82 protein-coding genes and 8 pseudogenes (1 of these 90 only partly in view) are annotated in these 83,655 nt (G+C 58.8%); 44 read left to right on the forward strand and 46 right to left on the reverse strand.

The features are described 5' to 3' along the window. The 3 genes from cysK to AC07UI_RS22575 all read left to right on the forward strand — a co-directional run. Nucleotides 1-25: the end of a cysteine synthase A gene (gene cysK / locus AC07UI_RS22565; RefSeq protein ID WP_494994593.1), read on the forward strand. The gene continues 950 nt to the left of window position 1, outside the view; 25 of the gene's 975 nt are visible here — the last part of the coding sequence; its start codon lies off the left edge, out of view; it ends in the stop codon at nucleotides 23-25. A 325-nt stretch (nucleotides 26-350) separates the two neighbouring features. Beyond that, complete coding sequence (locus AC07UI_RS22570) at nucleotides 351-1,289, forward strand: aspartyl/asparaginyl beta-hydroxylase domain-containing protein (protein WP_494994594.1); 939 nt, start codon at nucleotides 351-353, stop codon at nucleotides 1,287-1,289. Between the two features lie 360 nt (nucleotides 1,290-1,649). Beyond that, complete coding sequence (locus AC07UI_RS22575; RefSeq protein WP_494994595.1) at nucleotides 1,650-2,513, forward strand: DMT family transporter; 864 nt, start codon at nucleotides 1,650-1,652, stop codon at nucleotides 2,511-2,513. Nucleotides 2,514-2,569: 56 nt separating this feature from the next. Here the strand turns inward: AC07UI_RS22575 and AC07UI_RS22580 are convergent, their stop codons facing one another. Continuing rightward, on the reverse strand, nucleotides 2,570-3,361 hold the full coding sequence (locus tag AC07UI_RS22580; protein WP_494994596.1) for a hypothetical protein: 792 nt from the start codon (nucleotides 3,359-3,361) through the stop codon (nucleotides 2,570-2,572). A 99-nt stretch (nucleotides 3,362-3,460) separates the two neighbouring features. Further along, a complete protein-coding gene (locus AC07UI_RS22585; protein WP_494994674.1) occupies nucleotides 3,461-4,459 on the reverse strand; it encodes an alpha/beta hydrolase in 999 nt (332 codons plus the stop codon). 82 nt (nucleotides 4,460-4,541) lie between these two features. On the opposite strand from AC07UI_RS22585, the gene aroC reads away from it, so the two are divergent. The 5 genes from aroC to mtnC all read left to right on the forward strand — a co-directional run bounded on the left by aroC (nucleotide 4,542) and on the right by mtnC (nucleotide 8,770). Next, the gene (gene aroC / locus AC07UI_RS22590; RefSeq protein ID WP_494994597.1) at nucleotides 4,542-5,633 is read left to right on the forward strand and encodes a chorismate synthase; all 1,092 of its coding nucleotides are present in this window, start codon (nucleotides 4,542-4,544) and stop codon (nucleotides 5,631-5,633) included. Between the two features lie 40 nt (nucleotides 5,634-5,673). Continuing rightward, nucleotides 5,674-6,819 (forward strand): MFS transporter, encoded by a 1,146-nt coding sequence (locus AC07UI_RS22595; protein WP_494994598.1) that lies wholly within the window; start codon nucleotides 5,674-5,676, stop codon nucleotides 6,817-6,819. After that, complete coding sequence (locus tag AC07UI_RS22600) at nucleotides 6,816-7,436, forward strand: methylthioribulose 1-phosphate dehydratase (RefSeq protein WP_494994599.1); 621 nt, start codon at nucleotides 6,816-6,818, stop codon at nucleotides 7,434-7,436. The genes AC07UI_RS22595 and AC07UI_RS22600 overlap by 4 nt, the downstream gene beginning before the upstream one ends. Before the next feature lie 100 nt (nucleotides 7,437-7,536). After that, nucleotides 7,537-8,082, forward strand: a complete 546-nt coding sequence (locus AC07UI_RS22605; protein ID WP_494994600.1) for a 1,2-dihydroxy-3-keto-5-methylthiopentene dioxygenase — start codon at nucleotides 7,537-7,539, stop codon at nucleotides 8,080-8,082. 4 nt (nucleotides 8,083-8,086) lie between these two features. Continuing rightward, complete coding sequence (gene mtnC / locus AC07UI_RS22610) at nucleotides 8,087-8,770, forward strand: acireductone synthase (RefSeq protein WP_494994601.1); 684 nt, start codon at nucleotides 8,087-8,089, stop codon at nucleotides 8,768-8,770. Between the two features lie 98 nt (nucleotides 8,771-8,868). Here the strand turns inward: mtnC and AC07UI_RS22615 are convergent, their stop codons facing one another. Next, a complete protein-coding gene (locus AC07UI_RS22615) occupies nucleotides 8,869-9,147 on the reverse strand; it encodes a DUF3509 domain-containing protein (protein WP_494994602.1) in 279 nt (92 codons plus the stop codon). Between the two features lie 139 nt (nucleotides 9,148-9,286). Here AC07UI_RS22615 and AC07UI_RS22620 point away from each other — a divergent pair, with 139 nt between their 5' ends. From AC07UI_RS22620 to AC07UI_RS22635, 4 genes are all read left to right on the forward strand, one after another. Continuing rightward, nucleotides 9,287-9,490 (forward strand): hypothetical protein, encoded by a 204-nt coding sequence (locus AC07UI_RS22620; RefSeq protein WP_494994603.1) that lies wholly within the window; start codon nucleotides 9,287-9,289, stop codon nucleotides 9,488-9,490. Nucleotides 9,491-9,583: 93 nt separating this feature from the next. Continuing rightward, entirely contained in the window at nucleotides 9,584-10,102 is a 519-nt protein-coding gene (locus AC07UI_RS22625) for an ankyrin repeat domain-containing protein (RefSeq protein WP_494994604.1), read from the forward strand. A 106-nt stretch (nucleotides 10,103-10,208) separates the two neighbouring features. Then, nucleotides 10,209-10,739, forward strand: coding sequence for a hypothetical protein (locus AC07UI_RS22630; RefSeq protein ID WP_494994605.1), 531 nt, complete (start codon nucleotides 10,209-10,211; stop codon nucleotides 10,737-10,739). 71 nt (nucleotides 10,740-10,810) lie between these two features. Next, nucleotides 10,811-10,999, forward strand: a complete 189-nt coding sequence (locus AC07UI_RS22635) for a PLDc N-terminal domain-containing protein (protein WP_494994606.1) — start codon at nucleotides 10,811-10,813, stop codon at nucleotides 10,997-10,999. A gap of 51 nt (nucleotides 11,000-11,050) precedes the next feature. Here AC07UI_RS22635 and AC07UI_RS22640 read toward each other — a convergent pair whose 3' ends face one another. Beyond that, a complete protein-coding gene (locus AC07UI_RS22640) occupies nucleotides 11,051-11,524 on the reverse strand; it encodes a methylated-DNA--[protein]-cysteine S-methyltransferase (protein WP_494994607.1) in 474 nt (157 codons plus the stop codon). Nucleotides 11,525-11,702: 178 nt separating this feature from the next. Here AC07UI_RS22640 and speE point away from each other — a divergent pair, with 178 nt between their 5' ends. From speE to AC07UI_RS22660, 4 genes are all read left to right on the forward strand, one after another. Next, nucleotides 11,703-12,578 carry a polyamine aminopropyltransferase gene (speE, locus tag AC07UI_RS22645; RefSeq protein WP_494994608.1) on the forward strand — a complete coding sequence of 292 codons (876 nt, stop codon included), beginning with the start codon at nucleotides 11,703-11,705 and terminating at the stop codon, nucleotides 12,576-12,578. Nucleotides 12,579-12,894: 316 nt separating this feature from the next. Further along, the gene (locus AC07UI_RS22650) at nucleotides 12,895-14,982 is read left to right on the forward strand and encodes an LTA synthase family protein (RefSeq protein ID WP_494994609.1); all 2,088 of its coding nucleotides are present in this window, start codon (nucleotides 12,895-12,897) and stop codon (nucleotides 14,980-14,982) included. Between the two features lie 325 nt (nucleotides 14,983-15,307). Then, nucleotides 15,308-16,123, forward strand: coding sequence for an SDR family oxidoreductase (locus AC07UI_RS22655; protein ID WP_494994610.1), 816 nt, complete (start codon nucleotides 15,308-15,310; stop codon nucleotides 16,121-16,123). Between the two features lie 64 nt (nucleotides 16,124-16,187). Then, nucleotides 16,188-16,520, forward strand: coding sequence for a YnfA family protein (locus AC07UI_RS22660; RefSeq protein WP_494994611.1), 333 nt, complete (start codon nucleotides 16,188-16,190; stop codon nucleotides 16,518-16,520). 42 nt (nucleotides 16,521-16,562) lie between these two features. On the opposite strand, the gene AC07UI_RS22665 is transcribed toward AC07UI_RS22660, so the two are convergent. Continuing rightward, nucleotides 16,563-16,790, reverse strand: a complete 228-nt coding sequence (locus AC07UI_RS22665) for a YheU family protein (protein WP_419114996.1) — start codon at nucleotides 16,788-16,790, stop codon at nucleotides 16,563-16,565. Nucleotides 16,791-16,902: 112 nt separating this feature from the next. Next, entirely contained in the window at nucleotides 16,903-18,885 is a 1,983-nt protein-coding gene (gene mnmC / locus AC07UI_RS22670; protein WP_494994612.1) for a bifunctional tRNA (5-methylaminomethyl-2-thiouridine)(34)-methyltransferase MnmC2/FAD-dependent 5-carboxymethylaminomethyl-2-thiouridine(34) oxidoreductase MnmC1, read from the reverse strand. A 140-nt stretch (nucleotides 18,886-19,025) separates the two neighbouring features. Between mnmC and pap the strand changes: the two genes are divergently transcribed. From pap to AC07UI_RS22685, 3 genes are all read left to right on the forward strand, one after another. After that, a complete protein-coding gene (gene pap / locus AC07UI_RS22675; RefSeq protein ID WP_494994613.1) occupies nucleotides 19,026-20,549 on the forward strand; it encodes a polyphosphate:AMP phosphotransferase in 1,524 nt (507 codons plus the stop codon). 99 nt (nucleotides 20,550-20,648) lie between these two features. Continuing rightward, the gene (locus tag AC07UI_RS22680; protein ID WP_494994614.1) at nucleotides 20,649-21,833 is read left to right on the forward strand and encodes a thiolase family protein; all 1,185 of its coding nucleotides are present in this window, start codon (nucleotides 20,649-20,651) and stop codon (nucleotides 21,831-21,833) included. Between the two features lie 244 nt (nucleotides 21,834-22,077). Next, on the forward strand, nucleotides 22,078-23,037 hold the full coding sequence (locus AC07UI_RS22685; RefSeq protein WP_494994615.1) for a DMT family transporter: 960 nt from the start codon (nucleotides 22,078-22,080) through the stop codon (nucleotides 23,035-23,037). A gap of 35 nt (nucleotides 23,038-23,072) precedes the next feature. On the opposite strand, the gene AC07UI_RS22690 is transcribed toward AC07UI_RS22685, so the two are convergent. After that, entirely contained in the window at nucleotides 23,073-23,981 is a 909-nt protein-coding gene (locus AC07UI_RS22690; RefSeq protein ID WP_494994616.1) for a DMT family transporter, read from the reverse strand. Nucleotides 23,982-24,110: 129 nt separating this feature from the next. Here AC07UI_RS22690 and aceK point away from each other — a divergent pair, with 129 nt between their 5' ends. The 7 genes and pseudogenes from aceK (at nucleotide 24,111) to AC07UI_RS22725 (ending at nucleotide 33,801) form a co-directional block, all read left to right on the forward strand. Next, nucleotides 24,111-25,832 (forward strand): bifunctional isocitrate dehydrogenase kinase/phosphatase, encoded by a 1,722-nt coding sequence (gene aceK, locus AC07UI_RS22695; protein WP_494994617.1) that lies wholly within the window; start codon nucleotides 24,111-24,113, stop codon nucleotides 25,830-25,832. Nucleotides 25,833-26,018: 186 nt separating this feature from the next. Then, complete coding sequence (gene hrpA / locus AC07UI_RS22700) at nucleotides 26,019-29,930, forward strand: ATP-dependent RNA helicase HrpA (protein ID WP_494994618.1); 3,912 nt, start codon at nucleotides 26,019-26,021, stop codon at nucleotides 29,928-29,930. Nucleotides 29,931-30,170: 240 nt separating this feature from the next. Continuing rightward, nucleotides 30,171-31,292: a beta-ketoacyl-ACP synthase III gene (locus AC07UI_RS22705; protein WP_494994619.1), complete on the forward strand. Its 1,122-nt coding sequence runs from the start codon at nucleotides 30,171-30,173 to the stop codon at nucleotides 31,290-31,292. Between the two features lie 81 nt (nucleotides 31,293-31,373). Continuing rightward, complete coding sequence (locus AC07UI_RS22710) at nucleotides 31,374-31,988, forward strand: RNA polymerase sigma factor (protein WP_494994620.1); 615 nt, start codon at nucleotides 31,374-31,376, stop codon at nucleotides 31,986-31,988. Continuing rightward, the gene (locus AC07UI_RS22715; RefSeq protein WP_494994621.1) at nucleotides 31,982-32,215 is read left to right on the forward strand and encodes an anti-sigma factor family protein; all 234 of its coding nucleotides are present in this window, start codon (nucleotides 31,982-31,984) and stop codon (nucleotides 32,213-32,215) included. The genes AC07UI_RS22710 and AC07UI_RS22715 overlap by 7 nt, the downstream gene beginning before the upstream one ends. A gap of 20 nt (nucleotides 32,216-32,235) precedes the next feature. After that, nucleotides 32,236-32,454: pseudogene (locus AC07UI_RS22720) on the forward strand (porin); the annotation flags it as partial. A 222-nt stretch (nucleotides 32,455-32,676) separates the two neighbouring features. Beyond that, complete coding sequence (locus tag AC07UI_RS22725; RefSeq protein ID WP_494994622.1) at nucleotides 32,677-33,801, forward strand: GNAT family N-acetyltransferase; 1,125 nt, start codon at nucleotides 32,677-32,679, stop codon at nucleotides 33,799-33,801. A gap of 18 nt (nucleotides 33,802-33,819) precedes the next feature. On the opposite strand, the pseudogene AC07UI_RS22730 reads toward AC07UI_RS22725, so the two are convergent. From AC07UI_RS22730 to AC07UI_RS22750, 5 genes and pseudogenes are all read right to left on the reverse strand, one after another. After that, nucleotides 33,820-33,912, reverse strand: a pseudogene (locus tag AC07UI_RS22730) (aquaporin); the annotation flags it as partial. A gap of 51 nt (nucleotides 33,913-33,963) precedes the next feature. After that, entirely contained in the window at nucleotides 33,964-35,796 is a 1,833-nt protein-coding gene (locus AC07UI_RS22735) for an ABC transporter ATP-binding protein (RefSeq protein WP_494994623.1), read from the reverse strand. Nucleotides 35,797-35,882: 86 nt separating this feature from the next. Continuing rightward, nucleotides 35,883-36,446: a peptidylprolyl isomerase gene (locus AC07UI_RS22740; protein WP_494994624.1), complete on the reverse strand. Its 564-nt coding sequence runs from the start codon at nucleotides 36,444-36,446 to the stop codon at nucleotides 35,883-35,885. A 3-nt stretch (nucleotides 36,447-36,449) separates the two neighbouring features. Further along, nucleotides 36,450-37,253, reverse strand: coding sequence for an alpha/beta fold hydrolase (locus tag AC07UI_RS22745; protein ID WP_494994625.1), 804 nt, complete (start codon nucleotides 37,251-37,253; stop codon nucleotides 36,450-36,452). Nucleotides 37,254-37,283: 30 nt separating this feature from the next. Beyond that, complete coding sequence (locus AC07UI_RS22750) at nucleotides 37,284-38,207, reverse strand: PA3225 family LysR-type transcriptional regulator (RefSeq protein ID WP_494994626.1); 924 nt, start codon at nucleotides 38,205-38,207, stop codon at nucleotides 37,284-37,286. A 49-nt stretch (nucleotides 38,208-38,256) separates the two neighbouring features. Between AC07UI_RS22750 and AC07UI_RS22755 the strand changes: the two genes are divergently transcribed. The 3 genes from AC07UI_RS22755 (at nucleotide 38,257) to AC07UI_RS22765 (ending at nucleotide 40,405) form a co-directional block, all read left to right on the forward strand. Continuing rightward, a complete protein-coding gene (locus tag AC07UI_RS22755; protein WP_494994627.1) occupies nucleotides 38,257-38,574 on the forward strand; it encodes a 3-phosphoglycerate kinase in 318 nt (105 codons plus the stop codon). Between the two features lie 150 nt (nucleotides 38,575-38,724). Then, nucleotides 38,725-39,324 (forward strand): FMN-dependent NADH-azoreductase, encoded by a 600-nt coding sequence (locus AC07UI_RS22760; protein ID WP_494994628.1) that lies wholly within the window; start codon nucleotides 38,725-38,727, stop codon nucleotides 39,322-39,324. A 211-nt stretch (nucleotides 39,325-39,535) separates the two neighbouring features. Further along, complete coding sequence (locus AC07UI_RS22765; RefSeq protein WP_494994629.1) at nucleotides 39,536-40,405, forward strand: carboxylate/amino acid/amine transporter; 870 nt, start codon at nucleotides 39,536-39,538, stop codon at nucleotides 40,403-40,405. A 361-nt stretch (nucleotides 40,406-40,766) separates the two neighbouring features. On the opposite strand, the gene merR is transcribed toward AC07UI_RS22765, so the two are convergent. Beyond that, nucleotides 40,767-41,165: a mercury resistance transcriptional regulator MerR gene (gene merR / locus AC07UI_RS22770; protein ID WP_494994630.1), complete on the reverse strand. Its 399-nt coding sequence runs from the start codon at nucleotides 41,163-41,165 to the stop codon at nucleotides 40,767-40,769. Nucleotides 41,166-41,242: 77 nt separating this feature from the next. On the opposite strand from merR, the gene AC07UI_RS22775 reads away from it, so the two are divergent. Genes AC07UI_RS22775 through AC07UI_RS22785 form a run of 3 tightly spaced genes read left to right on the forward strand, consistent with a single transcriptional unit; the run spans nucleotide 41,243 to nucleotide 42,098 of the window. Further along, a complete protein-coding gene (locus AC07UI_RS22775; protein WP_494994631.1) occupies nucleotides 41,243-41,587 on the forward strand; it encodes a mercuric transporter MerT family protein in 345 nt (114 codons plus the stop codon). Between the two features lie 9 nt (nucleotides 41,588-41,596). Next, complete coding sequence (gene merP, locus AC07UI_RS22780) at nucleotides 41,597-41,872, forward strand: mercury resistance system periplasmic binding protein MerP (RefSeq protein ID WP_494994632.1); 276 nt, start codon at nucleotides 41,597-41,599, stop codon at nucleotides 41,870-41,872. 7 nt (nucleotides 41,873-41,879) lie between these two features. Beyond that, a complete protein-coding gene (locus AC07UI_RS22785; RefSeq protein ID WP_494994633.1) occupies nucleotides 41,880-42,098 on the forward strand; it encodes a GDCCVxC domain-containing (seleno)protein in 219 nt (72 codons plus the stop codon). 525 nt (nucleotides 42,099-42,623) lie between these two features. Here AC07UI_RS22785 and AC07UI_RS22790 read toward each other — a convergent pair. The 10 genes from AC07UI_RS22790 to AC07UI_RS22835 form a co-directional block, all read right to left on the reverse strand. After that, nucleotides 42,624-43,085: a DoxX family protein gene (locus AC07UI_RS22790; protein WP_494994634.1), complete on the reverse strand. Its 462-nt coding sequence runs from the start codon at nucleotides 43,083-43,085 to the stop codon at nucleotides 42,624-42,626. Beyond that, nucleotides 43,082-43,885, reverse strand: a complete 804-nt coding sequence (locus AC07UI_RS22795) for an HvfC/BufC family peptide modification chaperone (protein ID WP_494994635.1) — start codon at nucleotides 43,883-43,885, stop codon at nucleotides 43,082-43,084. The genes AC07UI_RS22790 and AC07UI_RS22795 overlap by 4 nt, the downstream gene beginning before the upstream one ends. Then, entirely contained in the window at nucleotides 43,869-44,759 is an 891-nt protein-coding gene (gene bufB / locus AC07UI_RS22800; protein ID WP_494994636.1) for an MNIO family bufferin maturase, read from the reverse strand. Before bufB ends, AC07UI_RS22795 begins: the two co-directional genes overlap by 17 nt. Before the next feature lie 18 nt (nucleotides 44,760-44,777). Then, a complete protein-coding gene (bufA1, locus tag AC07UI_RS22805) occupies nucleotides 44,778-45,098 on the reverse strand; it encodes a BufA1 family periplasmic bufferin-type metallophore (RefSeq protein WP_494994637.1) in 321 nt (106 codons plus the stop codon). A gap of 120 nt (nucleotides 45,099-45,218) precedes the next feature. Further along, nucleotides 45,219-45,878 carry an NrsF family protein gene (locus AC07UI_RS22810; RefSeq protein WP_494994638.1) on the reverse strand — a complete coding sequence of 220 codons (660 nt, stop codon included), beginning with the start codon at nucleotides 45,876-45,878 and terminating at the stop codon, nucleotides 45,219-45,221. Nucleotide 45,879: 1 nt separating this feature from the next. Next, complete coding sequence (locus AC07UI_RS22815; RefSeq protein WP_494994639.1) at nucleotides 45,880-46,437, reverse strand: sigma-70 family RNA polymerase sigma factor; 558 nt, start codon at nucleotides 46,435-46,437, stop codon at nucleotides 45,880-45,882. Between the two features lie 304 nt (nucleotides 46,438-46,741). Further along, nucleotides 46,742-47,782, reverse strand: a complete 1,041-nt coding sequence (locus tag AC07UI_RS22820) for a YncE family protein (protein WP_494994640.1) — start codon at nucleotides 47,780-47,782, stop codon at nucleotides 46,742-46,744. A 133-nt stretch (nucleotides 47,783-47,915) separates the two neighbouring features. Next, nucleotides 47,916-48,368 (reverse strand): chromate resistance protein ChrB domain-containing protein, encoded by a 453-nt coding sequence (locus tag AC07UI_RS22825; protein ID WP_494994641.1) that lies wholly within the window; start codon nucleotides 48,366-48,368, stop codon nucleotides 47,916-47,918. An 84-nt stretch (nucleotides 48,369-48,452) separates the two neighbouring features. Next, nucleotides 48,453-49,811, reverse strand: coding sequence for a chromate efflux transporter (gene chrA, locus AC07UI_RS22830; RefSeq protein ID WP_494994642.1), 1,359 nt, complete (start codon nucleotides 49,809-49,811; stop codon nucleotides 48,453-48,455). Further along, nucleotides 49,804-50,748 carry a chromate resistance protein ChrB domain-containing protein gene (locus AC07UI_RS22835; RefSeq protein ID WP_494994643.1) on the reverse strand — a complete coding sequence of 315 codons (945 nt, stop codon included), beginning with the start codon at nucleotides 50,746-50,748 and terminating at the stop codon, nucleotides 49,804-49,806. Before AC07UI_RS22835 ends, chrA begins: the two co-directional genes overlap by 8 nt. Nucleotides 50,749-51,004: 256 nt before the next feature. Between AC07UI_RS22835 and AC07UI_RS22840 the strand changes: the two are divergent. Continuing rightward, a pseudogene (locus AC07UI_RS22840) lies at nucleotides 51,005-51,172 on the forward strand (methyl-accepting chemotaxis protein); the annotation flags it as partial. A gap of 6 nt (nucleotides 51,173-51,178) precedes the next feature. Here AC07UI_RS22840 and AC07UI_RS22845 read toward each other — a convergent pair. Then, entirely contained in the window at nucleotides 51,179-51,796 is a 618-nt protein-coding gene (locus AC07UI_RS22845; protein WP_494994675.1) for a class I SAM-dependent methyltransferase, read from the reverse strand. A 168-nt stretch (nucleotides 51,797-51,964) separates the two neighbouring features. Here AC07UI_RS22845 and AC07UI_RS22850 point away from each other — a divergent pair. Next, nucleotides 51,965-52,142, forward strand: a pseudogene (locus AC07UI_RS22850) (cytochrome b/b6 domain-containing protein); the annotation flags it as partial. Nucleotides 52,143-52,251: 109 nt separating this feature from the next. On the opposite strand, the gene AC07UI_RS22855 reads toward AC07UI_RS22850, so the two are convergent. Continuing rightward, nucleotides 52,252-53,550, reverse strand: coding sequence for a mechanosensitive ion channel family protein (locus AC07UI_RS22855; protein WP_494994644.1), 1,299 nt, complete (start codon nucleotides 53,548-53,550; stop codon nucleotides 52,252-52,254). 193 nt (nucleotides 53,551-53,743) lie between these two features. Here AC07UI_RS22855 and AC07UI_RS22860 point away from each other — a divergent pair, with 193 nt between their 5' ends. Further along, entirely contained in the window at nucleotides 53,744-55,090 is a 1,347-nt protein-coding gene (locus AC07UI_RS22860; protein ID WP_494994645.1) for a DEAD/DEAH box helicase, read from the forward strand. 159 nt (nucleotides 55,091-55,249) lie between these two features. Here AC07UI_RS22860 and AC07UI_RS22865 read toward each other — a convergent pair. The 9 genes and pseudogenes from AC07UI_RS22865 to AC07UI_RS22905 all read right to left on the reverse strand — a co-directional run bounded on the left by AC07UI_RS22865 (nucleotide 55,250) and on the right by AC07UI_RS22905 (nucleotide 61,526). Then, nucleotides 55,250-55,493: pseudogene (locus AC07UI_RS22865) on the reverse strand (hypothetical protein). A 98-nt stretch (nucleotides 55,494-55,591) separates the two neighbouring features. Beyond that, on the reverse strand, nucleotides 55,592-56,140 hold the full coding sequence (locus tag AC07UI_RS22870) for a DUF4136 domain-containing protein (RefSeq protein WP_494994646.1): 549 nt from the start codon (nucleotides 56,138-56,140) through the stop codon (nucleotides 55,592-55,594). Nucleotides 56,141-56,192: 52 nt separating this feature from the next. Then, nucleotides 56,193-56,348, reverse strand: a pseudogene (locus AC07UI_RS22875) (DUF4136 domain-containing protein); the annotation flags it as partial. A 282-nt stretch (nucleotides 56,349-56,630) separates the two neighbouring features. Continuing rightward, nucleotides 56,631-57,203 (reverse strand): hypothetical protein, encoded by a 573-nt coding sequence (locus AC07UI_RS22880; protein WP_494994647.1) that lies wholly within the window; start codon nucleotides 57,201-57,203, stop codon nucleotides 56,631-56,633. A gap of 252 nt (nucleotides 57,204-57,455) precedes the next feature. Continuing rightward, nucleotides 57,456-58,403, reverse strand: a complete 948-nt coding sequence (locus AC07UI_RS22885; RefSeq protein WP_494994648.1) for an AraC family transcriptional regulator — start codon at nucleotides 58,401-58,403, stop codon at nucleotides 57,456-57,458. Between the two features lie 289 nt (nucleotides 58,404-58,692). Beyond that, nucleotides 58,693-59,163: an AraC family transcriptional regulator gene (locus AC07UI_RS22890; protein ID WP_494994649.1), complete on the reverse strand. Its 471-nt coding sequence runs from the start codon at nucleotides 59,161-59,163 to the stop codon at nucleotides 58,693-58,695. A gap of 188 nt (nucleotides 59,164-59,351) precedes the next feature. After that, nucleotides 59,352-60,104, reverse strand: a complete 753-nt coding sequence (locus AC07UI_RS22895; protein WP_494994650.1) for a DUF899 domain-containing protein — start codon at nucleotides 60,102-60,104, stop codon at nucleotides 59,352-59,354. Between the two features lie 150 nt (nucleotides 60,105-60,254). After that, nucleotides 60,255-61,124 (reverse strand): DUF6279 family lipoprotein, encoded by an 870-nt coding sequence (locus AC07UI_RS22900; protein ID WP_494994651.1) that lies wholly within the window; start codon nucleotides 61,122-61,124, stop codon nucleotides 60,255-60,257. A 213-nt stretch (nucleotides 61,125-61,337) separates the two neighbouring features. Beyond that, on the reverse strand, nucleotides 61,338-61,526 hold the full coding sequence (locus tag AC07UI_RS22905) for a PFL_1563 family small protein (RefSeq protein ID WP_030131898.1): 189 nt from the start codon (nucleotides 61,524-61,526) through the stop codon (nucleotides 61,338-61,340). A 350-nt stretch (nucleotides 61,527-61,876) separates the two neighbouring features. Here AC07UI_RS22905 and AC07UI_RS22910 point away from each other — a divergent pair, with 350 nt between their 5' ends. The 3 genes from AC07UI_RS22910 (at nucleotide 61,877) to AC07UI_RS22920 (ending at nucleotide 65,697) form a co-directional block, all read left to right on the forward strand. Continuing rightward, a complete protein-coding gene (locus tag AC07UI_RS22910; RefSeq protein ID WP_494994652.1) occupies nucleotides 61,877-62,713 on the forward strand; it encodes a CvfB family protein in 837 nt (278 codons plus the stop codon). Between the two features lie 438 nt (nucleotides 62,714-63,151). Next, on the forward strand, nucleotides 63,152-64,603 hold the full coding sequence (locus AC07UI_RS22915) for an NCS1 family nucleobase:cation symporter-1 (RefSeq protein ID WP_494994653.1): 1,452 nt from the start codon (nucleotides 63,152-63,154) through the stop codon (nucleotides 64,601-64,603). Nucleotides 64,604-64,767: 164 nt separating this feature from the next. After that, nucleotides 64,768-65,697 (forward strand): DMT family transporter, encoded by a 930-nt coding sequence (locus tag AC07UI_RS22920; protein WP_494994654.1) that lies wholly within the window; start codon nucleotides 64,768-64,770, stop codon nucleotides 65,695-65,697. Here the strand turns inward: AC07UI_RS22920 and AC07UI_RS22925 are convergent. Then, nucleotides 65,645-66,823 carry an MFS transporter gene (locus AC07UI_RS22925; RefSeq protein ID WP_494994655.1) on the reverse strand — a complete coding sequence of 393 codons (1,179 nt, stop codon included), beginning with the start codon at nucleotides 66,821-66,823 and terminating at the stop codon, nucleotides 65,645-65,647. The two genes, AC07UI_RS22920 and AC07UI_RS22925, sit on opposite strands and share 53 nt — an antisense overlap. Nucleotides 66,824-66,926: 103 nt before the next feature. Between AC07UI_RS22925 and ptrR the strand changes: the two genes are divergently transcribed. Both ptrR and AC07UI_RS22935 read left to right on the forward strand, forming a co-directional pair. Continuing rightward, on the forward strand, nucleotides 66,927-67,820 hold the full coding sequence (ptrR, locus tag AC07UI_RS22930) for a putrescine utilization regulator PtrR (RefSeq protein WP_494994656.1): 894 nt from the start codon (nucleotides 66,927-66,929) through the stop codon (nucleotides 67,818-67,820). Between the two features lie 139 nt (nucleotides 67,821-67,959). Further along, complete coding sequence (locus tag AC07UI_RS22935) at nucleotides 67,960-68,085, forward strand: PA1414 family protein (RefSeq protein ID WP_494994657.1); 126 nt, start codon at nucleotides 67,960-67,962, stop codon at nucleotides 68,083-68,085. Between the two features lie 113 nt (nucleotides 68,086-68,198). Here AC07UI_RS22935 and AC07UI_RS22940 read toward each other — a convergent pair whose 3' ends face one another. The 7 genes from AC07UI_RS22940 to speB form a co-directional block, all read right to left on the reverse strand. Further along, nucleotides 68,199-68,348 carry a hypothetical protein gene (locus tag AC07UI_RS22940; protein ID WP_494994658.1) on the reverse strand — a complete coding sequence of 50 codons (150 nt, stop codon included), beginning with the start codon at nucleotides 68,346-68,348 and terminating at the stop codon, nucleotides 68,199-68,201. Then, entirely contained in the window at nucleotides 68,348-68,599 is a 252-nt protein-coding gene (locus AC07UI_RS22945) for an acyl carrier protein (RefSeq protein ID WP_494994659.1), read from the reverse strand. Before AC07UI_RS22945 ends, AC07UI_RS22940 begins: the two co-directional genes overlap by 1 nt. 300 nt (nucleotides 68,600-68,899) lie before the next feature. Continuing rightward, entirely contained in the window at nucleotides 68,900-69,625 is a 726-nt protein-coding gene (locus AC07UI_RS22950; protein ID WP_494994660.1) for an MBL fold metallo-hydrolase, read from the reverse strand. Between the two features lie 100 nt (nucleotides 69,626-69,725). Continuing rightward, the gene (locus tag AC07UI_RS22955; protein ID WP_494994661.1) at nucleotides 69,726-71,105 is read right to left on the reverse strand and encodes a sodium:solute symporter family protein; all 1,380 of its coding nucleotides are present in this window, start codon (nucleotides 71,103-71,105) and stop codon (nucleotides 69,726-69,728) included. A gap of 168 nt (nucleotides 71,106-71,273) precedes the next feature. Then, complete coding sequence (locus AC07UI_RS22960) at nucleotides 71,274-72,785, reverse strand: purine-cytosine permease family protein (RefSeq protein ID WP_494994662.1); 1,512 nt, start codon at nucleotides 72,783-72,785, stop codon at nucleotides 71,274-71,276. A 55-nt stretch (nucleotides 72,786-72,840) separates the two neighbouring features. Continuing rightward, nucleotides 72,841-73,263: a YybH family protein gene (locus tag AC07UI_RS22965; protein WP_494994663.1), complete on the reverse strand. Its 423-nt coding sequence runs from the start codon at nucleotides 73,261-73,263 to the stop codon at nucleotides 72,841-72,843. Nucleotides 73,264-73,272: 9 nt separating this feature from the next. Further along, nucleotides 73,273-74,223: an agmatinase gene (gene speB / locus AC07UI_RS22970; protein WP_494994664.1), complete on the reverse strand. Its 951-nt coding sequence runs from the start codon at nucleotides 74,221-74,223 to the stop codon at nucleotides 73,273-73,275. Nucleotides 74,224-74,496: 273 nt separating this feature from the next. Between speB and AC07UI_RS22975 the strand changes: the two genes are divergently transcribed. Then, nucleotides 74,497-75,390, forward strand: coding sequence for a LysR family transcriptional regulator (locus AC07UI_RS22975; protein WP_494994665.1), 894 nt, complete (start codon nucleotides 74,497-74,499; stop codon nucleotides 75,388-75,390). Nucleotides 75,391-75,403: 13 nt separating this feature from the next. Next, nucleotides 75,404-76,006, forward strand: coding sequence for a tRNA-uridine aminocarboxypropyltransferase (locus AC07UI_RS22980; RefSeq protein WP_494994666.1), 603 nt, complete (start codon nucleotides 75,404-75,406; stop codon nucleotides 76,004-76,006). A 131-nt stretch (nucleotides 76,007-76,137) separates the two neighbouring features. On the opposite strand, the gene AC07UI_RS22985 is transcribed toward AC07UI_RS22980, so the two are convergent. From AC07UI_RS22985 to AC07UI_RS22995, 3 genes are all read right to left on the reverse strand, one after another. After that, nucleotides 76,138-77,493: an HlyD family type I secretion periplasmic adaptor subunit gene (locus AC07UI_RS22985; protein WP_494994667.1), complete on the reverse strand. Its 1,356-nt coding sequence runs from the start codon at nucleotides 77,491-77,493 to the stop codon at nucleotides 76,138-76,140. A gap of 168 nt (nucleotides 77,494-77,661) precedes the next feature. Further along, the gene (locus AC07UI_RS22990) at nucleotides 77,662-79,821 is read right to left on the reverse strand and encodes a type I secretion system permease/ATPase (protein ID WP_494994668.1); all 2,160 of its coding nucleotides are present in this window, start codon (nucleotides 79,819-79,821) and stop codon (nucleotides 77,662-77,664) included. Between the two features lie 17 nt (nucleotides 79,822-79,838). Beyond that, entirely contained in the window at nucleotides 79,839-81,197 is a 1,359-nt protein-coding gene (locus AC07UI_RS22995) for a TolC family outer membrane protein (RefSeq protein WP_494994669.1), read from the reverse strand. A 224-nt stretch (nucleotides 81,198-81,421) separates the two neighbouring features. Between AC07UI_RS22995 and AC07UI_RS23000 the strand changes: the two are divergent. Further along, a pseudogene (locus tag AC07UI_RS23000) lies at nucleotides 81,422-81,631 on the forward strand (hypothetical protein); the annotation flags it as partial. Nucleotides 81,632-81,635: 4 nt separating this feature from the next. Here the strand turns inward: AC07UI_RS23000 and AC07UI_RS23005 are convergent. Beyond that, nucleotides 81,636-81,828 (reverse strand): annotated as a pseudogene (locus AC07UI_RS23005) (hypothetical protein); the annotation flags it as partial. A 718-nt stretch (nucleotides 81,829-82,546) separates the two neighbouring features. On the opposite strand from AC07UI_RS23005, the gene AC07UI_RS23010 reads away from it, so the two are divergent. Continuing rightward, a partial coding sequence (locus tag AC07UI_RS23010) for a cadherin-like domain-containing protein (protein ID WP_494994670.1) occupies nucleotides 82,547-83,655 on the forward strand: 1,109 nt, incomplete at its 3' end.

The following is an 83,655-nucleotide window of genomic DNA, read 5'->3' on the forward strand; positions in this document are numbered from 1 at the left end:
TACTGAACAGGAAAATCAGCAGTAACGATCTTGTGTCGATAGTTTTTTAGCGTCTGTGAGGACGCCTTCGCGGGCAAGGAGTGCTCCTATGGTGCGGCGGATCCCTGTAGGAGCGAGGCTTGCCCGCGATCGATCGCGAAGCGGTCGCAAACAGTCTGGGCACAATTGTGCTGACCCACATCAGCTCCCATTCAACCGCCTTATGTTAATAAGTGCTTTATTGCGTATCCCTTAACACTGAATGTTGAGTTATGCGGGTTTTTCCCGAGGCCGGTAGTGTTTATCATGCCCGGCTGCCATGTCGGGTAAATGACGCAGCACAGAGTTGCCTATTTTCAAGGAGTTGTTGCATGACCTTTTCCTTTGCCGCCAAGGCGTCGGTGTTGCTGCTGTTCCTGGGCAGCACGCTTTATGTGCATTTGCGCGGCAAGGCGCGTTTGCCGGTATTGCGTCAATTCGTCAACCATTCGGCATTGTTCGCGCCCTATAACGCCTTGATGTACCTGTTCTCCGGCGTGCCATCCAAACCGTACCTGGATCGCAGCAAGTTCCCGGAACTGGATGTACTCAAAGACAACTGGGAAGTCATCCGCGACGAAGCAATGCACTTGTTCGACGAAGGCTACATCCGCGCTGCCGAGAAGAACAACGACGCCGGTTTTGGGTCGTTCTTCAAGAAGGGCTGGAAGCGTTTTTACCTCAAGTGGTACGACAAGCCGCTGCCGTCGGCCAATGTGCTCTGCCCGAAAACCGTGGCATTGTTGAGCAGTATTCCCAATGTAAAAGGCGCGATGTTTGCCTTGCTGCCGGGCGGTAGCCACCTCAACCCGCACCGCGATCCGTTTGCCGGTTCGTTGCGTTATCACTTGGGGCTGTCGACACCGAACTCCGACGATTGCCGGATTTTCGTTGACGGTCAGGTCTACGCCTGGCGCGATGGCGAAGACGTGATGTTCGACGAAACCTACGTGCATTGGGTCAAGAACGAAACCGAGAAGACCCGCGTGATCCTGTTCTGTGACATCGAGCGTCCCCTGAGCAGCCGCCTCATGACCCGCATCAATCGCTGGGTCAGTGGCGTGCTGGGCCGCGCCACGGCACCACAGAACCTCGACGACGAACGCGTCGGCGGGATCAACCAGGCCTACGCCTGGACCAAGAACTCCAGCGACCGCTTCAGTGGCGTGGTCAAACAATGGAAACGCCGCAATCCCAAACTGTATCGCGTCCTGCGACCTGTGCTGGCGGTGGTGGCGCTGACGTTGCTGGGTTACTGGTTGTTTGGCTAAGTCGTTGCAAGTCGTTGCAATAGGCATCGAGCGCTGGTTATAGTCGGCGCTCGGTGCATTTCAACATCCACCTTGATTTCCCTCAAAAAGATCAGCACATGCCGGTTTCCCTCATCAACGCGGTAGTCGATTCAGCGGTCAACGCTGGCGTCGTGCCGTGCGGGGGTCAACAGCCTGCGCAGATCAGTCATTACCCCCCACCTGTCAGTAGCACGCCGGTGTGCGCAGTCGTATCACCGCCAGGCGTTGGCATTTCGGGCTGATCAGCTTCGTTTGCTGTTCCCTGTGCCCGTCTGAAAAAAACTACTGAATTTCAGCGTTTGCTGAGTTGGCGTTTTTGCCTGACTACAGGTGGTATCCATGTTTGTCATTTCGAAAAAATCCGCGGCCGCGGCGGCCTCGACGAGCCTGTTCGTCCTGCTCTGGAGCAGCGGGGCGATCTTCTCTAAATGGGGCCTGGCCCACGCTTCACCGTTTGCCTTCCTGCTGATCCGCTTCGCCATTGCGCTGTTCGGGCTGGTGCTGTTGATGCCATTGCTCAAATTGAGACTGCCCCGTGGCGGCAAACCGATGCTTTATGCGGCGGCTACCGGCGTGGTGTTGCTGGGGGCTTATCAGATTTTCTATCTGCTGGCCCTCGACTTGAAGGTCACCCCCGGGGTAATGGCCACCATCATGGGCGTTCAACCGATCCTCACCGTGGTGCTGATGGAGCGTCAGCGTTCATGGCGCCGGATCTTCGGTCTGGGGCTCGGGCTGGCAGGTCTGGTCATGGTGGTTTATCAGGGCATTGGCCTGGCCGGTATGTCCTTGGCCGGGATGCTCTTCGGTTTGCTGGCGCTGGCGAGCATGACGTTCGGCGCGATCATGCAGAAGCGCATTACCGATAACCCGTTGGGCACGCTGCCAGTCCAATACCTGGCCGGCCTGTTGTTGTGCGGGGTGTTTGTGCCGTTCCAGCCGTTTCACATTGAACACAGCACGGGTTTTATCGTGCCGGTGTTGTGGATGGGGCTGGTGGTCTCGGTGCTGGCGACCCTGTTGCTGTATCGCTTGATCGCCCGGGGCAATCTGGTGAATGTCACCAGTCTGTTCTATCTGGTGCCGGCGGTAACAGCGGTGATGGACTATCTGTTCTTTGGCAACAAACTGGCGGCGCTGAGCATGCTCGGCATGTTGCTGATCATCGTCGGTCTGGTGTTTGTGTTCCGTAAAACGAGCTGATTCGAGGCGGCTTGGGAGCCTTCGGCGTTATCGAAGGCTCCTGCCGATCAAGTGGATTAACGATGGGTAGCAATCCAGATCAACAACCCGGCCTGGAACACCGAGAACGCCACCAGGCAAGTAATGGTGAAGCGCAACCCGATATCTTCGCGTTTGAACTTGCTGACCTTTTCTTCCTGCTGGCGTAGTTTGACTTCTTGTTCCGCCAGGTTTTGCTCGGCTTGCTGGAGCATCTGCGCGGCTTCGAGAATTTCTACGAACTGCAGCTTTTCAGTGTTCCAGTTTCCCCGCAGCTCACTGACCAGCACATCTTTCACACTGCCCTTCAGGTGCTGGACATCGGCGTAAACCACATCGAAACCATGGATGCGCAAAAAGTGATCACGGCGCAGACGCGTGTCCTCATTGAGGGCATCCTTGTTCGACAGATCCATGCCATCGACGCGGTAATTCGACCATTTTTTCTGCGCCCAAGTGACCCCCTGAGCCATCAGGAAACGGCCGATCCCACGGTTCCAGGGTTCGATCTGCAAGCCGATTTCAGGGCTGAAACGCACCCGGCGGGTAGCGTGATCGACCCACACGTCCAGATAGTTCTGCTCTTTGCGAACGCGCTGGCCCGGTAACTGGATATTCATCCGCAGCAGGCTGTGGTCCTTGCCGTTGCGCTCGGCGAAGCCGAATTCGACAAAGCGTAAAGGCCGTCCGCCGGTGGCGCGATCGGTTTGCAGCGGCGCCAGGCGGAGCATCTTGTGGTGCTCGACCTGGACGTCGGCCCACGGCAGTTCGACCGCTTGCGGGGCGATTTCATCGGCTGCTGTTTCGGGTGAATTCTGGGTATCAGTCATTACGGCGAAATCCTGTCCAAGTCCTGCTTGCCGATTGCAAGTGAACTGCCGGCAATGGTTTATCGGCCGTTTTTTTCAGGACTGGAGGGGCAAAGCCGCTTAACTGGCGCGAAGTCCTTCAATAAAGCTCAAGATATGCGCGCCCAACTCCGCAGCCAGCGGTAGTTGCGGGTCTTTGTAAGAGGCCATTTGGCGCCTGATATCGTTGGGCACGATGCGCATGACGTGGTTCATGCCGCTGATCAGTGCCAGTTCGGCGTCCGGTTTGGCCGCCTTGAGCATTTGCGCATCGCCGACGCCGACCTGAATGTCGTTACTGCCCTGGATGATCAAGGCCGGCATCTTCAGTTTGGCGAAGGCCGCCGCCGGGTCCTGGCGAAACAGCGTGATCAGATATGGCTGTACGCTGGGGCGGAAAATCACTAACAGTGGTGCTGGCACGTCGTCGACGACGTGCCCGGCCTTGAGACTGTCGAGCAGCTGATTGCTGCGCAGCATCAACGGTGCTGGCAGGCGATAGCTCAATTGTTGACGCAATACCTGGTCGATCGGGCGGGCGCTGCCGGAGACGGAAATCACCGCCGCGGCATCCACTTCAGGCGCTGCGAGGCTGGCGATCAGCGCCCCTTCGCTGTGTCCGAGGAGAATCAATTTACCCAGGCGTGGATCGGCCTTGAGCTTCTTGCCCCAGGCCACGGCGTCGGCCACATAGTCGTCGAGGGTCAGATTGCGTTCGTCGGGGGTGGCCGCGAGGCTGGCGGCGACGCCGCGTTTATCGTAACGCACGCTGGCGATGTTGTGTTTGGCAAGCACCCAGGCCAGGCGTTTGAGGCTGTCGTTGCGCCCGCCTTCGGGGTTGTTGCCGTCGCGATCGGTGGGGCCGGAGCCTGAGATGATCAACACCACAGGCACCGGTGCGTCGGATTTTGGCAGTAACATCGAGCCATACAATTCGCCGTTGCCGGTGTCCAGACTGAGCGGGCGTTGCAGGACGGAGGCCTGGACCAGGCCGGTAAACAGGGAAAGGCTCAAGACAAGAACTCGCAGCATCATCGCGCCATCATGGACAAGGTGCAGGTTGGACTCGCAGGCACCGATAAGGTTCGAGGATGAACTACTGAGGCAGCCTGCGTATACTGGCGCCTTTGGTTTTTTGAGCTGATTTCGCGGAGCGCCCTGCATGTCCGGCAATACCTACGGCAAGCTGTTCACTGTCACCACCGCTGGCGAAAGCCATGGTCCGGCGTTGGTCGCCATTGTCGACGGCTGCCCGCCGGGCCTTGAGCTGTCGCTGGACGACCTGCAACGCGATCTGGATCGGCGCAAGCCCGGCACCAGCCGCCACACTACCCAGCGCCAGGAAGCCGATGAAGTCGAAATCCTCTCCGGGGTTTTCGAAGGCCGCACCACCGGTTGCCCGATTGGTCTGTTGATCCGCAACACCGACCAGAAGTCCAAGGACTACTCGGCGATCAAGGATCTGTTCCGTCCAGCCCATGCCGATTACACCTATCACCATAAATACGGCGAACGCGATTATCGCGGCGGCGGTCGCAGTTCGGCGCGGGAAACCGCCATGCGCGTGGCGGCCGGCGCGATTGCGAAAAAATACCTGGCCGGCCAGGGCATCGTAATTCGCGGTTACATGAGTCAGCTGGGGCCGATCGAAATCCCGTTCAAGACCTGGGATTCGGTGGAAGAGAACGCCTTCTTCTGCCCCGATCCGGACAAAGTGCCGGAGCTTGAAGCCTACATGGACCAGCTGCGCCGTGATCAGGACTCCATCGGTGCGAAGATAACCGTGGTCGCCGAGGGCGTGATGCCGGGTCTGGGCGAGCCGATTTTCGACCGCCTCGACGCTGAACTGGCCCATGCACTGATGAGCATCAACGCGGTCAAGGGCGTGGAAATCGGTGCCGGTTTCGCCAGTGTCGCCCAGCGCGGCACCGAGCACCGTGACGAAATGACCCCACAAGGGTTCCTCAGCAATAACTCCGGCGGCATTCTGGGCGGGATTTCCTCCGGGCAGCCGATCGTTGCGCACCTGGCCCTCAAGCCGACTTCGAGCATTACCACACCGGGCCGCTCCATTGATGTGCACGGCGATCCGGTGGATGTCATCACCAAGGGCCGTCACGACCCGTGCGTCGGCATCCGCGCCACGCCGATCGCCGAAGCGATGATGGCCATCGTGCTGATGGACCACTTGCTGCGCAATCGCGGGCAGAACGCGGACGTGCGCGTGAGCACACCGGTGCTGGGCCAGCTGTAATGGCCGGCGGCGCCCAGCCAGTCGCCACGGTCTGACGGCCGTGGCGGCGCTGCCGTACTGGCGGTTATCCAGTTTCTATCTGTTCTATTTCGCCTTGCTCGGTTCGACGGCGCCGTTTCTGGCGCTGTATTTCGATCACCTGGGCTTTTCCAGCGCGCGCATTGGCGAGCTGGTGGCGATCCCTATGCTGATGCGCTGCGTGGCGCCGAATATCTGGGGCTGGCTCGGTGATTACACCGGGCGCCGACTGGCGATCGTGCGTTTTGGCGCGGTCTGCACGTTGCTGAGCTTTTCACTGATCTTCCTCAGCAAGAGCTACGCCTGGCTGGCGATGGTCATGGCCTTGCATGCGTTCTTCTGGCACGCGGTGTTGCCACAGTTCGAAGTCATCACCCTGGCGCACTTGAACGACCAGACCTCGCGTTACAGCCAGATCCGCTTATGGGGGTCCATCGGTTTCATCATCACGGTGGTGGCGCTTGGACGCTTGTTCGAATGGCTGAGTCTGGACATTTATCCGGTGGCGATAGTGGTGATCATGGCCGGGATCGTCGTCAGCAGCGCCTGGGTGCCGAATGCCCAGCCAGTCCAGGGCAGTCGTCTGGCGGGAGAGGGTTTTGTAAAGCAATTGCGCAGCCCCGGCGTATTGGCGTTTTATGCCTGTGTGGGGCTGATGCAGATGAGTCATGGACCTTATTACACCTTCCTGACTCTGCACCTCGAGCGACTGGGTTACACCCGTGGCTTGATCGGCATGCTTTGGGCGTTGGGTGTTGTCGCCGAAGTGCTGATGTTTTTGGCCATGAGCAAGATTCTGGTGCGGTTCTCCGTGCGTCGCGTGCTGATGGCGAGTTTCCTGCTGGCCGCGTTGCGCTGGTTGTTGCTGGGCTCCTTCGCTGAGTTTTTATGGGTGCTGCTGTTTGCTCAAGTGCTGCACGCGGCCACCTTCGGCAGCTTTCATGCGGCTGCCATCCATTTCGTGCAACGTAGCTTCGGTGCTCGTCAGCAAGGTCAGGGCCAGGCGCTATATGCCGCGCTGGCCGGCACTGGCGGCGCGCTGGGCGCGTTGTATTCCGGTTACAGCTGGAATGCCCTGGGGGCGACGTTGACCTTTAGTATTGCCAGTCTCGCAGCGCTGGCTGCAGCCGTTATCATTGCCACTCGTATGCAAGAGGACAGGCCATGAGCCTTACCCGTGAACAGCTAGCCCTGGAAATCATCGAAGCCGGGCGTTTTCTCTATGGTCGCGGCTGGTCGCCGGCCACCAGCAGCAATTACTCGACCCGGCTGTCGCCCGGCGAAGCCTTGCTGACCGTCTCCGGCAAGCATAAAGGTCAGTTGGGGCCCGATGACGTATTAGCCACTGATCTGTCCGGCAACAGCCTGGAACCGGGCAAGAAACCCTCGGCCGAAACCCTGTTGCACACCCAGCTCTACAGCTGGCGCCCGGAGATCGGCGCGGTGTTGCATACGCATTCGGTGAACGCCACCGTACTGTCGCGGCTGACCGTCGAAGACTTTATCGAGTTCGAAGACTACGAACTGCAAAAGGCATTCAGTGGCATCTCCACTCACGAGTCCAGAGTGCGGGTGCCGATCTTTGATAACGATCAGGATATTGCTCGCCTGGCCGCCAGGGTGCAGCCTTGGCTTGAGGCTCACCCCGATTGCGTGGGTTACCTGATCCGCGGCCATGGCCTGTACACCTGGGGCGCGCGGATGAGTGATGCGCTGCGGCAGATCGAAGCCTTTGAATTTTTGTTCGAGTGTGAGTTGAAGACCCGCTCGGTGCTTAACCGTTAACGCTTACTTCTTCAGAAGTAGCTCACCGCCTGATGAAACGCACCACCTGACCGGTCTGTAAAAAACCGGAAGGCGATGCTGATACCGAGGAGTTGCCAGCATGAGCAGCCTGTCCGTTTACCACGTATCCAGCCCGGAACTGCCGAACAAGGTTCTGACCCATTTCGACGATATTTCTTCGACCCTGGCCGAGAAGGGCGTGCGCTTCGACCGCTGGCAAGCCGCTACACGAATCGAACCGGGTGCGAGCCAGGACGAAGTGATCGCCGCTTATCGGGTGCAGATCGATCAGTTGATGACCGAGCGCGGTTACATCACTGTCGACGTCATCAGCCTCAACAGCGATCACCCGCAAAAAGCCGAGCTGCGTGCCAAGTTCCTTGATGAGCACCGGCATGCCGAGGACGAGGTACGGTTTTTTGTCGCCGGGCGTGGCTTGTTCACCCTGCACATCGACGATTACGTGTACGCCGTGCTCTGCGAGAAAAATGATCTGATCTCGGTACCCGCGGGTACGCCGCATTGGTTCGACATGGGCGAGAACCCGCACTTTGTGGCTATCCGCCTGTTCAACAATCCCGAGGGGTGGGTGGCCAAATTCACTGGCGAAGACATCGCCAATCGCTTCCCACGCCTGGAGGACTGAGCGGATGTCGATCAAAGCCATTCTCACCGACATTGAAGGCACCACCAGCGCCGTGAGTTTCGTGTTTGAGGTGCTGTTTCCTTATGCCACCCGACACCTTCCGGAGTTTGTCCGCAAGAACGCCGAACAACCGAACGTGGCTGAGCAACTGCAGGCGGTTCGTCAGGACAGCGGTGAACCGACGGCAGACGTTGAGCGGGTCATCGAGATCCTCTTGAGCTGGATTGCCGAAGACCGTAAGGCGACGCCACTCAAAGCCTTGCAAGGGATGGTCTGGGAGCAGGGGTATCGAGCCGGGCTGCTCAAAGGGCACGTTTACCCGGATGCGGTCGAAGCGCTTGAACGCTGGCATCAGGACGGCTATCAACTGTTTGTTTACTCCTCCGGGTCTATCCAGGCTCAGCGGCTGATTTTCGGTTGCTCCGAAGCCGGTGATTTGTCGCCGTTGTTCAGTGGCTATTTCGACACCACGTCGGGCCCCAAGCGCGAAGCGCAGTCCTATCAGCGGATCAGCCAGGCGATTGGCTGCGAGCCCGAGCACGTTCTGTTCTTGTCCGATATCGTCCAGGAGCTGGATGCGGCGCAGCAAGCGGGCATGGCCACGTGCGGTCTGGTGCGCAATGGCGGTGAACTGGCCGGGCATCTGAACGTGAACAGTTTCGCGCAAATAGATCCGTCAGGGTTCTAAGCCGCAGCGGTTGGGGCGCGATTGAACTGACCCCAAAATGAAATCAGGTCGTGAAGCCAGAAGGCTTCACGACCTGAACAGTTGAAGCGGGTGATGAATCAGGCCGAGTAATAGGTCGGCAGCGCAAAGCGTTGTTGGCTTTGCAGCATTGAAATCTTTGGCAGTTCGCCGGCCTGTTCTGCCAGGTCGCGGCGAATCGCGCTGATCACCCAGGAAAGTTGGTCGCCGGCATGTAACTGCGCATAAGAAATGGATCGTTTGAGCTGTTTACCTTCGCGGTCGCACAACGTGAGCACAATACCGCCGTCAGGCCGCGCCTGGGTGGTGACGTTGAAGTCGGAGAACAAAGAAGAGAACTTTTCCTGGATAAGGTTCATGTCTATCAGCTCCGTTAGCTCTTGAATGGCAAGCGTGAAGTGATAGGAGCATTGATTATGCCAGTATTGTCGCTATAAAAAATACTATATAAATCAGTAAGTTATAATTTTACAGGCATTTCGGCTTCGTGCAATTTGCATGAGTGGCCATCGTGCATCGTGCATTTTGCGTGGTTTGCAGGGATTTTCAGATCGCAGCAACACGCTGAACCGCTGTGCGCCGATTCGCAACGAGGTCGGCTTCATGCAAAAAAATGTCAGGGGCGTGCCGGGATCGGACACTTACGTGCTAGTGACCGAGCAGGTGCTGGCGGATATTCAAGGTGGCAAGTTTCGCTATTGATTCTGACTATGGCAGGCCTTGAGAAAAAAGGGGTGACAGGCGTAAGGCCGCTCGGGAAACTATCGACTTTGCGATCAGAATGTGGAGTCCCGAATGTCAGACAAAAGCCGCCAGATGACCGAAGAAGAAGCTGCGGAGTTTGCCGAGCAGGTGTTCAACAAAGCGCGTGAAGGCGACGCGGCCATGCTCGCGGCGCTGCTGAGCAAAGGCCTGCCGGTCAATCTGCGCAACCACAAGGGCGATACCTTGCTGATGCTCGCCAGCTATCACGGGCACGTCGATGCGGTGCGGGTATTGCTCGAGCACAAGGCTGATCCGGAGATCCGCAACGACAACGGCCAAAGCCCGATTGCCGGCGCAGCGTTCAAAGGTGACCTGCCGGTGGTCAAAGTGCTGGTCGAAGGTGGCGCCGAGGTCGAGGGTTCGTCCTTTGACGGTCGCACCGCGTTGATGATGGCGGCGATGTTCAACCGTACGCAAATCGTCGACTACCTGATCAGCAAAGGCGCCGATCCAAAGGCCAGGGATGCCAATGGAGTGTCCGCGCTGGACGCCGCAAAAACCATGGGCGCAGCGGACACCACGGCGCAGTTGGAAAAGTTGCCGGGCTGAGAGTTCAAGGTTGTCCGTAGCAGCTGGCGCCAGCCTGCTACACAGGTTTGCCCCCGAATGCGCTATCCTTCGCGCCCTCAAATTTCCTTCGTTACAGGATTCGCCCATGAAAACCGCCCTCGTTGAACTCATCAGCAAAATCAGCTCCGGGTGTATGGGTGATGATGAAGTGGCGCGGATCGCCGACGAAGCTGCGCAAGCCTACGCCGACGCGGACGCTTTCCTGGCGGCCAATCCGGACATCAACTACGACGACACGTTTTCGATCCCGCTGGGTGAGTGGGTCGTGGTGGGCAGCCTGCCGGAAACCGTGTTGTTTCAGGCGGACACCTACATGGACCTGTTCGCCGGGATAGTCGCTTCGTTCGGCCCGGGCGTGGCGTTCAATATCAAACCCAAACAGCTTGCCAAAGTCGAGGCGTTGACTGCGCTCAACCGCATCCAGATCCAGCTGAGCAGCATGAACCCTGAAAACGGTGGTTATGTGCTGATGAACTTCAGCCAATTGCTCGATGACGAAATTCAGGCGGTGCTGGTGTATGGCAACGACGTGCCACGGGTGCTGGAGTTGTGCGCCGAAGTCGGCATCAACGCTGCGCCGTCCCTTGAAGCACTACGAGTGGCGATTCACGTCTAACCATAATCAGACGGAATACTTATCAAGCCCGGCTATCCTGAGTGTGCTAGCCATCACTTAGGAGCGACACCGTGGGTTCCACTTTCAATGGTCTGGTCGGCCTGATAGTCCTTGTCCTGGATATCTGGGCGATCATCAACATTCTTAAAAGCGGCGTCGATACCGGGATGAAGATCATCTGGGTGATGGTGATTATCTTGCTGCCGGTACTGGGTCTGATCATCTGGGCCATCGCCGGGCCACGGGGCAACAATATGTAGGGGCTGGCGCAGGCTGCGATCTTTTTGCCAGCTCAGCGACTGCGCCTCGGTTCAAATCAGCCACGCACCCTCGAGTTGCAACAGCGTTTGTTTGCGTTCCAGTCCACCACCATAGCCGGTGAGGGTCCCGTTGCTGCCGATCACCCGATGGCAAGGGATGATGATCGATATCGGGTTGGCGCCATTGGCGGTGCCGACCGCACGTACGGCTTTCGGGTTGCCGATCTGCACCGCCAGCTCGGCGTAGCTCCAGGTATGGCCGTAGGGGATTCGCTGCAAGGCCTGCCACACCGTTTGTTGGAACGGCGTGCCCTGAGGTGCCAGGCGCACATCGAAACACTCACGCTTACCCTCGAAATATTCATCCAGTTGCCGACAGACGGTATCGAGTTCATTACTGGCTTCGAACCAGTACTGCGGCGGCGTCCAGTGCTGGTGGTTGTCCATGTACAGCTGGCGCAGCCCCTGCTCATCCCCGGCCAGCAGCAGCGGCCCGATCGGGCTTGGGTGATAGCGGTAAAACATCTTGTTGGCTCTTGGTAAAGGTCAGGCACAAAGATAGAGCCAGAAGGTTCGACCTGTCATGTTCTGCGACGTAGAATGCGCGCCTTTCCTTGGTCAATTGCCGACACCCGTGCCGACGATTGGCCAGCATGGGCGGGTGACCGTCCGTTGCCACCAGCATTTACCGGGGGACTTACCCATGAGCACCACCCAGAACAGCGAGTACCTGGAAACCCTTTACGAAGGCTACGGCCAGCGTTTCCGCATGGAAAAACTGCTGCACGAAGTGCGCACCGAACACCAGCATCTGGTGATCTTCGAGAACCCGCGCATGGGTCGCGTGATGGCCCTGGACGGCGTGATCCAGACCACCGAAGCCGACGAGTTCATCTACCACGAGATGCTCACCCATGTACCGATCCTGGCCCATGGCACTGCCAAGCGGGTGCTGATCATCGGTGGTGGTGATGGCGGCATGCTGCGTGAAGTAGCCAAGCACCGCAGCATCGAACACATCACCATGGTCGAAATCGACGGCACCGTGGTCGACATGTGCAAAGAGTTTCTACCGGATCACTCCAAGGGCGCGTTCAATGATCCACGCCTGAATCTGGTGATCGACGACGGCATGCGTTTCGTCGCGACCACCGAAGAGAAGTTCGACGTGATCATTTCCGACTCCACCGACCCGATCGGTCCGGGCGAAGTGCTGTTCTCGGAAAACTTCTATCAGGCGTGCCACCGTTGCCTGAACGAGGGCGGCATCCTGGTGACCCAGAACGGCACGCCGTTCATGCAACTGAGCGAAGTGAAAACCACTGCCGGTCGTATGCGTAGCCTGTTCCCGGACTGGCACTTCTATCAGGCTGCGGTGCCGACCTACATCGGCGGCGCGATGACCTTCGCCTGGGGCGCGACCAACACCGCTTACCGCAAGTTGTCCCGCGAGACTCTGAGTCAGCGTTTTGCTGGCAGCGGCATCATCACTCGCTATTACAACCCTGAGATTCATATCGGCGCTTTCGCCTTGCCGCAATATGTATTGCAGGCGATTAATAAACCGAGCAATGACTAAGCAACAGTGTTGATGAAAGGGCCGCAAGGCCCTTTTTTATGTGTCAAAATGTGCGTTGAACGAAATTTTCACAACCGCTCCAAGACAATTCGCACCCGCTGTTTTCCGCGCTCAGCCTTCAGCAGCCTCCTGTTCCAGAGCCTTGAAACACCACGCTGGGAGCGCATGCCAGTAATAAATGGCAATGCCGCGAGTGATCGTGCACCATTTGCGTACCGCGAAAACCCCGCGACCAATACGTACAAGTAATGGCTATGAGAGGGCAGGGCGCAGCTGCATTTATGAAATTTTAACTTCCAATGAGTTCTGAATCGACATGGCAATCCCGGACGCCCTGAGTCAGCAGCGAGCTTCAAGTCGCTTGCTGCAACCGACCGTCAAATCGCATCTGGCATATACGCTACTCTGCGCCCTGGTCATGATGGTGATGCTCTCTGTGCTGCGCGTGGCGCTGCTGGTTTATAACCGAGAGATGATCCTTGACACCCCGGCCTCGACCTTCCTCGAAGCCTTTGCCAACGGCCTGCGTTTTGACGTACGTCTGGTGGTCTACATCAGTATCCCGCTGCTGCTGGCACTGTTCAGCGCCCGGATCATGGCCGCCCGTGGTTTCTTCCGTTTCTGGCTGACCATCGCCTCCAGCATTGCGCTGTTCCTCGGCCTGATGGAGATGGACTTCTACCGCGAGTTTCACCAGCGCCTTAACGGGTTGGTCTTCCAGTACGTGAAGGAAGACCCGAAAACCGTGATGAGCATGCTCTGGTACGGCTTCCCGGTGGTTCGCTATCTGCTGGCCTGGGTCGTTGGCACCTGGTTGTTGAGCCTGGCGTTCAAGGGCGCCGACCGTGCGACCCGGCCTCGTGGCCCGTTCAGCGGTGGCAGCATCGGCACGCGTCAAATCGCCCCGTGGTACGTGCGCATTGGTGTATTCGTGGTATGTATGCTGATTTGTGTCGTGGCTGCCCGTGGCACCTTGCGTCAAGGCCCGCCGCTGCGTTGGGGTGATGCCTACACCACCAACTCCAACTTTGCCAACCAGTTGGGCCTCAACGGAACGTTGACACTGATCTCCGCGGCGGAGAGCCGTTTGTCCGACGATCGCTCCAATATCTGGAAAGCCACTCTGGATCAGCCTTTGGCTCAGCAGACCGTGCGCGACATGTTGCTGGTGGCCAACGACAAGCTGGTCGACGCCGATATTGCCGCCATGCGTCGCGATACTACGCCGCCGGAGGCAAATACCCTGCCGATCAAAAACGTCGTGGTCATTCTGATGGAAAGCTTCGCCGGTCATTCGGTGGGCGCGCTGGGTCGTCCCGGCAATATCACGCCGTACTTCGATAATCTGTCGAAAGAAGGCCTTTTGTTCGACCGTTTCTTCTCAAACGGTACCCATACCCACCAGGGTATGTTTGCGACCATGGCTTGCTTCCCCAACCTGCCAGGCTTCGAGTACCTGATGCAAACCCCGGAAGGCAGCCACAAGCTGTCCGGTCTGCCTCAATTGCTCAGCACTCGTAAGTATGACGATGTGTACGTCTATAACGGCGACTTTGCCTGGGATAACCAATCAGGCTTCTTCAGCAATCAGGGCATGACCAACTTCATTGGTCGTAACGACTTCATCGACCCGGTGTTCTCCGATCCGACGTGGGGTGTTTCCGATCAGGACATGTTCAATCGTGGCCTCGAAGAACTGAAGAAACGCGATGGCAAAAAACCGTTCTACGCACTGCTGCAAACCCTGTCCAACCACACACCGTATGCGTTGCCGACACCCTTGCCCGTCGACAAGGTTACGGACAGCGGCACATTGAACGAGCACTTGACTGCCATGCGCTACGCCGACTGGGCTTTGGGCCAGTTCTTCGAAAAAGCGCGTAAAGAGCCGTATTTCAAAGAAACCTTGTTTGTCGTTGTGGGTGACCACGGGTTTGGTAACGATCAGCAGATCACCGAGATGGACCTGGGACGTTTCAACGTGCCAATGCTGATGATCGCTCCGGGCCTCCAGGAGAAGTTCGGCAAGCGCAGTGACATCGTGGGCACGCAGATTGATATCGTGCCGACCATCATGGGTCGTATCGGTGGCGAGTTCCGCCAGCAATGCTGGGGGCGTGACTTGCTCAACCTGCCGGAAGGCGACAAGGGCATCGGTGTCATCAAACCTTCGGGTAACGAACCGACGGTGGCCATCATCAACGGTGACCACATTCTGGTACAACCCAAGGATATGCCGGCCAAGGTCTGGCAGTACAAGCTTGGGGCCAACCCTGGAGGTCAGGTGATCCCGAACTCGCCGGATGAAGCCGGCCTCAAGCAGAAATTGGACGCGTTCCTGCAGACCGCTACCAAGAGCCTGCTCGATAACACCGCAGGCGTTGTCGACGGCAACCCGGACTAAGGGTTTGGCTCAATAAGGAAGAGGCCCCATGTGGGCCTCTTTTTTTGAACATGTTTTCCGGTGCCTGGCTTATTTCTTTTGTTTTTACTTGCTGCATTCATTCAGCAAGACCGCGTTATCGTTCAATCGCGGGCAAGCCTCGCTCCTGCGAGTACGCGTTAAAACTGTAGGAGCAAGGCTTGCCTGCGATTGGCTGCAACGCAATTTGTCGTCGTACAGCTCCGTGGTTTGCCTGGGGCATTCAGCACTCTGATGGTGCGTGGATGGAGGAAAGTCCTTCGCTACACTGCGGCTCATCTTCCCCGGAACAACAAGGCAACTTCCTATGCAAAATCGCATGATGATCACCGGCGCTGGATCCGGCCTTGGTCGCGAAATCGCTCTGCGCTGGGCCCGTGAAGGCTGGCGGTTAGCCTTGTCGGATGTCAGCGAGGCGGGTTTGCAAGAGACACTCAAACTGGTTCGTGAAGCCGGAGGCGACGGTTTTATCCAGCGTTGTGATGTGCGCGACTACAGCCAATTGACCGCGTTTGCTCAAGCCTGCGAAGTGAAGCTGGGCGGCATCGATGTCATCGTCAATAACGCAGGCGTGGCCTCGGGCGGCTTCTTTAGTGAGCTGTCCCTCGAAGACTGGGACTGGCAGATCTCGATCAACCTGATGGGGGTGGTCAAAGGCTGCAAGGCCTTCCTGCCGCTGCTGGAAAAAAGCAAAGGCAAGATCATCAACATCGCCTCCATGGCAGCCTTGATGCAAGGCCCTGCGATGAGCAACTACAACGTGGCCAAGGCCGGCGTGGTGGCCTTGTCCGAAAGCCTGTTGATTGAACTGGCGCACCAGGAAATCGCTGTGCACGTGGTTTGCCCGTCGTTCTTCCAGACCAACCTGCTGGATTCCTTCCGTGGCCCGACACCCGCCATGAAAGCCCAGGTCGGCAAACTGCTGGAAAGCTCTCCGATCAGCGCCAGCGATATCGCCGACTACATCTACCAACATGTTGCCGAGGGTGAATTCATGATTCTGCCCCATGAACAGGGGCGCATGGCCTGGGCGCTGAAGCAGAAGACCCCGCAGTTGCTCTACAACGAAATGACTGTGATGGCGGACAAGATGCGCGCCAAGGCCAAACAAACCGCCGGCTGAACTTGCTCACGGGGAGCTGCCTCGTTAGGGTTGCCGATTCTGCCAGCCTTGAGGAGACCGTTGCATGCTCAATTACCTGTGGTTTTTTCTTGCGGCGCTGTTTGAAATCGCCGGCTGTTTCGCGTTCTGGATGTGGTTACGCCAGGGTAAAAGTGCCTGGTGGATTGTGCCTGCGTTACTCAGCCTGATGCTCTTTGCGGTGCTGTTGACCAAGGTTGAAGCGAACTACGCCGGCCGCGCCTACGCGGCTTACGGCGGTATTTACATCATTGCGTCCATCGGCTGGCTTGGCGTGGTCGAGCGGGTTCGTCCCTTGAGTTCAGACTGGCTGGGCGTTGCCCTTTGTGTGATCGGTGCGAGCATCATTCTGTTTGGCCCCCGCTTTTCCAGCGTCTGAAACCTTCCCGCGAACGAGGCAGATCAATCGCAGCAGACAGCCTCAATCAAACAGTTCTTTGGGTACGTCGTGCTTGAGCATCAATTGGCATTGCTGGCTGTCCGGATCAAAGACAATCAGCGCCTGACCTTTGGTCAACGCCTGGCGAACCCGTAGCACGCGGGTTTCCAGCGGAGTTTCATCGCCATTGTCGGTGCCGTCACGGGTGACGAAGTCTTCGATCAGGCGGGTCAGGGTGTCGACTTCAAGTTGGTCGTAGGGAATCAGCATAGGTACCTCAGGTAAACAATCCTGGAGATGCTACTGGGCTTGGGGCCGCGCGGCCAGTAGGCGCAACTGTGTTGATCGGCTCATTGCGCTTTCCATTGCGTACCGTCGCGCATCAGGCCTTGCCGCGAATCAGTGTGCGCAAGGCAAAGCGATTCGGGTGACAGGCCTCGGCCACGCTTCTGGGCAGCGGCAGCGGTTCGTTGGTCAGCCAGGCCGCCAGTAACTCCCCCGACAATGGGGCGGTGATCAATCCGCGAGAGCCATGGCCGCTGTTAACGTACAAACCGTCCAGCCAAGGGCAACGGATGTCGGGCACTTGCCGGGCGTCCTTGCTCAACGCGGTGTAGGTTTGAGCAAAGGCCTGGTGATCGGCCAATGGACCGACGATGGGCAAATAATCGGGGCTGGTGCAGCGAAAGGCCGCGCGGCCCTGAAGCTGCCCGGGGTCCAGTTGCGCAGCGTGCAAGCGCTCAACCAGATCGCTCGAAATCTCTTTGAGTAGTTCCAGATTACCCGCGTGCTCGGCTGTGGTCGGGGTCAGGTCATCGCTCTTGAAATCGAAGCTGGCGCCCAGGGTGTGCTCGCCCAGCCGGGCAGGGGCGACATAACCTTCGGCGCAGACCACGGTTGCCAGGCTCGTGCTTTCAGACGTCTGTGCCAGGCGGGTGATCTGTCCGCGAATACGTTTGAGCGGCAGTTGGCTGCTTGCCGGGAAGCGCTTGATCTCGGCAGCACCGGCCAAAATCACCACCGGGGCTGAAGCCAACAATGTTGAACCGCTCCAGGCTTGCCATTGATCATCGATCTTGCGCAGTTCCAACGCATCGTGATGCGTCAGCAATTCAATCGTCGGGTGCGTCGCTTGCCACTGACACAAAGCGGGTGGGTGAACCCACCCGCCTTCGGGGAAAAACAGGCCACCATGCTCAAGACCAATACCCGCCTGAGCTTGTGCTTGCGGCTGATCCAGCAGGTGTAACAGGTCCGGAGAAAAAGCGGCCGTAAGCTGCGCCTGGCGCTCTGCTTCCTTGACGTTGAAGGCCAGTTGCAGCACACCGCAGCCGTCCCAATCGATACCGCGATGCAGGTGTTCGAGCAGGCGTCGGGTGTAGCCGAAACCACTGACGATCAACTGTGACAATGCCGTGCCGTGTGCCGACAGTTTCAGGTACAGCACCCCTTGCGGATTGCCCGAGGCTTCCTGGGCCAGCTCGCCGTGGCGCTCCAGCAGGCTGACGTGCCAACCGCGTGCAGCAAGGCTCGCAGCGCTGGCGCAACCGGCCAGTCCGCCACCGATGACCAAGGCTCGACGTTCGCTAACGAGCGGGTCAGGACGGGCGAACCACGGCTTGCCAGCGGCAGGCAGAGGCACGTCTTGCGGCCAGCCGAGGAATTCGCCCCGCAGGATTTCCCATTTGTGACCGATGCCCGGCGTGCGGCGCATTTTGAAACCGGCCGCATTGAGCAGGCGTCGTACCCAGCCGGTGCTGGTAAAGGTACTGATGGTCGAGCCGGGCGCGGCCAGCCGGGCGAGTTCGGCAAACAGCTCGGGGGTCCACATGTCCGGGTTCTTCGCCGGGGCGAAGCCGTCGAGAAACCAGGCATCGATCTGTGCGTCAAGTTGTGGCAGTTGCTCCAGCGCATCACCGATCAGCAAGGTCAGGGTCACGCGCCCGCCACCGAGCACCAGGCGCTGGAAGCCCTGATGGATAGCGACATATTGCTCCAGGAGCTGATCGGCAAAAAGCTTGAGCCCAGGCCAAAGGGCAAGGGCGCGTTGCAGGTCGGGGTGGCTGAGCGGGTATTTCTCCACGCTGACGAAATGCAGCCGCGCACCGGCCACAGCCTGTTGCTCGAACAACTGCCAGGCGCAGAGAAAATTCAGCCCGGTGCCGAAACCGGTTTCCCCGATCACCAGTCGCCCATCGGCCGGTAATGCGGCAAAGCGCTCGCCCAAGCGATTCTGTTCGATGAACACATAGCGGGTTTCCTCAAGGCCCGACTGATCGGAGAAATACACATCGTCAAACACGCGCGAGCGCGGACGGCCTTGGTCGTCCCAGTCAATCTGGGCGTGGGACATTTCAGTGGTCATGTTTGGCTCGGCAACGGCAAGGTGGCCATTCTAGCTGATCGCTGCACCCGGAATCGGTCCTTGGCAGCGCCTGCTGCATTGCTCAGACAAAGCGCTGCCCAATCCGCTAGTCTTGCTCAAACCTGGAAGGGAGCCGCCCCATGTTCGAATCCGCTGAAATCGGTCACGCCATCGACAAAGAAACCTTTGAGGCCGAAGTGCCGGCCCTGCGTGAAGCCTTGATCGAAGCCCAGTTCGAACTGCGACAGCAAGGGCGCTTCCCGGTCATCGTGTTGATCAACGGCATCGAAGGCGCTGGCAAGGGCGAGACGGTCAAATTGCTCAACGAATGGATGGACCCGCGGTTTATCGAGGTTCGCACGTTCGATCAGCAGACCGATGAAGAGCTGGCCCGCCCACCGGCCTGGCGTTACTGGCGGATGCTGCCGGCCAAGGGGCGGATGGGGATTTTCTTTGGCAACTGGTACAGCCAGATGTTGCAGGGCCGGGTTCATGGTCTGTTCAAGGACGCGGTGCTGGACCAGGCGATCAACCAGGCCGAGCGGTTTGAAAAAATGCTCTGCGATGAAGGCGCGCTGATCTTCAAGTTCTGGTTTCACCTGTCCAGGAAACAGATGAAAACCCGCCTCAAGGTCTTGCAGGATGATCCGCTGCACAGCTGGCGTATCAGCCCGCTGGACTGGCAGCAATCGCAAACCTACGACAAGTTTGTGCGCTTCGGCGAACGGGTGCTGCGTCGCACCAGCCGTGATTACGCGCCCTGGCATGTGATCGAAGGTGTCGACGCGCATTATCGTAGCCTGACGGTAGGCAAGATCCTGCTCGAAGGTCTGCAAAGCGCCCTGCGCCGACCCAAGGTCAAACCGGATACGGTGAACGCCGCGCCACTGATGGGTAGCGTCGATCAGCTGAGTCTGCTCGGCAGCCTGGACATGACCCTGAACCTGGATAAGGACGACTACGAAGAGCAACTGATCACCGAGCAGGCGCGGTTCTCTGGTTTGATGCGTGACAAACGCATGCGCAGACACGCGCTGGTGGCGGTGTTCGAGGGCAATGATGCGGCGGGCAAGGGCGGGGCAATCCGGCGAGTGGCGGCGGCCCTCGATCCGCGTCAATACAGCATCGTGCCGATCGCCGCACCGACAGAAGAAGAACGCGCTCAACCGTATCTCTGGCGGTTCTGGCGGCATATTCCGGCGCGGGGAAAATTCACCGTGTTCGACCGCTCCTGGTATGGCCGGGTGCTGGTGGAGCGGATCGAAGGCTATTGCAGCCGTGCCGACTGGATGCGCGCTTATGCCGAGATCAATGACTTCGAAGAGCAGATCAGTGATTCCGGCGTGATCGTGGTGAAGTTCTGGCTGGCCATCGACAAACAAACCCAGCTGGAGCGTTTCCAGGACCGCGAAGAAATCCCCTTCAAACGCTTCAAGATCACCGAGGACGACTGGCGCAACCGCGAAAAATGGGATGACTACCGCGTCGCCGTCTGTGACATGGTCGACCGTACCAGCACCGAGATTTCACCCTGGACGCTGGTGGAGGCCAACGACAAACGCTGGGCCCGGGTCAAGGTGTTGCGCACCATCAATCGGGCGCTGGAGGAGGCCTTCGAGAAGTCCGACAAACACGACAGGAAGGCGAAAAAGGACAACAAGTAAGCCGATGGTTGCGCATACGCGAGATGAATGATTGTCGCGGTCGGCAATAGGGTGGATTTATGCTGATTCCATCCCTGACCGACAACAATGAGGTATGCCATGCGTGAAGTGGTGATCGTCGATAGCGTGCGGACTGGCCTGGCCAAATCCTTTCGTGGCAAGTTCAACCAGACTCGTCCTGATGACATGGCTGCCCATTGCGTCAATGCGCTGCTGACCCGCAATGGCATCGACCCGGCCAGTGTCGAGGATTGCATCGTTGGCGCCGGTTCCAACGAAGCGGCCCAGGGTTACAACATCGGCCGCAATGTCGCGGTGTTATCGAAACTGGGCACCGGCACGGCAGGCATGACCCTCAATCGTTTTTGCTCTTCGGGTTTGCAGGCGATTGCCATTGCCGCCAACCAGATTGCCTCCGGTTGCAGCGACATCATCATCGCCGGTGGCGTGGAGTCCATCAGCCTGACCATGAACCGCGTCAACACCGACAATCTGATCAACCCGTTACTCAAGGAGCAGGTGCCGGGTATTTATTTTCCCATGGGCCAGACCGCCGAAATCGTCGCCCGCCGCTATGACGTCAGCCGTGAAGAGCAGGACCTCTACGCCCTGCAAAGTCAGCAACGCACCGCTCAGGCCCAGGCCGCCGGGCTGTTCTGCGATGAAATCGTGCCAATGGCGGTGAAATACGCAGTCGAAGACAAAACCACCGGCCAGGTGCAGATCCTGGAAGGTATCGTCGACCGTGATGACTGCAATCGCCCTGATACTACCTTGCAAAGTCTGGCCGGGTTGAAGCCGGTGTTTGCCGAAGACGGCTCGGTGACTGCGGGCAACTCCTCGCAGCTGTCCGATGGCGCGTCGATGACCCTGGTGATGAGCCTGGAAAAAGCCCTGGAGCTGGGCCTCAAACCCCGTGCGTTCTTTCGTGGTTTCGCCGTCGCCGGTTGTGAGCCGGACGAGATGGGCATCGGCCCGGTGTTTTCGGTGCCAAAATTGCTCAAGCTCAAGGGTTTGCAGGTGGCCGATATCGACCTCTGGGAACTCAACGAAGCCTTTGCCTCGCAGTGCCTGTACAGCCGCAATCGGCTGGAAATCGATAACGATAAATATAACGTCAACGGCGGCTCGATCTCCATCGGCCACCCGTTCGGCATGACCGGTTCGCGCCAGGTCGGGCACCTGGTGCGCGAGCTGCAACGGCGCAACCTGCGTTACGGCATCGTGACCATGTGCGTCGGTGGCGGGATGGGCGCGACAGGGTTGTTTGAAGCGGTGCGTTAAACCAGAAATGCGGGCCAGATGATCGTTCCCACGCGCAGCAAAGGAATGCCGCGCTGGACGCTCTGCGTCCGCTTCAACTTCTCTGTCGCTCTGCAGATCGCCTTCGCGGGGACATTGGTGGCATATCGCCAACTTCAGGTTGCGACCTGTACAGTCTCATTAGCGGCCGGTTCCAAACTGTAACTGTGTGGCGGGACGATCCAGGCCTAGAATGATTTTCTCGCGGTCTGGTTTTGGGGGCTCCATGCACATTTCGTCCGGTCGCTGGGTTTATGGATTGTTCCTCGCCTTGCTGACCGCGCTGTTGTGGGGGATCTTGCCGATCAAACTCAAGCAAGTGCTGCTGGTGATGGACCCGGTCACAGTGACCTGGTATCGACTGATGGTGTCGGGTGGTTTTCTGTTCATTTATCTGGCTGCAGTCAAGCGTTTGCCAAGCTTGCGAGTGCTCGGCCCACGGGGCGGCTGGCTGTTGTTGATGGCGGTCCTGGGGCTTGTGGGCAACTACGTGCTGTACCTGATGGGCCTGAATCTGCTCAGTTCTGGTACCGCGCAGTTGGTGGTGCAGATGGGGCCGATCCTGCTGCTGATCGCCAGCCTGTTTGTTTTCAAGGAGCGCTTCAGCCTTGGGCAAGGCATTGGACTGCTGGTGCTATTGATCGGCTTCGGGCTGTTTTTCAATCAGCGTTTGAGTGAACTGCTGACGTCTTTGAGTGAATACACTGCTGGCGTCTTGCTGGTTCTGGCGGCGTCGGCGGTCTGGACCTTTTATGCCCTGGGTCAGAAGCAATTGCTCACGGTGTGGAATTCGTTCCAGATCATGATGGTGATCTACCTGTTTTGCGCGTTATTGCTGATGCCGTGGGTGCATCCGCTGGAGGCGCTGCAACTGAGCCCGCTGCAAGGCTGGCTGCTGCTCGGTTGCTGTTTGAATACGCTGATCGCCTATGGCGCATTTGCCGAAGCTTTGGCGCATTGGGAAGCCTCGCGGGTCAGTGCGACGCTGGCGATCACGCCGCTGGTGACCTTCGCTGCGGTGGCACTGGCTGCCAGGCTGTGGCCTGAATATGTGTATGCCGAGCAAATCAATGGTCTGGGTTATGGTGGTGCAGTGCTGGTGGTGTTTGGCTCGGCACTGGTAGCCCTCGGGCCATCGTTGATGGCCGGGCTAAAGGCCCGGCGGGTGCGGATGGCGGCGGGGTGATTGATTCAGCGCATTTCCTGTGGCGAGGCTGCTCTCTACCGTACAGCCACCTTCGATACCTTCACCACCGTCGGCTTGAGCACCAGCCACAATGCCGCGGCGATCAACACCCCGCCATACAGATGGGCCATGGACAATGGTTCATCGAGGAACAGCGCGCCCCACAACACGCCGAAGGGCGGGATCATGAAGGTCACGGTCATTGATTTGACCGGGCCAATCGAGCTGAGCAAGCGGAAGTACAGGATGTAGGCAAAGGCTGTGCAGACCAGCCCCAACCCCAGCAGCGACAACCAGACACTCCAGCCCCCCCAGCTTGCCGGTGGCTGGCTGATGGCGCTGTAACCGAACAGCGGCAACAGAAACAGCGTCGCGCCAAGCATGCTGCCCAACGCCGAGAGGCGACTGTCGAGCCCGCCTTGCTGATCGAGCCAGCGACGGGCGAGGAAACCGGCGAAGCCGTAACAGGTGGTCGCGAGGAGGCAGGCAAGGGCGCCCATCAGCAGTTCCATGTCGAAGGCCACAGGACCTGCGCGGGTCAGAATACCAACCCCGAACAGCCCAAGGCAGACACCGGCAATCTTCGCCGGGGTGAGCTTTTCGCTGAAGAACACACCGCCAATCAACACGCCCATCAGCGGCGTCGTTGCATTGAAAATCGCCGAGTAACCGGCCGGCAGCACTTGGGCGGCTACCGAATACATCGTTGCCGGAATCCCCGAGTTAATCACCCCGAGCAGCAGCACCGTCTTGAACTTGCCGCGAAAATCCCAGCTGACGCGCATCAGCGCCAGGATCACCAGCAACCCGGTGGCGGCAATCGATACGCGGAAAAAGGCAGTGGGGATTGTGCCAATCACTGGGGCGATGATGCGCATGAACAGAAAACTTGCGCCCCAGATGGCGGCAAGCAGCAGCAAGCGCAGTATATCGACGGGGTTCACGGCTTGTTCCTTACTGAATTGGCGCGCAAGTGTCGCCGCAGGTGCGATGCATGGCAATGGTTGCTTTGCGTAACAATTGGCCTCTAAGCTCAGCTTCCAACGATAAGAAACATTCCCAGAGGTCTCTCTATGCCGCAGCAATGGCCAGCCGGCGACATCGCCCGAATGATCCTCGATGGCTTCGACGATTACCGCGAGCATTTCCGCCAGATCACCGACGGTGCCCGGGCGCGTTTCGAGCAGGCGCAATGGCAGGAGGCGCAGATCGCCTCAGCGGCGCGGATCAACCTCTATGAAGCGAAAGTCAGTGAAGTAGTCGGTCGGCTGCATGAGGCCTTCGATGCCGAGGCGCTGCTGGATGTCACGTTCTGGCCGCTGGTGAAAAGCGCTTACATCAGCCTGATCGACCTGCGCTTTGACGATGAGCTGTCCGAGACCTGGTACAACTCGACCTTCTGCGGACTGTTCAGCCATGACCTGATCAGCGACGGCTGCATGTTCATCCATACCACGCGGCCAAGCCTGCGCCGGGCCCGTGCTGCGCAAACCCGTACTTATAAGCCTGAGGGCGAACTGTCGAGCATGCTCGAGCAGATCTTCGTCGACTTCAGCTTCAGCGAGGCCTATGCCGATTTGCCTGGCGACCTGCGTCGGCACGAAGCCCAGTTGCGCGAGAACCTGCCGGACTGGGTCTGCAAAGACCCGCAGCTGAGCGTCGAGCTGTTTTCCTCGGTGCTGTACCGCAACAAGGGCGCGTATCTGGTGGGGCGCATCTACACCCAGGATGACCAATGGCCGTTGGTGATTGCGCTGCTGCACCGTGAAGGCCACGGGATTCAGATCGATGCGCTGATCACCGATGAAGCCGATGTGTCGATCATCTTTTCCTTTACCCGTTCGTATTTCATGGTCGATGTGCCGGTGCCAGCCGAGTTCATTGGCTTCCTCAAGCGCATTCTGCCGGGCAAGAACATCGCCGAGCTCTACACCTCGATCGGTTTCTACAAGCACGGCAAGTCCGAATTCTATCGCTCACTGATCAATCACCTGGCCAACACCGACGATCAGTTCATCATGGCCCCGGGTGTGCGCGGCATGGTCATGAGCGTGTTTACCCTGCCGGGGTTCAACACCGTATTCAAAATCATCAAGGACCGATTCTCGCCATCGAAGAACGTCGACCGCGCGACGGTGATCGAGAAGTATCGTCTGGTGAAAAGCGTCGACCGGGTAGGGCGCATGGCCGATACCCAGGAGTTTGCCGATTTCCGTTTTCCGCTGAGCAAGTTCGACCCGGCCTGCCTGGCAGAATTGCTGGAAGTGGCGGCCAAAACGGTGGAGGTCCATGGCGACACGGTGCTTATCCGTCACTGCTGGACCGAGCGACGCATGACGCCGTTGAACCTCTATCTGGAAAATGCCAACGAAGCGCAGGTTCGCGAGGCGCTGGAAGATTACGGCCTGGCGATCAAACAATTGGCGGCGGCTAATATCTTCCCCGGCGACATGCTGCTGAAGAACTTCGGCGTTACCCGTCACGGCCGCGTGGTGTTCTATGACTACGACGAAATCTGTTTTCTGACTGAAGCCAACTTCCGCCACATTCCGGCCCCTCGCACGCCGGAAGATGAAATGGCCTCGGAACCGTGGTACTCGATCGGGCCGCTGGATGTGTTTCCGGAAGAGTTCCCACCGTTCCTGTTCGCCGATTCCGGGCAGCGACGGTTGTTTGATCAACTGCATGGCGAGCTGTACAACGCCGATTACTGGAAAGGCCTGCAAGCGGACATTCGCGCCGGCAAGGTGATCGACGTGTTCCCCTATCGGCGCAAGGCGCTGGATAACGAATAGCCCCATCAGATCGTTCCCATGCTCCGCGTGGGAATGCCTCAATGGACGCTCTGCGTCCGCTCTTGGGACGCGGAGCGTCCCGGGCTGCATTCCCACGCGGAGCGTGGGAACGATCAGGCACCCGCAATCCACAACAAATCTGCGACAATCGGCCCCCTGCACCACTAGACGACTTTTGCGTACCTGATGACTGACGAATTGCCCGCTATCGACCAACTGCTGAAAAACCTCGATCACGCCATGCTTGCCGACCGTCACCGGCTGCGGCGGCAGTTGCTTGAGCTGCGCAAAAAACCTGACGAGGACAAGCTGGCCCAGTGGGTCGCGCGTATGCAGGCGTCCTGTGAGCGGGTCATGGCGCGGCGTGCCAGCCTGCCGCTGATTCGTTATGACGACAGCCTGCCGATTGCCGCCAAGCGTGACGAAATCAAAGAGGCGCTGCTCAAGCACCAGGTGCTGATCATCGCCGGCGAAACCGGCTCGGGTAAAACCACCCAGTTGCCGAAAATCTGCCTGGAAATCGGGCGCGGTCAGTACGGCCTGATCGGCCATACCCAGCCACGCCGTATCGCCGCTCGTAGCGTCGCCAGCCGGGTTGCTGAAGAGCTGGCGACACCGCTGGGTGCGCTGGTCGGTTATCAGGTGCGATTCGAAGATCAGAGCGATTCGAATACCCTGATCAAACTGATGACCGACGGCATTCTGTTGGCCGAAACCCAGAACGACCGTTACCTCGAGCGCTACGACACGATCATCGTCGACGAAGCCCACGAACGCAGCCTGAACATCGACTTCCTGCTCGGTTACCTGAAAACCCTGCTGCCGCGTCGCCCGGACCTGAAAGTCATCATCACCTCGGCGACCATCGACCTGGAGCGTTTCTCCAAACACTTCAATGACGCGCCGATTGTCGAAGTCTCCGGCCGAACCTTCCCGGTGGACACCTGGTATCGCCCGCTAACGCTGGAGCAGGACGAAGAGGGTAACCGCGTAGAAGACGACTTGACGGTGGATCAGGCGATCCTCGCGAGCCTCGACGAAATCGCCGCGTATGAACGCAGCGAGCGCCGCAGCCCTGGCGATGTGTTGGTGTTCTTGCCCGGCGAGCGGGAAATTCGCGACGCCGCGGACATGCTGCGCAAGGCCCAGCTCAAACACACTGAAATCCTGCCGTTGTACGCACGGCTGTCACCAGCCGAGCAGCAGCGAATTTTCCAGTCTCACCCGGGGCGTCGTGTGGTGCTGGCGACCAACGTTGCGGAGACCTCGCTGACGGTGCCGGGCATCCGCTACGTGATCGACAGTGGCACCGCGCGAATCAGCCGCTACAGCTACCGCGCCAAGGTGCAACGTCTGCCGATCGAAGCCATCTCCCAGGCCAGCGCCAACCAGCGTAAAGGTCGTTGCGGACGGGTCGAGCCGGGCATTTGCATTCGTTTGTACGCTGAAGAAGACTTTATCGGACGGCCGGAATTTACCGATCCGGAAATCCTGCGCACCAACCTGGCGGCCGTGATCCTGCAGATGCTGCATCTGCGCTTGGGCGAGATCACCGACTTCCCGTTTATCGAACCGCCGGATGGCAAGGCCATCAGCGACGGTTTCAACCTGCTGCAAGAGCTGTCGGCGGTCGATCGCGAAAGCCAGTTGACACCGCTGGGTCGGCAACTGGCGCGCCTGCCGGTGGACCCGCGCATGGGCCGTATGCTGCTGGAAGCCGCCAAGTTGGGCAGTTTGCAGGAAGTCTTGATCGTCGCCAGTGCCATGTCGATCCAGGACCCGCGCGAGCGCCCACCGGAGCGTCAACAAGCCGCCGATCAGGCCCACGCGCAGTGGAAAGACGTGGACTCGGACTTCGCCGGTCTGGTCAATCTGTGGCGTGGCTTTGAAGAGCAGCGCCTGGCCCTGACTGCCAGTCCGCTGCGCAATTGGTGCCGCAAGAACTTCCTCAATTACCTGCGTCTGCGCGAATGGCGCGATTCCCATCGGCAGCTGAGTCTGATCTGCCGCGACATGCAGCTGAGCCTGAATAAAGAACCGGCGGATTACCCGAAACTGCACAAAGCCGTGCTGTCCGGTTTGCTCAGCCAGATCGGTCAGAAGACCGAAGACGGCGATTACCTCGGCGCCCGCCAACGACGCTTCTGGATTCACCCTTCATCGGGGCTTGGGAAAAAGCGCCCGCAATGGCTGATGACCGCCGAACTGGTGGAAACCACCAAGCTTTACGCGCGGATGGTAGCGAAGATCGAACCTGACTGGATCGAGCCTCTGGCCGGGCACTTGATCAAGAAGAACCACTTCGAACCCCATTGGGAGAAGAAGCGCGGGCAGGTTGTCGCCTTCGAACAAATCACCTTGTTCGGGCTGATCGTGGTTGGCCGGCGGCCGGTGCATTACGGGCCGATCGAGCCAGTACTGTCCCGTGAGCTGTTTATTCGTGAAGGCCTGGTGCGCGGGGAAATCCAGTCCCGAGCCAGGTGCCTGACCGCCAACACGCAACTGCTCGAGCAACTCGACGAACTGGAGGCCAAGGCGCGCCGCCGCGACATCCTGGCTGACGAAGAAACCCTGTTCGCGTTCTACGATGCGCGGCTGCCAGCCGATATCCACCAGACTGCGACGTTCGACAGCTGGTATCGCATCCACAGCCAGAAAGACCCGCAGTTGCTGGTCATGCGCGAAGAAGACGTGTTGGCCCGCGAGGCCAGTGAAGTGACCGCTGCGCATTATCCGGACACCTTGCATTTGGGTGATCTGGCGTTGGCCTTGAGCTACCACTTCGAGCCCAACCATCCACGTGACGGCGTGACCTTGCGGGTGCCGGCGCCATTGCTGCCGGCACTGCCCTCCGAGCGCCTGGAATGGCTGGTGCCGGGAGTGATCGAAGCCAAGTGCATCGCACTGGTGCGCAACTTGCCCAAGGCGCTGCGCAAGAATTTTGTGCCAGTACCGGACTTCGTCAAAGCCGCGTTGCAGCGCATCACTTTTGCCGACGGCTCACTGCCTCACGCGTTGGGACGTGAATTGCTGCGCATGACCGGTGCGCGGGTCAGCGACGAAGCCTGGGCCGAATCGGCTCAGCAGGTTGAAGGCCATCTGCGGATGAACCTGGAGATTGTCGATGGTCAGGGCAAGTTCCTTGGCGAAGGTCGTGACCTGGCCGAGTTGACCGCGCGTTTCGCCGAGGCCAGCCAGGCCGCACTGGCTGTGCCGCAAACAGCGAAAAGCCAGCAGCCGGTGGAGGCCAGGGTCTTCGCCGCGGTGGCCGAAAAAACCCAACAGAAGATCGCCGGGTTGTCGATGACAGTTTATCCGGCGCTGGTGGAAGAGGGCGGTACGGTCAAAGAGGGACGATTCTCCACCGCCGCCGAGGCCGAGTTCCAGCATCGCCGGGCTTTACAGCGCTTGTTGATGCAGCAACTGGCCGAGCCGGCGAAATTCCTGCGCGGAAAATTACCGGGAATGACCGAGTTGGGTTTGCTGTACCGCGAGCTGGGGCGTATCGAAAGCCTGGTGGAAGACATCCTGTTGGCCAGCCTCGATAGCTGTATTCTCGACGGCGAAGCCAACCTGCCGCGCGATGGCGCCGGGCTGGCTGCGTTGGCGGAACGCAAGCGTGGCGCCTGGACCGAGCACGCCGAGCGGTTGGCGAAACTGACGCTGGAGACGCTCAAGCTCTGGCACGGTCTGCAAAAGCGCTTCAAAGGCAAGATCGACCTGGCGCAGGCGGTGGCCCTCAATGACATCAAGCAACAATTGAGTCAGCTGGTGTATCCGGGCTTTGTCCGCGAAACGCCGGCTGTTTGGCTTAAGGAACTGCCACGTTTCCTCAAGGCCATCGAGTTGCGCCTTGAGAAACTGCCAAGCCAGGTGCAAAAGGATCGGGTCTGGAGTACCGAACTGGCCGGGTTGTGGACGCAATACCAGGCGCGGGCCAACAAACACGCCCAGGAAGGCAAGCGCGATCCGCAGCTGGAGCTGTATCGCTGGTGGTTGGAGGAGTACCGGGTTTCGTTGTTTGCCCAACAATTGGGGACCAGGGTACCAATCTCCGACAAGCGTTTAAGCAAGCAGTGGAGCCAGGTCGAACTGTAGGAGCACGGCTTGCCGCTGAGTTTGTGGCAGGCGTTTCATCCTGCAAAAAGGGGCCAAATGCCTGCGGTTATGGCAAACTTCGCAGTCATAAACGCCGGCCCCGCAGATTTGAGCCTTCGCAGCCTGGGCTGATTGGAATAAAGCGACGCAAGGTTTCATCCCCTCTGACGGGATCAGACCATTTACGTGTTGGTACGTCAGTGCCAATGCTTTCTGCCTGAACAGATTAGAGATATGAGCATGCATAACGTTGTCATCAGCGGCACCGGCCTGTACACCCCGGCCAACAGCATCTCCAACGAAGAGCTGGTGCAGTCTTTCAATGCCTATGTACAGCAGTTCAATGTCGATAACGCCGCTGCCATCGAGCGCGGCGAAGTTCAGGCGCTGACCGAATCCAGTGCTGCCTTCATTGAAAAGGCTTCGGGGATCAAAAGCCGCTTCGTCATGGATAAGGAAGGCATCCTTGACCCGCAGCGCATGACGCCGCGTCTGCCTGAGCGTTCCAACGACGAATGGTCGGTGCTATGCCAAATGGCCGTCGGTGCCGCCGAGCAAGCCTTGCAGCGCGCCGGCAAGACCGCCGCCGATATCGACGGCGTTATCGTTGCTTGCTCGAACCTGCAACGGGCCTACCCGGCCATCGCCATCGAAGTCCAGGAGGCGCTGGGTATTCAAGGGTTCGGCTTTGACATGAACGTGGCCTGCTCCTCGGCGACCTTTGGCATCCAGGCCGCCGCTAACAGTGTCCAGCTCGGCCAGGCCCGGGCGATTCTGATGGTCAACCCGGAAGTCTGCACCGGCCACTTGAACTTCCGCGACCGCGACAGCCACTTCATTTTTGGTGACGCCGCGACGGCAGTGATCATCGAGCGTGCCGATCTGGCAACGTCACCGTACCAGTTCGACGTTGTCGGCACCAAACTGCTGACCAGGTTTTCCAACAACATCCGCAATAACTTCGGCTTCCTCAACCGCGCAGCCGAAGAGGGCGTCGGTGCTCCAGACAAGCTGTTCGTGCAGGAAGGTCGCAAGGTTTTCCGTGACGTCTGCCCGATGGTGGCAGAGCTGATCGCCACCCACCTGGAAGAGAACACGCTCAGCGTCAGCGACGTGAAGCGTTTCTGGTTGCACCAGGCCAACCTCAGCATGAACCACCTGATCGTCAAGAAACTGCTGGGCCGTGAAGCCTCGGTCGAAGAAGCCCCGGTAATTCTCGACACCTACGCCAATACCAGCTCGGCAGGGTCGGTGATTGCATTCCACAAGAATCAGGACGATTTGCCGAGCGGCTCGCTGGCGGTGCTCAGCTCGTTTGGCGCGGGTTACTCGATTGGTAGCGTGATTCTGCGTAAGCGTTGATTTGTGTGAGGCGGGGGCAAGCCCCCCTCGCCACAAAAGCTCGCTTCCTACGGGAGTCATTGTTTATGGCACGAGGCATGAATGGCCGCAGCTGACGACACGCAACTGCTCGAACGCTTGCTGGTGGGTGAGCAGCGGGCTTACAAGGAATTGGTCAACACTTACCAGAGCGCCATGCGCGCTGTGGCCTATGCCATTGTCGGCAACCGCCATGCCGACGAAGTGGTGCAGGACGCCTGGCTGTCGGTCGTGCGTAACCTGGCCGGGTTTCAGGGGCGTTCGAGCCTCAAGACCTGGCTGCTGACCATCACCGCCAACTCTGCAAAAAGCCGTTACAAACAAAACCGTCGGGAAGTCCTGCTGGATGATTTACCGTCGCCCCACGGCACGATTGGGGATGAGCGGTTTTCCCCAGATGACGGTCACTGGCTAGTGGCTCCGTTCGCTTGGCACGAGGACACGCCCGATGCCCTACTCACCGAAAATGAGCTGCGCGAGTGCCTGGAACATACCTTGCTGAGCCTCTCTGAACTGCAAAGCAGTGTGTTGCTGCTGCGCGAGCGCCAAGGCCTGGAGTTGGAGGAGATCTGTAATCTTCTGGAGATTTCGCTCTCCAATGTTCGTGTGCTGCTGCATCGGGCACGGCTGAAAGTCTTCGCTACGGTGGAGCATTTTGAGGAAACCGGCGAATGTTGACCTGTAAGGAACAAGTGGCGCGTTCCAGTGATTACCTTGATGGCCAGTTGAGCTTTCGTGAGCGTTTGATGGTGCGCCATCATTTGATGTTTTGCCCCAACTGCCGGCGCTTTATTCGTCAGATGCGCTTGATGCAGGCCACCTTGCGCGTGATGCCTGAACCTCCCGTCCCCGATGTTGACGACTTGGCCAAACGCCTGGCCGAAGAACGCAAAAGCAACCAATAGCCACTGCCGCAGTCGGCTACGAGGATGGCGATACAGCCGACGCCGCTTTCTTGCGTCGTGCTTTTCTGGAATTGGGCGGCACCGCCTACAAGGATTGGAAATACCAGATCAACTACGACTTCTCCCATAACTCGGGAACTGCGAACGACGGTTACTTCGACGAAGCGTCGATTTCCTGCGTCGGCTTCAAGCCGGTCACCTTCCGCGCCGGCCGTTTCGACGAAGACTTCGGTCTGGAAACTGACAAAGTCACCAACAACGACGGTGATGACAGCGGCGATGCACTTGTAGCTCGTGTGCAGTACGTGTTCCAAGCAAGGCTTAAAACCGAAACCGGCTCTTTCTCATCCGTTAAAGCTCCTTTCGCTTTGACCTCGCCTCGACGGGGTATTTTTATTCCGGCCGCAGCGGAGATGGGCGATACTCGGCGCGTCTGTGAGTCATGATCGTCGGGGAATGTGATGCCGTTACAACGTTTGGAGAGTCTGTCCGCAATCGCCTCTCAAGAATGGGATGCGCTGGTGCCCGACGGTCAGCCGTTCTTGCGACATGCCTTCCTCAGTGCACTGGAAGACAGTGGCAGCCTTGGTCCGCACTCCGGTTGGCAACCCGAGCATTTACTGCATGTTGAGGGCGGTCGATTACTTGCTGCATTGCCCAGTTACCGAAAATGGCACTCTTACGGCGAATACGTGTTCGACCATGGGTGGGCCGATGCCTGTGAGCGCGCCGGGATCGAGTATTACCCAAAGCTTTTGACTGCCGTGCCGTTCAGTCCGGTGAGCGGGCCGCGTCTGTTGGCCGCCAATGCACAGGATGGCTTCGAGCTGCTGAAAAGCCTGCCGGGGTATCTGGAAATCGAAGGGCTCTCCAGTGCTCATATAAATTTCACCGACCCGTTCACCGATGCCGCGCTGGCCGAGCAGCCGGGTTGGCTGCAACGTGTCGGCTGTCAGTACCACTGGCAAAACCGTGGTTACCGGGATTTCCAGGACTTTCTCGACGCCTTGAGTTCGCGCAAACGCAAGCAGATGCGCAAGGAGCGCGAGCAGGTCGCAGGGCAGGGCATTGAGTTTGAATGGCTCGAAGGACGGCAACTTGATCAAACGCAGTGGGACTTCGTTTATGCCTGCTATGCCAATACCTACGCAATACGCCGGCAGGCGCCGTACCTGACTCGGGAATTTTTCAGTCTGCTGGCCGAACGCATGCCCGAAGCCATTCGCGTGGTGCTGGCCAAACAAGGTTCACGGCCAGTGGCTATGGCGTTCAGTCTGGTGGGTGGCGACAGTTTTTACGGTCGCTATTGGGGCTGCCTGGCGGAGTTCGACCGCCTGCATTTCGAGACGTGCTTTTATCAAGGCATGGATTACGCGATTGCCAACGGTTTTCAACGGTTCGATGCCGGAGCTCAGGGGGAGCACAAGTTGATTCGTGGTTTCGAACCGGTGATCACCCATTCCTGGCACTACCTGAGGCATCCGGGTTTGAAGGCGGCGGTGAAGGACTTCCTGCAACAGGAGCGACTCGGCGTGCTGGCGTATGCCGAGGAAGCGAGAACCGCTTTGCCGTATAGGCAAGACTGATCCTCGCTGATCCCTGGATCAGCGGTCTTCCTTGCCCAACCAGCGCCAGGTCACGCCGTCAATGACCGCACCGAGGATCGGCGCCAGCCAGAACATCCACAGTTGCTGAATCGTTCATCGCGAGCAAGCCCGCTCCCACAGGGGCAGCGTCAATCACGCAGCTCAATCGATACCGACAAACCCACCGGTCTGGTGCTGCCACAACCGCGCATACAAACCGCCGTGGGCGAGCAGTTCGCTGTGGCTGCCGGTTTCGGCGATCCGGCCTTTTTCCAGCACCACCAAACGGTCCATTCGGGCAATGGTGGAGAGCCGGTGGGCGATGGCGATCACGGTTTTACCTTCCATCAGGGTTTCCAGGCTTTCCTGAATGGCCGCTTCGACTTCAGAGTCCAGCGCCGAGGTGGCTTCGTCCATGATCAGTATCGGCGCGTCCTTGAGCAGCACCCGGGCAATGGCGATCCGTTGGCGTTGACCACCGGAGAGTTTCACGCCGCGCTCACCGACGTGGGCGTCGAAACCGGTACGGCCCTGGGCATCGGAAAGATGTGGGATGAACTCGTCGGCGCGGGCCTTGCGCACTGCTTCCCAGAGTTCTTCATCGGTGGCGTCGGGTTTGCCATAGAGCAGGTTGTCGCGGATCGAGCGGTGCAGCAGCGAGGTGTCCTGGGTGATCATGCCGATTCGCTCGCGCAGGCTTTCCTGGGCCACGTCGGCGATGTTCTGGCCATCGATCAGAATTCGTCCGCCTTGCAGGTCGTAAAGACGCAGCAGCAGGTTGACCAGGGTCGATTTGCCCGCGCCAGAGGGGCCGATCAAGCCGATTTTTTCGCCGGGTTTGATCGTCAGGTTGAGGTCGCTGATGATTCCGCTTTTCTTGCCGTAGTGGAAATCGACGTGATCGAAACGGACTTCGCCGCGTGCCACTTCCAGGCGCGGGGCCTGTTCGCGGTCGGTCACGCTGACGGGCTGGGCGATGGTTTGCAGGCCGTCCTGGACCATGCCGATGTTTTCGAAGATGCCATTGACCACCCACATGATCCATCCGGACATGTTGACGATGCGGATCACCAGGCCAGTGGCCAGCGCGATGGCGCCGACCGAGATCAGCGACTGGGTCCACAACCACAGGGCCAGGCCCGTGGTGCAGACGATCAACAGGCCGTTCATGCCGGTGATGACCACGTCCATGCTGGTGACGACGCGACCGGCCAGCTGGGACTTTTCCGTTTGCTCTTCGATGGCTTCGCGGGCGTACTGTTGTTCGTAGTGGGTGTGGGCGAACAATTTGAGCGTGGTGATATTGGTGTAACCGTCGACGATCCGTCCCATCAGCTTCGAGCGAGCGTCGGAGGACACCACCGAGCGCTGTTTGACCCGCGGCACGAAATAGCACAGCGCGCCGATGTAGCAGGCGATCCAGCTCAGCAACGGGATCATCAGGCGCCAGTCGGCCTCGGCGAACAGCACCAGCGAACTGATGGCGTAGATCAGCACGTGCCACAATGCGTCCACCGCTTGCACGGCTGAGTCGCGCAGGGAGTTGCCGGTCTGCATGATCCGCTGGGCGATGCGCCCGGCGAAATCGTTCTGAAAGAAGTTGAGGCTTTGTTTGAGCACGTAACTGTGGTTCTGCCAGCGAATCATGCTGGTCATGCCGGGGCTGAGGGTCTGGTGCACCAGCAGGTCGTGCAGACCGACGAAGAACGGACGCAGGATGAGGGCGACCACCGCCATCCAGATCAGCTCGATGCCGTGAATCTTGAAGAAGTCGACATTCGGCGTGCCTTGGGCCAGATCGATGATCCGGCTCAGGTAACTGAACAGCGCGACTTCGATCAGCGCACCGAACAGGCCGACGATGAGCAGGGCGGCAAAACTTGGCCAGACCTGACGCAGGTAATAAACGTAAAAGGGTAGAACCGTGTTCGGCGGAGCCGCTGTCGGAGCGTCGCGAAAAATATCGATCAGTTGTTCAAAACGACGATAGAGCATTGGTTCTAACGCCCGCCAGGCGGGCTCTCCTTTCTAAAATGTGAACGGCACTTCAAAAGAACTGCCGCTCAAGACTCCTGTGTAGCTTAGTCGATGCGCTTGGCCGACTTTATCAACACGGGGTCGGCTGGCACATTCTGCATGCCGTTTTTGGTGGTGGTCTGGGAGTTGACGATGATGTCCACCACGTCCATGCCTTTGACCACTTTGGCGAATACTGCGTAACCGGCATCACGGCCCGGGTCGAGGAAGGCGTTGTCGGCCACGTTGATGAAGAATTGGCTGGTGGCCGAATCCGGGTTCGAGGTGCGAGCCATCGACAGGGTGCCGCGTACGTTATGCAAGCCGTTGCTGGCTTCGTTCTTGATCGGCGCCTTGGTGTCTTTTTGCTGCATCTGCGCGGTGAAACCGCCGCCCTGGGCCATGAAGCCCGGAATCACGCGGTGGAAAATGGTGTTGTTGTAGAAACCGCTATCGACGTACTCAAGGAAATTTTTGGTACTGATCGGTGCCTTGACCGGGTCCAGTTCGATTTCGATCTGGCCATTGGTGGTCTCCAGCAAAACGTGCGGCGCCGTGGCTGGTGTGGCGGCCATCAGGTTAGCGGCAAACAGAGCGGAGCCGGCGAGGAGGGCGATTTTCTTTAGCATGGGTCAGTGATCCTGGGTGGTGGTGTCAACTGCGGTTAGAAACTCGAGCAGGGTTTGGTTGAAGCGTTCTGGTTGATCCAGTGGGGTCGCGTGGCGGGAATCGGCGATCACCACCAGCCGCGCATTGGGCAACAGTTTTACATAGGCCTCTTTCAGCGCGACCGGCGTGTAGTCACGGTCGGCGCTGACGATCAGGGTTGGACAGATAATACGGGAAAGTCGTTCCTGCACGCCCCAGCCGATGATTGCATCGAAGCTGGCGAGATAAGCACGTTTGTCGTTTTTTGCCCAGCGCTGGGCTATTTTTCTACGCAGCCCGGCTTGTTCCGGTTTGGGGAAAAGCTTCGCGCCCAGCGCCGTGCCGATGGCGCTCATGCTCACGACGCGCATCAGGCTCCAGCGCTTGAACCACTGCCAATATTCATCCGGCGTCTGCAGTTTTACCTGGGGTGCGCTGTTGACGATGCACAGGCTCTTGAGCAACTGCGGCTGGTCCACCGCCAGCTGAAAGCCAATCATGCCGCCCATGGACAGCCCGACCACATGGGCGGGGCCCAGGTTCAAGTGCTCGATCAGGGCGATCAGGTCAGCGCTGAAGCCGGCAATGCTGTAGCGCTCGAGGGGCTTTTCGGAGCGACCATGGCCACGAGCATCCGGGACGATCACCCGGTAGCGAGCCGCCAGCGCGGGGATCTGATCCTCCCAATCCAAGGCGCTTGAGCCCAGCCCGTGTAGCAGTAGCACGGGTTCGCCGTGACCATATTCTTCGTAGTGCAGGGTGCAACCTTCATGTTCGAAATAGGCCATGGCAGAACTCCTGTTCGTGCTTACCGGGTTTCAGGCTTGCTGTGGGGCGGCGAAGGGCGCATCCAGCGGCGCCGTGTCAAAGGTGCGCAGCAGTTCGATGAGAATCTGCGTGGCCGGGCCCAGTGGTTTGTCCTTGTTTGAATACAGATAGAACGTGGGGTGACGACTGCCGCCCTGGTCCAACGGTAGCAGCTTGAGCAGGCCTTCCTTGAGTTCACGTTCAATCAGGTGCCGTGGCAACCAGGCGAACCCCAGGCCGCTGCCGACGAAGGTCGCGGCGGTGGCCAGGCTGCCGACGGTCCAGCGCTGTTCGGCGCCGAGCCAGCCGACGTCCCGCGGTTGCTGGCGGCCAGAGTCGCGGATCACCACTTGCAACTGGCTTTCCAGGTCCTGGAAATTCAACTCGCGGTTCAGCCGATGCAGTGGGTGTTCCGGGTGAGCCACGGCGACGAATTCCACTGCACTCATTTCTGTGCCCAGGTAACCGGGAATGCTGAAGCCACTGATGGCCAGGTCGGCGACGCCTTCGAGCAGCACCTCTTCGACCCCGGACAGCACTTCTTCGCGCAAGCGCACGCGACAGCCACGGCTTTGCGGCATGAACGCCGTCAGAGCGCGCACCAAACGGGCATTCGGGTAAGCGGCATCGACCACCAGCCGCACTTCAGCTTCCCAGCCTTGCTCCATATGGTGCGCCAGGTCCTCAAGCTGGCTGGCTTGTTTGACCAGTTGCCGGGAACGGCGCAACAACACGCCACCGGCTTCGGTCAGCACGGCTTTGCGGCCGTCGATACGCAAGAGGGGTACGCCGAGCTGGTCCTGCATGCGCGCCACGGTATAGCTGACGGAGGATTGTGAGCGGTGCAGCGCTTCGGCTGCCTGGGCAAAGCCACCATGGTCGACCACGGCCTGCAGTGTCCGCCATTGATCAAGGGTAACGCGGGGCGCTTTCAAGATGAGCTCCTCTTGTCCTAAGCTGGCTGTCCATATTGGAGACTGCCGAATGAGAAAAATCTGTTGCGTGTTGCTGGCGATGCTGCCTCTCAGTGCGTTTGCCTACCCCATCGATGTCGAGAAGCAGCTCAATGGTTTGAGCGTTGACTACACCACTTACGCAACCGACTACGACATGGGTGCCATCACCCTGAACAACTACGGCACGGTGCCGGTGGAATGCTCGGTGGTGTTTCGCAATGGTCCGGAGTCACCGCGCACACGACGGGTCATTGTGGAGGCCGGTAAACGCAGTGATGTCTCGGCCAGGTTCAACCGCAAGATCATCAGGCTGCGGATTGCACTCAGCTGTACGCCGCCCAAGTGAGGCAGCACGGAGCAGGTCTGCCGGGCATGCTCCGCTTATAAACGAATTTATAGATGGGTTATAGCAGTTATTTGCGCTTTTTCATCGATACGACTCTGTTTAATCTCCACTCCATCGACTTACAGCATTCACCGATGGAGGCTACAACCCATGTCCCGCGTACTGATCATCGAAAGCAGCGCTCGCCAGCAAGATTCGGTTTCACGCCAACTGACCCAAACCTTCATCAGCCAGTGGAAAACCGCTCACCCTGCTGACCAGATCACCATCCGTGATCTGGCGATCAACCCGGTTCCGCACCTGGATGCCAACCTGTTGGGCGGCTGGATGAAACCTGCCGAACAGCGCAACGAGATCGAACACGCCTCCCTTGAGCGCTCCAACCAATTGACCGATGAGCTGCTGGCCGCCGACGTGTTGGTGATGGCCGCGCCTATGTACAACTTCGCCATCCCGAGCACGCTGAAAGCCTGGCTGGACCATGTGCTGCGTGCCGGCGTGACCTTCAAATACACCGAAACCGGCCCGCAAGGCCTGCTCACTGGCAAGCGTGCCTATGTGCTGACCGCTCGTGGCGGCATCTATGCCGGGAGCGCCGCCGATCACCAGGAACCCTACCTGCGTCAGGTCATGGCATTCATCGGGATCCACGACGTCGAGTTCATTCACGCCGAAGGCATGAACCTGGGGGGAGACTTCCACGAAAAAGGTCTGAACCAGGCTAACGCCAGGCTCGCCCAGGTCGCCTGAGGTGTTAATCACCGGATAATCGCCTGATGGTTTAGTAGCGCCATTGTGCACTCCCTTCAAGCCGGTTCGCGCATCGAACCTCCCTTTGCACTTGTTGCCCCTGAGTGCTCCTGCCCGATCGACGCCAACGCGAGATCGGGTTTTTTTTGTCTGTGATTTCACTGCCAGTCGCAAAACCGCTATCGTCGCCGCCATTCGAGACGAGGCGCGTATGGGCTATCTACTTTTTGTCACGCTGATTCAGGCGTTTTCCTTCAGTTTGATTGGTGAATACCTGGCCGGCCATGTCGACAGTTACTTTGCGGTGCTGGTGCGCGTGCTGCTGGCCGGGCTGGTGTTCATTCCCTTGACCCGCTGGCGGCAGGTTGAACCGGCCTTCATGCGCGGGATGCTGTTGATCGGCGCGTTGCAGTTTGGGGTGACCTATGTCTGCCTGTACCTGAGCTTTCGCGTGTTGACGGTGCCGGAGGTGTTGCTGTTCACCATTCTTACACCGCTGCACGTGACGCTGATCGAAGATGCGCTGAATCGCCGCTTCAATCTCTGGGCACTGGTGGCGGCATTGGTCGCGGTGCTCGGCGCGGCGGTGATCCGCTATGACCGGATCAATCCGGACTTCTTTATGGGCTTCTTGTTGCTGCAACTGGCTAATTTCACCTACGCCGCAGGGCAGGTGTTTTATAAGCATCTGGTAGCACGTTACCCGAGCGATCTGCCGCATTACCGGCGCTTTGGCTATTTCTATCTGGGAGCACTGGCAGTGGCGTTGCCGGCGTTTGTGCTGTTCGGCAAGGCGAATTTCCTGCCCGAGGCGCCGTTGCAATGGGGCGTGCTGGTGTTCCTTGGCCTGGTGAGTACGGCATTGGGCCTGTACTGGTGGAACAAGGGCGCGTGCCTGGTCAATGGCGGGACGCTGGCGGTGATGAACAACCTGCATGTGCCGGTGGGGCTGTTGATCAACCTGCTGATATGGAATCAGCACGAAACGTTGGGGCGGTTATTCTTTGGTGGGCTGGTGATTCTGGGGGCGGTGTGGATTAGCCGATTCGGTGCGAGGCGTGCCGCAGGTTGCCCTTCGTAGAAGCGGGCAAGCCGTGCTCCTGCAAGGGCAGTGTTATTACATCGAACGCTTTTCAGATTCGGGGATGTAGCCCGCCCCCAACACCGCCGGTAACAACCCGGCGCGCAAATCATTGCCGCTCGGTTGCTGGGCGGCAGAAGATGGGCTGACCATACATTTGGTTTGGCTGGCAGCCCTGACGGGCGTTTGGTTAGCCTACAAACACTATTAAGTAGCAGAGTTTTTCATTGCTTTTCGGGTGTTTTTGGTAGAACGAGACAGGCGCATCCTTCACTCTTCTCTGGGAGGAGGGCGCTTGTTGATAACTGTGTGCTTTGCGCATCAAGCAGGTAAGCCCACTTGCCGCGGTTTGTTGAACTTCTTACTCCCGTTCCAACATGTCGATGATTGGGCAGGCCACCCCGTCGTTGCCAACATCACACTGCTGAACCAGTCCTCCCAACGCCTGCCGCATGGCGGCGAGGTCGGACATCTTCTGATTGATCAAGGTCAGCTTGCGGACAGCCAAGGCTCGTGTCTCGGCACATGCATGCACAGCATCGAGTCGAAGCAATCCGCTGACTTCTGCCAGCGTGAAACCGAGGGCTTGCGCCCGCTTGATGAAGCGCACGCGCTTTACCGTGTCGGGTGGGTAACGCCGATGACCGCGAAGCGGCTTTGGGGGCTCTTCCAGCAGACCGCGCCGCTGGTAATAGCGGATCGTCTCGATGTTCACGTCGGCGGCCTCCGCCAGCTTGCCGATGGTCAGTTCGGTCACCATTGCATTCTCCTTGACTCCGTACCTGAGTACGGGATCTAGAATGATACATGGGCAATCGGATTTAAGGCGTGAACAGGATGCAACTCACTGGGAAAGGCTCGTTGATCGCGGGCGTACTGGCTGCTATTGGCGCGTCGGTGTGCTGTGTCGGCCCCCTCATATTGCTAGCACTCGGCATCGGCGGAGCATGGGTAGGAAACCTGACAGCCATGGAGCCATACCGGCCCCTGTTTATCGGGTTGACGCTGCTGTTCCTTGGTCTGGCCTTGCGCAAGCTCTATGTGGTGCCACAAGTCTGCGCACCGGGTACGCCCTGCGCCGACACTCGAACCATCAAGCGGCAGCGGCTCACGTTCTGGATCGTCGCCATATTGCTGCTCGGTCTACTCGCCGTACCGTCACTGGCCCCACTGTTCTACTAGGAGTCCCTCATGCGCAAACTACTCATGGCCATGCTGACCGCCATCCCCTTCGCGGTGCTGGCTGCAACTTCCCAGACGGTCACGCTCGATGTACAGAACATGACGTGTGAGCTGTGTCCGATCACGGTCAAAAAGTCGCTGGAAAAAGTTCCCGGAGTGAGCTCGGTCAAGGTCGATTTCGACAAGAAGACAGCCATCGTCACCTACGACGCTGACCAGTCCCGGCCCGAAGCACTGACCGGGGCAACCACAAACGCTGGTTATCCTTCGACCGTCCGTAAGTGAGGTTTCAATGAACACCGTCGTTCTTGAGTCCGTGCTGACCTGCCCGCAATGCGGTTTTGCCAAGCTGGAAACCATGCCTACCAACGCTTGCCAGTTTTTCTACGAATGCGGCAATTGTAAGGCGCTGTTGCGCCCCAATGCGGGCGACTGCTGTGTGTTCTGTTCGTTCGGCTCGGTGAAGTGTCCGCCGATCCAGCAGCGTGAATGCTGCACGCCAGTGCACTGACCACATAGCCCTCATGCCGAAGTTTTACCTGAACACCGGCGTAGATGCATAAAAAGCGACGCCCGTCTTGGCGGTATACCTGATAGCCAAGCACTCACCACGATCAATTGGACATTGTTTTCTGTGTCTTACCGTGGCGAGCCAACAGGACTTTGCCATCCCAATGTGTCTGCCGTTCCGTCGGTTCGAGGTAGAAGCCGCCCATTGTCAAAGGCGGCAAGCTAGCGTGTTCCGTGGTGCATTCACATCGGGTTGTGTCGACGTCAACGTGACGAGGGATATTAGACGCTTACCAACATGATGCTTTCGTTGCGGCCGGGGTCGCTCCGACACCTTTTTATGAAGATCAGACCTCGGCACGGAAGGGGGATCGTCCGGCTTAAAGGCTTTGCGCGAAGGCGACACTCTGGTCGTGTGGAGGCTTGATTGCTTCGCACGCAACCTCCGTCACCTGATCAATCAAACAGAGCAATCCATAACTATCACCGGGTACGCGCAGTTCTCCACCTGGTGACAATGCGGCAATCAGGCGTCGCCTAGCAGGTGCTTGCGAATTAACCCGTCCAGCGAGAGTCGGCCGGGGCCGCGCGCCAGCAGTACCAGCAGCATGGCGACCCACTGGATATGGGTTGGCCACGCCAGTGGAAAGACGAATACCTCGATGACCGTGGTCATGCCAAGCAGGACGGCAGCCGTGGGCCGGGTGAGCAGACCGAGGATCAACAGCACCGGTGACGTGAGTTCGATCGATACCGTGATATACGCCGCCACTTCCGGCGGTAGAAGCGGCAACTGGTACTCGTCGGTGAACAACGCAACGGCCGTGTCCCAGCTGGCGAGCTTGGTCATGCCCGAGTTCCAGAACACCGTAGCCACCGCTAGTCGCAACGCAATGGCAAGGAACCAATAGGGAATGCGCTCGAGCCAGTGCAAGGCCCGCACGTAAAACGTGAGGGCTAGCCCGCGCGGCGCAGCCGGGTGGTTCATGGCAACTCCGTTAGCGATTGAGTTGGCCCAGACTGCGAAGCCTGGCTGAACCCGGCAAAGCACCCTTGTGCCAGGAGACTGGCCAGTGCAGCAGTGGCATCGATGCCGGGATGATCATCGAGGGCAAGGCCCAGCATGCATCCCGAACACAGCGCACGGCTAAAGCGCCAGACCATCCCGTCGACGCGGTCAACCCGAACGCCAGAGCCCCCCCTCTGAACCATCAGGTAGGTCGGACAGCCCGACAGGTCGATCGCCGTCAACGCCGCCTCATCATCCATGAGTACCGCATGCCAGATGGTGTCAGCAGGGTAGCCGGTTCGAATCATGCTGACGGATGGGTGAGGTACAAAGCTGAGCCAAGCGTATTGCGTAGCCTCGACTGCACGCAGCGACGCAATTGTCAGCGCCGGTGCATCGGCTGCGTGAAGGGCGCAGCTGACGGCCCATTCGAGTTGTGCCACATCGGACAGGTAAGGCACCGAAGCGCACGGCGCAAACCGTCCGAGAAAGGCCGAAAAATCGCCGCCGAACTCATCGAGGTAGCTGCTGCGGGGCGGCCGCTGCGTGATGTACTCGCGTGCCGCCGCGTCGAAAAACTCAGTGCCCACCAGCCGGTCGACAGCCGGGTAAGACAGGCGAAGCGCGCGTATCAGGGTTTGCGCGAAGGTGTTCCGGTAGACCGACAGACGCTCCTGCGCAGCGATCCCGTTGGCAACGACGTGTGCCACGGCATCGACGTTGTCACAATCGACGATGCTGCGCCGCACCGCATCCTGCAACTCACGCAAGGACGGCATGATCGTTCCTTGGCGCTGAATGCGCGAGGTAGCACTCGGCGTGTGTGGCCTCTTCGATCAACACGTCCAGCGAAGGGATATGGGTGTCCCACTCGATTAAAGTCGGAACCGGGCCGAAGCGGGCCAGCGCTTCTTCATAGAGCGCCCAGACGGCAGGTGCGACACGCGAGCCATGGTCGTCGATGCGCAGCATGGCGCCGGAATCGAGCGCCACGACTGAGTGGCCCGCCAGATGTATCTCGCCGATCGCGGCCGGTGGTAGTGCCCGCAGGTAGGCCGACGCATCCCAGCCATGGTTCTGCGCGCTCACATAGATGTTGTTTACGTCGCACAGAATCCCGCAGCCCGTACGTGCGGCGACGGTCGACAGAAACTCCCATTCCGGAATCGTCGAATGACTGAACTGCAGGTAGGTTGAAGGGTTCTCGACCAGAATTTGCCGACCCAGCCGCGTCTGCGCCTGCTCGACGTGCTGACAGACGACGTCGAGCGCCTCTTCCGTCATCGGTAGTGGCAGGAGATCGGCGAGATACGTCTGTCCGACTACGCTCCACGACAGGTGTTCCGAGATCAGGCCGGGTTCGATGCGCTCGCTTGCACGGCGCAGGCGCTCGAGATGGATGGGGTCGAGTCCGTCCGCGCTACCCAGTGACAGGCCAATCCCGTGAAACGAGACCGGATAGTCGCGCCGCAGCGTTTCCAGATAGTGTAGCGGCGTGCCGCCCCCCATGTAGTTTTCTGCGTGCACTTCCAGCCAGCCGACCGGTGGATGCGTATCGACGAAGATCTGATGATGCGGGAAGCGCAGCCCGACCCCCACTGAAGGCGGGATCGGGCCGGACGTCGCGCACCGGCCGGATTGAGACAGACTCATGGCCGCGCTCTCCGTCGATCAGGTGGATTTCATTGCCCCGCCCGCGATCTTGCCGCACACCCCGGCGGGCAATAGCACGAACGATTTCGTGTCGCGCGCCTGGCTGGCCTGGCCGGCGCAGGAATGGGTGCCTTCGGCACAGTCGTTTTTTGCGACGGCATTGATCCCGTAGCATTTTTCGAGGTGATTTTTCTGCATTTTCATCATGTTTTCTTTCACCATCGGTGGCGCATTCGACATGTCTTTCATCTCCTGCGCGCCGGCCGGTAAACCCTGCATGGCGAGCGCCAGCCCCATCGCGGCAGACAACGTGGTGGCGGCGTAAAGTCGACGGTTCATAGCTCAGGATCCTGACGTGAGCGGCCTCGATGCGAGACCGGTATCGAATACTTCGTTCGCGGCGGCAAAAGGTTACAGGTCGACCACGAAGGACGCATTGCCTGCCGCGAGACAGCCCGATCAGCGAAGGCCGCACACCGTCCGTTCTGGCACCAGATAGCGCCGGCACAGTGAAAGCAAGGTCATGAATAGCAGTACGCTGCCAAATTGCCAGACGATCACCATTAACGCGGCGTCTTCCGGATGGAAAAGCCGCAATGCCACGTTGGCGAGCGCCGCAGAAGCCAGGCTGCCCCACCACACCGCACAGGGGGCGGGCAGGCGTGCACCACGCCGGATCGCAAGCACGATCGCCAGTGCCGGGACAGCGCCGGTCATCGCGATGGCCGGCAGGCACATGAGGTCGGAATGAAACGCCATCCCGCTCAACCCCAGGCGCATCCACTCGTCCCAGCACTGATGGCCCAGGGTCGCGATCCATAGGGTCAGCGGAGCCATGGGTGTCCACTGCTTCCAGCCCGGCTCACCCGGCACACAGGTGACGAGCGCGGCCCAGCCAGCTATTAACGCCGTGGCCAGCGACGCCAGTTCCTGCGTCAGGAAAACCGGCTCGGCGAACTTCACCCCGATATCCGGACGCATCCCCATTGCGCCGACCATAAGCGCCATGACTGGCACCGACACGGCAAGCCACCCGATCAAACGCCAGGCGGGGGGCAGCAGGCGTCGAACCGGCTTCAGATCCGCCGCGAGCACATCAATGAGTTCATCGGTTTTCATGTCACTTCATCAGCAGCAGGTCGTGAAGTCTTTTCAACGCCCGATGAGTGGCCACCTTGAGCGCTGCAATGCTCATCCCGGTCGCTGCCGACGCCTCCTTGAGCGACATTTCCCGCTGCTTGAGCAGTTCGATCGCCTGCCGCTGGCCTTGAGGCAGCGAGGCGATAGCCTTTCCCAGCGTTTCCGTGTCCACCGGGGGTTCGTAAGTATCATTCGTCGGCTCGATCGCAAAGGTTACGTCGAGCGCGTCAACCACGAGTTCTTTGCGGTCTGTCCGCGAGCGCCGCCTCACGCCGTCCACGAGGCGCCGCCGCAGGATCGCCGTCAGCCACGGCATGAAAGGGCGAGTCGGATCATAGGTATGGCGGATCAAATGAAGCGTCAGCAGCGTGTCCTGGACTACGTCCTCAATATCGGCGGGTCTGCCCATCGGCCATCCCTGGCGGGCCAGCCGACGCAGGATCGGGGTAACCACGCGCAGTAGTCGCGTGTATTTTGCCTGATCGCCAAGCTGGGCCGCAGCCATCAACGACGCCAGATGTGAATCGTCTTGATGCATCGCACGGGTTGTCCTCAAGGATGTCTCAAGAGTCAGTCGTGCTCGACTATCGGAGTGAGCAGCCATGGCCTCGACAAGGCCTGGCCCAAAGCCGTTGGCCAAAGCGAACGACTTGAAACCCCTGGAGAGGAGACAGTACAACTGTAGCTCAAGGCCCTTGGACAGTTACTCGAAAATCGGTATACAACCAGTGAAGTGAGATACCCGCGCCAGCGCGGTGTCGGTGCCGGAACGCATGTCCATAGGTTCGGTGGCGAGCCGGATGGATTCGCCAGGTTCACGAGTCGACAGCTGCATGAATGTGCTACCGGGGTTCCATAATCCGTAGTACCGGGTGCCCGTCGATATTCTTGAGCGGAAAATACGAACGGTGCGTCGAGGCATCGACGGCAACGACGTGCGCATACGGGCCCACGCTGCCATTGCCGACTTTCGTGACGACTGTGTCCTTGACGTGGAACATCGACACAATACCGGCCTCTGCGGCCACATAAAGTGTGCTCAGCACAGGATCGAACGCAAGCACATCAGGGGTTCCCCCCGTATCGAACTCCTGGATAACCCGCATTGTGTGCATGTCCAGTACAAGGAGCTTGTCGTTACCTTGGCACGCGATAAAGGCAAGTCGGTCACGCGGATCGATCCACAAACCATGGTTGCCGCGCGCCCCCGGCAGATCAATGCGCGCCACAATTTGGTCGGTCGCGGGATTGATCTCGATAAGTTGCCGACGTGTCTGGATATTGACGAAGATGTGTCGTGATACCGGGTCATATTGTGTGTTGCCGACTTCACCTCCCAACGGAATCGTCGCAATACGCATGTTGGTGCGTACGTCGATCACCGTTTCGGTCTCGCCGTTTTCGTTCGATACGTAAAGCTTGTGAACGTCGGGCGCATAAGCCATGCCGTCGGGATAGATGCCGCCCGGTATGCGACTGACAACAGCCAGGGTCGCTTCGTCAATCGCAACGATTTCGTTGGTGCCTGTCGCCGACGCATAGACGCGCGACAACTCAGCAATAGCGAGCACACCGTGTACCGACGAGACGTTCGCAATGCGCCCAACGACGCGGGACTCACGCATGTCAAAGGCGATAACTTCGCCGTCACCAAGATGTGCGATGAACAACAGCTTGCGCTCTGGATCGTAGCTCTCGTAGTCGAGCCGAGTGGCGCCACCGGGCAATGGAATGTCGGTGACGTGCCTCAGTGGCAAGTCGCTAGTCGGCGGCTCGTCTGCCGCCTGACAGTAACGAAGGCTTGCGAAGTCCATAACGGCTAGCGCAGTCAACAGGGCGGCGAGGACTGGCAGAGCGAAACGTCGATTGTGCCGTATGTTCATGAGACCCTCTTCTGCTCGGGCAGGGCGGGTTCAATCGCCCTGCCTTTGTCCCAGTCATGCAGGATTAGAACGTTCAGTGTTCCGCTGATCATGAGCCTGGCCCAGCTCTGGGCTGCAGTGTGAACAAGCCTCTTCACATCTGCGCAGGCCAGTTATGCGACTCGCCCTGACACTCCTTGCACCAGGCATACAGCGCGTCATACATGATCAAACCCTGTGCCAGCATTTCGTGGTCATCGGCATAGCGCTGCGATAGCCCCAGTGAAATCGCGTACAGCCCGGCCGACTGCGGCGTCAGGTCCAGGCGGGAGGTATCTGCGCCGCGCACGATTCTGGCCAAATGCTGCAAGGCGGGATCACTGAGCTGATACTTCTTCAGGAACGCATCGAAGCTGCATAGCTCTCCTTCGTGGGAAAGCTCAACACTAGGAATATCGTAAGGCGTTGCGTCTTTCTCAGCGGCAATCTGCAGAACCTCCCTGCTGGGCACGTACAAAAACTCGGCCTCGGGGTCGATGAAACGGGTGATCAGCCAGGGACAGGCAATACGGTCGATCTTGGGTCGTTCGCGAGTAATCCACCTCATGGAACACCTCCTGCCTAACTCAGTAGGCTGGGTGATCTGGCGGGCCCGATGCCCGCCAGAGAACTGTTGATCACCCCACGCTTGCTAACGCAGCAGATGCACTGCCAAACCAATGAGCGCACAGGCCATCAGCACCTGAATCACGCCACGCTTGAAGCGAAACAAGGCAATCGCGGCGGCAATGGCGATCAGCGCAGAGGGCCAGTCGAGGGGGCCGCTGAACCCTTTGGGCCACAGCACGTGATAGCCGAAGAACACCGCCAGATTGAGAATCACCCCCACTACCGCCGCAGTAATCCCGGTAAGCGGCGCGGTGAACTTGAGTTCGTTGTGAGTCGCCTCCACCAGCGGGCCACCGGCGAGAATGAACAGGAACGAAGGCAGGAAGGTGAACCAGGTTACCAGCGAGGCCGCGAGGGCACCGGCCAGAAATACCTGATCGGCACCGAACACCTGCGAGACATAGGCGCCGACAAAACCGACGAAAGCCACCACCATGATCAGCGGCCCAGGCGTGGTTTCCCCCAGCGCCAGGCCATCGATCATCTGTGTCGGGGTCAGCCAGCCATAGTGACCGACTGCGCCCTGGTAAACGTAAGGAAGCACTGCATAGGCGCCACCAAAGGTCAGCAACGCGGCCTTGGTAAAGAACCAACCCATCTGGGTCAAGGTGCCTTCCCAGCCAAACAGCGTGGTCAGGATCCCCATCGGCAGCGCCCACAGCGCTGCGCCGACGAGTGCCAGCAGCGCCAGTTTTGACCAGCTGAATCGGGCATGGTCGGGGGATGGAGTGTCGTCATCGATCAAGGCCGGGCCATAGGATTTTTTGGCTGTGCCATGGCCTCCGATCCTGAACTTCTCGGGAGCAAAACGGCCACCCAGGTAGCCAAGCAACGCCGCACTCAGCACGATCAGCGGAAAGGGCACATCAAATGCAAATATCGCCGCGAACGACGCCGCCGCGATGGCCCACAGCCAATTGTTCTTCAGTGCGCGCGAGCCGATTCGATGCGCCGCCTGCACCACGATGGCCGTTACAGCGGGCTTGATGCCATAGAAGAGTCCGGCCACCACCGGGACTTCGCCGAAGGCGATGTACATCCAGGACAACGCGATCAGGATGAACAGCGAGGGCAGTACAAACAGCCCCCCGGCGATCACTCCACCCCAGCTTCGATGCATCAGCCAACCGATGTAGGTTGCCAGCTGTTGAGCCTCCGGCCCAGGAAGCAACATGCAGTAGTTGAGGGCATGCAGAAATCGCCGTTCCGATATCCAGCGCCGCCGCTCGACCAATTCCTGGTGCATGATCGAAATCTGTCCCGCGGGCCCGCCGAAACTGATGAAACCGAGCTTGAGCCAGAACCAGAATGCCTCACGCAAACTGACCGCCTCAGGTCTTGGCAGATCCTCTTCAACGACTGATGGGGAAACCTTACTCATTGGGTTGTTCCTCATTCACAAACGCTGCGAGCAGGCCGTCGAAGACGGCGCTGGCAGCCGCCAGCAGATGGTCGTCATGGGGAATGGTTTCGCGTAGCCCTGCCAGCACCCGTTCGATGCCGGCAGCCTCCACTGGCTGGATCCCCCCGACATCGAGGTAGTGCACCAGGGCAGCAATGCGCCCCAGACCGCGCTCCTGGATTTCAAAACTGGCTTGCAGGGTTTCGAAGGTCACACGGTTGCCGACATGACTGAAAGTTGCGCCATCGAAGTCGAAACCCAGCGCATCGGCTGGGCAGTCTTGTGGGCTATTCAGCCAGAGGATCCGAGCGTGTGGGTCAATGAAGCGTCGAATCAGCCAGGCGCAAGCCAGTCGGTCGACCCAGGGCCGCTGACGAGTTGCCCATACGCGTCCCTGAAAGTCACCTGGACTCAGCGGCACTATTGGCTGGTCGCGGCTGTGGGGTTCGTCTGCAGACAACGCTCTGCTGACAGCGCTCTCAAGCTCCTGCAACGCCGAGTCGGTCTGCTGCTTCGGCTTGCCAGGAAAGTAATCAATAGTGGTCAGTTGTTCGTAGGCTTTGCGTAGCTTGCGAATCTGCCTGGTGGACGCCAGTGCATTCTCGGTATTGAGCTGTGCCCGGCAGGCTTCGATCTCAGCGCCTAGCTTGCTGTACTCATCACTGCGGTCGAACAACTCTACGAAGCGTTCGCCATTGGGGTCGACGACAGGCAGGACGTAAGCGGTGCCATTGATGGCCAGGATATCGCGCTCGACAGAGGCCAGCGCTTCACGACAGGCGCTGGTGTCCGGCAACAGATAGGCACCATCGCGTAACACCGCAGCTCCGAAAGCTTTCAGGGCACGCCAGGCGCGCATACGCTCGGTGGCGTTTGCGGTCGGTAGGCCAAGGATCAAAGTGAGCCAATTTTTCATGTAGAGATACATTCAAAAATAGTTTGTTTCTCTACATTATTCTTGTGCCGCACGATTGAAAAGCCCTTAATGCTCGTTATCACGGCGATTGGATTGTGTCAGTCGTGATGGTGTCGAGACCTGCGTGTGGTTCAGGTGCTCTTATGGCATTGATGGGATAGGTGCAGAGTCAAGACTTCGACACTCATGCCAACAGGGATCAGGCTCTTGCCTGCGGCAAGACAAGCGGATGCTCGAACTGACTACCGAGGCGTTACGCGAAGCGGATATCGGACAGATTCTGGCAGTCATTTGCAGTATTTCCGAGCAAACGAATCTCTTGGCATTGAATGCCGCTATTGAGGCAGCAAGGGCAGGGGAGGCGGGACGCTGCTTTGCAGTGGTTGCTGATGAAGTTCGCAGGCTGGCACATCGTACTCAGCAAGGCCTCTCAGATTACCTTGCGGCAAAAACAGTAAACGAACTTCTGCTCATTGCCCCCTGGTGTATGGTGAGACTCTTTTTCATGCCCAAGCATGACAAACGGCTCACCAAATTCGGCATGAAGCTCATCGGCATCGTAACGCATTACCGGCAAGCCGCTGCATTTGCTTGGCCCATCTTCTGCGAAGGTTGCCACGATGACCAGACCGCCAGGTTTAACCGCCCTAAGCACCACCTGGACATATGCATGTCGCTCTTGTGCCGTGGTTAAAAAATGAAATACGGCCCGGTCATGCCACACATCGTAGGCGTTCGAATCAAGCCTGGTTTCGATGATATTGGCTTCTAGCCACTGTACCTTCGAAGCCTGGACGCCGAGCCTGGTTTTTGCCGTGGCAAGCGCTGCCCCGGAGAGGTCAAGCACCGTGACGTTTTCATAGCCGTTAGCCAAGAGATCATCAACCAGCGTTGATGCGCCGCCGCCAACATCAATGATCGAAGCCGTAAGCGGTACGCCTGCCTCTCGAATCAACTTGAGTGAGAGTGCAGCATGCTCTTGAAACCAACTAACCTCATCGGCGGCTTTGGTCGTGTAGACGTTTTCCCAGTGATCCTTGGATTGCATAGTTGTTTCTCTGGGCTGTTTTTGCGAAATAGAGAGGGGCACGCGCCTGCTCTCCACGGTTGGTACTGCTCACGTTGTGCCTTGTTGATCGCGCTTTCAAATTCCCCGTACATGCAGCACCGGTTGTGCAATCCAGTCAAGGCGTCAGCTTTGGCCAGGTAATCCGGCATCACTCTGGGCGGTTGGCTGGGCGGGGCACTGCAGTGGCATTTCGCTGCAATGTGGTTGCTGGTTTTCAACGGCCTCGTCTATTTGATCATCAATGTTGCCAGTGGCCGTCTGTTCCGTCGCTTTTTCCCGGTATCACACCAAAGGTGTGGTGCATGACCTATGGGCGGCGTTGAGGTTTACGTGGTCATCGCGACCTTTATCGTCATTGCTCGAAGGTGGGACTGTCAGATACACCACGTCATCGTTCATCGCGGGCAAGCCGTGCTCCTGCAAGGGCAGTGTTATTACATCGAACGCTTTTCAGTTTCGGGGATGTAGCCCGCCCCCAACACCGCCGGTAACAACCCGGCGCGCAAATCATTGCCGCTCGGTTGCTGATACACGCTCAAACCAAATTCCGGCAAAACCGCCAACAGGTAATCGAAGATATCACCCTGGATTCGCTCGTAATCGGCCCAGACGGTGGTGCGGGTGAAGCAGTAAATCTCCAGCGGAACGCCTTGGGCGGTGGTTTGCATCTGCCGGACCATGCAGGTCATGCCGGTTTGAATCTGCGGATGACTCTTCAGATAAGCCAATGCATAAGCGCGGAAGGTCCCAATGTTGGTCATGCGCCGACGGTTGGCCGACATCGCCGCGACATTGCCCTGGGCTTCGTTCCAGCTTTTGAGCTCCGCCTGTTTACGGCCGATGTAGTCGGTCAGCAAGCGGATCCGGGTCAGTTTCTGTTCTTCCTCATCATGCAGAAAGCGCACGCCACTGGCGTCGATGAACAGGCTGCGCTTGATCCGCCGACCGCCGGACTGCTGCATGCCGCGCCAGTTCTTGAACGACTCGGACATCAAACGCCAGGTCGGAATCGAGACGATGGTTTTATCAAAATTTTGCACTTTGACGGTATGCAGGGTGATGTCGACTACATCGCCGTCGGCGCCGACTTGCGGCATTTCGATCCAGTCGCCGACCCGCAGCATGTCGTTGCTGGTCAGCTGTACGCCTGCGACGAACGACAACAAGGTGTCCTTGTAGACCAACAAAATCACCGCCGACATTGCACCCAGACCGGATAACAGGAGCAGCGGCGAGCGGTCGATCAGCGTCGCGATAATGATGATCGCGCCACAGACAAACAGCACCATCTTTGCCAATTGCACGTAGCCCTTTATCGAGCGGGTCTTGGCGTGATCGGTGCGTGCGTAGATATCCAGCAAGGCGTTGAGCAGGGCGCTCAAGACCAACAACTGGAACAGTATGGTGAAGGCCAGCGCCACGTTGCCGAGGAAATGCTGGCTGGCCTTGCTCAACTCCGGCACCAGGTTCAGGCCGAACTGGATCACCAGCGAAGGCGTCATCTGCGCCAGGCGATGAAAGACTTTTTTGTGCCGCAAATCGTTGAGCCAATGCAACGCCGGTTGTCGACCGAGCAATTTGACTGCATGCAAAATGAGATAGCGTGCCACTCGTCCGAGGCCTAACGCGATCACTAACAGCAACGCCAGCGCCAGGCCGGAGTGCAGGAGTGGATGCTGATCGAGAGCCCCCCAAAGGTCTTGGGCGTTGAGCCAGAGCTGTTTGATATCCATATGCCAAAACGATTCTTGTGTAGGACCAGAGGGGTCGATTAGAGCATTTAAGACCACCAAAGTTACGTTCCGGGACAAAGTCGCTAACAAAAAAGCATCTGTTTGCTGCCGTTTGAACAAAGAAACTCGGCCTTGGCGCTCGAAACCGTTACCCTATGCAGCTGTTTTTTTGTATTTCTTCGAGGTAGCACCCGTGTTTTCCGAATTCGCCCTGCACGAACGCCTGCTCAAAGCCGTGGCCGAGCTTAAATTTGTCGAGCCAACGCCTGTGCAGGCAGCGGCTATCCCGCTCGCGCTCCAAGGGCGTGACCTGCGGGTGACGGCTCAAACCGGTAGCGGCAAAACCGCTGCATTCGTTTTGCCAATCCTCAACCGTTTGATCGGCCCGGCCAAAGTCCGCGTCAGCATCAAAACCCTGATCCTGCTGCCGACCCGCGAGCTGGCCCAGCAGACCATCAAGGAAGTTGAACGCTTTTCGCAGTTCACGTTCATCAAATCCGGCCTGATCACTGGCGGCGAAGACTTCAAGGTCCAGGCTGCCATGTTGCGCAAGGTGCCGGACATCCTGATCGGCACCCCGGGCCGGATGATCGAGCAGCTGAACGCCGGCAACCTCGACTTGAAAGAAGTCGAAGTGCTGGTGCTCGACGAAGCCGACCGCATGCTCGACATGGGCTTTGCCGAAGACGTACAGCGTCTGGTCGACGAATGCACCAACCGTCAGCAGACCATGCTGTTCTCCGCCACCACCGGCGGTTCGGGCCTGCGCGAGATGATCGCCAAGGTGCTGAACAACCCTGAGCACTTGCAGCTCAATGCCGTCAGCCAGTTGAACGACACCACCCGTCAACAAATCATCACCGCTGACCACAACCAGCACAAAGAACAGATCGTCAATTGGTTGCTGGCCAACGAGACGTATCAGAAGGCGATCATCTTCACCAACACCCGCGCCATGGCCGACCGTATCTATGGCCGACTGGTGGCACAGGAATACAAAGCCTTCGTGTTACACGGCGAAAAGGACCAGAAAGACCGCAAACTGGCGATCGACCGTCTGAAGCAGGGCGGCGTGAAAATTCTTGTGGCCACCGACGTCGCCGCTCGCGGCCTGGACGTCGACGGTCTGGACATGGTGATCAACTTCGACATGCCGCGCAGCGGCGACGAATACGTTCACCGTATCGGTCGTACCGGTCGCGCCGGCAATGATGGCCTGGCCATTTCGCTGATCTGCCACGGCGACTGGAACCTGATGTCGAGTATCGAGCGCTACCTGAAGCAGAGTTTCGAGCGCCGTACCATCAAGGAAGTCAAAGGCACTTACGGCGGACCGAAAAAGGTCAAGGCTTCGGGTAAAGCCGTTGGCGTGAAGAAGAAAAAGACCGACGCCAAAGGCGAGAAGAAGAAAGCCGGCGCCAAGGCACCCACCAAGCGCAAGATCGCCAACCGACCGAAAACCGACGCCCTGTCGCTAGTCAGCAAGGACGGCATGGCGCCGCTCAAGCGCCGCAAGCCAGAAGCACCGGCCGCTGAATAAAGCGCCGTAGCGAAAAATAAAAAGCCCGGACATTGATTGTCCGGGCTTTTTTTTTTCAGATCAAAAGATCGCAGCCTTCGCCAGCTCCTACGGTTAGACGCAATCGCTTTTGTAGGAGCTGGCGCAGCCTGCGATCTTTTGCGTCTGGTTTTTTGCGTATCAGCTGTCAGCCTTTGCTATTGCGCTATCCAGTTCCTTCAGGCGTTTGTCGATCAGTTGGCATTTGTCCGGCAGATCTTTGCTCGGATGCCCAAATCCATCTTTTGTAGCTCAACGTTGATCTCTTTGTCTTTGGCCGGGTTCTGCTCGGTGATCCTGGTCACCTCCTTGGCCGGTTGCTCGCATTTGGCCGTCGCCTCTGCTGAGTACAGGCCCAGGTGGGCAGGGCGTAGATCAAGGGCAGCGAGGGTCATCCTCAGGCGTTAAAGAGGGGTTGCAGGCAAGGCTTGGGCAGAATGATAGCCAGTCGCCTTTATCGCGACTGGCGAAGTGCTGCGAAGGTTATTTAGGCGGGTAGTTGGACAGGACCTTGGCCACGGTTTGCTGAATCGCCATATTGCTTTCGCTTGGGCCGGGCGAGTAATTGTTCATGACCTGTTCGGCGCTGCCACGCCAGACCAGTTTGCCGTCCCGGCCATCGAGCATGTCGACCTGGATGGTTGCCACTTTGTAGTCGTAGCTGCGAGTTTCGTAGTACATCGGGGCCGCCCAACGATTGCCCCACATACCGTAGTTGGTGGCGGTGTACTGTTGCTGACGGTTCTCCACAATCAAATAGGTTTGTATTTTGAGGTCACCCTTGCTGCTGCCCTGGGCCGGGCGCAGGCCGCGCTGGTCCAACTGCTCGCTGACGGCCTGGCGGATACGCTGCTCGGTCAGGTCGCTCTTGATTCGGGGGTCGTCCGGGCGGTATTGCAGGGCAGGCTCTTCCCATGTCCAGCTGCGGAAGGCAGTAAAATCGCGGCTCGCGTCGTAGTCTTGGCTGATGCGGTTGGTCTGGCAGGCGCTGAGCAAAATGGCCAGTGAAAGTAAACCGACATGGCGGAACATGATGGTTCTCCGGTTACGTTAGAGCATAGGCAGTTTCAAAAAACGATCTGCTCTAACTAAAAGGATACGCCGTCAGGGCCTTTTGAACAGCTTCGCGCAAAGTGTCGTTATGTTCATTCATACTGCTCTGGCTGCTGGTCTCGGCACTGGCACTCCAGACGGGTTGGCCGCTGCTGCCGTCGAACAAGTCGATGCGTACCACCATCACCGGGCCGCATCAGAGCAACCCCTCTTGGATTTTCCGCTCCAGGATGGCCATTGACTTGCGACTGGGGTATTGGGCTTGCAGTCCCCAGGATTTACAGCCGAGGGCATGACGAAAAGCATCGGCGTCCATAAGGTCCTGGGAAACCCCACAGCGCCGACAGCGCAGTTCGGCTTAAGTGAACAGCATTGCACCAGGGTGGACCTTTTTGTGGGGGGCGTCCTGAATAAGGTTTACACCTGTTTAAGGACTAGACACAGTTCTGACGGATAGATCAGGCGATAACTATCCTGACACCGAGGGTTCCTTCTCGCCCGCAGCGCCCGCTGTACTGGCTATTGCAAACGCCACGGCACAAGCCAGTAACGAGAACACAGCGAAAGCACCCATCAGATATAGATAAGGCAACACATGATTCCACGCTCGAGCTACGCCCAGGAAAGCGGCGAATAGCCAGCCGCTCATGGAGAACGCCCCCAATAGAGCAAGGCGGATACGGGCGCAGCTGTCTAACAGGACGAAGGGAGCCTTTTGCAACAGTGGGAAACCGACTCGATGCAACAATGCGCCGTTCAGGCTAAGCAGCGCGACGACGCTCACCTTGGCCCAGAGCTTCTGATTGAGCAGATACGCGACCCCGTCATCGAGGTAACCCTGGAGCACCAACAGCAGGCCGCTTCCCCAAAGGGCCAGCAACGCGAGGGTGGCAATCTTTTGAGTTTCCTCCAGATACTCACGCCGCCCTTGATCCAGAACTTCCTTGCGCCAACTCCAAAGCTTGTGATCGGCCAGTAACACCCGGCCCAGGGCAATACAAGTGGCGAGCAGATGACCGTAGACGAGTAGCATTTTAAGCATTGCCTTGACCTTATTTTTATTTGGGTCATGCACTCCCTGCGCCCTAAAATTGAAACTAAATGATACACATTAATATTTGCATCGGCAAGTTTCGAGCTCGCCCGCGTATTCGGGATCGCTTGTTCAGTCCAATGCAAAACGATTGGTTATTTACGGGTCTGTTCGGTATCTGCGGTTCTCTCTCGCGGCGAACAGATTCAAAAAAGGCCCGCCGATGTGGCGAGCCTCCGATCTACAGGACGGCGGCATTGTTTAGAGTGCCTTCACCGGTATGCAAATCTCACATTCCAGCACGCCGGTTTTCTCATCGTATTGGGCATCCACCGGATACCGTTCAAAGCACGGCCGGGCATCGAACTGCATCCCGCTTTTGGGCATCCAGTCACGGCAAAGTTCGGTCCAGGCGTCCGCGATGTCCGGGCCTTTGCCTTTGAATTGGGCGATGGCGTAGAGGCCGCCTGGCAGGGTGGTGACGGCGGCGTGTTCGCTGGCGCCGAAGCTGTCCGGGACTTCAACGCAGGCGTCGTAGCGGCACTTTTCGGGAGGCGTGGTGAACGGGTCGTCGTGGCCTATACCGTAGCGTACCCGTTGCAGCAGGTTGTTTTCGATCATCCACGGGGCAACGGTTGCGCGCCAGAACGTGCCGATGCCCGGGCCGTAGGGGCCGGTGTAGCGCATGCAGGCTACGCGCGCGGGGGGTAGCTCTTTGAGGGTGACGTCCATCATCTGGTCCTTCATGTGAGTGAAGACGTCAGGATCGGCCAAGTTTGTGGCCTGTGCCTGATCAGGATTGCTCAATTGCTGCTGGCGTCGTTCGCGGATGCCGGCCAGGCGCTGTTCCCAGCACTCGGGTTCGGTGGTGCGCCAGGTGCTCGGGGTGACAGAGAAATGTTGCTTGAAGGCGCGGGAAAAGGCTTCGCCGGAGCTGAAGCCAACTTCCAGGGCGATCTCCAGAATTGAGGCGTCGGGTCTGTTGGCCAGTTGCTGCGCGGCGCAGGCCAGTCGGCGTCGGCGCAGGTAATCGCCGAGGGTTTCGCCGACCCACGCGGTGAAAAGCCGATGAAAGTGCCAAGGCGAGAAGTGTGCGATTTGCGCCAGATCAGCCAGCTCCAGCGGTTGGTCCAGATGCCGGTCGATATGCTCCAGCACCCGGTTCATTCGACGCGTGTATTCGCAGAGGCTGTGGTAGGCGGGAGTCATAGTGGGGAAGTTTACAACGGTGGTGGATGTGGGGTTGGGGCGCTCAAGTATTTGTGTTGACTGTGAGGCCGTCTTCGCGGGCAGCCTCGCTCCTGCAAGGGTACGCGGTCACTGTAGGAGCGAGGCTTGCCCGCGATGACTATTGAACTGACAACGCAGGACCTATTGGTTTCATTCGCAACAGCAGCTTGATGAACCCCTGATCGCCGGTTCGTCCTCGTAACGATGATGCTTCATCAGCTGTCAGCCTTTGCCGCTGCGCTATCCAGCTCCTTCGGGAGTTTGTCGATCAGCGTGCTTTTACCGCTATGCACATTTCGAGCTCCAGCATGTCGGCGTTCTCATCATAGGTCGCATCTACCGGGTAGCGCTCAAAACAGGGCCGAGTGTCGTATTGCAGGCCGCTGCCGGGCATCCAGGTGCTACAGAGTTTGCCCCAGGCGGCGGCGATATCCTTCCCGGAACCTTTGAAGTGGGCAACAGCGTAGAGGCCGCCGGGCAGGGTGGTGACGGCGGTGGGGTAGGTGGCGTTGAAGGTGTCAGGGACTTCGACGCACGCGTCGTAACGGCAACGGTGGGGTGGGGTGGTTTTCGGGTTGTCGTGGCCGATGCCGTAGCGCACTCGATGCAGCAGGTTGTTTTCGATCATCCACGGGGCGACGGTTTCGCGCCAGAACGTGCCGATGCCCGGGCCGTAGGGGCCGGTGTAGCGCATGTAAGCTACGCGAGCAGGTGGCAGTTCTTCGAGGGTGACGTTCATTATTGTTTTCCTTTGCTGAGTCGTCAGGGCTCAGCTCATGCAGATTTTTTGTGTTTAGCCCTCGGGCCTCTTCGCGGGCCAGCCTCGCTCCTGCGATGATCGCGTACCCCGTAGGAGCGAGGCTGACCCGCGATGGTGATTGAGTCGTCAACACAGCCCTTTGTGGCTGAACACTCAATTCATCGGCCTCACTCGGAACAACAGCTTGACGCCCCCTTGACTGCCGGTTCGTCTTCGTAGCGATCATGGTGGCGGACCCACTCCATGATTTCGTCTTCGTTACGTCCTTTTGGCGTCAGGTCGAGGAAGTTGTAGGCGCCGATCAGCAGGTCCAGCCCGCGTGCATAGGTGGAGTAGGTGTGGAAGATCTCGCCTGCGTCGTTGCGATAGAACACGCTGAGTCCAGGCATTTCGCCTGCGGTGCCGGTGCTTGTTTCGTAGTTGTAGACGGCGGTGCCGGCCGCGAGTTCTTCACCGCTGATGGTCACTTTGAAGTCCGCGTTGAAGTCGCTGCCGGCTGATGACACCCAGTTGAACTTCCAGCCCATGCGCTTCTTGAACGGCTGGAATTCGGCCAGGGGGGCGTGGGAAACCACCGCCAGTGCCACATCATGGTGGGCAAGATGCTGGTTGGCGCCGTCGATGTGATCGGACACGAATGAGCAGCCCTGGCAGCCTTCTTTCCAGCCTGCCGCGAACATGAAGTGATAGACGATCAGTTGGCTGCGACCGCCGAACAGGTCAGCCAGGCTTAGCCGTCCGTCGGGACCTTCGAAGCTGTAGGGTTTGTCGATTTTCACCCAAGGCAGTGCGCGGCGTTCGGCACTGAGTTTGTCCCGTTCCCGGGTGAAGGCTTTTTCGTGAAGCAAATGCTCTTTGCGTGCCGCGATCCACTCTTCGCGGGACACGACCTTGGGCTGTGGCTGTTGCCAAGTGTTCATGATCTTTCCTCCTGCGATGGTTGCAGCGCTTTGCCGCGAGGTTATTTACACAGCCTAGTCGTTTGGCCGAGGCTGAAATCGACAAGGCGCCCAGTGGTTTTGCCGCTCAATACTCAACAGGCTGAATCCCTGGCCGAACGTCTCCCTGATTTACCCCTGCCGCCCTGCCTTCAAACACTTCAACGTGCTGAAACTACTGCGCAGACCATCGATCTTCGTCACTAGATGCTGGCGTTGATCCGGTGTGCTTTGGGCCATCAGGTCCACCAGCAGGCTGCGGGCCGCTTGTTCCGCCTGGCTGTAGGCCTGTCGATAGGCGGGAGTCCATAAATTCTCGGGATTAACCAGAAGTTGCTCGATGCGTTGTGGGAAGTCGCTGCTCTGACGCTGCTCCACGGCCGCACTGAATTGCGCTTGCCAATGGGCGCGGTTGGCGACCCTTTGCTGGTTCTGATCGGGCAATGAGTTCGACCAGGCAACCACGCGTTGTTCCTGACTCGGAGTGAGGGGGCCAAACCAGTCATTCAGGCGTTTATCCATCCGTTCGCCACGTTGTTTGATCTGTTGTTCCAGGGAGGGTTTGAGGTAGAGGTTCTGACGTTTGCGCAGGTCTTTGGCAAATGCCAGGTTCATTTCTTCGACCTGTTGATCGTCAAGGCCTCGAAGCAACTCGATGGCCGAGGGGGTGATTTCCCGGGCGGTTTGTGCGATGGCCTGCCTGGCTTCCTGGATTCGGGCTTGCAGGGCGGCGTCGGTGATCTGATCGGTTTCGACCATGTGTTGCAGGCGAACCAGCCAGTCGAGGTAACCGGGCAGTTGCGTGCGGCAATGCCAATCGAGATGTTCCTTGAGCTGCTCGTTGAACCAGCTTTTTTGCTCGGTGTTCATGTCCAGATAGTCGCTGAGCGTCCAGGGAATGATCACGTCGAGGTTGCGGTAGGTCATGCTCACGCGATTACAGCCGGACAGCACAAGGCTCAACATCAGCAACAAGGTGAAGTGCTTCAACCGGTGCGACATGGGCCAATCCTTGCGAAGTGTGGAGCAGGAGCGACGCAATTGATTGAAGCGCCCAACCTGGCGGTGCGCAAGCATTCCGGCGAATCCTCGGCAGAGAGGTCTGTTCGTCGATTTCTACAAGATTGATTAACTGGCGGGGTGTTGCGGGGAGGGCTCTAGTCCTAGCGCTTCGAGGCTCAAAGCGCTTAGGGACCAGGGGGTGACACGGGGGTATTACTTTTTGCCAAGGGTAATTTGCTTGGACGGGCCGAAAGTCTGGCCGCTGACGCCTTTGGCAATTTGCTGGATTTCGCCGCCGGATTTCAGGAAAGCAGCAATCTGGTCGTTGATCGATTCGCTGGTTTCAACGGCTGGAGCTGGCTTTGCTTTGCTGTTGGATGCTTTTACACGCATGGCGGCCATTAACCTGTAGAAAATTAACTTGGCCAGGCATCGTACAGGAAATACTTGACAATTGCTTGGTAAATATCCCCTGAAATGACCAGACGCGCAGGTCGATGAAGCATAAGTTGATTTTCGCAATAAGCGGCTAAGCTGCTGTTTTAACTAAAAACCTTGGTGGAAATTATCAGCGGTGGACATCCTCGCGTCAGGGGAAAGCCACTCGATTGGTCTGACGAGCGGGCCCGCATTTGCCCCCAAGGCCAGGAAAATCAAGGCCCGCGGAGGTTTTTCATCTGCCATCCGGCTGGTCGCAGAACTGTACCGGCAAACTCGGGTAGAATGCCGCCCACGCAATGAGGGTATTGGAAATGGCTTTAGTCGGGCGCTACAACAGCTTGCAAGTGGTTAAACACACTAACTTTGGTTTGTATCTGGACGGTGGGGCGGACGGTGAAATTCTGTTGCCCAATCGTTATATTCCCAAAGATATTCCCAGTGAAGATGAAGACTGGCTCAACGTTTTTATTTATCTGGACAGCGATGACAAACTCATCGCAACTACTGAAAAGCCGAAAGTTCAGGTCGGCGATTTTGCCAGTCTGAAAGTCGTTGAAGTGAACAGTATCGGGGTTTTCCTCGATTGGGGTCTGCCCAAAGACCTGCTGCTGCCGTATTCCGAAGAAAAACGCCAGATGACGGCCGGCGAATATTGCGTGGTACATGTCTACCTCGACAAACACACCCGCCGTATTACCGCCACCGCGCGCCTTGACCGCTACCTGGACAAAACCCCGGCTAACTACCAGGTCGGTCAGGAAGTTAATTTGCTGGTGGCTGAAGCGACCGATATGGGTTTCAAGGCCATTATCAATAACAAGCACTGGGGCCTGATCCACAAGAACGAAGTGTTCAAGTTCATGCGCGCCGGCAAGGAGGAGAAAGGCTTCATCAAAGAAATCCGCGCCGACGGCAAGATCAGCCTGAGCCTGCAGCCGGTGGGTGAAGAAGCGTCCAGCAGTCTGAACTCGAAGATCCTTGCCAAGCTGCGCGAAAACAACGGTACCTTGCCGGTCAGCGACAAGAGCGACCCGGCGGTGATCAGTGGCTTGTTTGGCGTGAGCAAGGGCAACTTCAAAAAGGCCATTGGTGCGCTCTACAAGAACGGACAGATCGTGATTCATGCCGACCGTATCGAGCTGAGCTGATCCCGAGGGCCGGTAAGCCCGCTCCCATGGACTGTGCATAACCTGTGGCGAGGGGGCTGCCCCCTCGCCACAGGTCTTGTGTGCTGCTATCGGCTTAACGGGTGCTTACCCGAAGCGCTCAATACTTTCCCCTGTCTGTTGTATACAGTTCTACTGTCTATCTCCCTTCCCCCATCTCAAGCCTTTCATGCACTGTTAACAGGCGCTTGCGCACTGTCTATGGGCATTTAGCCGGCGAAGTGTTTGCTGTCGATCCCCTGAATCAATTGCCGGTCAGCCGTTTAAGCACCTGCCTTGCAGCCATATAAGCCACAGGTTTTAACGTTATGGCACGCATTCTGCGTACTAGCTCGTATACAAACTGTGCCAGCTCCCGTACGCAGTGTGATTGAAAGGTCAATCGCGAGGGCTGAGCCTGTACTTTCGAGGAGTCACGCGATGACCGAGCAACTACCCAACGGCTATAGCCCCCGCCTGTATAACCAGGACCTGGGGCCGCTGCCGCAGAAATGGAACTGGTACAACATCTTTGCCTTCTGGATGAGCGATGTGCACAGCGTCGGCGGCTATGTGTTCGCCGCCAGCCTGTTTGCCCTGGGGCTGGCCAGCTGGCAGGTATTGATCGCCTTGCTGGTCGGGATCTGCATCGTGCAACTGATTGCCAATCTGGTGGCCAGACCGAGCCAGCAGGCAGCGGTGCCATATCCGGTGATTTGTCGCTTGGCCTTTGGTGTGTTCGGGGCGAATATTCCGGCGGTGATTCGCGGCTTGATCGCGGTGGCCTGGTACGGGATTCAGACCTACCTGGCCTCCAGCGCACTGATCATTGTGGTGCTGCGGTTTTTCCCCGCGATGGCGGCTTTTGCTGAGCCGCATTTTGCCGGGTTGTCCTACCTTGGCTGGTTCGGATTCCTGAGTCTGTGGTTCGTTCAGGCGCTGGTGTTCTGGACCGGTATGGAGTCGATCCGGCGTTTTATCGACTGGGCCGGGCCGGTGGTCTACGGCGTCATGTTCATGCTGGCCGGCTGGATTGTCTGGAAGGCTGGCTGGAGCAACATCAGCTTCACCCTGGCGGAAAAGTCGCTGTCCGGCTGGCAAGCTTTCGGCCAGGTGATCGTGGCGACGGCGCTGGTGGTGTCGTATTTCTCCGGGCCAACCCTGAACTTCGGCGATTTCAGCCGCTACTGCCGCAGTATGCGGGACGTGCGGCGCGGCAATTTCTGGGGCCTGCCGGTGAATTTCCTGGCGTTCTCCCTGGTGACCGTGGTGATTGTGTCCGGGACCCTGCCAGTGTTCGGCGAGATGCTCCACGACCCGATCGCCACCGTGGCGCGAATCGACAATAACGTGGCAGTTTTGCTGGGCGCTTTTGCCTTTGTCACCGCGACCGTTGGCATCAACATCGTCGCTAACTTCGTCTCGCCAGCCTTCGATTTCGCCAACATCGCACCGAGCAAGATCAGTTGGCGGGTCGGCGGCATGATTGCTGCCGTGGCCTCGATCTTCATCACGCCATGGAACCTGTTCAACAATCCGCAAGTGATCCACTACACCCTGGATGTGCTGGCGGCGTTCATCGGGCCGTTGTTCGGGATTTTGCTGGTGGATTACTACCTGATCAAAAAACAGCAGATCGAGGTCGACGCGTTGTTCGATGACAGTCCCAACGGACGTTATTACTACAACGGCGGGGTGAACTGGACCGCCGTCAAGGCACTGGTGCCGGCCACCGTCGCGGGCATTGCCATCACCTTTACCCCGGTCTTGCTGCCGATGGCTAATTTCGCCTGGTTCACGGGCTGCTTGCTCGGCGGTTTGCTGTTCTATGTCCTGGCGCGGCACGAGCAGGCGCCGCTGCGGGCAGCACAGGCCACAGCGGTTTCTCGCTGAGGCGCCTTGCTTCGCGCAAGTTGGCACAGCAACGCGGTTCGTCACTAAACGTCAACAGGCCCCTATAATCGACAGCACATAATTCTTCGCCCCGGACTCGCTCCGGGGTTTTGTTGTTTCTGTCGAGTAACTGCCATGTTTTTGTTTGTCTTCGAGGTTTTGCGGTGATCGCCACACGACGCAGCGCCGATGGTTTTGCCCTGCAAGTGATGCTGGGTCTGTGCCTGATCTGGGGCGTGCAGCAGGTGATGATCAAATGGGCGGCAGCGGACATCGCACCGGTCATGCAAGCGGCCGGACGCTCTGGAATCTCCGCGGTATTGGTCGCATTGCTGATCTTCTGGAAAGGCGGTTGGGAACAGGTCGGCAGCACCTGGCGGGGCGGTCTGCTCGCTGGCAGTCTGTTTGGCCTCGAGTTTCTGTTCATTGCCGAAGGCCTGAAGCTGACTACCGCGGCGCATATGTCGGTGTTCCTCTACACCGCCCCCATCTTCACCGCGTTGGGTGTGCACTGGCTGTTGCCGAGTGAGCGACTGCGGCGGTTGCAATGGCTGGGGATTCTCCTGGCGTTTGTCGGCATTGGATTCGCGTTTGCCGGCGGTTTGTCGTTGGACAACCTTGATAAACGGATGCTGTTGGGGGACGCGATGGGCGTATTGGCCGGGGCGGCTTGGGGCGCGACCACAGTAGTGGTGCGTGCTTCACGTTTGTCAGAGGCGCCGGCGACCCTGACGCTGTTTTACCAACTGATCGTAGGCTTCGTCGGTCTGCTGGTGATTGCCGCCCTGAGCGGGCAGATCAGCCATGTCAGCCTGACCACGGTGGCTGTGGCCAGTGTGCTGTTCCAGGGCCTGGTGGTGTCGTTCTTCAGTTACCTGACCTGGTTCTGGCTGTTGCGTCGCTACCTGGCGGCGAATCTGGCGGTGTTCTCCTTCATGACGCCGTTGTTCGGCGTCACGTTCGGCGTGGTGCTGCTGGGTGAGCCGCTGAGTTTCAACTTCGTGGTCGGTGCCGTGCTGGTGTTGCTCGGCATCACCTTTGTCAGCGCAGAACAGTGGATGCGGCGTCGTTTGCGCAAAGCTCTCGGGCAATGACCGGGCGCAACAATAGCCCACCACCCAGCAGTAACCCGGTACCGGCAATCATCAACCCTGGTTGCAATCCTCCACTGAAATGGCTGCTCAGCGCTGCCAGCAACGGCCCGCTGAGCTGACCCACGGCGAAACAGGCCGTCAGCAGCCCGGCGTTGCGTTGGGTGTTGTGGGGGGCCAGTTCCCGTGAGCGTTGCATCACCAGTTGCATGCAGGCCAAAAACGGCGTGCCGCACAGGATCACACCCAATGCCAGCCCAAGACCATTGCCCAGCAGGCAAGCGAACACCCCGGCGGCTTGCAGCCATAAGGTCGCAATCAACCAATGCCGGGTGGTATTCGGGTTGTATCGACGCAAACTGACCAGCACCACGCCAGTGGCCGCGGCCAGGCCGAAGCACGGCCAGAACAGGTCGGCCTGCCATTGCCCGTGAAAGTGCGCGCTGGCCATTTGCGAAAGGAACGTCGCGGGAATGATGTAGCCCAGACCGTATAAGGCGTAGATCAAACCCAGCCGGGGAATTGCGGCGTTGCCCGAGGCCACGGTTGTGGGCGCCACGGTCATGCTGGCTGCCGGTTGCGGCAGGATCGGCAGAATCACCAGCAGCATCAGCAACGCTACACCGGCATACACCAGCCACAGCGTGGCCGAACTTTGCCCCATCAGGTTCGAGCCCAGTGCCAACAATCCCGTAAGAAAAATCCCCAACCCTGGTCCGGCAAATACCAATGCCCCGAGTCGTGGACGCCCGGCTGCGACGGCCAGCGGCTGACTCAGCGCAGTAATCATCACCAGCACCCAGGCGCTGGCCACGCCGGTGCCGAAGCGCAACAGCAGATGCGACCAGAAACCCGTGGCCCAGAACGAAGCCAGTGTCAGCAATACGCACAACCACAGACCGCCGAGCAAACGGCGACGAACCTGCTCAGGGCGGCGGGCGAACATCGCGTCCACTGCTCCGATGAAGTAACCAAGGTAGTTGGCCGCAGCGATAAGCCCGGCGGCGGTCAGATCGATCTGACCTTCGCTGATCAGGTGCGGCAACTGCGGGGTCAGGGCGAAGCGGCCAATACCCATGGCCATCATCAGGGCGATAAAACTGGCCAGTAAGCGAATCAGAGGTGACATGGTCTGGATTCCTGCAAAGGAGCAATGACCGTCAGGCTAAGACTGATTGACTTTCTTTAAAAATGAATAATAGTGAGTAACTTGTTCATTTTTGGAGAATGGTGTGGAGTTCAGCCAATTACGCATCTTCCAGGCTGTTGCAGAGGAAGGTTCCATTACCCGGGCGGCCGATCGGCTGCATCGGGTGCCGTCCAATCTGTCGACCCGGCTCAAGCAGTTGGAGGAGCAACTGGGCGTCGAACTGTTTTTGCGTGAGCGTCAGCGCTTGCAGCTTTCACCTGCGGGTAAAGTCTTGCTGGACTACACCGCGCGGCTGTTTGCCTTGCACGACGAAGCCCATGCGGCGGTGCAGGGTGGTCAACCGGCCGGTGACTTCGTGCTGGGCACCATGTACAGCACGGCTGCGATTCATCTTCCGGCGTTGCTGGCGCGTTATCACCGCACCTACCCGGCGGTGAACCTGCAGGTGCAATCCGCTCCCAGCGGTGAGCTGCTGGAGGGCTTGCTTGCCGGTCGGCTCGATGCGGCGCTGGTGGACGGCCCGCTGGAGTTGGCCGGGCTCGACGGTGTACCGCTGTGCGAGGAGAAACTGGTGCTGATCAGCGAGGCTGATCATCCGCCGGTACGCAGTGCCCTGGATGTGCAAGGGCGTTCGGTGTTTACCTTTCGTCAGGGCTGTTCTTACCGGATGCGTCTGGAGGCGTGGTTTGCCAATGATCACGCGGCCATGGGCCGGGCGATGGAGATCGAGTCGTATCAGGGGATGCTGGCCTGTGTGATTGCCGGTTCCGGTGTGGCGTTGATGTCGGAATCGATGCTTGCCAGCCTGCCGGGGCGAGAAAGCGTGGCGGTGCACCCGCTGGCCGAGCCGTTCGCCAGCGCCACCACCTGGCTGATGTGGCGCAAGGGCATGGTTGGCGCCAACCTCAATGCCTGGATTGAGCTGCAACAGGCGGCCAGACCGGTTCAGGCGTTGGAAACCCGGGCCAGCGCCTGAGTATTGCCTGGCACATTCGAACTAATTCTGTAACAGTTCATTGTCATGCCGGGTGAGCATTGCGTAGGACTTCGGACTATTATCTGTATGAAGCGGCTACAGAATCCCGGTCGCTCAGCACTACCCTGAAGGGGGCACCATGAAAGAGAAACTACAAAACTGGCTCCACGACCTCGGTGTTGCTCTCGGCCTGATTGAACCGCCTCTGCAACCCGTGCCAGTGCGCACTGACGACGAGCAGCGTCGGCGCCAGCAGCGCAGGTAAATGATCGATGGCTGAGCCATTCTGCGCACTGCGCAGGAACCCCTGCATCATGCGAAAAAATGCCCGGCTTCCCGCTGACTGATCAACGGGAACCAGGCCAAAAACCTCATTTTTTAAAAGCGCGGCTTGATGGTCTTCCATTCAGGTTTGTAGCGCTGCGTCTGTTTCACGCCGTCGCGCTGACGAATCCCACCGCCTGATTTTATGACCGCTTCACGCCCCGAGCCTTTATACCAACCCGGCGTTGCCAGCAACGCGGACATTAGTGCCGGGAAATCTCCAGCAGAAACCGGCACAAGTCATTGGCCGTGGTCGCGCTCTTGAGGAGCTGATCTTCCTCGCTGGTAAACGCACTCAGCTCAAACTCGTCCTCCAGGCGGAAGATAAGGTCCTCGATATCCTGTTTGTCCAACCCCAACTGCTCCAGGCTCACGCTGTCATCGAAATCCTCGTTGCCATCCAGCAGACGACTGATGAAGCGATGCACGGCATTACGAACGGCGGCTCTTTTCATGGTCATTCCTCGCGCGGCTCAGGTACAGCTGGTCAGGAGGGAAGGAATGACTGGCGGCGTTTTTTCCAGGAGTGAACCCGGGGGGAGGGGGCGGCGATTTCAGGGCCGGCGGTTCTTCGATGGGGCGGCAGATGATTGATTGTGTTTCAGTGCCGTTCATACACACCTCTGGCAAGGGGAGGTTGTCGTTGTTTTTTGGCCCGTCCAAGGGTTACGCGATAGCTGTCACGAATGACGCTAGCGATCCTTGTACCGTCCTCCTGCAAAAACGGCAGTCGCTAACTGCCAGTACAGCACACATTACTCATGCTGACGGTTCCACTCATCTATCAGTACGCGCAGGCGCTTTCCGGAAAAACTCGCGAAATGCCCGCCATGCACGGTGCGGATTGGCAGTTCGCGCAGTCGCTGAAGGCTTTTCGCGTAGTCCTCGAGATTGGAGTGGTAGGCGTTTTCGATCAACGGACCGTCATAGATGATGTCGCCGCTGAACAGCGTGCCGGTGGCCGCCTCCCAGAGGCTGATACCACCCGGTGAATGGCCGGGAGTGTGCAGCACTTGCAGTGTGCGATTACCGAGGTCGAGCACGTCGCCTTCTTCGATCAGACGGGTGGCGGGCGCAGCCCTGACCCGGTATTCGGCGTAGCACAACGGGCAATCCGGATGGGCTTCAAACATGTCGTCGCCGACGAAGGCGGTGGCCAGGGTGTTGTCACCATTGGGCTCGGCGAGGATTTGCGCTTCAGCCGGGTGGACCAGGCGTTCGGGGAATTCGTGATGGCCGGCAATGTGGTCGAAATGGCAATGACTGGCCACTGCCAGCAGCGGTCGTTCGGTGAGCCAGGGCAATTGCTCGCGCAGGCTGACCAGCCCGGAGCCGCTGTCCACCAGCAGGTCTTTGTCGCGGCCCTGGATATGCCACAGGTTGCAGCGGTAGAAGGGGCGGATATACGGCTCGTGAATCAGGCGCACACCGTCGCTCAGGGTTTTGACTTCGAACCATTGATCGCGGCTGACGATTTTCATTGGGGGCTCCTCAGGGGGGAAAAACTTCAGGCGAAAAAAAGGGTACGGCAACCGACGCCGTACCCATCGAAGAAAAAGGTAAACCGTTGTTACGCTCAGATTAGATCGCGTTGGCCACTGCCACCGGGCGAGGGGACAGCAGGCTGACCAATACGAAGCTGATCAAACCTACCACCAGGCTGTAGTAGATCGGCGTGTTGGCATCCAGACCGTCCTTGACCATGAACGCCAGTGCAGTGACAAAGCCCAGACCCATGCTGGCGATTGCCCCGGCGGTGGTCGCACGTTTCCAGAAAATGGCACCCATCAGCGGGATCAACATGCCGCCCACCAACAGGTTGTAGGCCAGGGTCAGGGCGCTGATCACGTCGTTGACCACCAAGGCAATACCCAGCACCGCGATACCGGTCAGCAGGGTGAACAGACGGTTGATGCTCAGGCTCGACTGTTTGCCGCCGCGCAGTCTCGGCAGCAGGTCTTCGGTCAGGGTGGTGGAGGCGGCCAGCAGTCCGGCACTGGCGGTGGACATCATGGCCGCCAGCGCTGCGGCGATCACCAGACCGCGCAGACCGTCCGGCAAGGACGCTTTAACGATCGCTGCGAAGGCATTATTAACGTTGTCCAGATCTGGCAGCAGCACGTGAGCGGCCATGCCGATCAGGGCGCAGGCCAGGCCGTAGGCGATGCAGTAGAAACCGGCGAAGGTGCCCGCGTATTGCGCGACTTTTTCATTTTTGGCGGTGAACACTCGCTGCCAGATGTCTTGGCCGATCAGGATCCCGAAGAAGTAGATCAGGAAGTAGGTGATGATCGTGTCCCAGCCGATGGTGCTGAAGCTGAAACTGGACGCTGGCAACTTGGTGACCAGCTCATCCCAACCGCCGACGCGGTACAGGCAGATTGGCAGCAGGACAAACATCAGACCGACAGTCTTGATCACGAACTGGACGATATCGGTCAGGGTCAGCGACCACATGCCACCGATGGTCGAATAGACCACGACCACGCCACCGCCGAGCATTACCGAGATCCAGAACGGCAAGCCGAACAGCACTTGCAGCACGGTACCGATGGCGAGGATCGAGGTCACGCCGATCATCAGCGCGTACGCCAGCATGATCACTGCGCTAGCCTGGCGGGCCATCGGGTTGTAGCGTTTTTCCAGCACTTGGGTGACGGTGAAGATCCGCAGCTTGAGCAGCGGTTTGGCCAGGAACAGGTTTAACGCAATGATGCCACAGCCCAGTGCGGCGCAGAGCCAGAAGCCGGAGATCCCGTGGACATAGCCCAGACGCACGGTGCCGACCGTCGACGCGCCGCCGAGTACGGTAGCGGCCATGGTGCCCATGTACAGCGTCGGGCCGAGGTTACGACCGGCCACCAGGTAGTCTTCGTGGGTCTTGGCCTTGCGCATGCCGTAATAACCGAGCACCAGCATACCGGCGGCATAAATGAGAACAACAAATAAATCCAAAGCCATTACAGCGTGTCTCCGATTGTCTTTTTTATGTGGAACGTAATCGAGCTCTGCAGGAGCAGGGAGGGGGCGCCTAGCTCTTGCCCGCGAAAAGAGAGGCGCGGTACTGCATGCCAACCGCGTTATCTTTCATCGCGGGCGAGCCTCGCTCCTGCAGGTAGGGGGGCTTAATCAGGCTGCTTGTCTTAGTTCAGATTTGGCGCGCGAATCCGTGCGTTTGTTGCGTGGATCGTTTGGTCCGAAAACCAGTGTCGGCTCCGGGAACAGGCTCAACAGCGTCAGGTACACCAGCGAAGCCAGACCCAGGGTCACCGGCAGGCTGATATCGATGCCGCCAGCCAGGTTGCCCAGTGGGCCGATGAACTGCCCCGGCAGATTGACGAAGCACAGACCGACCATTGCGCTAGGAATCCAGGCACCCAGACCACGCCAGTTCCAGCCGTGCTGGAACCAGTAGCGACCGCCCTGTTCGCCACGGGTGAAGACTTGCAGGTCATCCGGGCAGTAGAAGCCGCGACGCACCAGCAGACCGATGATCATGATCACCATCCACGGGGTGGTGCAGGTGATGATCAGTACGGCGAAGGTCGACACGCTCTGCACCAGGTTTGCCGCAAAGCGTCCGATGAAGATGAAGGCAATCGACAGCACGCCAATCAACAAGGTCGCCTTGACTCGCGACAGCACCCGTGGGAACACGCTGGACATGTCCAGCCCGGTGCCATACAGCGAGGTGGTGCCGGTGGACATGCCGCCGATCACCGCGATCAGGCACACCGGCAGGAAGAACCAGCTCGGTGAAACCGCCAGCAGGCCGCCGACATAATTGTTCGCAGCAATGTAATCCGGTGCCTTGATGGCAACGATGGTCGCGGTGGCAAGGCCGAACATGAACGGAATCAGCGTGGCGATCTGCGAGATGATCACCGCCGCCATGATCCGGCCTTTCGGGGTGTCCCGCGGGATGTAGCGGGACCAGTCGCCGAGGAACGCGCCGAAGGAAATCGGGTTGCTCATGGCCACCAGCGCGGCACCGATAAAGGCTGCCCAGAAACCTGGCTGGCCGAGGCTGACGCTACCGGCAAAGTTAATGTCGAAAGGCCCTGCGAAGGCGAAGATCCCCAGCAGGAACAGCAGGCTGGCGCTCCACACTGCGATCTTGTTGACCCACAACAGGAAGCGGAAACCGTAGATACACACGGTCAGTACCAGAATCGCGAACAGACCGTAGGCCAGGGCCAGGGTCAGGTCGTTTTCCGGAACGCCTATCAAGCGCTTGGCGCCGCCGATCAATGCATCACCCGAGCTCCACACCGAGAGCGAGAAGAATGCGATGGCGGTCAACAACGACAGGAATGAGCCGACGACCCGACCGTGCACGCCGAAGTGCGCACCGGAGGACACCGCGTTGTTGGTGCCGTTGATCGGACCGAACAGGCCCATCGGCGCGAGGATAATCGCGCCGAACAGTACGCCCAGCACAATAGCCCAGACGCCGGCCTGAAAGGACAGGCCGAATAGCACCGGGAAACTCCCGAGCACCGCAGTAGCAAAGGTGTTGGAGCCACCGAAGATCATTCGAAAAAGATCGATGGGCCTGGCGGTACGCTCATGGTCCGGGATCTGTTCGACCCCGAAGGTTTCAATAGTGCTGATGCTTTGTTCTTTGTTGTTGTTATTCATGATCTGCTCCGATCATCAAGGCGCGCTCATCGTGCGTGAGCGTCACCTGTGTTGGCTAAGGGGAGGGCAGTCTTTCCGGCATTGCGGACAAATGTTCGTGGCAGGCCAGCCAACGGCCTTGATCTTCTTTGCGAAACCCCTGTTTTTTAAAAAGAATGGTTTCGCGTTCCTGGCTAAAAAGTTGCTCCCCTTGCATGCGCAGCTCGGTGGCGACGTCATGAATAAAAATCGCCACATCACCCTGCAGGCTGACGAAGGCGTTGCTCGAGGTGCACGAAAGCACCTCGAAGCCATCCTCGCGGCGCCAGTTGTCCCACAAGGCCTGGTAAGCATCGCGCGACAGCAATGGCGTTTCGAGGGTGTAGAAAACGAAGCTGGCATCGGCGCTAAACGCGCCGAAGTAGGCTTCGCGATCGTTGCGGGCAAAGGCCGACACCAGTTCTGCGGCGGCTTCCAACACCTGATCACGTTCGCTCATGGTCATTCCTCAGCGGTGGGTCACACCTGGCAGTACGCAGAGCATTTCGTACAGCAGGTTGGCGCCCAGCAGCGAGGTGTTGCCGGTGGTGTCGTAAGGCGGCGAGACTTCTACCAGGTCGCAGCCGATCAGGTCGAGCCCTTGGCAACCACGAATGATCTCGATCGCCTGGATGGTGGTCAGACCGCCGATTTCCGGGGTGCCGGTACCAGGTGCCCAGGCCGGGTCGATGCCGTCGATGTCGAAGCTCAGGTACACCGGACCGCCGCCGACTTTCTCGCGAACTTCAGCCATCAGTGGCGCCAGCGAGTGGTGCCAGCATTCTTCGGCCTGAACCACACGGAAGCCCTGTTTACGGCTCCAGTTGAAATCTTCAGCGGTGTAGCCCTGAGCCCGCAGACCAATCTGCACCACGCGGTCGCAGTCCAGAAGGCCTTCTTCCACGGCGCGACGGAAGGTGGTGCCATGGGCGATCTTCTCGCCGAACATGTGATCGTTCACATCGGCGTGGGCATCGATATGCACCAGACCGACTTTGCCATGCTTCTTGTGAATCGCACGCAGGATCGGCAGGGTGATGGTGTGGTCGCCACCCAGGGTCAGCGGGATAACGTTGTGGCTGAGGATATCGTCGTAGGCTTCTTCGATGATGCGCACGGCGTCCAGCAGGTTGAAGGTGTTGATCGCCACGTCACCGATGTCGGCAACCGACAGCGAGTCGAACGGCGCGGCACCGGTGGCCATGTTGTACGGGCGGATCATCACCGATTCAGCGCGGATTTCACGTGGGCCGAAGCGGGTGCCGGCGCGCAGCGAGGTGCCGATGTCCAGTGGGACGCCGACAAAAGCAGCATCGAGCCCTGCCGGTGATTGCAAGTGGGGAAGTCGCATCATGGTGGCGATGCCGGCGAAGCGCGGCATTTCGTTGCCGCCCAGTGGTTGGTGAAAAATTTTGTCCACGGGATAAGCCTCATCGTTGTTTTATTTGTCAGGAGGCGATTGTGCAGAAATGTAGTGAACGGGAAGAATCGCTACTGGCAAATACTTAGTTCAGATTTTTCTAAACTAATGGTTGGTAGGGGATTAGACTTGATCGTTCCCACGCTCCGCGTGGGAATGCCTCCCCGGACGCTCCGCGTCCAGCTCTGTGGATCTGACGCAAAGCGTCACTGGCTGCATTCCCACGCGGAGCGTGGGAACGAGCTTTGAACACATTTTCCAGGTGGAGCCCCCATGGCCAACGCTTTACCCGACCTGAAACTATTGCGCATCTTCGTCAGCGTGGTGCGGCATCAGGGGTTTGCCAATGCTCAGCAGGAGCTCAACCTGTCGACGTCGGCCATCAGCACTTACATGAGCCAGCTCGAAGCGGCGTTGGGCCTGGTGCTTTGCCATCGCGGCCGGGGTGGTTTCAGCCTGACCAGCAAAGGTGAATTGTTCCATCAGGAAACCCTGCGCCTGCTCGGCGAACTGGAAGGTTTCGAGCAATACGCCGCAGCGCTCAAGGGCGAATTACGTGGCACCCTTAACCTGGGGGTGATCGACTCGACCGTCAGCGACAAGGCCCTGCCGTTCGCCGAAGCGATTGGTGCCTACAGCCAGGAACACCCGGCGGTGCATTTGCACTTATCGGTCATGAGTCCCTATGAGCTGCAGCTCGGGGTTCAGGACAATCGTCTGGACCTGGCTATCGGTGCGTTCTCGACTCGCATGAGCGGGCTGGTCTATATGCCGCTGTACCGCGAGCAGCACTGGCTGTATTGCAGCAATCGCCATCCATTGTTCACCGAGCGACGTATCCCGGAGCAAGTCATCACCCAGCAACGCATGGTCGGTCGCGGCTACTGGAGCCAGGCCGAACTGGCTCGCCACGGCTTCAAGCACAGTGCGGCGACGGTGGAAAGTATGGAGGCGCAACTGATTCTGGTGCTATCGGGTGCCTATATCGGTTATCTGCCGGAGCATTACGCTCAGGCATGGGCCGACAAGGGGGATTTGCGCGTGCTGCTGCCGGCGACCTTTGGCTATCAGGCACCGTTCTCGATGATCGTGCGCCGTGGTCGCAGCCGCGAACCGCTGATCCAGACCTTCCGCGACTTGCTCAAAGCCCAGCTCAACCAGGCCTGATCGGGAGAACCTCATGTCCAGAAGCCAATGCGCCCGTTGCCTGCGCCCTGAAACCCACTGCCTGTGCCCGCTGATCCCGCAAATGGACAGTCGCACCCGAGTGCTGCTATTGCAGCATCCCAGCGAGGTGAACCATGCGCTGAACACCGCACGGCTGGCGGCGCTGGGCTTGAACAATGCCGAGTTGATCGTGGGGGAGGTGTTCGAGGATTTGCCCGCGTTGTTGAATCCACCCGGCTATCAAGCGCGACTGCTGTTTCCGGCGGATGATGCGCAACCGTTGCAAGCCTACGCTGGGTCGGATCAACCATTGCTGCTAGTGGTGCCGGACGGTACCTGGCGCAAGGCACGCAAGTTACTGCACCTCAATCCGTTGCTGGCGGCGCTGCCCCGCGTGACGCTGGCCGAGGGTTCGGTCTCCCGTTACCGTTTGCGCAAGGCTCCGGGGCCGGGGGCGTTGTCGACGCTGGAAGCGATTGTCCAGGCATTGCAGACCCTTGAAGCCCCGACCTCGTTCGAGCCGTTGCTGCGACCGTTTGAAGCGTTGATCGACGGGCAGATTGCGGCGATGGGGGAGGAGACTTTTCGGCGTAATCATGGTGAAAGTAAGGGCTAAAGAGATTGTTCCCACGGTCTGCGTGGGAATGCCGCCCGGGACGCTCCGCGTCCGCTTTGAGGTGACGCAGAGCGTCACAGGATGCATTCCCACGCAGAGCGTGGGAACGATCAACGAACGATCACGTGGGTTTAGCGTTCGCGCATCGCCTCGGTCCGGGCTTTGAGCACTGGTTTAAGCAAGTAATCCAGCACGCTTTTCTCGCCGGTGATGATGTCCGCGGTGGCGACCATGCCGGGGATGATCAGCAGCGGTTTGACTTCGCCGCCCAGATGGTTTTTGTCGGTGCGCACCTGGATCAGGTAGAAGCTGTTGCCCTTGTCGTCGGTGATGGTGTCGGCGCCGATCAGTTCGAGTTTGGCGCTTAAACCCCCGTAGATGGTGTAGTCATAGGCGCTGAACTTGACCATGGCTTTCTGCCCGGGATGAAGGAATGCCACATCCTGCGGACGGACCTTGGCTTCAATCAGCAGGTTGTCTTCCAGCGGCACGATCTCCACCATGTCGCTGCCCGGCTGGACCACGCCGCCGATGGTGTTGACCTTCAATTGCTTGATCACACCGTGCACCGGCGAGACCACGGTGGTGCGGGTCACCCGGTCGTCGATAGCGATGCTCGACGCGGTGATTTTCGACAGGTCGGTGCGTTTTTCGTTGAGCTCCTTGGCGGCGTCCGACCGGAAGCCTTGCACCGATTCATCGAGCTTGCTCTTGATCTCGTTGATTGCCGATTCAGCCCGTGGGATGGCCAGGGTGGTGGAGTCCAACGAGCCGCGAATCTCCACCGCACTGCGTTTGAGTCGAAGGATTTCCACCGGCGAAACCGCACCGGTCCCCACCAGCGGCGCCGACATGTTCATTTCCTGTTGCAGCAAACCCAGGCTGGAACTGAACTGGCCCTGTTTGGAACGAAACTCCGCCAACTCCTGGGTTTTTTGCCGAAGTTGTTCCGTCAGTGTGCGTTGCTCGCTGGCCAGGCGGCGTTGCCGTTGTTCGAACAGCGAGCGCTCGTCTTCAGCCACTTGTGGGGCTTTGGCGACGACCTCGTCGGAGAGCTTGAAAGGCCGACCCTCGGCTTCGGCAGACAGCCGCTCGACCTTTGCGATCAAGGCAAAGCGTTCCGCTTCGCTCTCGCCCTTGTTGGACAGAAACCGTGTGTCATCAAGGCGCAGCAGGGTATCGCCCTTGTTCACTATTTGCCCTTCACGCACGAAGATCTCGGTGACGATGCCGCCCTCCAGGTTCTGGATCACCTGAACCTTGCTCGACGGTATGGCCTTGCCTTCACCTATCGTGACTTCTTGCAGCACGGCGAACCTGGCCCAGATCAGCGCGGTGATGATCAGCGCCGCGGCGATCCACACCGTCATCCGCGACCGGCGCGGCGAATCCTGCAGCGATGCTCCGCAGATGTCGGGCATGAATTCGCTTTCTGCGCTTTTGCTGAAGCTGTCGAAATAGCCGCGTGAACCTTGTGAAGCAGACATGGGCGACTCCTGGGGTCTGTTGACGTTTGGTGGCGAACCGCGTTGCTGTGCCAACTTGTGCGAGGCAAGGCACGGGATGCCGCTAATGGTTGTTCCCTTGGCAAATCCCGCAATGCAGCCTCGCGCAAGTGGGCTCCCGTCGCGGTCGGCACCAAACGTCAACAGACCCTAGACAGCCGCAGAGCCGACATGGCCCTTGCGCAGTGCATCGATGACCGCTTCTTTCGGACCGTCCGCGACGATCCGGCCGTGGTCCAGCACCACCAGCCGATCCACCAGACTGAGCATCGAGGTGCGGTGGGTGACCAGCAGCAAGGTCTTGCCCTGAACCCACTTGTGCAGGCGTTGGCGCAGAACATCTTCGCTGCTGTTGTCCATGGCGCTGGTGGGTTCGTCGAGCAACATGATCGGCGGATCGAGCAACAACGCTCGGGCCAGCAGCACCATCTGACGCTGGCCGCCGGACAGCAACTGGCCGCGTTCACCGACGGGGCGATCGAAGCCTTGAGGGTGTTGACGGGCGAGGTCGGTGACACCGGTCAGTTCGGCCACTTCGAGCATCCGCGAGTCGCTGATATAGCGGGCGCCGAGGGTCAGGTTGTCCCGCAGGCTGCCGGCCAGCAGCGGCAGGTCGTGAGCGACATAACCGATTTGCTGGCGCAGGTCGGCGACATCCAGTTGCCGCAGGTCGAGACCATCGAGCAACAGTTGACCTTCTTCCGGTGCATAAAAGCCCATTGCCAACCGCACCAGGGTACTTTTGCCCGAGCCGCTGCGGCCGATGATGCCGATTCGTTCACCGGGTTTCATGCTGAAACTGATATTGGCCAGGGCCGGTGTGTTTTGCCCTTTGTAGCGGAAGGTCACCTGGCTGACATCCAGCCCACCCTGCAATTGAGTGCGCTCCAGCGGCCGCTGTTTGGTGTCGCGCTCTTGCGGCAGCGACATCAGCGTGTCGGTGCTGCGCATGGTCAGTTGGGCTTGCTGATAGCGGGTGATCAGCCCGGCGATTTGCCCCAGCGGAGCCAGTACCCGACTGCCGAGCATGTAGGTCGCCACCAGGGCGCCGACGCTGAGGTTGCTGGCGATGATGCTGTAGACCCCGGCGACGATGGTCGCCATGCCGGAGAATTGCTGAATGAACAATGTACCGTTGGTGGCCAGCGCCGACAGGTTACGCGCATGGCTGTCCAGTCGGGTCAGTGCGCCGTGGATGCTTTCCCATTTGTGCTGGCGTTCGCTTTCGGCGCTACAAGCCTTGAGGGTTTCCAGACCACCGAGGGTTTCGATCAGCAGCGCCTGGCGTTCGGCGCCCAGGCTCAGGCTTTTCTGCACAGTGTCGCGCAGGTGTACCTGAATCAGCATGGCGACGAGAATTGTGATGGGGAAGGCCAGCAATGGCATCACCACCAGCCAGCCGCCGAGCAGGCCGATCACCACCAGCATCAGCACGGCGAACGGCAGGTCGATCAGGCTGGTCAGGGTCACGGCGGTGAGAAAATCCCGCAGGCCCTGAAAGTCGTGGATACTCTGGGCAAAGCCGCCGATGGTCGCAGGCTTCGCCTTCATCGACATACCGGTGATGCGCTCGAACAAGGTGGCGGAAAGGATGATGTCGGTTTTCTTCCCGGCCTGGTCCAGCAGGTGGGCGCGGACTACCCGTAGCACCAGTTCGAAACCGGTGCCGATCAGCAGCCCGATGGACAGCACCCAAAGCGTCGAAGTCGCCTGATTCGGTACCACGCGATCATAGGTCTGCATAACGAACAACGGCACCATCAACCCCAGCAGGTTGATCAGGAAACTCGCCAGAATCGCATCGCTGTACAGCCAGCGCGACAGCTTCAGGGTGTCACGGAACCAGGCTTCGACCCTTGGCACCAGTGGTGTGCGCAAGTCTTCGAGTTCATGCCGTGGCCGGGCGAACAGCGCCTGGCCGCTGTAGTCTTCGGCCAGTTCTTCACGGCTGACCCATTGTTCACCGCCCTCGGCTTCGCTCGGCAGGATCAGCACCTTGCCGTCGTCGCCCCAACGTCGCAAGACCGCGCATCGGCCATGTTTGAGAATCAGCAGCACCGGCAGGTTGAGTGCCGAGATAGCCCCCAGCTCTCGGCGCAGTAAACGCGCCTGCAAGCTGGCCCGCGCTGCGGCACGCGGTAGCAAGTCCAGGCTCAGGCGCTGCTGGGGCAGCGGTAATCCGGCGCTCAGGCTGGCGCGGCTGACAGTGCAGTCATGCAGTTTGCAGAGGATCAATAATCCGTCCAACAGCGGGTCATCAAAGCTCTGGCGCGGATCGACACCAGAGTTTGCAGGTTCCATGCTGGTCAAATTGAGCTCTCCTTTACCTACCTCATTTCTGGCAAACGGGCTTCGCTTCTCACTTCTGTTTGTGCGATCGCTTCGGCAGGCACCACTACTTTTTCTTTGTTCAACAACTCGCCCATGTTGGCCAGAACGCGGTACATGGAGAACTCTTCGGTGTAGCGCACTTCGGTATAGCGGCGGTTAGCGTTGTACAGCTCGTTTTCGCTGTCCAGCAGGTCGAGCAGGGTCCGTTGGCCAAGGCCGAACTGGTCCTGATAGGCGGCCCGCACACGGGTGGTGGTTTCGGCGTATTCACGGGTGGTCGGGGTTTGTTTCTTCGCGTTGACCATGGCGTTCCAGGCCAGCGTGATGTTCTCGTTGAGCATGCGCAAGGCATTGTTGCGGATGTCCATGGCCTGGTTGATTTTGTGTGCGTCCGATTGCAGGCGAGCTTTGTCACTGCCGCCTTTGAACAGGTTGTAGTTCATCACCACGCCGACCCGCCATTCGTTGTCGTGGCCCTTGTCACCTTGAATATTGTCGTTGGCACCGACTGCAGCTTCGGCATCGAAGCGTGGATAGAACGGTGACTTGGCAACCTCGTACTGGCTCTCGGCGGCATGAATGTCAGCCTGGGCGGATTTCAGGTACGGGTTGTTCTCCAGCATGCTTTTCCGCGCATCGGGCAGAGTGGCGGGGACTTCGCCTCTGATCGAGGGGAGGGTTTCCAGCTCATCGGGCATGCGCCCGACCGCGCTGAAGAAATTCGCCTTGGCATCGGCCAGGTCGGCTTCTGCAGTATCGAGGTTGTTTTGCGCCAGTGCCCGACGGGCGCTCGACTGATCGCGGTCAGCGTTGCTGCTCACACCGCGTTCGGTACGCAGGCCGATCTGATCGTTGACTCGCAAGTGCGCCTGCAGGTTGTTCTTGGCCAGGGTTACCAGTTCACGGCGCTTGAGAACTTCGAGGTACACCTCGATGGTGCGCAATGCCAGGCTTTCGGCAGTGCCACGAGTAAAGTAAGCCCGGGAGTTGACCACTGATTTGGTCCGCCCGACTTCATTGGAGGTGTTGAAACCATCGAACAGCATTTGCCTCAGACGCAGTTCCGACCGGGTGTAAGTCAGGGTTTCAGTATTGTGATTACCCAACGAGCGGGTGGAGCTGTTGTCGCTGAAGCCGCGCCCGTAAGCGGCATTCAAATCGACGGCAGGGTAGAAGCCCCCTTTGGCAACTTTCACGTCCTCATCGGCAGACAGGCGATTGTTCTCGCTGGCATGCAGTTCCGGATGGTTATCCAGTGTGCTCTGAATCGCTTCGGTCAGTGACATGGCGTGGGCCTGATGTGAACAAGCCATGGCCAATAAAATCGCGCTGCAGAGGGGGTTCGAAACGCCCATAGTCCCTGATCCTGATGGTACTTATCGGTCGCCAAATAATTGACGACCTTTATAGGTCAAACCGTTTCAGGTTTGTAACAGAGAGCTAAGAACATCCTGGAGAGCAGCTAAGAAGAATTTCTCATAAAGCCTATGTCAAAAAAAACTTATGCGCTCTGCTAAGTCCAGCACGTTGTTCAAACCGAAGGCCCCCTTGATTTATACGCTCCAGGGGCTTTGGCGGTCTGAAGGAAAGTTCAATCACTTTTTCAACATTGGGGCGGGGAAGTGGTAAAGGGGATGGAACCCGACGTGCCGTGGTCGAGGGGGACCGCTTGTTTGTCGGGGATCAACTGGTCACCGGTGCCGAAGGCGCGGTGGTCGTGCATTTGCAAAATGGCCAGGAATTGCCCCAGGGACGTGACAGCAGCCTGCAAATGACCTCGCAACTGCTGGTCAGCGGTCCTCTTGGGTCAGCAGCGCCTCCAGGTCATAAGGCGAGACTTCCTCTGGCTTGATCGGGTAACGCCAAACACCCTTGGCATCGGCAAAGCGCCAGAGGGGCGCGCCGTCTTCGGCCAGCACCACCCGGGCCAGATCATCACCGGGCAACTGCAGCGGGAACAGGCGGTCGGCGGACCAGGGCCAGCATCAAGAGCAGGCAGAAGAACCAGCGCCGGTACAGCCTCAGCCAGCCTACGCCGCCGTCCGGGTTTTCAGCTCATTCGAGCCGCGCCAGTGTTGAGTGACCATGGCCCTTCCGACCCATTCGCCAAAAATAGATCGCCAGAATACCGACGCTATAGTGCCCACTTGTCGGAATATTGGCGCATTGTACCTTTCCCTCTGGGTAACGCCTTTACAACGCCTGACCCGACAGCTAAAAAAAATATCAAACTGATACCAGGAAAGGCCGTTTCCCTGAGTCAGTGCTACCCCAAGACACGGCCCCACCCAGCCATAATTTCAGGAGTCCCTTCCACATGGGTGCTCTCAGTTTATTGCGTGCCATGCGCTGCGCAGCTGCAGACTCGGCCCCACGTTTGCCCAACCTGTCCTGCGATCCGCACCTCAAACGCGGCGAACTTCTCCACCATCGCGATACCGGCGCCCCTCTGCCGGCAGCGCCCATCCCGGCAGTCGGCTGTCCAGCTGGCCGACGATGTCTGGCAGCCGCCTCGCACCGCTCCTGAACAACCTGAGCGGTACAAGAACGGGACTTCACCCCAATCGCCTCACAGACATCGGATGACGACATCGTGAATGGACAGAACACTGCGCCGGTTTGCTCCAGCAAGGAAGAGTCCGTTTTGTGGCTGTTAGCAGTCCGTAGCGATTCTTAAAAGAACTGGCATTCTCGGGAGAAAGACATGGCTACCACCACAACTACCAGCGGCGGAACCGTCACTTCGTTTTCCAACACGCCGCAAGCCCAGGATGACACCTTCACTACTGGTGTTATTGGCACGAGCAGCGTGACCATCACTGAAGATCTGCTAGCAGTCGTGTATCTGGATGTCATGTCCAATGACCTCGGCGGCAACGCGAAGACACTCTGGTCACTTGATAACGCGACCAGTGTTTCTACTGACACCAAGGTTTATGCTCCGGCCGACCTCCTGGTCCAAGACACAAGCAGAATTGAGGCGACGAGTTCTGACACCAGTATCAATGGTGCAAAGATCTGGATTACGTCGGATGGCAAGGTCGGCTACGACACCGCTGCCTTGTCGACTGCGTTCAAGGCACAACTCCAGGCGCTTGCTCTTGGCGAGTCCCTGACGGACAGCTTTACTTATGCGATTCGTCTCGGCAACGGCACGCTCAGTTGGGCCACTGCGACGGTGCAGTTTGCGGGGCGCAACGACGCACCGGTGGTGACAGGCACGGTAACCGGCAATGCCACCGAGGACGGGCAAGCCGTCACGTTGAACGCGCTAGCACACGCCTCAGATGTCGATCATGGCACGATACTCACTGTCGTTAATGTCCCGGCCTCTCTGCCTGCCGGCGTGAGCTATGACGCGACAACGCATTCTTTCACGCTTGACCCGACAAACGCTGCCTATCAACACCTCGCAGCGGGCGAGCCGATGACGGTGACGGTGAGCTTTGGTGTTACCGACGGCATCGCCACGACTCCCGAGTCGGTGTCATGGTCGATCACCGGTACCAACGATGGCCCGGTGGCGGTGGCCGATGCGGCCGCCGGCACGGAAAACCAGACCCTGACCGTCAACGTGCTGGCCAATGACACCGATGTCGATGACGGTCATGTGTTCACGCTGAACGCGGTCAGTGCGCCGGCGAACAAGGGCACGGCCAGCGTGGTCGGCAACCAGCTGGTGTTCAACCCGGGGGCCGACTTCGACCACCTGGCGCAAGGCGTGGTCGAACACGTGACGCTCAGCTACAACATGACCGACGAGCACGGCGCGCCCGCCAGCAGCACCGTGGTGGTGACGATCACCGGCACCAA

The organism is Pseudomonas sp. GW821-FHT04C07, assembly GCF_059420325.1.

Coding starts and splice junctions, on each gene's coding strand:
- AC07UI_RS22570 (WP_494994594.1), top strand. CDS start 351: ATGACCTTTTCCTTTGCCGCCAAGGCGTCGGTGTTGCTGCTGTTCCTG.
- AC07UI_RS22575 (WP_494994595.1), top strand. CDS start 1,650: ATGTTTGTCATTTCGAAAAAATCCGCGGCCGCGGCGGCCTCGACGAGC.
- AC07UI_RS22580 (WP_494994596.1), bottom strand. CDS start 3,361: ATGACTGATACCCAGAATTCACCCGAAACAGCAGCCGATGAAATCGCC.
- aroC (WP_494994597.1), top strand. CDS start 4,542: ATGTCCGGCAATACCTACGGCAAGCTGTTCACTGTCACCACCGCTGGC.
- AC07UI_RS22600 (WP_494994599.1), top strand. CDS start 6,816: ATGAGCCTTACCCGTGAACAGCTAGCCCTGGAAATCATCGAAGCCGGG.
- AC07UI_RS22605 (WP_494994600.1), top strand. CDS start 7,537: ATGAGCAGCCTGTCCGTTTACCACGTATCCAGCCCGGAACTGCCGAAC.
- mtnC (WP_494994601.1), top strand. CDS start 8,087: ATGTCGATCAAAGCCATTCTCACCGACATTGAAGGCACCACCAGCGCC.
- AC07UI_RS22615 (WP_494994602.1), bottom strand. CDS start 9,147: ATGAACCTTATCCAGGAAAAGTTCTCTTCTTTGTTCTCCGACTTCAAC.
- AC07UI_RS22620 (WP_494994603.1), top strand. CDS start 9,287: ATGAGTGGCCATCGTGCATCGTGCATTTTGCGTGGTTTGCAGGGATTT.
- AC07UI_RS22625 (WP_494994604.1), top strand. CDS start 9,584: ATGTCAGACAAAAGCCGCCAGATGACCGAAGAAGAAGCTGCGGAGTTT.
- AC07UI_RS22630 (WP_494994605.1), top strand. CDS start 10,209: ATGAAAACCGCCCTCGTTGAACTCATCAGCAAAATCAGCTCCGGGTGT.
- AC07UI_RS22640 (WP_494994607.1), bottom strand. CDS start 11,524: ATGTTTTACCGCTATCACCCAAGCCCGATCGGGCCGCTGCTGCTGGCC.
- speE (WP_494994608.1), top strand. CDS start 11,703: ATGAGCACCACCCAGAACAGCGAGTACCTGGAAACCCTTTACGAAGGC.
- AC07UI_RS22650 (WP_494994609.1), top strand. CDS start 12,895: ATGGCAATCCCGGACGCCCTGAGTCAGCAGCGAGCTTCAAGTCGCTTG.
- AC07UI_RS22655 (WP_494994610.1), top strand. CDS start 15,308: ATGCAAAATCGCATGATGATCACCGGCGCTGGATCCGGCCTTGGTCGC.
- AC07UI_RS22660 (WP_494994611.1), top strand. CDS start 16,188: ATGCTCAATTACCTGTGGTTTTTTCTTGCGGCGCTGTTTGAAATCGCC.
- AC07UI_RS22665 (WP_419114996.1), bottom strand. CDS start 16,790: ATGCTGATTCCCTACGACCAACTTGAAGTCGACACCCTGACCCGCCTG.
- mnmC (WP_494994612.1), bottom strand. CDS start 18,885: ATGACCACTGAAATGTCCCACGCCCAGATTGACTGGGACGACCAAGGC.
- pap (WP_494994613.1), top strand. CDS start 19,026: ATGTTCGAATCCGCTGAAATCGGTCACGCCATCGACAAAGAAACCTTT.
- AC07UI_RS22680 (WP_494994614.1), top strand. CDS start 20,649: ATGCGTGAAGTGGTGATCGTCGATAGCGTGCGGACTGGCCTGGCCAAA.
- AC07UI_RS22685 (WP_494994615.1), top strand. CDS start 22,078: ATGCACATTTCGTCCGGTCGCTGGGTTTATGGATTGTTCCTCGCCTTG.
- aceK (WP_494994617.1), top strand. CDS start 24,111: ATGCCGCAGCAATGGCCAGCCGGCGACATCGCCCGAATGATCCTCGAT.
- hrpA (WP_494994618.1), top strand. CDS start 26,019: ATGACTGACGAATTGCCCGCTATCGACCAACTGCTGAAAAACCTCGAT.
- AC07UI_RS22705 (WP_494994619.1), top strand. CDS start 30,171: ATGCATAACGTTGTCATCAGCGGCACCGGCCTGTACACCCCGGCCAAC.
- AC07UI_RS22710 (WP_494994620.1), top strand. CDS start 31,374: ATGGCCGCAGCTGACGACACGCAACTGCTCGAACGCTTGCTGGTGGGT.
- AC07UI_RS22715 (WP_494994621.1), top strand. CDS start 31,982: ATGTTGACCTGTAAGGAACAAGTGGCGCGTTCCAGTGATTACCTTGAT.
- AC07UI_RS22725 (WP_494994622.1), top strand. CDS start 32,677: ATGCCGTTACAACGTTTGGAGAGTCTGTCCGCAATCGCCTCTCAAGAA.
- AC07UI_RS22735 (WP_494994623.1), bottom strand. CDS start 35,796: ATGCTCTATCGTCGTTTTGAACAACTGATCGATATTTTTCGCGACGCT.
- AC07UI_RS22740 (WP_494994624.1), bottom strand. CDS start 36,446: ATGCTAAAGAAAATCGCCCTCCTCGCCGGCTCCGCTCTGTTTGCCGCT.
- AC07UI_RS22745 (WP_494994625.1), bottom strand. CDS start 37,253: ATGGCCTATTTCGAACATGAAGGTTGCACCCTGCACTACGAAGAATAT.
- AC07UI_RS22755 (WP_494994627.1), top strand. CDS start 38,257: ATGAGAAAAATCTGTTGCGTGTTGCTGGCGATGCTGCCTCTCAGTGCG.
- AC07UI_RS22760 (WP_494994628.1), top strand. CDS start 38,725: ATGTCCCGCGTACTGATCATCGAAAGCAGCGCTCGCCAGCAAGATTCG.
- AC07UI_RS22765 (WP_494994629.1), top strand. CDS start 39,536: ATGGGCTATCTACTTTTTGTCACGCTGATTCAGGCGTTTTCCTTCAGT.
- merR (WP_494994630.1), bottom strand. CDS start 41,165: ATGGTGACCGAACTGACCATCGGCAAGCTGGCGGAGGCCGCCGACGTG.
- AC07UI_RS22775 (WP_494994631.1), top strand. CDS start 41,243: ATGCAACTCACTGGGAAAGGCTCGTTGATCGCGGGCGTACTGGCTGCT.
- merP (WP_494994632.1), top strand. CDS start 41,597: ATGCGCAAACTACTCATGGCCATGCTGACCGCCATCCCCTTCGCGGTG.
- AC07UI_RS22785 (WP_494994633.1), top strand. CDS start 41,880: ATGAACACCGTCGTTCTTGAGTCCGTGCTGACCTGCCCGCAATGCGGT.
- AC07UI_RS22790 (WP_494994634.1), bottom strand. CDS start 43,085: ATGAACCACCCGGCTGCGCCGCGCGGGCTAGCCCTCACGTTTTACGTG.
- AC07UI_RS22795 (WP_494994635.1), bottom strand. CDS start 43,885: ATGCCGTCCTTGCGTGAGTTGCAGGATGCGGTGCGGCGCAGCATCGTC.
- bufB (WP_494994636.1), bottom strand. CDS start 44,759: ATGAGTCTGTCTCAATCCGGCCGGTGCGCGACGTCCGGCCCGATCCCG.
- bufA1 (WP_494994637.1), bottom strand. CDS start 45,098: ATGAACCGTCGACTTTACGCCGCCACCACGTTGTCTGCCGCGATGGGG.
- AC07UI_RS22810 (WP_494994638.1), bottom strand. CDS start 45,878: ATGAAAACCGATGAACTCATTGATGTGCTCGCGGCGGATCTGAAGCCG.
- AC07UI_RS22815 (WP_494994639.1), bottom strand. CDS start 46,437: ATGCATCAAGACGATTCACATCTGGCGTCGTTGATGGCTGCGGCCCAG.
- AC07UI_RS22820 (WP_494994640.1), bottom strand. CDS start 47,782: ATGAACATACGGCACAATCGACGTTTCGCTCTGCCAGTCCTCGCCGCC.
- AC07UI_RS22825 (WP_494994641.1), bottom strand. CDS start 48,368: ATGAGGTGGATTACTCGCGAACGACCCAAGATCGACCGTATTGCCTGT.
- chrA (WP_494994642.1), bottom strand. CDS start 49,811: ATGAGTAAGGTTTCCCCATCAGTCGTTGAAGAGGATCTGCCAAGACCT.
- AC07UI_RS22835 (WP_494994643.1), bottom strand. CDS start 50,748: ATGAAAAATTGGCTCACTTTGATCCTTGGCCTACCGACCGCAAACGCC.
- AC07UI_RS22845 (WP_494994675.1), bottom strand. CDS start 51,796: ATGCAATCCAAGGATCACTGGGAAAACGTCTACACGACCAAAGCCGCC.
- AC07UI_RS22855 (WP_494994644.1), bottom strand. CDS start 53,550: ATGGATATCAAACAGCTCTGGCTCAACGCCCAAGACCTTTGGGGGGCT.
- AC07UI_RS22870 (WP_494994646.1), bottom strand. CDS start 56,140: ATGTTCCGCCATGTCGGTTTACTTTCACTGGCCATTTTGCTCAGCGCC.
- AC07UI_RS22880 (WP_494994647.1), bottom strand. CDS start 57,203: ATGCTTAAAATGCTACTCGTCTACGGTCATCTGCTCGCCACTTGTATT.
- AC07UI_RS22885 (WP_494994648.1), bottom strand. CDS start 58,403: ATGACTCCCGCCTACCACAGCCTCTGCGAATACACGCGTCGAATGAAC.
- AC07UI_RS22890 (WP_494994649.1), bottom strand. CDS start 59,163: ATGAACGTCACCCTCGAAGAACTGCCACCTGCTCGCGTAGCTTACATG.
- AC07UI_RS22895 (WP_494994650.1), bottom strand. CDS start 60,104: ATGAACACTTGGCAACAGCCACAGCCCAAGGTCGTGTCCCGCGAAGAG.
- AC07UI_RS22900 (WP_494994651.1), bottom strand. CDS start 61,124: ATGTCGCACCGGTTGAAGCACTTCACCTTGTTGCTGATGTTGAGCCTT.
- AC07UI_RS22905 (WP_030131898.1), bottom strand. CDS start 61,526: ATGGCCGCCATGCGTGTAAAAGCATCCAACAGCAAAGCAAAGCCAGCT.
- AC07UI_RS22910 (WP_494994652.1), top strand. CDS start 61,877: ATGGCTTTAGTCGGGCGCTACAACAGCTTGCAAGTGGTTAAACACACT.
- AC07UI_RS22915 (WP_494994653.1), top strand. CDS start 63,152: ATGACCGAGCAACTACCCAACGGCTATAGCCCCCGCCTGTATAACCAG.
- AC07UI_RS22925 (WP_494994655.1), bottom strand. CDS start 66,823: ATGTCACCTCTGATTCGCTTACTGGCCAGTTTTATCGCCCTGATGATG.
- AC07UI_RS22935 (WP_494994657.1), top strand. CDS start 67,960: ATGAAAGAGAAACTACAAAACTGGCTCCACGACCTCGGTGTTGCTCTC.
- AC07UI_RS22940 (WP_494994658.1), bottom strand. CDS start 68,348: ATGTCCGCGTTGCTGGCAACGCCGGGTTGGTATAAAGGCTCGGGGCGT.
- AC07UI_RS22945 (WP_494994659.1), bottom strand. CDS start 68,599: ATGAAAAGAGCCGCCGTTCGTAATGCCGTGCATCGCTTCATCAGTCGT.
- AC07UI_RS22950 (WP_494994660.1), bottom strand. CDS start 69,625: ATGAAAATCGTCAGCCGCGATCAATGGTTCGAAGTCAAAACCCTGAGC.
- AC07UI_RS22955 (WP_494994661.1), bottom strand. CDS start 71,105: ATGGCTTTGGATTTATTTGTTGTTCTCATTTATGCCGCCGGTATGCTG.
- AC07UI_RS22960 (WP_494994662.1), bottom strand. CDS start 72,785: ATGAATAACAACAACAAAGAACAAAGCATCAGCACTATTGAAACCTTC.
- AC07UI_RS22965 (WP_494994663.1), bottom strand. CDS start 73,263: ATGAGCGAACGTGATCAGGTGTTGGAAGCCGCCGCAGAACTGGTGTCG.
- AC07UI_RS22975 (WP_494994665.1), top strand. CDS start 74,497: ATGGCCAACGCTTTACCCGACCTGAAACTATTGCGCATCTTCGTCAGC.
- AC07UI_RS22980 (WP_494994666.1), top strand. CDS start 75,404: ATGTCCAGAAGCCAATGCGCCCGTTGCCTGCGCCCTGAAACCCACTGC.
- AC07UI_RS22985 (WP_494994667.1), bottom strand. CDS start 77,493: ATGTCTGCTTCACAAGGTTCACGCGGCTATTTCGACAGCTTCAGCAAA.
- AC07UI_RS22995 (WP_494994669.1), bottom strand. CDS start 81,197: ATGGGCGTTTCGAACCCCCTCTGCAGCGCGATTTTATTGGCCATGGCT.